General features: G+C 67.0%; 100 protein-coding genes and 11 tRNA genes (2 of these 111 cut by a window edge). 35 read left to right on the top strand and 76 right to left on the bottom strand.

What is annotated here, in order from left to right; all coding sequences use genetic code 11:
- From FHX60_RS04575 to FHX60_RS04565, 3 genes are all read left to right on the top strand, one after another.
- Positions 1-137, top strand: the 3' portion of a protein-coding gene (locus FHX60_RS04575; protein WP_012353195.1) for a type B 50S ribosomal protein L31. Its footprint begins 124 nt before the window's first position; the window shows 137 of its 261 coding nt (coding positions 125-261); its start codon lies off the left edge, out of view; the stop codon is at positions 135-137.
- 254 nt (positions 138-391) lie between these two features.
- A complete protein-coding gene (locus FHX60_RS04570; protein ID WP_112774041.1) occupies positions 392-2,179 on the top strand; it encodes an ArnT family glycosyltransferase in 1,788 nt (595 codons plus the stop codon).
- 137 nt (positions 2,180-2,316) lie between these two features.
- Positions 2,317-3,669: an MATE family efflux transporter gene (locus FHX60_RS04565; protein ID WP_112774040.1), complete on the top strand. Its 1,353-nt coding sequence runs from the start codon at positions 2,317-2,319 to the stop codon at positions 3,667-3,669.
- 237 nt (positions 3,670-3,906) lie between these two features.
- Here FHX60_RS04565 and FHX60_RS04560 read toward each other — a convergent pair.
- The 7 genes from FHX60_RS04560 to gltX form a co-directional block, all read right to left on the bottom strand.
- A tRNA-Asp gene (locus tag FHX60_RS04560) sits at positions 3,907-3,983 on the bottom strand.
- A 69-nt stretch (positions 3,984-4,052) separates the two neighbouring features.
- A tRNA-Glu gene (locus tag FHX60_RS04555) sits at positions 4,053-4,128 on the bottom strand.
- A gap of 105 nt (positions 4,129-4,233) precedes the next feature.
- A tRNA-Ala gene (locus FHX60_RS04550) sits at positions 4,234-4,309 on the bottom strand.
- 196 nt (positions 4,310-4,505) lie between these two features.
- A tRNA-Asp gene (locus FHX60_RS04545) sits at positions 4,506-4,582 on the bottom strand.
- Between the two features lie 69 nt (positions 4,583-4,651).
- Positions 4,652-4,727 (bottom strand) — tRNA-Glu (locus FHX60_RS04540).
- 66 nt (positions 4,728-4,793) lie between these two features.
- Positions 4,794-4,869: transfer RNA gene (locus FHX60_RS04535), tRNA-Ala, on the bottom strand.
- A 293-nt stretch (positions 4,870-5,162) separates the two neighbouring features.
- Positions 5,163-6,563 (bottom strand): glutamate--tRNA ligase, encoded by a 1,401-nt coding sequence (gene gltX, locus FHX60_RS04530; RefSeq protein ID WP_183282630.1) that lies wholly within the window; start codon positions 6,561-6,563, stop codon positions 5,163-5,165.
- A 261-nt stretch (positions 6,564-6,824) separates the two neighbouring features.
- Between gltX and FHX60_RS04525 the strand changes: the two genes are divergently transcribed.
- Complete coding sequence (locus FHX60_RS04525) at positions 6,825-7,754, top strand: patatin-like phospholipase family protein (protein ID WP_112774266.1); 930 nt, start codon at positions 6,825-6,827, stop codon at positions 7,752-7,754.
- A 74-nt stretch (positions 7,755-7,828) separates the two neighbouring features.
- Here FHX60_RS04525 and FHX60_RS04520 read toward each other — a convergent pair whose 3' ends face one another.
- From FHX60_RS04520 to FHX60_RS04500, 5 genes are all read right to left on the bottom strand, one after another.
- Positions 7,829-8,509 (bottom strand): C40 family peptidase, encoded by a 681-nt coding sequence (locus FHX60_RS04520; protein ID WP_116601022.1) that lies wholly within the window; start codon positions 8,507-8,509, stop codon positions 7,829-7,831.
- Positions 8,510-8,918: 409 nt separating this feature from the next.
- Positions 8,919-10,580: an ABC transporter ATP-binding protein gene (locus FHX60_RS04515; RefSeq protein WP_375790524.1), complete on the bottom strand. Its 1,662-nt coding sequence runs from the start codon at positions 10,578-10,580 to the stop codon at positions 8,919-8,921.
- On the bottom strand, positions 10,577-11,713 hold the full coding sequence (locus FHX60_RS04510; protein ID WP_062800670.1) for an ABC transporter permease: 1,137 nt from the start codon (positions 11,711-11,713) through the stop codon (positions 10,577-10,579). Before FHX60_RS04510 ends, FHX60_RS04515 begins: the two co-directional genes overlap by 4 nt.
- Positions 11,710-12,759 carry a microcin C ABC transporter permease YejB gene (locus FHX60_RS04505; RefSeq protein WP_092309346.1) on the bottom strand — a complete coding sequence of 350 codons (1,050 nt, stop codon included), beginning with the start codon at positions 12,757-12,759 and terminating at the stop codon, positions 11,710-11,712. The genes FHX60_RS04510 and FHX60_RS04505 overlap by 4 nt, the downstream gene beginning before the upstream one ends.
- 51 nt (positions 12,760-12,810) lie before the next feature.
- On the bottom strand, positions 12,811-14,718 hold the full coding sequence (locus FHX60_RS04500; RefSeq protein WP_183282629.1) for an extracellular solute-binding protein: 1,908 nt from the start codon (positions 14,716-14,718) through the stop codon (positions 12,811-12,813).
- 209 nt (positions 14,719-14,927) lie between these two features.
- Between FHX60_RS04500 and fabI the strand changes: the two genes are divergently transcribed.
- A complete protein-coding gene (gene fabI / locus FHX60_RS04495; protein WP_092309352.1) occupies positions 14,928-15,716 on the top strand; it encodes an enoyl-ACP reductase FabI in 789 nt (262 codons plus the stop codon).
- A gap of 91 nt (positions 15,717-15,807) precedes the next feature.
- Here fabI and FHX60_RS04490 read toward each other — a convergent pair whose 3' ends face one another.
- From FHX60_RS04490 to FHX60_RS04455, 8 genes are all read right to left on the bottom strand, one after another.
- Positions 15,808-17,049, bottom strand: a complete 1,242-nt coding sequence (locus FHX60_RS04490) for an MFS transporter (protein ID WP_183282628.1) — start codon at positions 17,047-17,049, stop codon at positions 15,808-15,810.
- Between the two features lie 191 nt (positions 17,050-17,240).
- Positions 17,241-17,690 (bottom strand): ion channel, encoded by a 450-nt coding sequence (locus tag FHX60_RS04485; protein WP_112774035.1) that lies wholly within the window; start codon positions 17,688-17,690, stop codon positions 17,241-17,243.
- 11 nt (positions 17,691-17,701) lie between these two features.
- Positions 17,702-18,751, bottom strand: a complete 1,050-nt coding sequence (locus FHX60_RS04480; protein ID WP_183282627.1) for a DUF2955 domain-containing protein — start codon at positions 18,749-18,751, stop codon at positions 17,702-17,704.
- Entirely contained in the window at positions 18,741-19,886 is a 1,146-nt protein-coding gene (locus tag FHX60_RS04475) for an HlyD family secretion protein (RefSeq protein WP_183282626.1), read from the bottom strand. Before FHX60_RS04475 ends, FHX60_RS04480 begins: the two co-directional genes overlap by 11 nt.
- A complete protein-coding gene (locus FHX60_RS04470) occupies positions 19,883-21,439 on the bottom strand; it encodes an efflux transporter outer membrane subunit (protein WP_183282625.1) in 1,557 nt (518 codons plus the stop codon). Before FHX60_RS04470 ends, FHX60_RS04475 begins: the two co-directional genes overlap by 4 nt.
- Positions 21,440-21,453: 14 nt before the next feature.
- The gene (locus tag FHX60_RS04465; RefSeq protein WP_183282624.1) at positions 21,454-22,557 is read right to left on the bottom strand and encodes an AI-2E family transporter; all 1,104 of its coding nucleotides are present in this window, start codon (positions 22,555-22,557) and stop codon (positions 21,454-21,456) included.
- Between the two features lie 316 nt (positions 22,558-22,873).
- Positions 22,874-22,950, bottom strand: a tRNA-Arg gene (locus FHX60_RS04460).
- Between the two features lie 51 nt (positions 22,951-23,001).
- Positions 23,002-24,270: a GGDEF domain-containing protein gene (locus tag FHX60_RS04455; protein WP_183282623.1), complete on the bottom strand. Its 1,269-nt coding sequence runs from the start codon at positions 24,268-24,270 to the stop codon at positions 23,002-23,004.
- A 413-nt stretch (positions 24,271-24,683) separates the two neighbouring features.
- Between FHX60_RS04455 and FHX60_RS04450 the strand changes: the two genes are divergently transcribed.
- Positions 24,684-24,760, top strand: a tRNA-Pro gene (locus tag FHX60_RS04450).
- Positions 24,761-24,864: 104 nt separating this feature from the next.
- On the opposite strand, the gene FHX60_RS04445 is transcribed toward FHX60_RS04450, so the two are convergent.
- Both FHX60_RS04445 and FHX60_RS04440 read right to left on the bottom strand, forming a co-directional pair.
- Positions 24,865-25,605, bottom strand: a complete 741-nt coding sequence (locus tag FHX60_RS04445) for a DNA polymerase III subunit epsilon (RefSeq protein ID WP_112774030.1) — start codon at positions 25,603-25,605, stop codon at positions 24,865-24,867.
- Positions 25,606-25,719: 114 nt separating this feature from the next.
- On the bottom strand, positions 25,720-26,247 hold the full coding sequence (locus tag FHX60_RS04440; protein WP_183282622.1) for a cyclin family protein: 528 nt from the start codon (positions 26,245-26,247) through the stop codon (positions 25,720-25,722).
- A 592-nt stretch (positions 26,248-26,839) separates the two neighbouring features.
- On the opposite strand from FHX60_RS04440, the gene infA reads away from it, so the two are divergent.
- From infA to FHX60_RS04425, 3 genes are all read left to right on the top strand, one after another.
- Positions 26,840-27,061, top strand: coding sequence for a translation initiation factor IF-1 (gene infA, locus FHX60_RS04435; protein WP_008641674.1), 222 nt, complete (start codon positions 26,840-26,842; stop codon positions 27,059-27,061).
- 198 nt (positions 27,062-27,259) lie between these two features.
- Entirely contained in the window at positions 27,260-27,736 is a 477-nt protein-coding gene (locus FHX60_RS04430; protein ID WP_092309379.1) for a SixA phosphatase family protein, read from the top strand.
- Between the two features lie 158 nt (positions 27,737-27,894).
- Positions 27,895-28,737: a GNAT family N-acetyltransferase gene (locus FHX60_RS04425; RefSeq protein WP_112774029.1), complete on the top strand. Its 843-nt coding sequence runs from the start codon at positions 27,895-27,897 to the stop codon at positions 28,735-28,737.
- Between the two features lie 69 nt (positions 28,738-28,806).
- Here the strand turns inward: FHX60_RS04425 and ppx are convergent, their stop codons facing one another.
- Positions 28,807-30,339, bottom strand: a complete 1,533-nt coding sequence (gene ppx / locus FHX60_RS04420; protein WP_112774028.1) for an exopolyphosphatase — start codon at positions 30,337-30,339, stop codon at positions 28,807-28,809.
- Between the two features lie 154 nt (positions 30,340-30,493).
- Between ppx and ppk1 the strand changes: the two genes are divergently transcribed.
- Positions 30,494-32,620, top strand: coding sequence for a polyphosphate kinase 1 (gene ppk1, locus FHX60_RS04415; protein WP_116601075.1), 2,127 nt, complete (start codon positions 30,494-30,496; stop codon positions 32,618-32,620).
- A gap of 54 nt (positions 32,621-32,674) precedes the next feature.
- Here the strand turns inward: ppk1 and phoR are convergent, their stop codons facing one another.
- The 11 genes from phoR to FHX60_RS04360 form a co-directional block, all read right to left on the bottom strand.
- Positions 32,675-34,057 carry a phosphate regulon sensor histidine kinase PhoR gene (gene phoR / locus FHX60_RS04410; RefSeq protein WP_092309391.1) on the bottom strand — a complete coding sequence of 461 codons (1,383 nt, stop codon included), beginning with the start codon at positions 34,055-34,057 and terminating at the stop codon, positions 32,675-32,677.
- Between the two features lie 112 nt (positions 34,058-34,169).
- On the bottom strand, positions 34,170-34,877 hold the full coding sequence (gene phoB / locus FHX60_RS04405; protein WP_012353221.1) for a phosphate regulon transcriptional regulator PhoB: 708 nt from the start codon (positions 34,875-34,877) through the stop codon (positions 34,170-34,172).
- A 28-nt stretch (positions 34,878-34,905) separates the two neighbouring features.
- Positions 34,906-35,610 carry a phosphate signaling complex protein PhoU gene (gene phoU, locus FHX60_RS04400; RefSeq protein ID WP_018007821.1) on the bottom strand — a complete coding sequence of 235 codons (705 nt, stop codon included), beginning with the start codon at positions 35,608-35,610 and terminating at the stop codon, positions 34,906-34,908.
- A gap of 47 nt (positions 35,611-35,657) precedes the next feature.
- A complete protein-coding gene (gene pstB / locus FHX60_RS04395; protein ID WP_012353223.1) occupies positions 35,658-36,446 on the bottom strand; it encodes a phosphate ABC transporter ATP-binding protein PstB in 789 nt (262 codons plus the stop codon).
- Between the two features lie 51 nt (positions 36,447-36,497).
- Positions 36,498-37,400 (bottom strand): phosphate ABC transporter permease PstA, encoded by a 903-nt coding sequence (pstA, locus tag FHX60_RS04390; RefSeq protein ID WP_112774025.1) that lies wholly within the window; start codon positions 37,398-37,400, stop codon positions 36,498-36,500.
- Positions 37,397-38,365, bottom strand: coding sequence for a phosphate ABC transporter permease PstC (gene pstC / locus FHX60_RS04385; RefSeq protein WP_112774024.1), 969 nt, complete (start codon positions 38,363-38,365; stop codon positions 37,397-37,399). Before pstC ends, pstA begins: the two co-directional genes overlap by 4 nt.
- A 117-nt stretch (positions 38,366-38,482) precedes the next feature.
- Entirely contained in the window at positions 38,483-39,514 is a 1,032-nt protein-coding gene (gene pstS / locus FHX60_RS04380; protein WP_112774023.1) for a phosphate ABC transporter substrate-binding protein PstS, read from the bottom strand.
- 230 nt (positions 39,515-39,744) lie between these two features.
- The gene (gene glmM, locus FHX60_RS04375) at positions 39,745-41,088 is read right to left on the bottom strand and encodes a phosphoglucosamine mutase (RefSeq protein WP_112774022.1); all 1,344 of its coding nucleotides are present in this window, start codon (positions 41,086-41,088) and stop codon (positions 39,745-39,747) included.
- Positions 41,089-41,149: 61 nt separating this feature from the next.
- Positions 41,150-41,941, bottom strand: coding sequence for a dihydropteroate synthase (gene folP, locus FHX60_RS04370; RefSeq protein WP_258396835.1), 792 nt, complete (start codon positions 41,939-41,941; stop codon positions 41,150-41,152).
- Between the two features lie 205 nt (positions 41,942-42,146).
- Positions 42,147-44,030: an ATP-dependent zinc metalloprotease FtsH gene (gene ftsH / locus FHX60_RS04365; RefSeq protein ID WP_012353229.1), complete on the bottom strand. Its 1,884-nt coding sequence runs from the start codon at positions 44,028-44,030 to the stop codon at positions 42,147-42,149.
- Positions 44,031-44,187: 157 nt separating this feature from the next.
- The gene (locus tag FHX60_RS04360; protein WP_092309409.1) at positions 44,188-44,853 is read right to left on the bottom strand and encodes an RlmE family RNA methyltransferase; all 666 of its coding nucleotides are present in this window, start codon (positions 44,851-44,853) and stop codon (positions 44,188-44,190) included.
- Positions 44,854-45,115: 262 nt separating this feature from the next.
- Between FHX60_RS04360 and FHX60_RS04355 the strand changes: the two genes are divergently transcribed.
- Positions 45,116-45,619, top strand: coding sequence for a YhbY family RNA-binding protein (locus FHX60_RS04355; RefSeq protein ID WP_112774019.1), 504 nt, complete (start codon positions 45,116-45,118; stop codon positions 45,617-45,619).
- Positions 45,620-45,703: 84 nt separating this feature from the next.
- On the opposite strand, the gene FHX60_RS04350 is transcribed toward FHX60_RS04355, so the two are convergent.
- The 15 genes from FHX60_RS04350 to gloB all read right to left on the bottom strand — a co-directional run bounded on the left by FHX60_RS04350 (position 45,704) and on the right by gloB (position 65,390).
- On the bottom strand, positions 45,704-46,207 hold the full coding sequence (locus tag FHX60_RS04350) for a DUF4149 domain-containing protein (protein ID WP_092309415.1): 504 nt from the start codon (positions 46,205-46,207) through the stop codon (positions 45,704-45,706).
- 55 nt (positions 46,208-46,262) lie between these two features.
- Entirely contained in the window at positions 46,263-46,739 is a 477-nt protein-coding gene (gene greA, locus FHX60_RS04345) for a transcription elongation factor GreA (protein WP_092309418.1), read from the bottom strand.
- Between the two features lie 247 nt (positions 46,740-46,986).
- On the bottom strand, positions 46,987-50,235 hold the full coding sequence (gene carB / locus FHX60_RS04340; protein ID WP_183282620.1) for a carbamoyl-phosphate synthase large subunit: 3,249 nt from the start codon (positions 50,233-50,235) through the stop codon (positions 46,987-46,989).
- A gap of 89 nt (positions 50,236-50,324) precedes the next feature.
- A complete protein-coding gene (gene leuE / locus FHX60_RS04335) occupies positions 50,325-51,002 on the bottom strand; it encodes a leucine efflux protein LeuE (protein ID WP_112774018.1) in 678 nt (225 codons plus the stop codon).
- Between the two features lie 37 nt (positions 51,003-51,039).
- On the bottom strand, positions 51,040-52,176 hold the full coding sequence (gene carA / locus FHX60_RS04330) for a glutamine-hydrolyzing carbamoyl-phosphate synthase small subunit (protein WP_062800720.1): 1,137 nt from the start codon (positions 52,174-52,176) through the stop codon (positions 51,040-51,042).
- 357 nt (positions 52,177-52,533) lie between these two features.
- Positions 52,534-52,944, bottom strand: coding sequence for a RidA family protein (locus tag FHX60_RS04325; protein WP_062800722.1), 411 nt, complete (start codon positions 52,942-52,944; stop codon positions 52,534-52,536).
- Positions 52,945-52,990: 46 nt separating this feature from the next.
- Positions 52,991-53,416 (bottom strand): acyl-CoA thioesterase, encoded by a 426-nt coding sequence (locus tag FHX60_RS04320; protein WP_062800724.1) that lies wholly within the window; start codon positions 53,414-53,416, stop codon positions 52,991-52,993.
- Positions 53,413-55,101, bottom strand: a complete 1,689-nt coding sequence (locus FHX60_RS04315) for an AMP-binding protein (RefSeq protein ID WP_183282619.1) — start codon at positions 55,099-55,101, stop codon at positions 53,413-53,415. The genes FHX60_RS04320 and FHX60_RS04315 overlap by 4 nt, the downstream gene beginning before the upstream one ends.
- Positions 55,102-55,324: 223 nt before the next feature.
- On the bottom strand, positions 55,325-56,494 hold the full coding sequence (locus FHX60_RS04310; RefSeq protein WP_183282618.1) for an acyl-CoA dehydrogenase family protein: 1,170 nt from the start codon (positions 56,492-56,494) through the stop codon (positions 55,325-55,327).
- 6 nt (positions 56,495-56,500) lie between these two features.
- Entirely contained in the window at positions 56,501-57,352 is an 852-nt protein-coding gene (locus FHX60_RS04305) for an enoyl-CoA hydratase family protein (RefSeq protein WP_183282617.1), read from the bottom strand.
- Positions 57,353-57,377: 25 nt separating this feature from the next.
- Complete coding sequence (locus FHX60_RS04300; RefSeq protein WP_183282616.1) at positions 57,378-58,181, bottom strand: SDR family NAD(P)-dependent oxidoreductase; 804 nt, start codon at positions 58,179-58,181, stop codon at positions 57,378-57,380.
- On the bottom strand, positions 58,178-60,532 hold the full coding sequence (locus FHX60_RS04295) for a bifunctional salicylyl-CoA 5-hydroxylase/oxidoreductase (protein WP_183282615.1): 2,355 nt from the start codon (positions 60,530-60,532) through the stop codon (positions 58,178-58,180). The genes FHX60_RS04300 and FHX60_RS04295 overlap by 4 nt, the downstream gene beginning before the upstream one ends.
- A 176-nt stretch (positions 60,533-60,708) precedes the next feature.
- Positions 60,709-62,652: a propionate--CoA ligase gene (locus FHX60_RS04290; protein ID WP_183282614.1), complete on the bottom strand. Its 1,944-nt coding sequence runs from the start codon at positions 62,650-62,652 to the stop codon at positions 60,709-60,711.
- 125 nt (positions 62,653-62,777) lie between these two features.
- The gene (locus FHX60_RS04285) at positions 62,778-64,448 is read right to left on the bottom strand and encodes a transglycosylase SLT domain-containing protein (protein ID WP_112774011.1); all 1,671 of its coding nucleotides are present in this window, start codon (positions 64,446-64,448) and stop codon (positions 62,778-62,780) included.
- A gap of 141 nt (positions 64,449-64,589) precedes the next feature.
- The gene (gene gloB, locus FHX60_RS04280; protein WP_183282613.1) at positions 64,590-65,390 is read right to left on the bottom strand and encodes a hydroxyacylglutathione hydrolase; all 801 of its coding nucleotides are present in this window, start codon (positions 65,388-65,390) and stop codon (positions 64,590-64,592) included.
- A gap of 12 nt (positions 65,391-65,402) precedes the next feature.
- Here gloB and FHX60_RS04275 point away from each other — a divergent pair, with 12 nt between their 5' ends.
- From FHX60_RS04275 to FHX60_RS04255, 5 genes are all read left to right on the top strand, one after another.
- Positions 65,403-66,203 carry a methyltransferase domain-containing protein gene (locus FHX60_RS04275; protein WP_092309450.1) on the top strand — a complete coding sequence of 267 codons (801 nt, stop codon included), beginning with the start codon at positions 65,403-65,405 and terminating at the stop codon, positions 66,201-66,203.
- A gap of 81 nt (positions 66,204-66,284) precedes the next feature.
- A complete protein-coding gene (gene rnhA, locus FHX60_RS04270; protein ID WP_092309453.1) occupies positions 66,285-66,722 on the top strand; it encodes a ribonuclease HI in 438 nt (145 codons plus the stop codon).
- A 69-nt stretch (positions 66,723-66,791) separates the two neighbouring features.
- Positions 66,792-67,532, top strand: a complete 741-nt coding sequence (gene dnaQ, locus FHX60_RS04265) for a DNA polymerase III subunit epsilon (RefSeq protein WP_112774009.1) — start codon at positions 66,792-66,794, stop codon at positions 67,530-67,532.
- 88 nt (positions 67,533-67,620) lie between these two features.
- Positions 67,621-67,695: transfer RNA gene (locus tag FHX60_RS04260), tRNA-Val, on the top strand.
- A 258-nt stretch (positions 67,696-67,953) separates the two neighbouring features.
- Positions 67,954-69,930, top strand: coding sequence for a diguanylate cyclase domain-containing protein (locus tag FHX60_RS04255; protein WP_183282612.1), 1,977 nt, complete (start codon positions 67,954-67,956; stop codon positions 69,928-69,930).
- A gap of 105 nt (positions 69,931-70,035) precedes the next feature.
- Here FHX60_RS04255 and FHX60_RS04250 read toward each other — a convergent pair whose 3' ends face one another.
- The 6 genes from FHX60_RS04250 to FHX60_RS04225 all read right to left on the bottom strand — a co-directional run bounded on the left by FHX60_RS04250 (position 70,036) and on the right by FHX60_RS04225 (position 76,203).
- Positions 70,036-71,775, bottom strand: a complete 1,740-nt coding sequence (locus tag FHX60_RS04250; RefSeq protein ID WP_221209888.1) for an ABC transporter substrate-binding protein — start codon at positions 71,773-71,775, stop codon at positions 70,036-70,038.
- Between the two features lie 109 nt (positions 71,776-71,884).
- Positions 71,885-72,193, bottom strand: a complete 309-nt coding sequence (locus FHX60_RS04245) for a DUF2160 domain-containing protein (RefSeq protein WP_112774007.1) — start codon at positions 72,191-72,193, stop codon at positions 71,885-71,887.
- A 28-nt stretch (positions 72,194-72,221) separates the two neighbouring features.
- Positions 72,222-73,088 (bottom strand): carbohydrate ABC transporter permease, encoded by an 867-nt coding sequence (locus tag FHX60_RS04240; RefSeq protein WP_092309462.1) that lies wholly within the window; start codon positions 73,086-73,088, stop codon positions 72,222-72,224.
- Positions 73,081-73,974 (bottom strand): carbohydrate ABC transporter permease, encoded by an 894-nt coding sequence (locus FHX60_RS04235; protein WP_375790523.1) that lies wholly within the window; start codon positions 73,972-73,974, stop codon positions 73,081-73,083. Before FHX60_RS04235 ends, FHX60_RS04240 begins: the two co-directional genes overlap by 8 nt.
- Positions 73,971-75,077 (bottom strand): ABC transporter ATP-binding protein, encoded by a 1,107-nt coding sequence (locus FHX60_RS04230; protein WP_183282611.1) that lies wholly within the window; start codon positions 75,075-75,077, stop codon positions 73,971-73,973. Before FHX60_RS04230 ends, FHX60_RS04235 begins: the two co-directional genes overlap by 4 nt.
- A gap of 1 nt (position 75,078) precedes the next feature.
- Positions 75,079-76,203 carry an ABC transporter ATP-binding protein gene (locus FHX60_RS04225; protein ID WP_183282610.1) on the bottom strand — a complete coding sequence of 375 codons (1,125 nt, stop codon included), beginning with the start codon at positions 76,201-76,203 and terminating at the stop codon, positions 75,079-75,081.
- A gap of 157 nt (positions 76,204-76,360) precedes the next feature.
- Here FHX60_RS04225 and FHX60_RS04220 point away from each other — a divergent pair, with 157 nt between their 5' ends.
- Positions 76,361-77,131 carry a DeoR/GlpR family DNA-binding transcription regulator gene (locus FHX60_RS04220; protein ID WP_092309468.1) on the top strand — a complete coding sequence of 257 codons (771 nt, stop codon included), beginning with the start codon at positions 76,361-76,363 and terminating at the stop codon, positions 77,129-77,131.
- A gap of 145 nt (positions 77,132-77,276) precedes the next feature.
- Here FHX60_RS04220 and purU read toward each other — a convergent pair whose 3' ends face one another.
- Positions 77,277-78,143, bottom strand: coding sequence for a formyltetrahydrofolate deformylase (purU, locus tag FHX60_RS04215; protein ID WP_092309471.1), 867 nt, complete (start codon positions 78,141-78,143; stop codon positions 77,277-77,279).
- Positions 78,144-78,263: 120 nt separating this feature from the next.
- Positions 78,264-79,139 carry an NUDIX hydrolase gene (locus tag FHX60_RS04210; RefSeq protein WP_183282609.1) on the bottom strand — a complete coding sequence of 292 codons (876 nt, stop codon included), beginning with the start codon at positions 79,137-79,139 and terminating at the stop codon, positions 78,264-78,266.
- A 56-nt stretch (positions 79,140-79,195) separates the two neighbouring features.
- On the opposite strand from FHX60_RS04210, the gene glpK reads away from it, so the two are divergent.
- From glpK to FHX60_RS04190, 4 genes are all read left to right on the top strand, one after another.
- The gene (gene glpK, locus FHX60_RS04205; protein ID WP_112774004.1) at positions 79,196-80,767 is read left to right on the top strand and encodes a glycerol kinase GlpK; all 1,572 of its coding nucleotides are present in this window, start codon (positions 79,196-79,198) and stop codon (positions 80,765-80,767) included.
- Between the two features lie 79 nt (positions 80,768-80,846).
- Positions 80,847-82,451, top strand: coding sequence for a glycerol-3-phosphate dehydrogenase/oxidase (locus FHX60_RS04200; RefSeq protein WP_183282608.1), 1,605 nt, complete (start codon positions 80,847-80,849; stop codon positions 82,449-82,451).
- Between the two features lie 72 nt (positions 82,452-82,523).
- On the top strand, positions 82,524-82,901 hold the full coding sequence (locus FHX60_RS04195; protein WP_183282607.1) for an MliC family protein: 378 nt from the start codon (positions 82,524-82,526) through the stop codon (positions 82,899-82,901).
- 102 nt (positions 82,902-83,003) lie between these two features.
- Positions 83,004-83,384 carry a hypothetical protein gene (locus FHX60_RS04190; protein ID WP_012353264.1) on the top strand — a complete coding sequence of 127 codons (381 nt, stop codon included), beginning with the start codon at positions 83,004-83,006 and terminating at the stop codon, positions 83,382-83,384.
- Between the two features lie 41 nt (positions 83,385-83,425).
- Here FHX60_RS04190 and FHX60_RS04185 read toward each other — a convergent pair whose 3' ends face one another.
- The 6 genes from FHX60_RS04185 to FHX60_RS04160 all read right to left on the bottom strand — a co-directional run bounded on the left by FHX60_RS04185 (position 83,426) and on the right by FHX60_RS04160 (position 85,927).
- Positions 83,426-83,710 (bottom strand): hypothetical protein, encoded by a 285-nt coding sequence (locus FHX60_RS04185; protein ID WP_092309486.1) that lies wholly within the window; start codon positions 83,708-83,710, stop codon positions 83,426-83,428.
- A 104-nt stretch (positions 83,711-83,814) separates the two neighbouring features.
- On the bottom strand, positions 83,815-84,039 hold the full coding sequence (locus FHX60_RS04180; protein WP_012353266.1) for a hypothetical protein: 225 nt from the start codon (positions 84,037-84,039) through the stop codon (positions 83,815-83,817).
- 113 nt (positions 84,040-84,152) lie between these two features.
- Positions 84,153-84,593 (bottom strand): YXWGXW repeat-containing protein, encoded by a 441-nt coding sequence (locus FHX60_RS04175; protein WP_112774000.1) that lies wholly within the window; start codon positions 84,591-84,593, stop codon positions 84,153-84,155.
- Positions 84,594-84,731: 138 nt separating this feature from the next.
- Positions 84,732-84,935: a hypothetical protein gene (locus FHX60_RS04170; RefSeq protein WP_092309492.1), complete on the bottom strand. Its 204-nt coding sequence runs from the start codon at positions 84,933-84,935 to the stop codon at positions 84,732-84,734.
- A gap of 68 nt (positions 84,936-85,003) precedes the next feature.
- Complete coding sequence (locus FHX60_RS04165; RefSeq protein WP_183282606.1) at positions 85,004-85,408, bottom strand: lysozyme inhibitor LprI family protein; 405 nt, start codon at positions 85,406-85,408, stop codon at positions 85,004-85,006.
- 57 nt (positions 85,409-85,465) lie between these two features.
- On the bottom strand, positions 85,466-85,927 hold the full coding sequence (locus FHX60_RS04160; RefSeq protein ID WP_183282605.1) for a CopD family protein: 462 nt from the start codon (positions 85,925-85,927) through the stop codon (positions 85,466-85,468).
- 308 nt (positions 85,928-86,235) lie between these two features.
- On the opposite strand from FHX60_RS04160, the gene yfiR reads away from it, so the two are divergent.
- Genes yfiR through yfiB form a run of 3 tightly spaced genes read left to right on the top strand, consistent with a single transcriptional unit; the run spans position 86,236 to position 88,630 of the window.
- The gene (gene yfiR, locus FHX60_RS04155; protein ID WP_092309501.1) at positions 86,236-86,838 is read left to right on the top strand and encodes a regulatory sequestration protein YfiR; all 603 of its coding nucleotides are present in this window, start codon (positions 86,236-86,238) and stop codon (positions 86,836-86,838) included.
- Positions 86,835-88,100 (top strand): diguanylate cyclase DgcN/YfiN, encoded by a 1,266-nt coding sequence (gene dgcN, locus FHX60_RS04150; protein ID WP_183282604.1) that lies wholly within the window; start codon positions 86,835-86,837, stop codon positions 88,098-88,100. Before yfiR ends, dgcN begins: the two co-directional genes overlap by 4 nt.
- A gap of 8 nt (positions 88,101-88,108) precedes the next feature.
- Complete coding sequence (gene yfiB / locus FHX60_RS04145; RefSeq protein ID WP_183282603.1) at positions 88,109-88,630, top strand: outer membrane lipoprotein YfiB; 522 nt, start codon at positions 88,109-88,111, stop codon at positions 88,628-88,630.
- A gap of 7 nt (positions 88,631-88,637) precedes the next feature.
- On the opposite strand, the gene FHX60_RS04140 is transcribed toward yfiB, so the two are convergent.
- The 3 genes from FHX60_RS04140 to FHX60_RS04130 form a co-directional block, all read right to left on the bottom strand.
- Entirely contained in the window at positions 88,638-88,910 is a 273-nt protein-coding gene (locus FHX60_RS04140) for a hypothetical protein (protein WP_112773994.1), read from the bottom strand.
- 61 nt (positions 88,911-88,971) lie between these two features.
- A complete protein-coding gene (locus FHX60_RS04135) occupies positions 88,972-89,820 on the bottom strand; it encodes a D-amino acid aminotransferase (protein WP_092309808.1) in 849 nt (282 codons plus the stop codon).
- 106 nt (positions 89,821-89,926) lie between these two features.
- Positions 89,927-90,418 carry a GNAT family N-acetyltransferase gene (locus FHX60_RS04130; RefSeq protein WP_183282836.1) on the bottom strand — a complete coding sequence of 164 codons (492 nt, stop codon included), beginning with the start codon at positions 90,416-90,418 and terminating at the stop codon, positions 89,927-89,929.
- A 612-nt stretch (positions 90,419-91,030) separates the two neighbouring features.
- On the opposite strand from FHX60_RS04130, the gene FHX60_RS04125 reads away from it, so the two are divergent.
- Together FHX60_RS04125 and FHX60_RS04120 are read left to right on the top strand one after the other, a co-directional pair.
- On the top strand, positions 91,031-91,405 hold the full coding sequence (locus FHX60_RS04125) for a DUF4124 domain-containing protein (protein ID WP_183282602.1): 375 nt from the start codon (positions 91,031-91,033) through the stop codon (positions 91,403-91,405).
- Between the two features lie 123 nt (positions 91,406-91,528).
- Positions 91,529-91,891, top strand: coding sequence for a hypothetical protein (locus FHX60_RS04120; protein ID WP_183282601.1), 363 nt, complete (start codon positions 91,529-91,531; stop codon positions 91,889-91,891).
- Positions 91,892-92,354: 463 nt separating this feature from the next.
- On the opposite strand, the gene FHX60_RS04115 is transcribed toward FHX60_RS04120, so the two are convergent.
- The 3 genes from FHX60_RS04115 to acs all read right to left on the bottom strand — a co-directional run bounded on the left by FHX60_RS04115 (position 92,355) and on the right by acs (position 96,649).
- Positions 92,355-92,445 (bottom strand) — tRNA-Ser (locus tag FHX60_RS04115).
- A gap of 61 nt (positions 92,446-92,506) precedes the next feature.
- Positions 92,507-94,558, bottom strand: coding sequence for a VC_2705 family sodium/solute symporter (locus FHX60_RS04110; protein ID WP_112773990.1), 2,052 nt, complete (start codon positions 94,556-94,558; stop codon positions 92,507-92,509).
- Between the two features lie 108 nt (positions 94,559-94,666).
- Positions 94,667-96,649, bottom strand: coding sequence for an acetate--CoA ligase (acs, locus tag FHX60_RS04105; RefSeq protein ID WP_183282600.1), 1,983 nt, complete (start codon positions 96,647-96,649; stop codon positions 94,667-94,669).
- A gap of 309 nt (positions 96,650-96,958) precedes the next feature.
- Between acs and FHX60_RS04100 the strand changes: the two genes are divergently transcribed.
- The 4 genes from FHX60_RS04100 (at position 96,959) to murI (ending at position 101,198) form a co-directional block, all read left to right on the top strand.
- Entirely contained in the window at positions 96,959-97,918 is a 960-nt protein-coding gene (locus FHX60_RS04100; RefSeq protein ID WP_183282599.1) for a DMT family transporter, read from the top strand.
- A 71-nt stretch (positions 97,919-97,989) separates the two neighbouring features.
- Positions 97,990-98,568 (top strand): TIGR00645 family protein, encoded by a 579-nt coding sequence (locus tag FHX60_RS04095; RefSeq protein WP_375790528.1) that lies wholly within the window; start codon positions 97,990-97,992, stop codon positions 98,566-98,568.
- A gap of 196 nt (positions 98,569-98,764) precedes the next feature.
- Complete coding sequence (locus FHX60_RS04090; RefSeq protein ID WP_112773987.1) at positions 98,765-100,288, top strand: fumarate hydratase; 1,524 nt, start codon at positions 98,765-98,767, stop codon at positions 100,286-100,288.
- 100 nt (positions 100,289-100,388) lie between these two features.
- Positions 100,389-101,198: a glutamate racemase gene (murI, locus tag FHX60_RS04085; protein ID WP_112773986.1), complete on the top strand. Its 810-nt coding sequence runs from the start codon at positions 100,389-100,391 to the stop codon at positions 101,196-101,198.
- A gap of 13 nt (positions 101,199-101,211) precedes the next feature.
- On the opposite strand, the gene FHX60_RS04080 is transcribed toward murI, so the two are convergent.
- The gene (locus FHX60_RS04080) at positions 101,212-103,512 is read right to left on the bottom strand and encodes an AAA family ATPase (protein ID WP_112774261.1); all 2,301 of its coding nucleotides are present in this window, start codon (positions 103,510-103,512) and stop codon (positions 101,212-101,214) included.
- Positions 103,513-103,999: 487 nt separating this feature from the next.
- On the opposite strand from FHX60_RS04080, the gene FHX60_RS04075 reads away from it, so the two are divergent.
- The 4 genes from FHX60_RS04075 (at position 104,000) to FHX60_RS04060 (ending at position 106,467) form a co-directional block, all read left to right on the top strand.
- The gene (locus FHX60_RS04075) at positions 104,000-104,656 is read left to right on the top strand and encodes an energy transducer TonB (protein ID WP_112773985.1); all 657 of its coding nucleotides are present in this window, start codon (positions 104,000-104,002) and stop codon (positions 104,654-104,656) included.
- Between the two features lie 63 nt (positions 104,657-104,719).
- Positions 104,720-105,448 (top strand): MotA/TolQ/ExbB proton channel family protein, encoded by a 729-nt coding sequence (locus FHX60_RS04070; RefSeq protein WP_112773984.1) that lies wholly within the window; start codon positions 104,720-104,722, stop codon positions 105,446-105,448.
- 21 nt (positions 105,449-105,469) lie between these two features.
- A complete protein-coding gene (locus FHX60_RS04065) occupies positions 105,470-105,883 on the top strand; it encodes an ExbD/TolR family protein (RefSeq protein WP_112773983.1) in 414 nt (137 codons plus the stop codon).
- Positions 105,884-106,137: 254 nt separating this feature from the next.
- Entirely contained in the window at positions 106,138-106,467 is a 330-nt protein-coding gene (locus tag FHX60_RS04060) for a hemin uptake protein HemP (RefSeq protein ID WP_112773982.1), read from the top strand.
- A 270-nt stretch (positions 106,468-106,737) separates the two neighbouring features.
- On the opposite strand, the gene FHX60_RS04055 is transcribed toward FHX60_RS04060, so the two are convergent.
- The 4 genes from FHX60_RS04055 to FHX60_RS04040 all read right to left on the bottom strand — a co-directional run bounded on the left by FHX60_RS04055 (position 106,738) and on the right by FHX60_RS04040 (position 109,997).
- Positions 106,738-107,145 (bottom strand): heme-binding protein, encoded by a 408-nt coding sequence (locus FHX60_RS04055; protein ID WP_062800826.1) that lies wholly within the window; start codon positions 107,143-107,145, stop codon positions 106,738-106,740.
- Between the two features lie 160 nt (positions 107,146-107,305).
- Positions 107,306-107,563 (bottom strand): hypothetical protein, encoded by a 258-nt coding sequence (locus FHX60_RS04050; protein WP_092309555.1) that lies wholly within the window; start codon positions 107,561-107,563, stop codon positions 107,306-107,308.
- Between the two features lie 264 nt (positions 107,564-107,827).
- A complete protein-coding gene (locus FHX60_RS04045; RefSeq protein ID WP_092309558.1) occupies positions 107,828-108,190 on the bottom strand; it encodes a hypothetical protein in 363 nt (120 codons plus the stop codon).
- 712 nt (positions 108,191-108,902) lie between these two features.
- A complete protein-coding gene (locus FHX60_RS04040) occupies positions 108,903-109,997 on the bottom strand; it encodes a YeiH family protein (RefSeq protein ID WP_183282598.1) in 1,095 nt (364 codons plus the stop codon).
- 99 nt (positions 109,998-110,096) lie between these two features.
- On the opposite strand from FHX60_RS04040, the gene FHX60_RS04035 reads away from it, so the two are divergent.
- The gene (locus tag FHX60_RS04035; protein ID WP_092309564.1) at positions 110,097-111,038 is read left to right on the top strand and encodes a LysR family transcriptional regulator; all 942 of its coding nucleotides are present in this window, start codon (positions 110,097-110,099) and stop codon (positions 111,036-111,038) included.
- Between the two features lie 10 nt (positions 111,039-111,048).
- Here FHX60_RS04035 and FHX60_RS04030 read toward each other — a convergent pair whose 3' ends face one another.
- Positions 111,049-112,281, bottom strand: a complete 1,233-nt coding sequence (locus FHX60_RS04030; protein WP_183282597.1) for a cation:proton antiporter domain-containing protein — start codon at positions 112,279-112,281, stop codon at positions 111,049-111,051.
- 360 nt (positions 112,282-112,641) lie between these two features.
- Positions 112,642-112,656, bottom strand: a tRNA-Cys gene (locus tag FHX60_RS04025) (it continues 59 nt past the right edge of the window).

Below are 112,656 nucleotides of genomic sequence, written 5' to 3'. Positions count from 1 at the left end.
ATCCGCTGGCCAAGATCGAAGTCTCGTCGGAATCGCACCCGTTCTACACCGGCACCCAGAAGATCATGGACACCGCCGGCCGCGTGGAAAAGTTCCGCCAGAAGTTCGGCAACAAGCTGGGCAAGGCTGCGAAGTAATCGCTTTCAGCGACCCCGCGTCGCGCATGCCGAGGACAGTTCCGGGCGTGCGCGAACCAGCAAAGAGGCAGCATCGGCTGCCTCTTTGCATTTGTGCCGGAGCGCCGCCCAGGCAAGCCCTGCCGGCACTGCCCGCCATTCGGATTTACCCCCACATTCCGTGAGGCTTCCACGCCATGCCACGGCCACGCGGCCGCCGCATGCGCGATACTGTGGCCTTCGCGCCATGGCGCCACGGCCCGACCTGAGCATCGATGCGTCAAGCCAACACCTCACCCGTCCAGTTGACCGCAGCCGCCACCGGCGCCCTGCCGCGCGCGCTGCTGCTGGCCATCTGCATCATCTACGGCCTGGTCGGCCTGTTCGGGCGCGACCCGTGGAAGAACGAGGACGCCGCCGGCTTCGGCGTGATGTGGCAACTCGCCACCGGCAGCACGCACGACTGGCTGATGCCGAATATCGTCGGCCGCCCGTACAGCGAGGACGGCCCGCTGGTGTTCTGGATTGGCGCGCTGATGATCCGCGGCTTCGGCGGCTGGCTGGGCGCGACCGACGCGGCGCGGCTGGCGACGGCGCTGTTCTTCTTCGCGACCTGTGCCTGCATCTGGTACACCACCTACCTGCTGGGCCGGCGCGACGAGGTCCAGCCCTTTGCCTATGCCTTCGGCGGCCAGCCCAATGCGCGCGACTACGGCCGCACGCTGGCCGACGGCGCGCTGCTGATCTTCCTCGCCTGCGTGGGCCTGGCCATGCGCGGGCACGAGACCACGCCGCAGGTTGGCCAGGTTGCGTTCATCGCGCTGGCGTTGTACGGCATGGTGCGCAGCCTCGACAAGCCCACCCAGGGCAGCCTGATCTATGGCGCCGCGCTGGGCGGCCTGACGCTGGCCAGCGGGCCGCTGCTGGCACTGGCGCTGCTGTTCGGCACGGCGGTGTGCGCGCTGGTGTGCAAGCCGCTGCCATGGCGGCGGCTTGCCGTGGTCGCGATTCCGCTGGCGCTGCTGATCGTGGCGGCGTGGCTGGCGGCCGCGTATTTCGGCGCGGCCGACCGCAACGAGGCCGTGACCTTTATCCGCGAATGGTCGCGCTATGACCGCCGCAGCTACGGCTCGCCCAATATGGCGACGTTCGGCTTCAACATGCGCAACCTGTTCCTGTACACGTGGCCGGTTTGGCCGATCGCGGGCTGGGCCTGGATCGCCTGGACCGGCATGCGCCGGGCGCCCCATGTCGCGGCGCCGCTGGCGCTGCTGCTGCCGGTGCTGGTCCTGCTGTTCCTGCAGCGCAGTGCCGGCGACGTGCAGTTCATCCTGCTATTGCCGCCGATGGCCGTGCTGGCCGCCTTTGCCCTGCCGACGCTGGCGCGCGGCGTGATCAACGCCATCGACTGGTTCGCGCTGCTGTTCTTCACCATCTTCGGCGGCACGGTCTGGTTCATGTGGATCGCCAAGACCACCGGCTGGCCGCCGCGCATCGCGCGCAACGTGTTCCGGCAGCTGCCGGGCTACCAGCATGAATTCACCATCGCAGCGGTGGTGTTTGCGCTCGCGGCGACCTTGGCATGGGTGCTGATCGTGCGCTGGCGCCTGTCGCGCGCGCCCAAGCAGATCTGGCGCCCGGTGGTGATTTCCGCCGCCGGCACCACGCTGATGTGGGTGATGGCGATGACGCTGTGGCTGCCGTCGATCAATTACGGCAAGACCTATCGCGACGTGGCCCAGGCGGCGTCGATGGCGCTGCCGCCGGCCTACCAGTGCGTGCAGCCGATCCGCATGGGCGATGCGCAGCTGGCATCGTTCGCCTACTTCGGCCATATCCGCTTCGGCGGGCCCAACGACGGCTGCGACGTGCTGCTGCGCCACGATTCGGTCGACTACGGCGAGCCGGGCAATATCTCGCACTTCGAGTGGCGGCTGATCTGGGAAGGCCGGCGCCCGGCCGACCGCGACGAACGCTTCCGCATGTACCGCCTGGTCGATACCGCCCGCGCGGTCCACCCGCGCCCCGACCTGCCGCGACGCCGCCTGCCGCGCCAGCCCTGAGCATGGCCTCGTGACAGTCACCACGGGTCGCCACTAGCCGCCACCCCGATACACCGCAGCGCCTGACGCGCCCATTGACCATTCCGGCCGCAGGCGGCTGCGGGGCTGGACTTCCAGCCCCCCCTGCCGAGCCCTGAATGACACTGTTCCAAGACCTTCGCCGCATTGCCGCCCTGGCCGCCCCTGTGCTGGCCGGGCAACTCGCCGTGATCGCCTTCGGCGTGATCGATACCGTGATGGCCGGACGCGCGTCCGCCACCGACCTCGCCGCCGTGGGCCTGGGCGGGTCGATCTACGTGACCATCTATATCAGCCTGATGGGCGTGCTGCAGGCGCTCTCGCCCATCGCCGGCCAGCTCTACGGCGCCGGCCGCCTCGAGGCCATCGGCGCCGAGGTGCGGCAGGCCGCCTGGCTGGGCGCGGCGCTGGCGCTGCCCGGCGTGCTGCTGCTGGCGTTTCCCGGCCCGCTGCTGGCCTTCGCCAAGGCGCCGCCGGAACTCGTCGAGAAGGCCACCGCCTACCTGCATTTCGGTGCCTTCGGCTTGCCGGCGGCACTGGCCTTCCGCATCTACTCGGCGCTGAACAATGCGCTGTCCCGGCCGATCATGGTGACGGTGCTGCAGGTCGCGGGGCTGGCGCTGAAGGTGCCGCTCAATGCCTGGTTCATCCACGGCGGCCTGGGCGTGCCGGCGATGGGCGGCCCCGGCTGCGGCCTGGCCTCGACGCTGATCAGCTGGGCCTGGTGCATCGCCGGGCTGCTGATCCTGCGCCATGGCAGCGCCTATCACCCGCTGCGCATCTTCGACACCTGGAGCTGGCCCGCCGCCGCGCCACTGCGCGCACTGTTGCGCCTCGGCGTGCCCATGGGGCTGACCTACCTGATCGAGATCACGTCGTTCACGCTGATGTCGATCTTCATTACGCGCCTGGGCACGGTGACGCTCGCCGGCCACCAGATCATCGCCAACCTGGGGGCGGTGGCCTACATGCTGCCGCTGTCGCTGGGGATTGCCACCTCGACGCTGGTGGCGCAGCATCTCGGCGCGCGCGACCGGGCCGGCGCCAGCCGCCTCGCATGGCGCGGCATCCGCATGGCGGTGGTGCTGGCGGTGCTGACCGGCGCGCTGCTGTGGCTGCTGCGCAAGCCCGTGCTGGACGCCTATGCCAGCGATCCCGCAGTAGTCGCCGCGGCGCTGCCGCTGGTGCTGTTCGTGGCGTTCTACCAGGCCTTCGACGCGGTGCAGGTGATGACGGCCTTTATCCTTCGTGCGTACAAGATTGCGCTGATCCCGACCGTGATCTACGCCGGCTCACTGTGGGGCATCGGGCTGGGCGGCGGTTACGTGCTGGGCTTTGGCCTGATCGACGGCATGCCTGCTATTACGCGCGGCGCGAGCGGCTTCTGGCTGGCCAACAGTATCAGCCTGGCGCTGGCAGGCGTGCTGCTGGTGCGATATTTCAGCCGGGTCAGCAAGGATCCGGCAAGCTGAGTCCCGCACCGAGTCGCCACCCGCAGGTGGCCAGCTGTTTTGTTTGGATCACGAGAAAAGAAAAAGCCCGCTTGCGCGGGCTTTTCAAAGTTGGCGGAGTGGACGGGACTCGCCTACGTGTCGCAGGCCGCTACTGCGCCTGCAGGCGCAGCCCTTCTCGTCCCGCCGCGAGCCGCGCAGGCGGCTCGCTCCACTCCGTACAAAAGAAAAAGCCCGCTTGCGCGGGCTTTTCAAAGTTGGCGGAGTGGACGGGACTCGAACCCGCGACCCCCGGCGTGACAGGCCGGTATTCTAACCGACTGAACTACCACTCCTTAGTCGGCTGCCATCTCAAGCTATTGCTTGAGACGACATGCTGGACGTCTGATTACGCCCGGCTGTTATGGCGTCCCCTAGGGGATTCGAACCCCTGTACTCACCGTGAAAGGGTGATGTCCTAGGCCTCTAGACGAAGGGGACAGAAACTTGTTCTTCAACGCGTTTTCTGTCTTGCGCTGGAAAGTCCGCCATCATAGCAGGCTTTTTCGCGCTTGGGAAGCTTCTTTTCAGACGCTTCCCAGATTCTGGTGGAGCTAAGCGGGATCGAACCGCTGACCTCTTGCATGCCATGCAAGCGCTCTCCCAGCTGAGCTATAGCCCCGTATCCGGTGTTCTGGACGGTTACTGCTGGATTCTTCCACCGCCGCCGCTTGCGCAGCGTTTGCAGCGAAGACAGGATTATATAGCGGTTTCGACAACGAATGCAACATATTTTATTGCATTTACTGCGATTCACAACATAATCCCTCACCCAAAAGAAAAACCCGCATGGTGGATACACCATGCGGGTTTAGTTTTGGCGGAGTGGACGGGACTCGAACCCGCGACCCCCGGCGTGACAGGCCGGTATTCTAACCGACTGAACTACCACTCCTTAGTCGGCTGCCATCTCAAGCTATTGCTCGAGACGACATGCTGGACGTCTGATTACGCCCGGCTGTTATGGCGTCCCCTAGGGGATTCGAACCCCTGTACTCACCGTGAAAGGGTGATGTCCTAGGCCTCTAGACGAAGGGGACAGAAACTTGTCTTTCAACACGTTCCGTCTGGCACCAACCGGTACTACGTGGCTGGAACCTGAATCTTGGTGGAGCTAAGCGGGATCGAACCGCTGACCTCTTGCATGCCATGCAAGCGCTCTCCCAGCTGAGCTATAGCCCCATGGTACTTCCATTTACTGCAATTTGCTGCGTTTTCACTTGAATTAACTACCGTTTCAAGCGAAGCCAAGATTATATATCAATCATTAATCTTTGCAAGTTCCCGTTTCAGCTTTTTTCGCTTGCTCTGCACTTCAATAATCCGCCCAGAGAAAACGAAAGATCCTTGCGGATCCGCCGGCCCGCTTGGTCGCTTTGTAGCTGCCGCGCTGCAAGGAGAACGAGATTATGCGCAAGTCCTGGCCGAAGCGCAAGCCCCGGCGCGGACTTTTTTTGCGTCTTTTCAGGCAGCGCTCAGGCCGCGGCGGCCAGGCGGCGCAGCACCGTGTCGCGGCCGAACAGTTCGAGTACCGCGTCGATGCTCGGCGTCTGCAGCTGCCCTGCCACCAGCAGCCGTACCGGCATGGCCAGCTTGGGCATCTTCAACCCGAACTCGGCCAGCACGGCCTTGAAGGCGGCGCCGATCTCTTCGCGGGTCCACGCGGGCAAAGCGGCCAGCCGGGCCGACAGTGCCGCCAGCGCCGGCTGGATCTCCGGGGTGAGATGTTCCGCCTTGAGCGCGGCATCGGCCTGCGGCTCGCCGCGATAGAACAGCAGCGCGGCCTGCGCGACTTCCTTCAGCGTGTTGGCGCGGTCCTTCACCAGCGCGATCACGCCGATCAGGTCGGCCCCCTCCACCTTGCCGCCCAGCGCCTCGATAAAGGGCTGCGTCAGCGTGGCCAGGCGCTGGTTGTCACCAGCCTTGATGTAGTGGTTGTTGAGCCAGGCCAGCTTCTCAGGGTTGTACTGGGCCGGCGACTTGCCCAGGTGCTCAAGGTCGAACCACTCCACGAACTGTTCGCGCGAGAAGATCTCGGCATCGCCGTGCGCCCAACCCAGCCGCGCCAGGTAGTTCAGCACCGCTTCCGGCAGGTAGCCCTCGTCGCGATACCCGGTCACGCTCATCGCGCCATGGCGCTTGCTCATTTTCTCGCCCTGCTCGTTGAGCACGGTCGGCAGGTGCGCGTAGACCGGAGGCGTGCCGCCCAGCGCGCGGATGATGTTGATCTGGCGCGGCGTGTTGTTGACGTGGTCGTCGCCGCGGATCACGTGGGTGATCTGCATGTCGAGATCGTCCACCACCACGCAGAAGTTGTAGGTGGGCGTGCCGTCGGGGCGTGCGATCACCAGGTCGTCGAGCTCGTCATTGGCAATCTCGATGCGGCCCTTGACCGCGTCGTCCCACACCACGCTGCCGCCGATGGGGTTCCTGAAGCGGATCACCGGGTCCACGCCGGCCGGCGGCTCGGGCAGGACCTTGCCCGGCTCCGGCCGCCAGAAGCCGTTGTAGCGCGGCTTCTCGCCGCGCTCGCGCTGGGCTTCGCGCAGCGCGTCCAGTTCTGCCGTGCTCATGTAGCAGCGGTAGGCCAGCCCGGCCTCCACCATCTGCGCCACCACCTCGCGATAGCGGTCCATGCGCTGCATCTGGTAGAACGGCCCCTCGTCGATATCCAGCTCGAGCCAGGCCATGCTTTCGAGGATCACGTCGACCGCCTCCTGCGACGAACGCTCGACGTCGGTGTCCTCGATGCGCAGGATGAAGTCGCCCTGCATGCGGCGGGCAAAGGCCCAGGGATAGAGCGCGGAGCGGATATTGCCGAGATGGATAAAGCCGGTCGGGCTCGGCGCAAAGCGGGTGCGGACGCGTTGAGTCATGATCAGGGGAAAAACAAGAAAGCCCGCGCGCGGCGGCGCGCAGGCTGGTGTATGTGCGGGCCCTGCATTATACCAACGCATATTGCCCAGCCTCGCCCCGCCCCCGACCCATTGCGCGCACCGGCCCCGCGCGGAATCATTTATGCTTGCGCCGGTCTGAGCTGTGGCCGGCAGCCAGGCCAAGCGATCGGAACGTGGATGGAGAAGCACCCGCATCGCATCGCCGCCGCTGGTCCCACCTTGTTACCGATCCCCCGCTGCATGCAACGACGTCATTTTCTCGGCATCTCCGCCGCCGCCCTGCTGGCGGGCTGCGCCTTCGGCCCGCGCTCCGCGCCACCGGTCGCGACCGCGCCGCCCTCCCCGCCCACGCCGCGGCCCATCAAGATCGGCCTGGCGCTGGGCGGCGGCGCCGCGCGCGGCTTTGCCCATATCGGCGTGATCAAGGCGCTCGAGGCCCAGGGCATCCACGCCGACCTGGTCACCGGCACCAGCGCCGGCGCGGTGGTGGCGGCGCTGTACGCCAGCGGGCTCAATGGCTTCCAGCTGAACAAGCTTGCCCTGACCATGGACGAGGCCGCCATCGCCGACTGGGCGCTGCCGTTCGGCACCCGCTTCGGCGGCTGGCTCAAGGGCGAGGCGCTGCAGAACTACGTCAACCGCCTGGTGCAGAACCGCCCCATCGAATCCATGAAGCTGCCGCTGGGCATCGTCGCCACCGACCTCAAGAGCGGCGACAAGATCCTGTTCCGCCGCGGCAACACGGGCCAGGCCGTGCGCGCTTCCAGCAGCGTGCCGGGCGTGTTCCAGCCGGTATCGATCCAGGGGCACGACTATGTCGACGGCGGCCTGGTCGAACCGGTGCCGGTGGATTCCGCCCGCAGCATGGGCGCGGACTTTGTCATTGCGGTCAATATCTCGGCCGATCCGTCGGCGCAGCAGCACGCCGGCCAGAGCGGCGTGCTGCTGCAGACCACCGCGATCATGGGCCAGTCCATCAACAAGATGGCGCTGGCGCGCGCCGACGTGGTGATCCGGCCCGAGCTGCCCGACATGGGCGGCAGCGACTTCAATGCGCGCAACCGCGCCGTGCTGGCGGGCGAACAGGCGACCGCGGCGGTCATGGCAACGCTGCGGCAGCGGCTGGAACAGGCCCGGCTGGCGCCCGCCGGCAAGGTCGCGGCGCAGTAGCCGCGCCGCCGCTGCATCGGAAAACAAAAAGGACTGCCGCAGCAGTCCTTTCTTGTTTAACGCGTCGCCAGCCGTCAGCCGCCGTACATCGACGCGCGAGCCGCCTTGGGATCGTAGCGCTTGAGCGTCTCGACCATGTCGCCCAGGCCCTCGGCACTGCGTTCCTTGCCTTCGTCGATGCGGCGGGCGCCGTTGTAGCGGGTCACCCAATAGGCCGCGCGCATGTCGTCGACGCGGATCTTGCTGCCGGTGGACGGCGCATGCACGAACTTGTTGTCGCCGATATAGATGCCGACGTGCGAGAAGGTCTGGCGCATGGTGTTGAAGAACACCAGGTCGCCCGGACGCAGGTCGCTGGTCGCCACGGTGGTGCCGACGCGGCTGATTTCGACGGAGCGGCGCGGCAGCATGAAGCCGAAGGTGTCATGGAACACGTAGCGGACGAAGCCGCTGCAGTCCAGGCCGGATTCGGGCGTGTTGCCGCCGAAGCGGTAACGCACGCCGATCAGGCCCAGCGCATTCATGACCAGGTCGCCAGCCTTGCTGGCAACGTTGCTGGTGGAATTCACCACCGACGACAGCAAGCCGCGCTTGCCTTCCGGATGCGAATCCACGGCCTGGGCCGCGGACTCGATCCGGGTGTCGGCATCCTTGAATACCGTATCCGCCAGCACTCCATTCGACACAGTCGCACCGCAGGCAAGGGCAAATCCGACGGCGGCGCGCGCCAGGGAATGAAGCACCGATCGCTGCATTGGCTCTCCTGTTGATCGTTCCAAAGCAAGCCCCGGCACAAGGTCCGGGGCAGCTGGGTATTGGGTGGATGTCGCGCGAACGTTTCAGTGACGTCGGGCGATCATCGTGTGAACTCAGGGGGCAAACCTTACGCAACCTCCGCGCCAGGGCCTGGTTTCGGCTGCCGCACCGCAAGCGTGCACGGCATGCGCCAATGCGCCGGACGCACCACCCCCAAAACTAGTTCTGGCGGGATGGTAAAGGGTTGTCATTCACATGTCAAAGTTCGTTACAAATTCGACGGATTTGGCTTCCGAATCAACGATATAGACCGTTTTTCGCATCTTCTTTATCGGATTATTCCCATGGCTCGATGCTAGGGGGCGCGGTCGGCATTGTCCTCGCATTGCAACAGCAAACCCTGCCGAATCACGCCGCACCGACCTGCGCCGCCGCCATCAGCTTGCGCGTATAGGGATGTTGCGGTGCCCCCAGCACCGCTTCGGTCTCGCCCGCCTCGACCACCTCGCCCGCCTTCATCACGATGACCCGGTGCGCCATGGCACGGATCACCGCCAGGTCATGGCTGATAAACAGATAGCTGAGGTTGTACTTGTGCTGCAGTTGGGACAGCAGCGCCAGCACCTGCTGCTGGATAGACACGTCCAGCGCCGAGGTCGGCTCATCCAGCACCAGTATCTGCGGCTTGAGGATCAGCACGCGGGCGATGGCAATGCGCTGGCGCTGCCCGCCGGAGAATTCATGCGGATAGCGGCCCAGCGCGGTTCGGTCCAGGCCGACCTCGCGCAACGCCTCGATCACGCGCTGCCGCGTGGCCTCGCGCGACAGTCCGGGCTGGTGCAGCGCCAGGCCTTCGCCCACGATCTGCTCGATGGTCATGCGCGGCGCCAGCGACCCGAACGGGTCCTGAAACACCACCTGCATGCGCGCGCGCAGCTTGCGGCGGTCGTCGCGCGTGGCGGTGTCGAAGCTGCGGCCCAGGAAATGGATGGTGCCAGCGCTCTTGCGTTGCAGCGCCAGCACGGTATGCGCCAGCGTGGTCTTGCCCGAGCCGGACTCGCCGACGATGCCCAGGGTCTCGCCCTCGCGCAGCTGGAAATCGACATCCTTCACCGCCGCGAACTGGTCCTTGCCGAACCACCCTGCCAGGCCGCGGCGCTTGCGCGCATAGCTGACACCGAGCTTGTTCGCCTCGAGCAGCACCGGCGCCAGCGGCACCAGCGGCAGCACCTCGCGCCGCGGGCGGCAGTCGATCAGCTTGCGGGTATAGGGGTGCTGGGGCGCGGCGAACACGCTGGCGGTCTCGCCGGTTTCCACCAGCACGCCCTTCTCCATCACGCCGACCCGTTGCGCGAAGGCGCGCACCAGGTTGAGGTCGTGGGTGATCAGCATCACCGCCATGCCGAACTCGGCCTGCAGGTCGCGCAGCAGGTCGAGGATCTGCGCGCGGATGGTGACGTCCAGCGCCGTGGTCGGCTCGTCGGCCAGCAGCAGCTTGGGCCGGCACGCCAGCGCCATCGCGATCATGGCGCGCTGGCGCTGGCCGCCCGACAGCTGGTGCGGGAAGCTGTCGAAGCGATGCGCGGCGTCGCTGATGCCGGTGCGCTCCAGCAGCGCGATGGCGCGCTCGCGCGCGGCGCGGCGGTCCAGGCCTTCGTGCAGTGCCAGGGTCTCGACGATCTGGTTGCCGATGGTGTACAGCGGGTTCAGCGCCGTCATCGGCTCCTGGAAAATCATCGCGATCTCGGCGCCGCGGATCGCGCGCATCTCGCGGTCGGAGACCTCCAGCAGGTTCTTGCCCTCGAAACGGATCGCGCCATCGTAGTAGGCGTCTTCCACCAGCCGTAGCATGGCCAGCGCCGTCACGGTCTTGCCCGAACCGGACTCGCCCACCAGCGCATAGCGCTCGCCGGCGCGCAGGTCGAAGCTAACGTCGCGCACCGCGCGGGTGGCATGCTCGCCATGGCCGAAGGTGACCGACAGCTTGTCGACACACATCAGCGTGGATCCCGGCGCGGGCATCGGTGCCGGCGCCACGTCCGGCAAGGTCATCGGCGACACCGCGGTCATGGCGTGGCCTCCGGTGCCGCGCCGGTGGGCGCGCCTGCGGGCACCTTGGGCTCGACGCGCCCGCGCAGCGCGGCCAGGCCCAGCCGGGTATCGAAGGCATCGCGCAGCGCGTCGCCCATGAAGGTCAGCAGCAGCAGCGTCACCACCAGCACCGCGAAGGTCGACAGCGAGATCCACCACGCATCGAGGTTGGCCTTGCCCTGCGCCAGCAGCTCGCCCAGGCTCGGCGTGGTGGGCGGCACGCCCAGGCCGAGGAAGTCGAGGCTGGTCAGCGCCAGGATGGCCGCGCTCATGCGGAATGGCAGGAAGGTGATCACCGGGGTCAGGCTGTTGGGCAGGATGTGGCGCCACATGATCTGCACGTTGGACAATCCCAGCGCGCGCGCGGCCTTGACGTAGTCGAGCGAGCGGTTGCGGTAGAACTCGGCGCGCACGTAATCGGACAAGCCCATCCAGCCGAACAGCGACAGCAGGATGATCAGCAGCGCCAGGCTGGGCTCGAAGATCGAGGCGAAGATGATCAGCAGGTAGAGCTCGGGCATCGAGCTCCAGATCTCGATGGCGCGTTGCGAGAACAGGTCGAAGCGCCCGCCGAAGAAGCCCATCAGCGCCCCGGTCAGGGTGCCGACCAGCACCCCGATCACGGTCAGCGCCAGCGCGAACAGCACCGACACGCGGAAGCCATACAGCAGCCGCGCCAGCACGTCGCGGCCGCGGTCGTCGGTGCCGAGCCAGTTCTCGGCCGAGGGTGGCGCCGGGTTGGGTTCCTTGGCGAAGTAGTTGAGCGAGTCGTACGAATACCGGTTCAGCGGAAACACCGCGAAATTGCCGTTGGTGGTGATGCGATCGCGGATATACGGGTCCAGGTAATCGGCCGGCGTGGCGAAATCGCCGTCGAAGGTGGTTTCGGGATAGACCTTGACGATGGGGAAATACCATTCGCCCTTGTAGTGCACCACCAGCGGCCGGTTGCTCGACAACAGTTCCGCGCCCAGGCTGAGCACGAAGATGACGACGAAGATCACCAGGCTCCAGTAGCCGCGCCGGTTGCGGCGAAAGCGCTGCCAGGCGCGCTGGCGCGGCGAAGGCGAATGCGGCAGGCCGTTGGGCGCCGCGTGCGAGAACGGTTTCATCGGTGCAAGCCCTCGAAATGGATGCGCGGGTCCACCAGCACGTAGCAGACGTCGGAGATCAGGCGCGTGACCAGCCCGATCAGCGTGAACAGGTAGAGCGTGCCGAGCACCACCGGATAGTCGCGCCGCAGCACCGCTTCATACGAAAGCAGGCCCAGCCCGTCGAGCGAGAACAGCGTCTCGATCAGCAGCGAGCCGGTGAAGAAGGCGCCGATGAACGCCGCCGGGAAGCCGGTCACCAGCGGGATCAGGGCATTGCGGAAGACGTGCTTCCACAGCACGCGGCGCTCGCCCAGGCCCTTGGCGCGCGCGGTCAGCACATACTGCTTGCGGATTTCCTCGAGGAAGGCGTTCTTGGTCAGCATGGTCACCACCGCGAAACTGCCCACCACCGACGCCGTGATCGGCAGCACCAGGTGCCACAGGTAGTCCATCACCTTGCCCATCAGCGACAGCTGCTCCCAGTTGTCGGAAGTCAGCCCGCGCAGCGGAAACCACTGCACGAAGGTACCGCCGCCGAACACCACCAGCAGCAGCACGCCGAGCACGAAGCCAGGGATGGCATAGCCGACCAGCACGATGACGCTGGTCACCACGTCGAAGCGGCTGCCCGCACGGATCGCCTTGGAGATGCCGAGCGGCACCGATATCAGGTAGGTCAGAAAGAAGGTCCACAAGCCGAGGCTGACCGAGACCGGCAGCTTGGACTTGACCAGCTCCCACACGCTGCGGTGCTGGAAATAGCTCTGGCCCAGGTCGAACTGGGCAAAGCGCTTGAGCATCAGCAAGTAGCGCTCCAGCGGCGGCTTGTCGAAGCCGTAGAGCGCCTGGATCTCCTTGATCTTGTCGGGGTCGACGCCACGCCGCCCGCGGTATTCGGCGCCACCGCCGCTGGCTTCGCCAGCGCCGCCGCGCCCTTTCAGCTCCATCATCATCTGTTCGACCGGGCCGCCCGGCACGAACTGGATCACGACAAAGGTCAGCGTGATGACCCCGACCAGCGTCGGAATCATCAGCAGAATGCGTTTGAGCAGATAGGCAAGCATGGGGGCTGTCTCTTTCCTTGTCCGCGCTGAACCTGCCAGCGCCTGAGTGCCTCAGCGGGCTTGCGCCTGCACGTCGGTGCGCCACCAGTGGCTGAGGATCCAGCCTTCCGCGGTGTAGAAATACGGCAGCCGCTCCGGGTACGCCAGCGTCTTGCGGTAGGCCACCCGGTGCGACGCGCTGTACCAGTTCGGCACGATGTAATAGCCGTGCATCAGCACCCGGTCCAGCGCGCGGCCGGCAGTGACCAGTTCCTGCCGGGTATCGGCGCGCAGCACGTTGTCCACCAGCTTGTCGACCACCGGCGACTTCAGCCCGAACAGGTTGTCCGAGCCCGGCGTGCCGGCGGCCTCGCTGGAGAAGCGGTCGCGCAGCTCATTGCCCGGGCTTTGCGAATCGGGGAAGCGGATCGACACCATGTCGAAGTCGAAGTCTTCGAGCCGTTTCTGGTACAGCGCGAAATCCGTGGTGCGCTGGTGCACCTGGATGCCGAGCTTCTCGAGGTTGCGCACGTAGGTGGTGATCACCCGGCTCATGGCGCCGCCGTCGTCGAGGAACTCGAATACCAGCGGCTCGCCCTTGGCGTTGCGCAGCGCGCCGTCGGTATAGGTCCAGCCGGCCTGGGCCAGCAGGCGCCGCGCCAGCCGCAGGTTGTCGCGCAGCGAGCGCGGCGGCGCGGTGCTGGGCTGGACCACGTCGGGGCCGAACACCTCCGGCGGCAGTTGCGCGCGCAGCGGTTCGAGCAGCTGCAGTTCGCCGGGACCGGGACGGCCGTCGAAAGTGGCGCTGGCCGACAGTTCGCTGTTGGAGAACCAGCTGTCCAGGCGCTTGTAGGCGCCGTAGAACAGCTGCCGGTTGAGCCATTCGAAATCCAGCGCCAGGATCAGCGCCTGGCGTACGCGCACGTCCTGGAACACCGGCTTGCGCAGGTTCATGACATAGCCCTGCATGCCGGCGCCGTTGCGATGCGGGAACTCGGTCTTGAGCAGTTCGCCGTTGCGAAAGCGCGTGCCCTGGTAGCTCTTGGCCCAGTTCTTGGCCTTGTATTCGACGATGGCGTCGAACTCGCCGGCCTTGAAGGCCTCGAGCCGCGCGGTCTCGTCCTTGTACAGGCGGTAGACCACGCGCGCGAAGTTGAAGGTGCCGCGCCGCACCGCGAGGTCCTTGCCCCAGTATTTCGGGTCGCGCTGGAAGACGATGCCGCGGCCGGCGTCGAAACGCTCGATCAGGTAGGGACCGCTGGTCACCGGCGGCTCGAAGGTCAGCTTCTCGAACGGAACCTTGGCGGTCCACTTGCGCGAGAACACCGGCAGCGAGCCGACGATCAGCGGCAGCTCGCGGTTGCGCTGCTTGAAATCGAAGCGCACGGTGCGCTCGCCGGTCACGACCACCGCCTTCACGTCGGTGCACATGCTGCGATAGCCGGGGCTCGAGGCCTTGCTCATCAGCATGTCGTAGGAGTACTTGACGTCCGAGGCAAGCACCGGGTCGCCATTGGAAAAGCGCGCCTGCGGGCGGATCGTGAAGGTGACCGACAACTCGTCGGGCGCCACCGTGACGTCCTCGGCCAGCAGGCCGTAGGCGCTGGCGCTTTCGTCGGCGCTGCTGATCAGCAGCGACTCGAACATCAGCGCGTTCAGGCCCGGGGCCGAAGTGCCCTTCAGCGTGAACGGATTGAACTTGTCGAAACTGGTGCGCCGGTCAGGATTGGCGAGCGTCAGCGTGCCGCCGACCGGTGCGTTGGGATTGGCGTATTCGAAGTGCGAGAAATTCGGCTGGTACTTGAGGTCCCCATGCAGCGCAAAGCCATGCGCCGCCCATGCCGGATCAGAAAAGAGCGAGACCCCCGCCGCCAGCGCCAGCGCCAGCGCCAGCTTCATTGCCGCCCAACCACGCAGTACTGCATCCCGCCGGAAGCACTGCCATGCCGCCTGAAGCGGCCAACGTGCTTGAATAGGCATCCTGTTGGATTCCTCCACTGTCACCTGTCGGGCCCGGCGTTCTGCGGCCGGGCCAAGTATGAGACAATTTTACATGCGTCCGGGGTGGCCCCAGCCATCCGGACATTCCCTCTGCGCGGCGCAATAAAAGGGCCGCAAGACAGCCCGGCACCCGCACGGCCGCATGGCGGACGCACGAAGCGTGCCTGATACACCACCTTGGAGAATTTATGGGATTTCTGGCAGGTAAGCGGATCCTGATCACCGGCTTGCTTTCGAACCGCTCGATCGCCTATGGCATTGCCTCGGCGTGCAAGCGCGAAGGCGCCGAACTGGCCTTCACCTACGTCGGCGAACGGTTCAAGGACCGGATCAGCGACTTTGCCAAGGAATTCGGCAGCGACCTGGTTTTCGAATGCGACGTCGGCAGCGACGAGCAGATTGCCGCCACCTTCGCCGCGCTGGGCCAGCGCTGGGAAAAGTTCGACGGCCTGGTGCATTCGATCGGCTTCGCGCCGCGTGAAGCGATCGCCGGCGATTTCCTCGACGGCCTGTCGCGCGAAGGCTTCCGCATCGCCCACGACATTTCCGCGTACAGCTTCCCGGCGCTGGCCAAGGCCGCCCTGCCGCTGCTGTCGGACAAGGCCTCGCTGCTGACGCTGACTTACCTGGGCGCCGAGCGCGTTGTCCCCAACTACAACACCATGGGCCTGGCCAAGGCGTCGCTGGAAGCCAGCGTACGCTACCTGGCCTCGTCGGTCGGCCCGCGCGGCATCCGCGCCAACGGCATCTCGGCCGGTCCGATCAAGACCCTGGCGGCTTCCGGCATCAAGGGCTTCGGCAAGCTGCTCGGCCACTTCGAGGAAGCCGCGCCGCTGCGCCGCAATGTCACCATCGAAGAAGTCGGCAACGTCGCCGCCTTCCTGCTGTCGGACCTGGCCAGCGGCGTGACCGGTGAGATCACCTACGTCGACGGCGGCTTCAACGTGGTTGGCGCGAGCGTGGCCGACGCGGAGTAAATCCGGCGCCGGCAACACGCGCAATAAAAAAGGGGTGCCGGTATGGCACCCCTTTTTGCTTCGGGATTCCGAAGGCGCGCACGCCAGCGTGCTACGCCGCGGCGGGGACGCGCCGCTCCATGCTCAGCATCGACCCGGCATAGATCACCAGCCCGCCAAGCGCCAGCAGCAAGCCGACCCAGCCGGTCGACTCCCAGCCGAAGCCGGCGGCGATGGTCAGCCCGCCCAGCCAGGCGCCCAGCGCATTGGCCAGGTTGAAGGCCGAATGATTGAGCGCAGCGGCCAGCGTCTGGGCGTCGCCGGCGACGTCCATCAGCCGGATCTGCAGCGCCGGGCCCAGCGCCACCGCGGTGCCCACCAGCAGCACATTGAACGCCGCCAGCCAGGCATGCGACGCGGTCAAGGTAAAGGCGCCCAGCACCAGCGCGGTCCAGACCAGCACGCCGCCCACCGTGGGCATCAGCGCCTTGTCGGCCAGCCTGGCGCCGGCCAGGTTGCCCGCCACCATGCCGATGCCGAACAGCGCCAGCACCACCGGGATGCCAGCCGCCGGCATATGCGCCAGCTCCAGCATGGTCGGCTTGATATAGCTGAACACCGAGAACATGCCGCCAAACCCGATCGCGCCGATACCCAGCGTCAGCCAGACCTGCTTGCGCCCGAGCGCCGACAACTCGCGCAGCGGGCTGGCACGCCGGTCAGCCGGCACGAACGGCACCCAGCGCCATACCAGCAGCGCCGTCAGCGCGCCGAGCGCACCGACGATCACGAAGGCCGAGCGCCAGCCCAGCCACGTGCCGACCGCGGCGGCGATGGGCACGCCGACCAGCGTGGCGGTGGTCAGGCCCAGCATCACCAGCCCTACCGCCTGCGCGCGCCGCGCGCGCGCGACCAGGCTGGCGGCAACCAGCGCCGCCACACCGAAGTACGTGCCGTGCGGAAAACCCGTCAGCAGGCGCGCGACCATCATCGACAGGTACGACGGCGCCAGCGCGCTGGCGATATTGCCGGCGGCAAACACCGCCATCAGTGCGATCAGCAGGTTGCGCCGCGGCCAGCGTGCGCCCAGCACCGCCAGCAGCGGCGCACCGACGACCACGCCGAGCGCATAGGCGCTGATCAGGTGGCCGGCTTGCGGGATCGAGATGCCGAGGTCGGTCGCGGCATCGGGCAGCAGGCCCATGATCACGAACTCGCCGGTGCCGATGCCGAAACTGCCGACGCCAAGCGCCAGCAGGGGCAGCCGGCCGGCCGGGTTGTGATCGCGGGAAGACAGGGAAGCGTCGGCGCCGCGGTCTGGATCCGCGGCGGATTGTGCATGTGGGGCGGCCATGTACAGGATGCAGGAAGTTCAACGAAATGCCGCCCGCTGACGGGCGAGGTAGGGTCCTCGCCTCTGATCGATCCAGCGTGCTCCTGTGCGGCGCGCAGGCCGTATTGTGCGGCAAAAACGCGAATCGTGCCGGCGCCGCCGGCACCCCGCCAGGACCGCGACGCGCCCGCGCCGGGCGCGGCATCCTTGCGCTAGGGCTCGGCGTCCTCGCCCAGGCTGGCCACGTTGAACTTGGTCACGTCCAGCACCGCCGCGGTCATCACGGAACTGGAGACGCCCAACATCAGGATGCCGTTGGCCGCTTCCAGCGGCCCCAGCAGCCGCCACGTGGGCGACATGACGATATCCCCATAGCCCAGCGTGGCAAAGTTGACGCCCGAGTGATACAGCGCGGTGGTGAAATCGGCGAACTCGCCCAGCAGCATGAACAGGATGGCCCAGATCGCCATCTGCACGAAATTGCCGAACAGGGTCATCACCATCACCACCGACAGCAGCATGATCTCCTGACCCAGCGATACGCGCCCCTGCCGCGCGTGCTTGAAGCGCACGTAATAGCGCAGGCAGATGGCCACAAAGACCGCCTGCAACAGCAGGCAGACCAGCATCACGGGAAGGCCGACCGCCAGGTTGCGCAGCATGATCGCCCGCTTCAGCCGGAGAGCTGCCGTGCGCCGCGCGGCTGATCGAGCCATGCGACCATCAGCCAGGCATACAGCGTGACGCCGACAAACAGGCCCATGCGCACGGCAAAGGCGGTATAGACGTCCTTCCCGGCGGCGCTGTCCTGCACGGACTGGCCCAGCAGGATAATCAGCGTCACGAGGGTATTGACCCAGAAGCCCGGCGGATACCGCGACGGGCTGAGGCCATATAGCTTGCGCGCCACCAGCAGGCCGAACAGCAGCATCCACAGGAAATACATCCACAGATGCACGAACAGGCTGAGCGCGGCCCAGAACAGAATCGCCAGCACACCGCCAAGCAGGGTCGAGCCAAGCAGTTCGCGCCCCGCGCCGCGTGCCGAGACGGTGCAGCTTTGCCGGCCCAGCGTGGCCGCTTTCATGATGATCGGCAGGTACGCCGCCGGATCGTTCAGCGCCAGCAGGAACGCCGGCATGACCACCAGCGCCGCGCGCAGCGCGATCCGGGCAGCCTGGTCTTCCGGCAGGGCCGCCGGCGCAGGCGGTGCCCCCGCGCCTGCCGGCTCGGGAAACAGCCAGTGGCCAAGCCCGAGCGCCATCACGGCAACGAGCAAGCCCTTGACCAGCGCTTCGATGACCGTCACCGCCAGCCCGAAGTCAAAGGTGCCCGCCGCGGAAATCATGGTCAGTCCTACCACCAGGAAGGTCGACACCAGGCCGTTGCCGCCGCGCAGGCCATAGCGAAAGGCGAAGAACAGGCACAGGCTGACCAGCAGCACGCCACTGGCGGGGTAATAGCGCAGGATCGGGACCAGCAGCAGGCCGGTGCCCGTGGTCAGCATCACGACCAGCGCCAGGCCCAGCCCGGCGCCGGGCGACATCGGACGGTTCAGGCTCGTCAACAGGAACACGCCGAGCACCGGCGTGACCATGGGCACCGGCAGGCCCAGGCCAAAGCTGGCCGCCAGGCACAGCGCGGTCCCGCTGGCCAGCCTCAGCGAGCGCCGCGCGCGTGGATCGGGGGCGGGCAACGGCAGTGCCCGGCGGTCAGTAGACATAGGACAGCCAACTCATCAGGTACAGGAACAGGCGGCCCAGCGGATTGAGCGGATTGCCCTCGGTGGGAAACGCCATTACCTCGGCCTGCCCGCCCACGCGAATGCCGCGAAGCGCCGCCAGTTCTTTCCGGTCAATCTCGACAATGACCGGGAAGCGTTGCGCCGGACGCAGCCAGTCGCGGCTGTTCTGCACCGTCGGCAGGCTGCCCGGCGGCGTGCCCGGCCCCACGTTGACGCCGTAGCCGACACTGCGCACGCGGCCTTCGAAGACCCGGCCCGGCAAGGCATCCAGCACGACCGCGACCGGCGTGCCGGGCTCGACGCGGCCCAGGTTGTTCTCGGTCATTTCGGCGCTGACCCACACATCGTGGATGGCGATCAGCGTCATGACCGGATTGCCGGCAGCGGCAAACTGTCCGACGTCGGTGCGCAGGTCGGTGACCAGCCCGGCGGCGCGCGCCCGCACCTGCGTATTGGCAAGGTCGAGCTCGGCTTTTTCCAGGGCCGTGGCGGCGCTGCGCAGCTTGGCGTTGTCCTCCTCGCTGCCGCCCTGCTGCTCGCGCGCCCGCTGCACCTCGGCCCGGGCAGCGGCGACCTGGCTGACGGCCTGCTCGAGGCCGGCCCGCGCCACCTCCAGGCGCCGCAGGGAAATGGTGCCCGCGTCTTCGCGGTACAACCGCTCGAGGCGCTCGCTATCCTGGCGCGCCTTGACCTCGTTGGCGCGGGCCGCGCGCAGCGATGCCTGCGCCGACTCGATGCCCGCGGTGCCGGCGCCGACCTGCCGGCGCGTGGACTCCAGGTCAGCGCGGGCGCGGTCCACGGCAATCTTGTAGTGCTGGGGATCCACCTCGAACAGCACCGTGCCCGCGGCGACGTCCTGATTGTTGCGCACATTCACCTTGGTCACGCGCCCGGACACCTCGGCGGCAACCGGCACGACGAAGGCCTGCACCCGCGCCTGTTGCGTGTAAGGGGTCAGGCGGTCGGCCAGCAGGTACCAGGCGAGGCTGATCACGATCAGCAGCAGGATCCAGCGCACGCCCTTTCTTGACGCGTCGGCAGCGGGCGCCGGCGCTGCGGGGGCAGCGGCAGGCGCAGCCGGGGATGCGGCGGAAGGTTGCGGGGTGTCGCTCATCGGCGCTCGCTCAGTGGGTTATCGTTGACTGTCACGGAGGCTGGGGCCGGCGCCGGCTCATCCAGCAGCGTTCCCCAGTCGGTGCGTTGCTGCATCTGCCGGCGGGTGGCGGGGTCAAGCAGCGGCGGCGCGCCCGACCAGCCGCCGCCGAGCGCCTTGTACACGGCGATCAGGTCGCTGACCGCATTGCTGCGGTTGACCACGTAGGCGTCCTGCTGGGTCGCCAGCGCGCGCTGCGCATCGAGCACGCGCTGGAAGTCCGAGTAGCCCTCGCGGTAAAGCGCGCTGGCCAGCGTCAGGGAACGCCTCGCGGCCAGCGCGCTGTCACGCAGGATCTGCTCGCGCTCCAGCGCCTTGACCAGCGCACTCGCCGCATCGTCCGCTTCGCGCGCCGCCTGGCGCACGGCCTCCTGATAGGCGACGATCAGTTGCTGCAGCCGGGCGTCCTGCACGCGCACGGTGTTGCGGATGCGCCCGTAGTCAAAAATGTTCCAGCGCAGGCTTGGGCCGCCGACCAGCGCCAGGCTGTTGGGCGTGCCTGCCAGCGTGCTGGCGGACCACACAATGCTGCCCAGCAGCGTCAGCGACGGATACAGATCGGCCTCGGCCACGCCGACCAGCGCCGATTGCGCGGCGATCTGCAGCTCGGCGGCGCGGATATCCGGACGGCGCTGCAGCAGGCTGGCCGGCACGTCCTGCAGCACGGCGCGATCGATCAGCGGAATCACGCCTTCCTGGCCGCTCAGTTCCGGCAACTCCGGCAATGGCCCCGGCGGGCGGCCTATCAGCACCGCCAGGGCATTGCGGGTGCGCGTGATCTGGCTTTCAAATTCCGGGATAGTGCCGAGGGTGCCCAGATACTGCGTCTTCGCTTGCTGCAGGTCGAGCTCGTCGGTCTCGCCACTCTTGAACAAGCGTTCGGTGATTTCGAGGCTGCGCCGCTGCAGCGCCGCGTTGTCGCGGGCGATGCGCAGGCGAGCCTCGGCCGTGCGCAACGCAAAGTAGGTTTCCGCCACCTGGGCGCGCAGCAATACCAGGCCATCGTCGCGGTTGGCGCGGGCGGCGAAGTAGGCGGCATCGGCAGATTCGATGGCGCGGCTGAAGCGCCCCCAGAAATCCAGCTCCCAGCCGATGTCGAAGCCGGCGCTGTATTGCCAGAAGCGATTGTTCTGCGGATTGCGGCCGCCGGCCTGCCGGCGGTCGGTGTACAGGACATCGGCGCTGGCCTGCTGCAATTGCGGATAGCGTCCGCTCTGGGCGATGCCCAGCTGCGCGCGCGCTTCCATCACGCGCAGGCCAGCGATCTTCAGGCCGGCATTGTGGGCATCGGCTTCAGCGATCAGGCGCTCGAGCACCGGGTCGCCGAAGACCTGCCACCATTCGCGGATGTCGGGCAGCGCCCCCTGCACGGTTGCCTGCTCGAGCGCCGGGCTGCGCCACTGCTGCGTCCAGGGCTCAGCCTGCGGCTGGAAGTCAGGCCCCAGGCGCGCGCAGCCGCCAACGCAGCAGGCGCAGGCCAGCAATGCGCGCAAAGGATGCTGCCAGCGCGGCATGGGGCCGTATCGCTTCAGGTCTGTGGCTGGTTGCCTGCCCCGCTCTGATGCGGCGGATCTTCCACCCATTGCCAGAACAGCTGATAGCCGACCGCCAGCACCACCGGGCCGATGAACAGGCCGATCACGCCGCCGGTCACCATTCCGCCCAGCGCCCCGACCAGCACCACCGGCATCGGCACGTCGACGCCACGCCCCAGCAACAGCGGCTTGAGCACGTTATCGGCCAGTCCCGCCACGAACACATACATGGCGAAGACGATGGTAGCCACGCTGGCCCCTTCGCTGGCAAATACATAGATGATCACCGGCACGGTGATCAGCGTGGCCGGCAACTGAGCAATGCCCAGCAGCAGCACCGCCATGGCCAGCAAGCCCGCGGCCGGGATCCCCTTGATCACGAAGGCCACGCCGATCAGCAGCATCTGGATAAAGGCAATGCCGACCACGCCCTGGGCCACCGCGCGTATGGTCGCCGTGCACAGCGAGGCGATGCGCTGCCCCCGTTCCGGGCCAAACACGCGCGCGGCAATCTGCACCGCGCTGCGGTGGCCGGCCTCGCCGTATGCCATGAAGATGCCGCCAATAATCAAAGCGAAGACAAAAATCAGCAGCCCCTTGCCAATGCCCGCGGCGGCGCCCAGCACGACCAGGCTGGCTTCCTTGACCTGCGGCGCGTGCGCCTGGATCGCACCGGTCAGGTCGGAAGCGGCCTGCAGCCAGACGTCGTACACGCGCTGGCCCACCAGCGGCCAGGTGGCGACGGACTCGGCCGGTGGCGGGATATGCATGCCCTCTTTCTTGACCATGGCCATGGCATTGCCGACCGAATCGACCATGGCGGCGCCCAACAGGTATGCCGGCAGCGCGATGATGGCAATGGAGACCAGCACGATCAGCGTGGCGGCGCGTCCGTCCTTGTTGCCCAGCCGGCGCCGGAGCCTGACCTGCATGGGATAGATGGTTACCGCGAGGATCACCGACCAGACGATGAGATCGAGAAAGGGCTGGAATATGCGGAAGCAGAAGATCGCAAGCACCGCGATCAGCCCGGCGCGGATCAGCACATCGAGTAGTCCGCGCGACAGCACTCTCTCTGAAGTTGGCGTGGGCATCATCGCTTGTCTCCCTGCAGATCATTCTCAAGACCCAGGACCGGCAAACCTCGCCGCCGCGCATTCGCCAGGCCAGGTTAAGTACTGGCCGCATGGACGGATGAAATCCAGTCTAGATGAGGGCTGAGGCAGGAACAACCTCAAAAGGTATGCTTATCGCTACATGGACCATGATGGCCGGATGCCACAGCGATTGGCCGTGTACGTCCGCAGGGATAACGGCGTTGGCGAGGGGGAAGCGGAGGGTCAGCGACCGGCAAGCGGCGAAAGTGACAAGGACTGTTGCGGCGGGCGAAGCCATGGCCCGCCCTTGCAAGACTGGCGCGTCCTAGAGGATTCGAACCTCTGACCGCTCGCTTAGAAGGCGAGTGCTCTATCCAACTGAGCTAAGGACGCGAAGGCGTGCATTCTACCGCAGCACCCGGCCGCGGTGACAAGCCGTGCGCGTCAGGAGGCAACGCGCGGCTGGCCGCGCGTGACATAGCGGCCAGTGCCTTCAGCGGCATCGGCGGCCGGCGCTGCGTTATCGCCGCCCACCGGGTGCAGCGACACGCAGTTGCGCCCCTTCAGCTTGGCGTCATACAGGGCCCGGTCGGCGCGGCGCATCAGCGCGTCGGCACCCTCGCCAGGCTGCCGCGCGGCCACGCCGATGCTGACGGTATAAGCGATGGGATCGGGTTCGGACGGACAAGGCGTGGCGCGCACCGCCGTGGCGAGCCGCAGGCAGGCAAGCCGCCCGGTTTCCAGCGCGGTATCCGGCATCACGATGGCGAATTCCTCGCCGCCCAGGCGCCCCGCCAGGTCGCCGTGTCCGAGCGTCTTGCGCAACAGGCCGGCAAAGTGCCGCAGCACGCTGTCGCCGGCCAGGTGGCCATAGACATCGTTGATGGCCTTGAAGTGATCAAGATCGACAAACGCGACCGTCATCGGCTTGCGCTGCCGCTCGGCCTGCAGGCAGGCGGCCTCCAGTGCCTCCCAGAAGGCGCCGCGCAGCAGCACATCGGTCAGGTCGTCGTGCCGCGCGCGCCGCTCCAGCATGCGGCGCAGCCGGTCGTGCGCCATCAGCGCAAAGCTGACCGATACCCCGACCAAAGCGAAGACGTTGAACATGGCCAGCTCGCCATCCCACGGCATCGGCCGCGGCCAGGCGCCGCCCTGCGCCATCGCCGCCAGCGGCCGCAGCACGGTCCAGGCGTTGATGGCCGCGGCGGAGATCGTGATCGCCGCCAGCGACCACGCCGCCAGCCGGCCGGTGCCGCGCGTGGCCGGCACCGACGGCACCACGCTGCGCGCGAGATCCAGCAGCAGCACGATATGGCAGGCGCTCAGCACCGGCGCCAGATCGGGCAGCGCCACGGCCGTGGCGAGGTAGCGCGGCGCCAGGTCGCCCCCGGCCACCGCTGCCGCGGCGGCAAGGTTCAGCCCCAGCAAGCCCGCGGCACGGCCCGGCCGCTGCGCAAAGTGCCGCGCGCCCACCGCCATCACCGAAAGCGCGGCGAGCAGCGCCAGGTCGGTCGACTCCGGCACCAGCCACATCGGCCGCAATGCCTGCACCGCCGCCAGCGCCGCGGCAAAGGCCGCCAGCACGCTGCCCAGCGCCCAGGATGTCAGGCCGCTGCGCTCCATGCCCGACGACCGGCGCAACACCACGCAAACCACCGCCATCTGCAAGGCAAACAGCCCCGCGATGAGCACAACCACGTGCGACTGAAACATCTTTATTCCCGTCCAAGGCAAGCAGCGGCGCTCCGCGTGCCACTGCGCTTCCCTGCTTCTTTGCCGATCCTGTGCCGGATCGTTGTTATCGAATGCCGCACCTCCTGCTTCAGGCCGCCCTTGACGCCTTTTGGCGAGCGAAGGCAGACCGAGCCGCTCGCCCAAGGCGGGGAGCGCCGTTCTTGTTGTGGTGATCAGGTCAGTCCGGAAGGAACTACGCAAAACCGGGCGTTCCCAACAGCACGCCGGTCGGACTGGAGCGGTGTGCGGATTATCGCAGCGCGCAAACCCAAGTCAAGACAAAGCGCCCCCGCCAGAAGGGGGAACATCGCGGCACGCCCGGGGCGGCCCGAACCCGCTGGCATCGACGCACATTGACCTTGGCTCGCGGACGCGGCTACAATGGCCGGCTTCGGAGCGTAGCGCAGCCTGGTAGCGCATCTGATTTGGGATCAGAGGGTCGTAGGTTCGAATCCTATCGCTCCGACCAGAAATACGTAATGGAAACAACGGCCTGGATCGAAAGATCCAGGCCGTTTTTCTTTTGCCGGCGCCCCCGCGCAAGACAGCCATGCGGCGCTTGCAAGCGCCCTGTCACCACGGGAACAAGTCCGGCCAGATCACCGCGCCGGCGCACAGCAGCAGTATCACGGCCGCCATCACCAGCCCCCGCCCGGGGCCGTGCTGGCTGGCTTCGACTTGCGGCATCCAGGAAGACGCGGCCTCCGGCGCTGGCGCCAGGGGCGGCGCTGCCGGCGCGCTGCCGGCGTGCGGTGCGGCGCTCATCGCGAAATCGGCCTCGGCCAGCAGGAAGCCCATCGGCGTCGCCTGCTGGGTGGCGCCGATCGGCCGGAACAGCAGCTTGGACAGCGCCAGGCAATCATCCAAAGCCACCTGCGGCCGGGGACGGAAGATGTTCAGGTGCTCGCACAGCGTATCGAGCTTGTGGTTGGCGGCGTGGAAATACTGGGACCAGCGCACCTGCCGCACCGAGCAGCGCCAGCGCTTGTGCTGGATGCCGGGCAGCACTTTTTCCAGCATCCTGGCGTTGAAAGCGGCGCCGTGGGCCACCAGCACCTCGGCCTCGTCGACAATGGCGCGGATCGCGCCGAGGTCGAAGCGGCGCCCGCGCAGCATGTCGGCGGTCAGGCCATGGGTATCGGTGGCCGCCGCGCTGATCGGCACGGTCGGCTCCTGCGAACCGTAGTACTCCGCCACTTCGCCCAGCAGGCCGCCGGCGCGCGGCGACACCTCGACCAGCAGCAAGCCGATGCTGACGGGCTCATCGGCTGGCGTGAGCCCGGTGGTTTCGGTACTGACGATTGCGACCCGCATGGGCACTCCGGTGTGGCTGTGCGCGGACCTGCCAGGCGCCAGCCGCTATGATCGTTTGCCTCTAGCGTAGTGCGAGCGCGTTAATCGTCATATCCGCCAGATGGGCTAAACGGTTCAGGCGGGGGGTTGCGCCTGCGCCTGCGCTTCGCCGCGCCGCCGCTCCAGGTTGCAGTACACATCGGCCGCGACCAGCCCGAACAGCGCATGCGCGAACAGGCTCTCCCAGCCGCGCGCTTCGTCGAACCAGTTCATATAGCGCCCCAGCACATAGAAGTTGATCAGGTACACCACCACGCCGAAGACGATCCCGACCACCGAGGCCAGGCCCAGGCTGGTGTCGAGCCGGAACGACGACAGGATCAGCGCCAGCGCCCCCGCCAGGATGATCGACAAGGCAAAATGCACCGTGCCCGCGGCCAGCACGATGGTCCAGTTGAAGGCATCGGCCGACAGCGCCTCACGGCCCAGGATGATGGCGGCAACCATCTTCACGGTGCCCCAGGCGCCCTGGTACAGCAGAAAGCGCGCGGTCAGCAGCTCCAGCACCATGTAGACCGCGCCCGCAATCAGCCCCGCCAGCACCGCGGCGCGCCAGTCGGGGCGACAGCGGACAAAGCGGTGCGATTCCAGATGGAGTTCCATGGCAGTCTCCTTGCGAGATCCGGCCCGGCACGGCCGTACGCGTTAGTTCTAGCTCATATGGCTCAAATACCAAGCGGACCCCGAGCCAGTTTGCGCCTTTATCGCCACTTCTAAGCGCCGCACCCGCCACGGGTGCAACCGACGCGCCGGCAATGCTGCATCTGCGTACGTGATACAATGTCGCAGTAGCCCCCGGGGTGTCCGAGCATCCCTGTAACCGGGCGTTCTCACCAGCGCGCTCCTGCGAGCGAACAGCAGCCGCCGGCGCGGGCCATCCGCGACGACACCGAACTGGCGAACCACCGGGTACACCTGCCCGCCTGCTCCGCGAAGCACACGGCCTCTCCGGCTGTCAGCGACCAGGTTTTCGCCCAAGCAATCCGCGCCCGCAGGGCGACACCGCTGACGCCGCCGGTTGATCCGGTCATGCAGGCGCCAGCCGCGGCATGCGCGCCCTGCCCTCGACCGCCTCAGGCGCGAATGGCCGTATCGGCGCAAGGTGCCGCGGTGGGTTGACGTTGCGGCGGAAGCGAACAGATTTTTTGAAAACGTAACCATGCAGCCTTCGCTGGCTGCCGAAAAGGAAGACAGATTGGCTAAGGAAGAACTCATTGAATTTGGCGGCGTGGTGTCGGAAGCCCTGCCTGACAACCGCTATCGTGTCACGCTGGAAAACGGCGTTGAAATCTGGGCATACGCTTCGGGCAAGATGCAGAAGCACCGCATCCGCATCCTGGCCGGCGACCGCGTGACCCTGGAAATGTCGCCCTACGACCTGACCAAGGGGCGCATCAACTTCCGCCACAAGTCCTGAGTTTCCCGACGGCGCCGATGGCAACGCATTGCCATCGGCGCCGCCGCTGTATTGCGCCGACGCGCTGTCACGCCGCTGACACCGCGCCCGGATACGCTTGCGGGCTGCCCTGACCGGCAGCCCGCTTTTGTTTGCGCCGCGCTTGCGCCGGTCGGGCCGCTTCACCATACTCGAAGCAAGCTCATTGCCCCGTCCGACATGAACCTGATCCTGTGGCGCCATGCCGAAGCCGAAGACCTCCCCGACGCCCTCAGCCTTAGCCGCCATGCCGATCTGCAGCGGCCGCTGACTCGCCGCGGCCGCAAGCAGGCCGAGGCCTCGGCCAAATGGCTGCGCGCCCACCTGCCAGCCGATACCCGCATCGTGTGCAGCCCCGCCGTGCGCGCCCGCGAAACGGCGGCGGCGCTGACCGGCGACGCACAAATCCTGGATGCCCTGGCCCCCGGCGCCGACGTCAGCGCCGTGCTGGCCGCGGTCGAATGGCCGGAGCGCACCGAGCACGTGGTGGTGGTCGGTCACCAGCCCTGGATCGGCCGCGTCGCCAGCCTGCTGCTGGCGGGCACCGAAATGGACTGGAGCGTGCGCAAGGGCGGCGTCTGGTGGCTGACCGGCCGTACCCGCGAAAGCGAAGCCCAGACGGTGCTGCGCGCGGTCATCAACCCCGAATTCCTCTGAGACCTGCGGGGGTGCGGCACCGACCGGTGTGCCCCCGGAAGCCCTCCCGGACCGGCCCGGCTGCCGAAGTCACGCAACCGTCATCGCCGGGTCACGGCATTGTCACCGGCCCTCACTACATTGCATCGCAACAGTTTCGTCACCAAAAGGACATACTGATGCGAGATCTGCCGACGCCTACCCAGCCGCTCTTCGACTCCCTGCCCAATGGCCTCGGCGGCCAGACGGCGCGGAGGCGTCTTCATCGCCCATCGGATACACCTGCACATGAGTCGCCTGTTCTCAGCGTGGCGTGGGCGCGCCACCAGGATGAAGTAGTCGAGGCCCAGCGCCTGCGCTACAAGGTCTTTGCCGAGGAAATGGGCGCGCGCCTGACGTCTTCGGTGCCCGAACTGGACATCGACATGTTCGATGCCTACTGCGACCACCTGATCGTGCGCGACATGGCCACGCTGCGCGTGGTCGGCACCTACCGCGTGCTGCCGCCGCACCAGGCCAAGCGCCTGGGCTGCCTGTACGCCGAATCGGAATTCGACCTGGTGCGCCTGTCGCACCTGCGCCCGAAGATGCTGGAACTGGGCCGCTCGTGCGTGCACCGCGACTACCGCTCCGGCAGCGTCATCATGGCGCTGTGGGGCGGGCTGGGCGAGTACCTGCAGCGCTGGGGCATCGAATCGATGCTGGGCTGCGCCAGCGTGCCGATGAGCGACGGCGGCCACTATGCGGCCAGCCTGCACCGGCTGTTCACCGAGCGCTCGCTGGCACCGATCGAGTACCACGCCTTCCCGCGCCTGCCGCTGCCGGTGGAAGACCTGAACCAGCAGCTGGCGGTCGAGCCGCCCGCGCTGATCAAGGGCTACCTGCGCCTGGGCGCGAAGATCTGCGGCCAGCCCGCCTGGGACCCGGACTTCAACGTGGCGGACTTCCTCACGCTGCTGCGCGTGAACGACATGAATCCGCGCTACGCCCGCCACTTCCTGGGCCTGAACAACGCCGCCTGAGCGGCGCGCACGCGCGGAAGCCCTTCCGGTAACGGCCGCCGCATCGGCGGCCGGCCGCCCCCTTCCCTCTCAGTCGTAGACCACCTTGTAGCGCTTGCCGATGCGCTGCCATTCGTCGGCTTCCTGCGCCAGGCTGTATTCGATCAGCGGATTGGCGTCGATCCACGCCTTCGGCAGGCGCACGGTAAAGCCTTCGTCCAGCGCTTCGGCCAGTTGCGTGACACGGATGTCCGGCAGCGCCACGTCGGAGCGGCGCCGGCACAGCACAAAGGCCAGGCGCAGGCTGAACAGCATGCGCCAGTCGACGAACTTGCCGCTGCCCGACAGCTTGCCCAGCTTGCCCGCATGGCCCAGCAGCAACGTCGCCAGCCGCGCCTGGTCGGTCTTGGAAAAGCCCGGCATGTCGGCATGCGTGGCGATGTAGGCGGAATGCTTGTGGTAGCCGCTGTGCGAGATCGACATGCCGATCTCATGCAGGCTGGCGGCCCAGCCCAGCAGCGCGAGGTTGTCCTCGCGCCGTTCGTTGGCCGGATCCGGAAACTGTGACAGCAGCGTTTGCGCGGTGCGCCGCACGCGGCTGGCCTGCGCGCGGTCGACACCATAGCGGCGCATGAACTGGTCCACCGTGACCGTGCGCATGTCCTCATGGTGGCTGCGTCCGAGCAGGTCGTACAGCACGCCCAGCCGCAGCGCGCCGTCGGTCACGTCCATGCGCTCGATATCGAGTTCGGCGAACACGCCCAGCATGATCGACAGCCCGCCCGGCAGCACCGGGATGCGGTCCGGCTTGAGCCCGGTCAGCTTGACGCGATTGGTGTTCTCGGCCTTGATCAGCGCACGCTTGAGGCGCTCCAGCCCTTCGCGCGTGATGCCGTGCTCGGCATTGCTGTCGTTCATGCCGTTGAGCTCGATCAGCTCGGCCAGCGCGCGCGCGGTGCCGGACGAGCCCACCGCCTGCTCCCAGCCCGCGGCACGGTACTGGCGCACCAGCACCTGGATCTCGCGGCGCGCCGCCAGCTCGGCCTGCTTCATCGCGTATTCGTCGACATTGCCGCTGGGGAAGAATTGGCGGCTGTGCGAGACGCAGCCGATATACAGGCTTTCCATCAGCTTGGACTGGTAGCCGTTGCCGATGATGAATTCGGTCGAGCCACCACCGATATCGACCACCAGTCGGTTGCCCTGGCAGGCCGGCGCATCGTGCGAGGCGCCCAGGTAGATCAGCCGCGCCTCCTCGCGCCCGGCGATCACTTCGATCGGGAAGCCCAGCGCGCCTTCGGCCTCGATCAGGAATTCGGAAGCGTTACGGGCCACGCGCAACGTATTGGTGGCAACGGCGCGCACCTGCCCGGGCGCGAACTCGCGCAGGCGGTCGCCGAAGCGGCGCAGCGCATCGATGCCGCGCCGCCGGGCGGGCTGGTCCAGGTATTTGTCGGGGGTAAGCCCGGCCGCCAGCCGCACCGGCTCGCGCAGCGCGTCCACCTGGAAGATCTGGCTGGCCGGGCCATTGGCCGTCGGGGTTTCGTCCACCCGCCCGATCATCAGACGGAAGCTGTTCGAGCCCATGTCGACGGCGGCCAGCAGGCGTGGAGTGTTGTTCATCGTGTGCTTGGAGGGCAGGTTCGCATTGGCGTTGCGAAGCGCGGCAGGGACACGCTGGTGCCTCGGCCTGCCGCGATTCGCGCCCGGGAAAAATATGTCATGGTCATGTCGGCATCATGACAAAATCAAACTGTCATGAAAGTGACACGATTCTATGAAAAAGTCGCCACATTACCAAAAGAAGGTCATGACCATGTCGACGACTCCGTCCAGTACGCTGCTCAATCGCGAACTGGGCATCCTGGAATTCAATGCCCGCGTGCTGGCGCAAGCCGCGGACCCGAAAGTCCCGCTGCTGGAACGGCTCAAGTTCATCTGCATCGTGTCCAGCAACCTGGACGAGTTCTTTGAAATCCGCATGGCGGGCCTGAAGGAACAGATGCGCGACAATGCCTCGGGCCTGACGCCGGACGGTCTTTCCTTCCAGCAGACCTACCAGCTGGTCACCGAGCGCACGCAACGGCTTGTGGCCTCGCAGTATGACATGCTGCAGAACACCATTTTTCCACTACTTGAAAAAGAAGGGGTCTTTTTCCACCTGACCACCACCTGGACCGACGGCCAGCGTGAATGGGCGCGCGAGTTCTTCCAGCGCGAACTGGCGCCGGTGCTGACCCCGATCGCGCTGGACCCGGCCCACCCCTTCCCGCGCGTGCTCAACAAGAGCCTGAATTTCGTGGTGGAACTGTCCGGCAAGGACGCCTTCGGGCGCGACGCCGATCTCGCCATCGTGCAGGCGCCGCGCGCGCTGCCGCGCGTGGTCAAGATGCCGGAGAAGCTGTCGGGCTATCCGTACGGCTTTGTCATGCTGTCATCGTTCATGCAGGGCTTCGTGCACGAGCTGTTTCCCGCCATCGCCGTGCATGGCTGCTACCAGTTCCGCGTCACGCGCAACTCGGACCTGTTCGTCTCGGAAGACGACATCACCGACCTGCGCGAAGCGCTGCAGGGCGAGCTGCCCGCGCGCCATTTCGGCGACACGGTGCGGCTGGAAATCTCGTCGGATACGCCGGCGCCGCTGGCGCGCCGGCTGCTGCTGGAATCGGGGCTGGCCGAACAGGACCTGTACCGCGTCTCCGGCCCGGTGAACCTGGTGCGGCTGATGCAGATCCCCGACATGGTCGACCGGCCGGCGCTCAAGTTTCCGCCGTACGTGCCGGCGCCGGTCAAGGCCTTTTCCGGCGGTGCGTCGATGTTCGACGTGATGCGCCAGCAGGACATACTGCTGCACCATCCGTACGAGAGCTTCAGTTCGGTGCTAGACCTGCTGCAGCTGGCCGCGGCCGATCCCAACGTGGTCGCGATCAAGCAGACGGTCTACCGCACCGGCAACGAATCGCTGGTGATGGAAGCGCTGATGACCGCGGCGCGCAACGGCAAGGAAGTGACGGTGGTGGTGGAGCTGCTGGCGCGCTTCGACGAGGAAACCAACATCAACTGGGCCGAGCGGCTCGAGTCCGCCGGCGCGCACGTGATCTACGGCGTGGTCGGGCACAAGTGCCACGCCAAGATGCTGCTGATCGTGCGGCGCGAGCCCACCGGGCCCAAGGCAAAGCAGGTCAAGCTGCGCCGCTATGCCCACCTGGGCACCGGCAACTACCACCCGCGCACGGCCCGCCTCTATACCGACTTCGGGCTGCTGACCGCTGACGAGGCCATCTGCGAAGACGTGCACCATGTGTTCCAGCTGCTGACCGGCACCGCCGGCACGATCCGGCTGAACCACCTGTGGCAGTCGCCGTTCACCATGCAGAGCAATCTGGTCGACCATATCCGCGCCGAGGCCCGCAACGCGCGCGCAGGCAAGCCGGCACGCATCATCGCCAAGATGAATGCGCTGCTGGAACCGTCGATCATTGACGAGTTGTACAAGGCCTCGCGCGCCGGCGTGAAGATCGACCTGATCGTGCGCGGCGTGTGCGCGCTGATGCCGGGCGTGCCGGGCATGTCCGAGAACATCTCGGTGCGCTCGATCATCGGGCGCTTCCTCGAACACCACCGCGTCTATTACTTCCACGCCGCCGGCGAAGAGGTGCTCTACCTGTCCAGCGCCGACTGGATGGACCGCAACCTGTTCCGCCGCGTGGAAGTCGCGTTCCCGGTGCTGGACAAGGCGCTGAAGGCGCGCGTCATCAAGGAAAGCCTGCAGGTCCACCTGCGCGACAATGCCTCGGCGTGGATCATGCAGTCCGACGGCAACTACGTGCGCACGCAGACGCGCTCCAAGCATCCGCACGTCAGCCAGAACGATCTGCTGGTGATGTTCGGCGGCACGCCCTGAACCGCCCCTCGCAGGCAAGGAAAAACCCCGCCGCGGCGGGGTTTTTCTTTGGGATCAGGCTGCGCGCCGGGAATTTTCCGGTGCCTGCGGCGTTACCGTCGGACCCGCGCCAGGCACCGGGCTGTCCGCGCTGGCGGCAGCGGAACGCAGGCTGCGCTCGAGCGGGAACACCACGCGGAACACGCTGCCCCGGCCCTCCTCGCTGGTGACGCGCAGTTCGGCATGGTGGCGCGACAGCACGTGCTTGACGATGGCCAACCCAAGGCCGGTGCCGCCGGTGTCGCGCGAACGGCTGCGGTCGACGCGGTAGAAGCGCTCGGTCAGCCGGGGAATATGTTCGGCCGCGATGCCCAGGCCGGTATCGGCCACCGAGAACACCGCGTGGCCGTCTTCCCACGCGAGCCGCATGGTGATGCGCCCGCCTTCCGGCGTGTAGCGCACCGCGTTCGATACCAGGTTGCCCAGCGCCGACATCAGCTCGGTTTCCGCGCCACGCATGCCCACGGTCGGATCGATCTCGGCCGCGACGTGGTGCCGTCCCTGCGACAGCGCCTCGGCGTCGTGCATCAGGTGCGCCACCATGGCGCGCATCGGCACCACGTCATGTCCCGGCGGCTGCGCGTCGCTTTCCAGCTTGGCCAGCGCCAGCAGGTCTTCGACGATGCTCTGCATCCGCACCGACTGCGCCAGCATCATGTCGATGTAGCGGCGCCGGTCCTCCTCCGACACCGGCAGGTCGCGCACGGTCTCGAGGAAGCCGGTCATCACGGTCAGCGGGGTCTTCAGTTCGTGCGAGACATTGGCGACGAAGTCGCGCCGCATCGCCTCGGTGTTTTCCAGCTTGGTGATGTCCTGGGTGATCACCAGCTTGCGGTTGTCGCCATACGGCAGGATCTGCACCGCGATCGCGCTGTGCTTGTGCTCGCCCATGTCGCGCATCACCAGCGGGTCGTCGAACTGTTGCCGGGTCAGGTAGTGGACGAACTCCGGCCGGCGGATCAGGTGGGTAATGCGCTGGCGCACGTCGCGCCGCGCGTTCAGGCCGAAATGCTGCTCGGCGACGTCGTTGCACCACTCGATCTGGTCGGCGTCATCGAGCATCAGCACGCCGTTGGGCGAGGCCTGGATCGCCTGGATGAAGCGCGTGTGCTGCTGCTCCACCTGCAGCACCTGGGTGCGCCAGCGCTTGACCAGCCGGTGCAGGCGGTAATACACCTCGCCCCACAGGCCGAGCGCGCTCGGGATCTCGCCGTAGACGGGCGCGTCCAGCACCTTCCACAGCCGGTTGATCTGGTACAGGTAGTAGAACAGCAGGCCGAGCAGGGAAACGCAGGCCAGGGCCAGCGCCGGCACGGGGCCGGCGACCAGGTAGACGCCGGCGGACAGCACCAGCAGGCTGATCAGGATGGCCGCAGAACGGGCCCAGATGACATTCATGCGCAGGGTTCAGGCTCGCAGCCAGCCATGGAAACGGCTGCCTGCAGGGTTGCGACGGAGTGTGCCACGATTTCGCCGCGCCCTGCCAGCGGCTTGAGACCCGTGCGGCGGTTCAGGCGCCAGGGGTGCGCGCCAGCCGGTAGCCGCTGCCACGCACGGTTTCGATCATGTTGCTGTAGCCGCCCGGCGTCAGCGCGGCGCGCAGGCGCTTGATATGGACGTCGACCGTGCGCTCCTCGACAAAGACGTGGTCGCCCCAGACCTGGTCGAGCAGCTGCGAGCGGCTGTGCACGCGCTCCGGATGCGTCATCAGGAAGTGCAGCAGGCGAAACTCGGTGGGCCCCAGGTCCAGCTTGATCGGGCCGCTCTCGTCCTGGCCGGTCACGCGGTGCGTGGCCGGGTCCAGCCGCAGGCCGTTGATCGCCACCACGTCGTCGGTCAGCTGCGGCGCGCGGCGGCGCAGCACGGCCTTGATCCGCGCCAGCAGCTCCTTGGGCGAGAACGGCTTGGTGACGTAGTCGTCGGCACCGGCTTCGAGGCCCATCACCTTGTCCTGCTCCTCGCCGCGGGCGGTCAGCATGATGATGGGGATCTGGCGGGTGCGGTCGTTGGCGCGCAACTCCTTGGCGAAGTTCGCGCCTGACTTGCCCGGGAGCATCCAGTCGAGCAGCACCAGGTCGGGCAGCACATCGCTCATCAGCGACAGCGCCTGCTCGGCGTTGTAGGCCCGGATCGGATAATGCCCCGCGTGCTGCAGGTTCACGGCGATCAGTTCGGCGATCGCCGGTTCGTCTTCGACAACGAGAATACTGCTTGGCATGTGTATGGTTCTCCGTGGGCGGCTGTACTCAGCTCAGCGCTTCGCGCTCCATGTCCTCGCGCGAGACATGGCGGACGTCCGTCCCCTTGACAATGTAAATGATAAATTCCGCGATGTTCTTGGCGTGATCGCCGATGCGCTCCACGGCCTTGGCGATGAACAGGAAATCCAGCGCCACCGAAATCGTGCGCGGGTCTTCCATCATGTACGTGATCAGCTTGCGCACGAAGCCGCGGAATTCCTCGTCGATGGCCTTGTCGTCCTTGACGATGCGCGCCGCCGCGACCGTATCCAGCCGGGCAAAGGCATCGAGCGCCTGGCGCAGCAGCGAAATCGCCATCTCGCCCGAGAGCTTGACCTCGGCGTAGTTGATGCTGTGCGCCGACGCGTCTTCCATGATGTGCTTGGTGCGCTTGGCGATCTTCTCGGCCTCGTCGCCGGCGCGCTCCAGGTTGGTGATGGTCTTGGAGATGGCCATCACCAGGCGCAGGTCGCGCGCGGTCGGCTGGCGCCGGGCGATGATGTTGCCGCAATCGGCATCGATCTCGACTTCCAGCGCGTTGAGCTGGATCTCGCGGGCGATCACCTGGTCGGCGATCTCGGCGTCGAAGTCGGTCAGCGCGCGCATGGCCAGCTCGATCTGCGACTCCACCAGGCCGCCCATCTGCAGCAGCTTGGTGTTGATGGCGTTGAGGTCTGCGTCGAACTGGGTCGAGAGGTGCTTGTCAGTCATGGGATTCTCCTGGGCGCTTATGGATATGCTAGTCCCTGCCCTGCCTGTCAGCCGAAGCGGCCGGTGATGTAGTCTTCCGTTTCCTTGCGGTGCGGCTTGATGAAGATCTTCTCGGTCTCGCCGAACTCGATCAGCTCGCCCAGGTACATGTAGGCGGTGTAGTCCGAGCAGCGCGCCGCCTGCTGCATGTTGTGCGTCACGATCACCACGGTGTACTCGTCCTTCAGCTCGGCGATCAGCTCTTCGATGCGGCCGGTGGAAATCGGGTCGAGCGCCGAGCACGGCTCGTCCAGCAGCAGCACTTCGGGGCGGATGGCGATGCCGCGCGCGATGCACAGGCGCTGCTGCTGGCCGCCGGACAGGCCGTAGCCTGACTGGTGCAGCTTGTCCTTGGCCTCGTTCCACAGCGCCGCCTTGGTCAGCGCCCACTCCACGCGGTCGTCCATTTCCGAGCGCGACAGCTTCTCGAACAGGCGCACGCCGAAGGCGATGTTGTCATAGATCGACATCGGGAACGGCGTCGGCTTCTGGAACACCATGCCGACCTTGGCGCGCAGCAGCGCGATATCCTGCTTGGCGGTCAGCAGGTTGTCGCCGTCCATGTTGATCTCGCCCTCGGCGCGCTGCTCGGGATAGAGCGCGTACATCTTGTTGAAGGTGCGCAGCAGCGTCGACTTGCCGCATCCCGACGGGCCGATGAAGGCCGTGACCTTGCGGTCCGGGATCGACATGTTGATGTTCTTCAGGGCATGGAACTGGCCGTAGTAGAAGTTCAGGTTGCGCACGTCGATCTTGGCGCGAACCGAATCGGGAATGTCGATGACGGTGGAGGTCATTGCGTTTTCTCGCTTGCAGTCTTGGGGCGGTCCGGATGACGGGCGCGCCGCTTATTTCTTGAACAGGATGCGCGCCAGGATATTCAGGGCCAGCACGCCGATCGTAATCAGGAACACACCCGCCCAGGCCAGTTGCTGCCATTCGGTGAACGGGCTCATGGCAAACCGGAAGATCGTCACCGGCAGGTTGGCCATCGGCTTGTTCAGGTCGGTGGTCCAGAACTGGTTGGACAGCGCGGTGAACAGCAGCGGCGCGGTTTCGCCGGCGATACGGGCCACGGCCAGCAATACGCCGGTCACAATTCCCGCGTACGATGACTTCACCGTGATCGACAGCACCATCTTCCACTTGGGCGTGCCCAGGGCGAAGGCGGCCTCGCGCAGCGCGTTGGGCACCAGGTTCAGCATGTTCTCGGTGGTGCGCACCACGATCGGCACCTGCAGCAGCGCCAGCGCGCAGATGCCGGCCCAGCCCGAGAAGTGGCCCATGCGGGTCACCACCAGCGCGTAGACGAACAGGCCGATCACGATCGACGGCGCCGACAGCAGGATGTCGTTGATAAAGCGGATCAGGCTGGCCAGCGGCGAGCTCTTGCCGTACTCGGCCAGGTAGATGCCCGCCAGGATGCCCAGGGGCGTGCCGAACAGCGTGGCCATGCCGACCATCACGAAGCTGCCGAAGATGGCATTGGCGAGGCCGCCGCCGGCGGTATTAGGGGCCGGCGTCATCTGCGTGAACAGGTCCAGCGACAGCCCGCCGACGCCCAGCGTGACGGTGGTCCACAGGATCCACGCCAGCCAGAACAGGCCGAAGCCCATCGCCACCAGCGAGGCGCTCAGCGCGTACAGGTTGACGCGGCGGCGGCGGCCCTGCAGGCGCGCGCGCACGGCATCGGCATCGGGACGGACGGCGGGAATCGATACGGAAGACATGGCTTGGCTCGCTTGGCTCATTTTGCGCCCTCATTCTTGGCCAGTCGCAGCAGCAGCAGCTTGGACAGCGCCAGCACCACGAAGGTGATGAAGAACAGGATCAGGCCCAGCTCCATCAGCGCGGCGGTATGCAGGCCGGCGCCGGCTTCGGCGAACTCGTTGGCGAGCGCCGAGGTAATGCTGTTGCCCGGCGAGAACAGCGAGGCGCTGTCCAGCAGGTTGGTGTTGCCGATCACGAAGGTGACGGCCATGGTCTCGCCCAGCGCGCGGCCCAGGCCCAGCATCACGCCGCCGATCACGCCGGCGCGGGTGTAGGGCAGCACCACGTTCCACATCACTTCCCAGGTGGTGCAGCCCACGCCGTAGGCGGATTCCTTGAGCAGCACCGGGGTGACTTCGAACACGTCGCGCATCACCGAGGCGATGTACGGAATGATCATGATCGCCAGGATCACGCCCGCGCACAGCAGGCCGATGCCCAGCGGCGCGCCCTGGAACAGCTTGCCGACCACCGGCAACTGGCCCACCGTGGCGGCCAGGGGCTTCTGGAAATATTCGCCGAAGATCGGCGCGAACACGAGCAGGCCCCACATGCCGTAGACGATCGACGGCACCGCGGCCAGCAGCTCGATGGCGGTGCCGAGCGGGCGGCGCAGCCAGGCTGGCGACAGCTCGGTCAGGAACAGGGCGATGCCGAAGCTGACCGGCACCGCGATGATCAGTGCGATCAGCGAGGTCACGATGGTGCCGTAGATCGGCACCAGCGCACCATAGACATCGGCGGGGGGATCCCACTCCGAGGACCACAGGAAGCGCGCGCCGAAGGCCTCGATCGAGGGCCAGGCGCTGATCGCGAGCGAGACGATGATGCCGCCCAGCAGCAGCAGCGTCACGATCGCGGCGCCCCGCGTCAGGCCGCCGAACAGGATGTCGCCCATGCGGCTCGGGGGCTGGACGTTGCGGGTGTCGGAGGGGATAGTCGCCATGTCGGGAATTCAGGGTGGATCGCCGCTCGCGCCTGGGCGGGAGCACGGTGGCCGGGCCGGTTTCGGGCTGCCCGGCCAGCGCCGCCGCGCACACGCGCGGCCGGCTATGCCGTCAGATCAGTACAGCGCCTTGCCCGAAGCGTCCTTGACGCTGGTCTTCCAGGTCGAACGGATCTGGTTGACCACGTTCTCCGGCAGCGGCACGTAGTCGAGTTCGGCGGCCATGTTGGCGCCGCTCTTGTAGGCCCAGTCGAAGAACTTCAGCACTTCGGTGCCCTGCGCCGGCTTTTCCTGGTTCTTGTGGACCAGGATGAAGGTGGCGCCGGCGATCGGCCAGGCGTCCTTGCCCGGCTGGTTGGTCAGGATCTGGTAGTAGCTCTTGCTCCAGTCCGCGCCGGCGGCGGCGGCCTTGAAGGCGTCGTCACCCGGCTTGACCACCGCACCCGACGCGTTCTTCATGTTCACGTGGGTCATCTTGTTCTGCTTGGCGTAGGCGTACTCGACATAGCCGATCGCACCGTTCAGGCGCTGCACGAAGGCGGCCACGCCCTCGTTGCCCTTGCCGCCGGTGCCGCCGCCCGGCCAGTTGACCGTGGTGCCCTCGCCGACCGTGCCCTTCCAGTCAGCGCTGACCTTGGACAGGTAGTTGGTGAAGATGAAGGTGGTGCCCGAACCGTCGGCACGGCGCACCGGCAGGATGTCCTGGCTCGGCAGCTTGGCTTGCGGGTTCAGCGCCTTGATGGCGGGATCATCCCACTTCTTGATCTTGCCCAGGTAGATGTTGGCCAGCACCTCGCCGGTGATCGTCAGCTCGCCCGGCTTCACGCCTTGCAGGTTGATCACCGGCACCACGCCACCGATCACGGTCGGGAACTGGACCAGGCCCTGCTTGTTCAGGTCCTCGTCCTTCAGCGGCGCGTCCGAGGCGCCGAAATCGACCGTCTTGGCACCGATCTGCTTGATGCCGCCGGACGAGCCGATGGATTGATAGTTGACCTTGTTGCCCGTTGCTTTGTTATATGCGTCGGCCCACTTGGAATACACGGGCGCCGGGAAGGAAGCGCCTGCACCGGTAATTTCCGCCGCGAACGCAGTACCCGCCACCACCATCGAAACGATGCCTGCCACGGCAGTCTTGACCAGCTTCATATGTCCTCCAGAGAACATTGGTTGGGAATGACAAATTTTTGACAAGACGAACTTTATGCTGCCTGTATGACAATTCCGTGACATCTTTAAATCTTCTTGAAACTGGCCTGCAGCAAGGTAATGACGGGATGGTGCCGCCTTGCGGTGGGGAAAATATGACGGCGGTTAATTGCGCAGTTAGATAAAAAAACGCCGGGCGGGCCCGGCGTTCGTTTCTGGGATGGGCGCTATCAGGCACCCAGCGCATCCGCCAGCTTCCTGGCCGCGCGCTCGGCCATCTCGGCCTGCTCCGCTTCGACCATCACGCGCACCACGGGCTCGGTGCCGGAGGCACGAATCAGCACCCGGCCGCGGCCCTCCAGTTCCGGCTCCACCGCGGCACGCGCCGCCTGCAGGCCAGCATGGGTCTGCCAGTCGAACCCCTTCTGCACGCGTACATTGATCAGCGTCTGCGGGAACAGCTTCACGCCGTCGAGCAGTTGCGCCAGGGTCTTGCCGCTGCGGCGCAATGCGCCCAGCACCTGCAGCGCCGAGACGATGCCGTCGCCGGTGCTGTGGCGATCCAGGCACAACAGGTGGCCGGAGCCCTCGCCGCCCAGCGTCCACTTGCGCTTGTTCAGTTCTTCCAGCACATAGCGGTCGCCCACCTTGGCGCGCACGAAGTCGACGCCCTCGCGCTTGAGCGCCAGCTCCACCGCCATATTCGTCATGAGCGTGCCGACCGCGCCGGGAACCGCCTGCCCGACGGCCTGGCGGTCGCGCACGATCAGGTAGAGCAGTTCGTCGCCGTTGTAGAGGCGGCCATCGGCATCCACCACCTGCAGCCGGTCCGCATCGCCATCGAAGGCCAGGCCCAGGTCCGCGCCGTTGGCCTTGACCGCCTCGATCAGCTTTTCCGGCGCGGTGGCGCCGTAGCCGGCGTTGATATTGCGGCCGTTCGGCTGGTTGCCGATGGCGACCACGTCGGCGCCCAGTTCATGGAACACCGGCGGCGCAATGTGATAGGCCGCGCCATGGGCGCAGTCGACCACCAGCTTCAGGCCATGCAGGTCCTGCTCGTACGGGAAGGTGCTCTTGCAGAATTCGATATAGCGACCGGCTGCATCGTCGATGCGGCGGGCGCGTCCCAGGTCGTCGGAGGGGGCGCACACCATGGGCTCGTCCAGGGCCGTCTCGATCGCCGCCTCGACTGCGTCGGGCAGCTTGTCGCCGCTGGCCGAGAAGAACTTGATGCCGTTGTCGTAGTAGGGATTGTGGCTGGCCGAAATCACCACGCCGGCCGACAGCCGCAGCGCCCGCGTCAGGTAGGCGATGCCGGGAGTCGGCAGCGGGCCGGTCAGCAACACATGCACGCCCGCCGAGGTAAAGCCGGCTTCCAGCGCGGCTTCCAGCATGTAGCCCGAAATGCGGGTGTCCTTGCCGATCAGCACGGTCGGCTTGCCCTGCCCGGTCCTGGCGCCGTGCGCGAGCACCTTGCCCGCGGCATGCCCCAGCCGCATCACGAAGTCCGGCGTGATCGGCGCATCGCCGACCTTGCCCCGCACGCCATCGGTCCCGAAATACTTGCGTGTCATTCTTTGTTTCCCTTTCTCTGCTGTGTTCTGTCTTGGTGGCGCCGACCGGGCGTCGCCTGGCTCAGCCCGCGCTGACGGATTCGTTGCGCACGGCCCACCAGGTCTTCACGGCATCGACGGTCTGCTCCACATCATGAACGCGTACGATCCACGCACCGCGCTCCACCGCACATACCGCCGCGGCAATGCTGGCGGCGACACGCTGCTGTGGCGGCCGGCCACCAAGGATGGCGCCCAGCGTGGACTTGCGCGAGATGCCTGCCAGCACCGGCAGGCCGTCGAGCGCCAGCTTCGGCAACTGCCCGAGCAGGCGCAAATTATGATCCGGTGTCTTGCCGAAGCCAAATCCCGGATCGAGGCAGATCCGGGCCTCGTCGATCCCGGCGGCGCGCAGCACGGCGACGCGCTCTGCCAGGAACTGCGCGACCTCGGCGACCACATCGTCGTAGTGCGGGTCCTCCTGCATGGTCTGCGGATCGCGCTGCATATGCATCACGCACAGGCCCGCCTGCCCGCCCGCCACCGCCTCGACCGCGCCTGGCATGCGCAAGCCCCAGATATCGTTGATGAGATCGGCTCCGGCCGCAAGCGCGGCGCGCATGACCTCGGGCTTGTAGGTGTCGATCGACAGCGGCTTGCCGCAGTCGCGCAGCGCTTCCACCACAGGGATCACGCGCGCCAGCTCGTCCGCCAGCGGCAGCGCGGCCGAACCGGGCCGGCTGGATTCCCCGCCGATGTCGATGATGTCGACGCCCTCGGCAATCATCTGCTCGGCATGGCGCAGCGCCGCGTCGCGGCTGGCGTGCTGGCCGCCGTCGGAAAAGGAGTCGGGCGTGACGTTGAGGATGCCCATCACCAGCGGACGCTGGTCCAGGGCAAAGCGGAAACGGCCGCACTGGAAGTGCCGGATCTGAGTCGTCTGCTGCAAGGTAGGAAGGCTTTGGCGATGCGCGCGGCTCGGCCGCGCAAAAAGGAAAAGCCGGTGCACCAGGCACCGGCTTCAGGGACAGGCACTACACAGCCATCGCTACAGCGTCGTCAGTGGGACGAGCGCCGGGTCAGGCCGTGGCGGGCGCGTTGGTCGGCGCCACCGGCGAACCGCCCGAAGGCGTGCTGCCGCCACCGTTCGGGCCCGACGCGCTGCGCGGCGGACGCGGCGGCTTGCCGGCCATGATGTCGTTGACCTGGTCGGCGTCGATGGTTTCCCATTCCATCAGCGCGTTGGTCATGGCTTCGACCTTGTCGCGGTTCTCTTCGAGCAGGCGCTTGGCCAGCGCGTATTGCTCGTCGATGATGCGGCGGATCTCGGCGTCGACCTTCTGCTGCGTGGCTTCCGACACGGTCTTCGACGACAGCTTGCCGAACATGCCGTCCTGCTCGGTATCGACGTAGACCATCGCACCCAGCGAATCGCTCATGCCGAAGCGGGTCACCATGTCGCGCGCGATCTTGGTGGCACGCTCGAAGTCGTTGGAAGCGCCGGTGCTCATGGCGTTGAGGAAGACCTCTTCCGCCGCGCGGCCGCCGAACAGGATGGCGACCTCTTCCAGCATGCTGTCCTTGTACTTCGAATACTTGTCATGCTCCGGCAGCTGCCAGGTCACGCCCAGCGCCCAGCCGCGCGGCATGATGGTGACCTTGTGCACCGGGTCGGCCTTGGGCAGCAGCTTGGCCACCACCGCATGGCCGGACTCGTGGTAAGCCGTGGCGCGGCGCTCTTCCTCGCGCATCACTGTCGACTTGCGCTCCGGACCCATGTAGATCTTGTCCTTGGCGTCCTCGAAATCCTGCATGTCGACCACGCGCTTGTTGCGACGAGCGGCAAACAGCGCGGCCTCGTTGACCAGGTTGGCCAGGTCGGCGCCCGAAAAGCCCGGGGTGCCACGCGCGATCACGGAGGCGTCGACGTCGTTGCCGATCGGCACCTTGCGCATATGGACCTTCAGGATCTGCTCGCGGCCGCGGATGTCCGGCAGGCCCACGTAGACCTGGCGGTCGAAACGGCCCGGACGCAGCAGCGCCTTGTCCAGCACGTCGGCACGGTTGGTCGCGGCGATCACGATCACGCCCGAGTTGGCCTCGAAGCCGTCCATCTCGACCAGCATCTGGTTCAGGGTCTGCTCGCGCTCGTCGTTGCCGCCGCCCATGCCGGCGCCACGATGGCGGCCGACCGCGTCGATTTCATCGATGAACACGATGCAGGGGGCCTGCTTCTTGGCGTTCTCGAACATGTCGCGCACACGGGCCGCGCCCACGCCGACGAACATTTCAACGAAGTCGGAACCCGAGATGCTGAAGAACGGCACCTTGGCCTCGCCGGCGATGGCGCGCGCCAGCAGCGTCTTGCCGGTACCCGGAGGGCCGACCAGCAGCACACCGCGCGGGATGCGGCCGCCCAGCTTCTGGAACTTCTGCGGGTCCTTGAGGAAGTCGACCAGCTCGACCACTTCTTCCTTGGACTCGTCGCAGCCGGCCACGTCCTGGAACGTGACGGCGTTCTGGTTCTCGTCGATCAGCCGCGCACGCGACTTGCCGAATGAGAATGCGCCGCCTTTTCCGCCACCCTGCATCTGACGCATCATGTAGAACCAGAACACGATGATCAGCAGGGTCGGCCCGAGGTAATACAGGGCCTGGACCAGCACGTTGGGTTCGTCGTCCGCCTTGCCGGTGACCTGCACGCCGTACTTCATCAGGTCGCCGACCATCCAGATGTCGCCCGGCGAGATGATGGTGTACTTGGCCCCTTCCTTGGGCGAGACCACCAGGTTGCGGCCCTGCACGTCGACGCGCGACACCTTGCCGTTCTTGGCGTCATCCATGAACTGCGAATAGGTGACGCTGTCCTGCGCACGGGGCTTGTCGAACTGCTTGAAGACGGTAAACAACACCAGCGCGATCACGAGCCAGATTGCCGCCTTTTGAAACAGGTTGTTATTCAAGGCCGAACTCCTTTGCAATTGCCTTGCCAACGGATAGCTGCATTGTAATGCAGCCCCCGCCCTCGAGGGGAAACAGAGAAACTATGATGCCGATAGCACCGGGTGAGGGTATTTCCCTCTACATTTCTTCTTCCGCCCTGGCTTGTATCGAGATCGGTCAATCCACTGCCTTGAGGTAGCGCCCAAGGATAAAGGTTTCGGAAGACTTGTCGCGCGACGCCTTGGGCTTGCGCTTTGCGACCACTTTGAACTGCCGCTTGAACTTTTCCACGATCTGGCTGTAGCCGCTCCCGTGGAAACACTTTACCAGCAATGCTCCCTCCGGCTTAAGGTGGGCCTGCGCAAATTCAAGCGCCAGGTCGCACAAGTACTCGATCCGGGCAGCATCGGCGGAGGCCACACCGGACAAATTGGGGGCCATGTCGGACAAAACAAGGTCAATCTTGTTGCCGCCGGAAGCGTCCAGCACCACACTTTCGAGCTCTCGGAAAACCGATTCTTCGCGGAAATCGCCCTGGATGAAAGTGACGTCGGCAACAGGTTCCATCGGCAGCAGGTCGATTGCCACGACCGCGCCGTCAATCCGGCCGTCCTTGGCGCGGGGCGAGTCGGCCAGCTTGTTGCGGGCGTACTGGCTCCAGCTGCCGGGCGCCGCGCCCAGGTCGACGATGACCTGGCCCGGGCGGATCAGCTTGTCCTGCTCGTCGATCTCCTTGAGCTTGTACGCCGCGCGGGCGCGGTAGCCCTCGCGCTGCGCCATTTTGACGTACGGATCGTTGATGTGGTCGTGCAGCCACGAATGGTTGAACTTGTTCTTTGCCATGCCAGATACCAGCCTGTTCCCTGCCCGCGCGCGCCGGCCGGGCCGGCGGCGCAGGTTTTCCTACTGTTTTGATGATTTTGCTGCCCGACAGTGCCGGATTGACGGATAATACGCGCCAATCCGCATCCCGGCTTGCCGCCATCCGGCGGCCGTCGGCAGCCTGTTCCCGTGCGCCGTGTCACGACCGGCGCGGGCGGCAGCGCCCGATTACCAGCGCCACGCGCTCTATCACTATTTCAAGCGCCTTATCCGGCGCCAACCTATGCCCGCTCTACAACTCGTCCCCGCCCAGCGCTCCGACCTGCGCTCCCGTGCCCATGCCCTGAACCCGGTCGTGATGGTCGGCGCCGAAGGCCTGACCCGCGCCGTGCTGGCCGAAATCGACCGCAGCCTGGCGGCCCACGACCTGATCAAGATCCGCGTGTTCGGTGACGACCGCGAAGCGCGCATCGCCATCTACGAAGAAATCTGCGACCAGCTCAGCGCCGCGCCGATCCAGCATATCGGCAAGCTGCTGGTGGTCTGGCGTCCGGGCGAAGCCCGCCTGAAGGAAAACCAGGCCGATGACCTCGGCCGGCACACGCCCGCGCGCCGCGGCGGCGCCGCCCCGCGCACGGTGACGGTGAAGAAGCCCAGCGCCGCGCCGAACCGCCGTCCGACCCGCAAGGAAGTCACGGTGCTCGGCAACGAGCGCGTTACCGCCGGCGGCAATGTAAAGCGCTCGCGCGCGCGCCCGACCAGCCAGAAGAAGAAGGCGCTGGGCTGAAGCCCCGGCAGCCATAAACAAACGGGCGCCGCCAGGCGCCCCGATGCCGGCACGCCGCGGCAGCGGCCGTGCCGGCGGCCGGCCTCACTCCCCGGCCGAACGCGGCGCCGAAGCGCGCCACACCAGCGCCAGCGCCAGCAGGCTTTGCAGCAGGTAGAAGGCGCTGGACACGCCGTGCAGCATGCCGAATTGCGCCTTGTACGGCGACTCCGACACCCCCACGCCCAGCGCCAGCGCCTTTTCCTTCAGGTTGCCCATGAAGGGCTGGGTACCGAAGTAGCCGACCAGCACGCAGCACAGCATGCCCAGCACCAGCCAGCGCAGGCCGCGGTAGCGGTGGGCGCCGCGCCGGATCATCACGTTGCACAACACCAGCTGCAGCACGCCGATGGTCACCCCGACGATGGCTTCGGTATGGAACAGGTGACCGGCGATCATGCCCGCCATCTCGCGGCTGGGCAGCACTGAAAACAGCGTCGGTGCCACCATGTAGCCCACGGTCCACAGGCTGCCCGCCCACACCACCGTCAGCAGCAGGAAGATGCGGTGCGGCAGCGGCGGCAGGTTGTTATAGGAACTGGAGAACACAAGCCGGCCTTTCCGGTGGCCGGCGCAGGCACAAGCCCGCCCGGCCGGGCCGGCATCAGATGTAGCGAACCGTAATGACTTCGTACTCGCGCTCGCCGCCCGGGGCCAGCACGGTGGCGACGTCGCCTTCGAACTTGCCGATCAGCGCGCGCGCAATGGGCGAGCTGACCGAGATCTTGCCGGCATCGAGGTCGGCCTCGTCATCGCCGACGATCTGGTAGCTGACCGGGCTGCCGGACTCCAGGTCCTCCAGGTCCACGGTCGCGCCAAAGACGATGCGGCCATCGGTGTCCAGCTGGGTCGGGTCGATGATCTGCGCGGCCGACAGCTTGGCCTCCACTTCCAGGATGCGGCCTTCGATAAAGGCCTGCTTTTCCTTGGCGGCATCGTACTCGGCGTTTTCAGACAGGTCGCCCTGGGCGCGCGCTTCCGAGATGGCATTGATCACCGCCGGACGCTCGACAGCCTTCAGGCGCTGCAGCTCCTCCTTCAGGAGCTCTGCGCCACGCTTGGTAATCGGAATGGTGCTCATGTCTTCGTTCAACAAAAAAATGAGCCGCAGCGGAGCTGGAGCCATCCCCGGCAAACCCCGCCAGGGCACTTCCGCTCAACCGCGGCTTTCAGACAGGATCGAACGCGGGCACGCCGGTTCGATCGACGAATTTGACGTAGTTTAGGCCAGGAAGCCCGCCGGCAGCAACTGCGGCGGGATTCCCGGGCGCGGCCGCCGCAACGCGGCCGGCCCTGTTGCCATGTGTCGCCTGCTTACCTTGACGGCATCAGGCCAGCGAGGCATGCAGGCCTTGCAGGTCGTAGACCTCCAGGCTTTGCATGTGCTTCAGGCCTTCCACCGCGGCGCGCGCGCCGGCGATGGTGGTGTAGTAAGGAATGCGATGCGCCAGCGCCGAGATCCGGATCGAGCGCGAATCGGCGATCGCGCCGCGGGTTTCGTCCACGGTGGTGAACACCAGCGCCAGTTCGCCGTTCTTGATCATGTCGACGATATGCGGACGGCCGTCCTTGACCTTGTTGACCACCTTGACCGGGATGCCGGCGGCCTCGATCGCCGAGGCGGTGCCGCGCGTGGCGACGATCGGGTAGCCCATGTCGTGCAGCATGCGCGCCACGGCCACGGCGCGCGGCTTGTCGCTGTCCTTCACGGTGATCAGCACGGCGCCCTTCTCCGGCAGGCGCGAGCCCGCGGCCAGCTGGCTCTTGAACAGGGCCTCGCCGAAGCTCTTGCCCACGCCCATCACTTCGCCGGTCGAACGCATTTCAGGTCCGAGGACCGGATCGACGCCCGGGAACTTGTTGAACGGGAACACCGCTTCCTTGACGCTGTAGTACGGCGGGATGACCTCGTCGGCGACACCCTGCTCGTCCAGCGACTGGCCGGCCATGCAGCGCGCGGCAATCTTGGCCAGCTGCATGCCGGTGGCCTTGGACACGTACGGCACGGTACGCGAGGCGCGCGGGTTCACTTCCAGCACGTAGACGGTATCCACGCCATTGTTCTGCTGGATCGCGAACTGCACGTTCATCAGGCCGACCACGTTCAGGGCCGTGGCCATCGCCGCGGTCTGGCGCTTGAGCTCGGCCACGGTCTCGGCCGACAGCGAGTACGGCGGCAGCGAGCAGGCGGAGTCGCCCGAATGCACGCCAGCCTGCTCGATATGCTCCATCACGCCGCCGATAAAGACGCGCTTGCCGTCGCACAGGGCGTCGACATCGCACTCGATGGCGTCGTTCAGGAAGCGGTCGAGCAGCACCGGGGAGTCGTTGGAGACCTTGACGGCCTCGCGCATGTAGCGCTCGAGGTCGCGCGGCTCATGCACGATTTCCATGGCGCGGCCGCCCAGCACGTACGACGGGCGCACCACCAGCGGATAGCCGATTTCCTCGGCCAGGCGCAGCGCTTCGTCCTCGGCACGCGCGGTGCGGTTGGGCGGCTGGCGCAGGCCCAGGTCCTGCAGCAGCTTCTGGAAGCGCTCGCGGTCTTCGGCCGCGTCGATCATGTCGGGGCTGGTGCCGATGATCGGCACGCCGTTGCGCTCCAGGTCCAGCGCCAGCTTCAGCGGGGTCTGGCCGCCGTACTGCACGATCACGCCGACCGGCTTTTCCTTGTCGACGATCTCGAGCACGTCTTCCAGCGTCAGCGGCTCGAAGTACAGGCGATCCGAGGTGTCATAGTCGGTCGACACGGTTTCGGGGTTGCAGTTGACCATGATGGTCTCGTACCCGTCTTCGCGCAGCGCCAGCGCGGCGTGCACGCAGCAGTAGTCGAACTCGATGCCCTGGCCGATCCGGTTCGGGCCGCCGCCCAGCACCATGATCTTCTTCTTGTCGGTCGGCGCGGCCTCGCACTCGCCATGCTCGGCCTCGTAGGTCGAGTACATGTAGGCGGTGTTGGTGGCGAATTCGGCCGCGCAGGTGTCCACGCGCTTGTACACCGGGCGCACGTTCTGGGCGATGCGCGCCTCGCGCACCGAGCGGGCGTCGGTCTTCAGCAGCCGCGCCAGGCGGCGGTCGGAGAAGCCCTTCTGCTTCAGGAAGCGCAGTTCGGCGGTCGACAGGCTGTCGAGCGTGCGCGACTTGACCAGGCCTTCGGTGCGGACGATGTCCTCGATCTGGGCCAGGAACCACGGATCGATGGCGGTCTCGTGATAGACCTCTTCCAGCGACATGCCCAGGCGGAAGGCGTCGCCCACGTACCAGATGCGGTCCGGGCCCGGCTCGCCGATCTCCTCGACGATCTCGTCGCGGTCGGTGGACTTCTCGTCCAGGCCGTCGACGCCCACTTCCAGCCCGCGCAGGGCCTTCTGGAACGATTCCTGGAAGGTGCGGCCCATTGCCATCACCTCGCCCACCGACTTCATCTGGGTGGTCAGGTGGCTGTCGGCCTGCGGGAATTTCTCGAAGGCGAAGCGCGGCACCTTGGTGACGACGTAGTCGATCGAGGGCTCGAACGAGGCCGGGGTGGCGCCGCCGGTGATCTCGTTCTTCAGTTCGTCCAGCGTGTAGCCGACCGCCAGCTTGGCCGCGACCTTGGCGATCGGGAAGCCGGTGGCCTTGGAGGCCAGCGCCGACGAGCGCGACACGCGCGGGTTCATCTCGATGACGATCATGCGACCGTCCTTCGGGTTGATCGAGAACTGCACGTTGGAGCCGCCGGTGTCGACGCCGATCTCGCGCAGCACCGCCAGCGAGGCGTTGCGCAGGATCTGGTATTCCTTGTCGGTCAGGGTCTGCGCCGGAGCGACGGTGATCGAGTCGCCGGTGTGGATGCCCATCGGATCCAGGTTCTCGATCGAGCAGATGATGATGCAGTTGTCCTGCTTGTCGCGGACCACTTCCATCTCGTACTCTTTCCAGCCCAGCAGCGATTCTTCGATCAGCAGCTCGCGCGTGGGCGACAGGTCCAGGCCGCGCTTGCAGATCTCCTCGAACTCTTCGCGGTTGTAGGCGATGCCGCCGCCGGTGCCGCCCAGCGTGAACGACGGGCGGATCACGATCGGGTAGCCGCTGGTGCCGGTGTCCTGGGCGATGCGGGCCTGCACGGCCACGGCCTCGTCCATCGAGTGGGCGATGCCGGACTTGGCCGAGCCCAGGCCGATCTTGGTCATCGCGTCCTTGAACTTCTGGCGGTCCTCGGCCTTGTCGATGGCTTCGGGCGACGCGCCGATCAGTTCCACCTTGTACTTGTCCAGCACGCCATGGCGGTGCAGGTCCAGCGCGCAGTTCAGCGCGGTCTGGCCGCCCATGGTCGGCAGGATCGCATCCGGGCGCTCCTTCTCGATGATGCGTTCGACCACTTCCCAGGTGATCGGCTCGATGTAGGTCACGTCGGCCGTGTTGGGGTCGGTCATGATGGTCGCCGGGTTGGAGTTGACCAGGATGACCTTGAAGCCTTCCTCGCGCAGGGCCTTGCAGGCCTGGGCGCCGGAATAGTCGAACTCGCACGCCTGGCCGATGATGATGGGGCCCGCGCCGATGATCAGGATGCTCTTGATGTCTGTGCGTTTTGGCATTGCACGCTCTCTTTATGGGCCGGCCCGCCTTGCCTGCGGACCGCGCCGGTAATCAGGGAATCCGTCCGGATTCGAAAATGTGGTCTGGCTCAGTTCATCGTGGCCGTGGCCAGCTTGGCGCCGAAACCGATGAACATCGCCCCTACCCCGCTGGCCATGCCGGCCGACAGCCGGCGGCGGCGCCGGAACGCCTCGGCCAGCTTCGCGCCCACGAAGATGATCGTGGTCAGGTAGGCAAAGCTGCAGATCTGGCACACCAGCCCCAGCACGCCGAACGACAGCACCGGGTAAGCAAAGGCCGGGTCGACGAACTGGATGAAGAACGAGATGAAGAACAGGATCGCCTTCGGGTTCAGCAGGCTGATCAGCAACGCCTTGCGGAACGGGTCGGACTGGTCCGGCGTGGCCGCCGGTACCGCCGCCGCGCCCGTGGCGTCGCCGCGCGCCGCCCAGTTGCGCAGCGCGCCGCGCAGCATGTTGAAGCCGATCCACGCCAGGTAGGCCGCGCCGACGTACTTCACCACGTAGAACAGCGCCGGGCTGGCCTTGAGCAGCGAGGCCACGCCCGCCGCCGACAGCACCATCAGCACGAAATCGCCCAGGAACACCCCGCACGCGCCCTTGTAGCCGGCGCGCACGCCGCGCTGCGCCGCCACCGACAGCACGTACATCGAATTCGGGCCCGGCAGCAGCACGATAAAGATCGTGCCCAGCACATAGGTCCAGAAGTCGGTGATGCCGAAAGCGGTATGCATGAAGGCGTTCATGGGGTGTCCCGGTATCTCTCTCGCTGTGCCCGTGCGCTTACTTGCGCGCGTCGGTCATCAGCTGGATGAAGCGGTCGAACAGGTAAGCCACGTCGTTCGGGCCGGGCGAGGCTTCCGGGTGGCCCTGGAAGCAGAACGCCGGCTTGTCGGTCAGCGCGAAACCCTGCAGCGAACCGTCGAACAGCGACTTGTGCGTGACGCGCACGTTCGCCGGCAGCGTGTCGGCGTCGACCGCGAAGCCGTGGTTCTGCGACGTGATCACCACGCGGCCGTCGTCCAGGTCCTTGACCGGATGGTTGGCGCCGTGGTGGCCGAACTTCATCTTCAGGGTCTTGGCGCCGACCGCCAGGGCCATGATCTGGTGGCCCAGGCAGATGCCGAAGGTCGGGATGCCGCGCTCGATGAACTCGCGCGTAGCAGCGATGGCGTAGTCGCACGGCTCGGGGTCGCCGGGGCCGTTGGACAGGAACACGCCGTCCGGATTCAGCGCCAGCGCGTCGGCCGCGCTCGCCTGCGCCGGCAGCACCGTGACCTTGCAGCCGCGCTCGGCCAGCATGCGCAGGATGTTGTACTTGACGCCGTAGTCATAGGCGACCACATGGAACTGCGGCTGCTGCTGCTTGCCGTAGCCCTCGCCCAGCTTCCATTCGGACTGGGTCCATTCGTACGGCTCCTTGACCGACACCACCTTGGCCAGGTCCATGCCGGCCAGGCCGGGGAACGAGCGGGCCAGGTCGATGGCCTTCTGGACATTGTCCTCGCCGGCCAGGATGCAGCCGTTCTGAGCGCCCTTCTCGCGCAGGATACGCGTCAGCTTGCGCGTATCGATGCCGGCGATCGCCACCACCTTTTCCTGCTTCAGGTAGTGGGCCAGGGTGTGTTCCTTGCGGAAGTTGGAGGCCAGGATCGGCAGATCCTTGATGATCAGGCCGGCGGCATGGACTTTCGTGGCTTCGACATCCTCAGGATTGACACCGTAGTTGCCGATATGCGGATACGTCAGCGTGACGATCTGCCGCGAATAGCTCGGGTCGGTGAGGATTTCCTGGTAACCGGTGATGGCGGTGTTGAACACCACTTCGCCGATGGTATGGCCGGAAGCGCCAATGGAATAGCCACGAAAGACCGTGCCGTCTGCTAGCGCGAGAATGGCGGACGGAAAAGACGGTAACACGGGTAGGCTCCTGCTGGACTCACCCCGTGACCGACCAATCGACGCCTCGTGCCTCCCAGGCTGGATCCGTGACGGCGGCAGCGGCATTGCGCCGATGCGGTCGGATCCGGTCGCGGTATGCTCATTTCGTCACATCTGATGCAGACGGCAATGGCGGCGCGGATGGGGGCGGCGGAAGGTGGAAAGCGGTAGGCGCTAGGGTGAAGGGTTCTGAAAGCGAAACTTTCGAATTATATCCCGAGCCACCCAATTTCTCAAGTTTTCAAGGACTTGCGCGCGGCAGGCGGCAATCTCGCCGCGCCGGCCGCCGCCGCGCTGCCCGTTCCCGCATGCCCGGTTGCACCTGCCGCCGGCGGATTACCGCGGCGGCGGCACCACCGCCGTGACCTCGATTTCGACCTTGGCGCGCGGCTCGACCAGGTCCGCGACCTCCACCGCGGTCATCGCCGGAAAGTGGCGGCCGATGATGGCCCGGTAATGTTCGCCGATCGCCCCATAGGCGCCGACATATTCGGCCTTGTCCTTCACATACCAGGTCATGCGCGCGATATGTTCCGGCCGCGCATCGCCGGCCGCCAGCACCGCGACCACGTTGCGCAACGTCTGCGCCACCTGCAGGCCGAAGTCGTCGGTCTCGAATTCGCACTGGCTGTTCCAGCCGATCTGGCCGCTGATGAACAGCAGCCGGCTGCCGGCCTGCATCTCGGTCATCATGCCGTTGGCGTAGCCGCGCGGCGGCGCCCAGTCGGGCGGCTGCAGGATCTTCATGTCGTTTTCCTGTGGTTGCTTGGTATGGATGGATGGAAATCCGGGTTCAGGCCGCGGCGACCAGATAACGCGCCATGGCTTCGCGCACGGCTTCGGGCAGCGGCTGCGGCGCAATCGCGCCGGTATCGACGCAGACCAGCCGTTGCGTCACTTCCATGCGGGTATCGTCGTGCGGGCCGGCGAAACGGATCGCCAGCGTGAAGCTGGACTGGCCCAGCTTCAGCACGCGCAATTCGCGCGTCAGCACCTCGCCCAGCCGGCTGGGCGCCAGGAAGCGGCACTCCAGCTCGGCCGTGGGCACGCCGGCGCGGCCCTCGCCGTGCATGGCATCGAATGGCCAGCCCAGCGCCTCGCCGAACCAGTCCTCGATCAGGTCGTTGAGCATCTCGAAGTAGCGCGGGTAAAACACGATGCCGGCGGCGTCGCAGTGCTTGAAGCGCACCAGCACGGTGTTGCGGAACACGTCGCTCATGGCTGCCCCTGCCGTGGCTTGCCGCCATTGCCCGCGCCCGGCCCCTGCTCCGCCATCTGGCGCAGCCGGAAGCGTTGCAGCTTGCCGGTCTCGGTGCGCGGCAGCGCCGGCACGAATTCGATGCGGCGCGGGTACTTGTACGGGGCGATCTGGCGCTTGACGTGGTCCTGCAGCGCGGTACGGGTCGCTTCGTCAGCCGCCACGCCCTCGCGCAGCACCACGTAGGCCATCACCACCTGGCCGCGCCCGTCGTCCGGCGCGCCGACCACGCCGCATTCGGCCACCGCCTCGTGCTGCATCAGCGCACTCTCCACCTCCGGCCCGGCGATGTTGTAGCCGGCCGAGATGATCATGTCGTCGGAGCGCGCCTGGTAGAAGTAATAGCCGTCGGCGTCGGCGACGAAGGTGTCGCCCGGCAGGTTCCAGCCGGCCTTCACATAATTGGCCTGGCGCGGGTCGTCCAGGTATCGGCAGCCGGTCGGCCCCTGCACCGCGAGCTTGCCGACCTGGCCCGGCGGCAGCGGCCGCATCTCCTCGTCGACGATCTGCGCCACGTAGCCGGGCACCACCTTGCCGATCGCGCCCGGCCTGACCTCGGCGCCGGCGCTCGAGATAAAGATGTGCATCATCTCGGTGCCGCCGATGCCATCGGTCATCTCGATGCCGGTAGCGGCCTTCCAGCTTTGCCGCGTGGCATCGGGCAGCGCCTCGCCGGCCGACACGCTGTGCCGCAGGCTGGAGATATCGAAGCGCGGCGCCAGCGTCGCCATCTGCCGGTAAAACGTGGGCGCGGTGAAGACGATGGTGGCGCGGAAGTCGTGGATCAACTCGAGCAGCGTTTCGGGCGTGAGCTTCTCCGCCAGCACCGTGCTGGCGCCGATGCGCAACGGGAAGCACAGCATGCCGCCGAGCCCGAAGGTAAAGGCGATCGGCGGCGTACCGCAGAAGATGTCGTCCGGCGCGGAGCGCAGCACATGGCGCGGGAACAGGTCGCACATGGCCAGCATGTCGCGGTGGAAATGCATGGTGCCCTTGGGCTGGCCGGTGGTCCCGCTGGTAAAGGCGATCAGGCAGACATCGTCGCTGGCGGTGTCGCAGGCATCGAAGGTCTGCGGCTTGCCGGCCATCGCCGCCTCCAGCGAGCCCTCGCCCTCGCCGTTGAAATGCAGCGTTTGCGCCAGGCTCGGGCAATGGCAATCGCCGCCGGCCTGCTGGTTGGCGTCGAGTTCCTCGCGCAGCCGCACATCGCATAGCGCGGCGGTGACCTGCGCCTTGTCGATGATCTGCTTGAGCTCGCGGGCGCGCAGCAGCGGCATGGTCGGCACCGCCACCAGCCCGGCCTTCAGCGTGGCCAGCCAGCTGGCCGCCATCATCAGGTTGTTGGGGCCGCGCAGCAGCACACGGTTGCCGGGCACCAGCTGCATGTCCTCGACCAGCACATGGGCGATGCGGTTCACCAGCGCCGCGAGCTGGGCATAGGTGACGGTCTCGATGCGGCCGTCGCGGCGATGGCGGATGGCGACGCGCTCGCCGCGTCCTTCGCGCACGTGGCGGTCAACCAGCTCCACCGCGGCATTGATCCGCTCGGGGTAGTCGGTATCGGCATTGAAGCGGAACACCGGCCACTGGTCTTGCGACGGCAGGCGGTCGCGCGCGAAGGTATCGAGGTGGGCTGTGGTCGCCATGGCTTGTCTCCTGTCTGCTGTCAGCTGTCTCGCCGACTATTGAACTTTCAGTTTTTCACGACAGCGTTCGAAAAAGCCGGCGTCATTCCCGCGCAGGCGGGAATCCAGCGTCTTTGAAGTCCCCTGGGGACAAAAGTCACTGGGTCCCCGCCTGCGCGGGGACGACGGTTTATTAGCGGCGTCGCAAAAGATTTCCTTTTGACGTACGTCACCATCTTCTCCCTTACGCCTTGTGCCCGGCCAGCGTCTCGCGCGCGATGATCAGCTTCTGCACTTCGGTGGCGCCCTCATAGATGCGCAGGGAGCGGATCTCGCGGTACAGGCTTTCCACGCGCGTACCGACCTTGACGCCGAGGCCGCCGAACATCTGCACCGCGCGGTCGATCACCTGCTGCGCGTTCTCGGTGGCGACCATCTTGGCCATGGCGGCCTCGCGCGTGGTGCGCTGTCCCTTGACATCGCGCAGCCAGGCCGCGCGATAGGTCAGCAGCGCCGCGGCGTCGATGGCGGTGGCCATGTCGCCGATCGCGGCCTGGGTCAGCTGCAGGTCGGCCAGCACGCCGCCGAACATCGGCCGCGCACAGGCGCGCGCCAGCGCATCGTCCAGCGCGGCGCGACCGAAGCCCAGCGCCGCCGCGGCAACCGAGGCGCGGAAGATGTCGAGCGTCATCATCGCCACCTTGAAGCCCTGCCCCGCCTCGCCCAGCCGGTTGCCGACCGGAACGCGGCAGTTGTCGAAGCGCAGCGTCGCCAGCGGATGCGGCGCGATCACGTCGATGCGCTCGGCAATGGTCAGGCCCGGCGTATCGGCGTCGACCACGAGGGCAGTGATGCCGCGCGCGCCCGGCGCCTCGCCGGTGCGCACGAACACGCAGTAGAAGTCGGCAATGCCGCCGTTGGAGATCCAGGTCTTGGCGCCATCGATCACATAGTGGCTGCCGTCCTCCGACAACCGCGCGCTGCATTGCATCGCAGCCACATCCGAGCCGGCATCGGGCTCCGACAGCGCGAACGCGGCAATCGCCTCGCCGCGGGCCACGCGCGGCAGGTAGCGCGCGCGCAGCGCCTCGCTGCCCGCCAGCGAGATCGCGCCCGAACCCAGTCCCTGCATGGCAAAGGCAAAATCGGCCAGACCGTCATGGCGGGCCAGCGTCTCGCGCAGCAGGCACAGCGAGCGCGAATCCAGCGCCGGCAGCGCGCCGCCATGCGCGGCCGGCACGCAGTAGCGCAGCCAGCCCGCATCGCCCAGCTGCCGCACCAGTGCGCGGCAGGCGGCGTCCGTGTCGCTGTGGTCGACCTGCAGGTGCCGGGCGCACCAGCCGTCGAGTTCGCGCTCCAGCGCGCGGTGGGCGTCGTCGAACAGCGGCAGGTCCAGATAGGTCTTGTCGGACATAACGGTTCAGTCCCCTTCGAAGACCGGCCTGGTCTTCGCGACGAAGGCTTCATAGGCGCGGCGGAAATCGCGCGTCTGCATGCAGATGGCCTGCGCCTCGGCCTCGGCCTCGATGGCCTCGTCCAGGCCCATGTTCCATTCCTGGTGCAGCAGCTTCTTGGTTACGCCGTGGGCGAAGGTCGGGCCGGCGGCCAGTTGCGCGGCCAGCGCCTGCGCCTGCGCCAGCACCGCTTCGGACGGGTGCAGCGCATTGAAGAAGCCCCACTGCAGCGCTTCCTCCGCGCTCATCGAGCGGCCCGTGTACAGCAGCTCGCTGGCACGGCCCTGCCCGATCACCCGCGGCAGCAGCGTGCACGCGCCCATGTCGGCGCCGGCCAGGCCGACCCGCGTGAACAGGAACGCGGTCTTGGCCTGCGCCGTGCCCAGCCGCATGTCCGAGGCCAGCGCCATCATCGCGCCCGCGCCGGCGCAGATGCCGTCGACCGCGCTCACCACCGGCTGCGGGCATGCGCGCATCGCCTTGACCAGGTCGCCGGTCATGCGCGTGAAGTCGAGCAGTTCGGGCATCGTCATCTGCGTCAACGGCCCGATGATCTCGTGCACATCGCCACCCGAGCAGAAGTTGCCGCCGGCGCCGGTGACCACGACCGCCTTGATGTCGCTGGCGTAGCACAGCGCGCGGAACAGGTCGCGCAGCTCGGCATAGGAATCGAAGGTCAGCGGGTTCTTGCGCTCAGGGCGGTTCAGCGTGATGGTGCCGACCTTGCCGTCGTCGGACACCGACCACAGGAAGTGCCGCGCTTCATAACCGGCAAAGCTGCGCTTGTGGTGGCGCATGTCGAGTGCGATTTCAGTCATGGTTTTCTCTCAGGTCCTTGTCTTGTCAGCCCGCCATCACTTCGCCGCCGGCCACCGGGATTGCCTGCCCGGTGATCGCGCCGGCGGACGGCTGGCACAGCCATGCCACGGCGTCGGCCACTTCCTCCGGCTGCACCAGCCGGCGCTGCGGATTGCGCGCGGCCAGTTCGGCTCGCGCCTGCGCTTCCGTACGACCGGTCTTGCCGACGATGTTGGCGACGGCGTCGCGCACGATATCGGTTTCGGTGTAGCCAGGGCAGACCGCGTTGACGGTCACGCCCTTGGCCGCGGTCTCCAGCGCCAGCGCGCGCGTCAGCCCGATCACGCCATGCTTGGCCGCGCAATAGGCGCTGACATAGCCGTAGCCGATCAGTCCGGCGGTGCTGGCCACGTTGACGATGCGACCCCAGCCCGCGTCGAGCATCGCCGGCAGCGCCGCCCGCGTGCACAAGAAGGTGCCGGTCAGGTTGACGTCGAGCATGCGCTGCCACAGCGCGGCATCGGTCTTTAGGAACGGCGCGCTGTGGGCCTGCCCGGCGTTGTTGACCAGCATCGCGACTGGGCCGGCCTGTTCCGTGGCCGCGGCAAAGGCACGCGCCACGCTGTCGGCATCGGCAATATCGGCCGTGACAAACGAAACGACAGCGCCCGCCGGCGCCTGCCCGCGCAGCGCCTGTACCGTCGCCTGCAGCGTGCCGGCATCGCGCCCTAGCAGCGTCACGCTGGCGCCATCGGCCAGCAGCCGCCGCGCGATCGCCGCACCGATGCCGCGCCCGCCGCCGGTGACCAGCGCATGCCGGCCGGCCAGGCTTGCCGTGCTGTCGGTCATGCCTGCTTCTCCTGCGCCGCGGCGCGTTCGAAATTGGCTTCCAGTTGCCGCTTGCCCGCCAGGTACTGCTTGGGCCAGGCGAGGTCGCGGTAGCCGATGCGCGCCGCTTCCTGCAGCGTCCACGCCGGATTGGCCAGGTGCGGCCGGGCGATCGCGCACAGGTCGGCGCGGCCGGCGGCGATGATCGAGTCGACATGGTCGGCCTCGAAGATCGCGCCCACCGCAATGGTGGCGATGCCGGCTTCGTTGCGGATGCGATCGGCAAACGGGGTCTGGTACATGCGGCCGTAGACCGGCGCCTGGTCGGGGCTGACCTGGCCCGACGAGCAGTCGATCATGTCGGCACCCGCGGTCTTGAAGGCCCGGGCGATCTCGACCGCGTCGTCGGGCGTGATGCCGCCTTCGACCCAGTCGTGCGCCGAGATGCGCACCGACATCGGCTTGTCCTGCGGCCATACCGCGCGAACGGCCTCGAACACTTCCAGCGGATAGCGCAGCCGCGCCGCCAGCGAGCCGCCATATTCGTCGTTGCGCGTATTGGTCAGCGGGGAGATAAAGCTCGACAGCAGGTAGCCGTGCGCGCAGTGCAGCTCGAGCCAGTCGAAGCCCGCTTCGGCCGCGCGCCGGGCGCTGGCCACGAAATCGTCGCGCACGCGGTCCATGTCGGCGCGCGTCATCTCGCGCGGGGTCTGCGATTCGCCGGGCAGGTACGGCAGTGGCGAGGCCGACATCACCGGCCAGTTGCCCTGCGGCAGCGGGTGGTCCATCGCCTCCCAGCCGAGTTGCGTCGATCCCTTGCGGCCGGAGTGTCCAAGCTGCATGGCGATGCGGGCATCGCTGTTGGCATGGACGAAATCAACGATGCGCCGCCACGCATCGCGCTGCGCGTCGTTCCACAGGCCCGGACAGCCCGGCGTGATGCGCGCATCCGGCGACACGCAGGTCATCTCCGCCACCACCATGCCGGCGCCACCGAGCGCGCGCGAACCCAGGTGGACCAGATGGAAGTCGCCCGGCACGCCGTCGGTGCAGGAGTACATCGCCATCGGCGACACCACCACGCGGTTCTTCAGCGTGACGCCGCGCACGCGGAATGGCGTGAACATCGGCGGCAGCGGCTGGTGCGCCTTCAGCTGCAGGCTGTCTGCCGGCACCCCGGCCTGCTGCGCCAGCCAGTGCTCGAACTGCGCGACATAGCCGGCATCGCGCACGCGCAGGTTCTCATGCGAAATCCGTTGCGAGCGCGTCAGCAGCGAATAGGCGAACTGTTCCGGCGGCAGGCTGCCGGCATAGCGCTCGACGTTCTCGAACCACTCGGTCGAGTTGCGCGCCGCGTTCTGGATCTTCAGCACTTCCACGCCGCGCGTGGCTTCATAGCGCGCCAGCGCATCGGGCAGGCCGTCGTGGCCGCTGCCACGGATCTCCTGGGCCAGGTCGATGGCATCCTCGAGCGCCAGCTTGGTGCCGGAACCGATCGAGAAATGCGCCGTGTGCGCGGCATCGCCCATCAGCACCACCGGCACGCGGCGGCCGTCGGGCAAGGTATTCCAGTGCACCCATTGCCGGCAGATCACGCGCGGGAAGCGGATCCAGATCGCCGAGCCGCGCAGGTGCGCCGCGTTGCTGATCAGCTTGTTGCCGTCGAGGTAGCGCGCGAACAGCTTCTCGCAGTACGCCACGCCCTCTTCCTGGCTCATCTGCTCGATGCCGGCGGCGCGCCAGACCGCTTCCGGCGTCTCGACGATAAAGGTCGAGGTGTTGTCGTCGAAGCGGTAGGCATGCGCCTGGAACCAGCCGTGCTCGGTCTTCTCGAAGGCAAAGGTGAAGGCATCGAACAGCTTGTGCGTGCCCAGCCAGACGAAGCGGCACTGGCGCGTATCGATATCCGGCTGGAAGGTGTCGGCATAGCGGGTGCGGATGCGGCTGTTCAGGCCGTCCGAGGCGATCACCAGGTCGGCCTGGTATTGCATTGCCAGCGCCTGGTCGTCGGCCACGTCGGTCTCGAACACCAGTTTTACGCCGAGCGCTTCGCAGCGCGCCTGCAGGATGTTCAGCAGGCGCTTGCGGCCGATGCCGATAAAGCCATGCCCGCCCGAGCGGATGGTGCGCCCGCCGATATGGATGTCGATATCGTCCCAGTGGTTGAAGGCGGCATTGATCTCGCTGGCGCTGGCCGGGTCGGCTTGCTTCAGGTTGTCCATGGTGGCGTCCGAAAACACCACGCCCCAGCCGAAGGTGTCGTAGGGTCGGTTGCGCTCGACCACGATGACCTCGTTGGCCGGGTCCTGCAGTTTCATCAGCAGGCCGAAGTACAGGCCGGCGGGGCCTCCGCCAATACAAAGCACGCGCATCTGTTGCCTCCTGCCGGCTGTGCCGTTCGCGCCGCACATGGTGCACCGCGCCCCGACCTCACCGCCATCTAGATCAAGATTAAATATTTTATGCTTCAAATATTAGACTGCATCACGACCGATGGCAAGGCGGCGATGCGGTGTGCCGCGTGCGACACCCGCATCGTCCTGCCCCACTAGCCTTTCAACGCGGCCTGCAGCTGTTCCAGCGCGCCCGGATCTTCGATCGTCGTCAGGTCGCCCGGGTCGCGGCCCTCGGCCACGGCCTGCATGGCGCGCCGCAGCAGCTTGCCGGAACGCGTCTTCGGCAGCGCATTGACGAACAACACCCGCGCCGGGCGGGCCACCGCGCCTAGTTGCTGCTCGACCGTCTTCATCAGCTGGCCCTCCAGCGCCAGCCGCGCCTCCGGCGTGGCGGTGCGCGCCGGATCGCGGGCGATGCAGAACGCCATCGCCACCTGCCCCTTGAGCGCGTCCTGCACCCCCACCACGGCCACCTCGGCCACCGCGGCGCTGGACGACAGGCTTTCCTCGATCTCGCGCGTGCCCAGCCGGTGGCCGGCGACATTGATCACGTCGTCGGTGCGACCCAGGATAAAGACGTAGCCGTCGGCGTCGCGCACGCCCCAGTCGAAGGTGGAATAGCACAGGCGGTTCGGCACCGCCTGCCAGTAAGTGCGCACGAAGCGGTCATCGTCGCCCCAGACCGTGCTCATGCATCCCGGCGGCAGCGGGCCGTCGATGGCCACCACGCCCTTCTGACCCGGCCCGCATTCCGCGCCGGTGTTTTCGTCGACGATCTTCAGGTCGTAGCCGTAGGCCGGCACGCCGGGCGAGCCCAGCTTGGGCGGCAGCGCCTCGAGGCCGCGCTGGATCGCGATGATGGGCCAGCCGGATTCGGTCTGCCAGTAGTTGTCGACCACGGGCTTGCCCAGGCCGTCCTGGATCCAGCGCGCGGTGGGCTCGTCGAGCGGCTCGCCGGCCAGGAACAGCAGGCGCAGGCTGGACAGGTCGTAGCGCGTCAGCCACGCCGGATCCTGCTTTTTCAGCACGCGGATCGCGGTCGGGGCGCTGAACATCAGGTTGACCCGGTATTGCTCGACCAGGCGCCACAGGATGCCGCCATCGGGCCGGATCGGCGTGCCTTCATACATCAGCGTGGCCATGCCGGCCAGCAGCGGGCCATAGACGATATAGCTGTGCCCTACCACCCAGCCGATGTCCGACGCGGTGAACATGGTGTCGCCGGCCTTGCCGCAGAAGATGTACTCCATCGAGGTGGCCAGCGCCACCGCATAGCCGCCGGTATCGCGCTGCACACCCTTGGGCTTGCCGGTGGTGCCCGAGGTATAGAGCACATAGGACGGCTCGCCCGATTCCAGCCACACGCACGGCACCTGCACGCCGGCGACGCGCTCGCGCCACGCCGCGTAGTCTTCGTCGCGGCCTTCGGCGCGGGGCATGTCCGCCAGCTGCCGGTCCACCAGCAGCACCTTCTCGGGCTGGTGCGACGACAGCCGGATCGCCTCGTCGAGCAAGGGCTTGTACGGCACCACCTTGCCCGCGCGCGAGCCGGCGTCGGCGCTGACCACCACGCGCGGCCGGGCATCCTCGATGCGCGCAGCCAGGCTGACCGAGGCAAAGCCGCCGAACACCACCGAATGGATGGCGCCGATGCGCGCGCACGCCAGCATCGCGAAGGCGGCTTCAGGGATCATCGGCATGTAGATCAGCACGCGGTCGCCGCGCTGCACGCCCAGCCCCTGCAGGATCGCCGCCATGCGGCTGACTTCGTCGTGCAGTTCGGCGTAGGTGAAGCTGCGGGCCTGGTCGGTCTCGGTCGAGACCCAGTGCAGCGCCGGCTGGCTGGCGCGCGCCGCCAGGTGGCGGTCGACCGCGTTGTGGCACAGGTTGGTGCGCCCGCCGACGAACCAGCGCGTAAAGGGTGCGCGGCTGTTGTCGAGCACCTGGCTGAACGGGGTTTCCCAGTCGATGCGTGCCGCCTGTTCTGCCCAGAACCCCTCGGGGTCGGCCAGCGAACGGGCATGCACGGCATGGCTTGCCGTCATGTCTGTCTCCTCCGCGTCTGCGGTCGTTGGGTTATGCCCGTAGTTTGCCACCGGCCCGCACGCTCGTGGCTACGGTTTCCGCGCGCTGCCGCACGGGGCGGCGCCGGCACATGAAAAAAGGGGCGTGCCGCCGGCATCGCCCCTTTTGCTGTGCCACCGTCGCGCCGGCGCTTGTGTCAGCGCGCCTTGACGCCCTTGGCGCTGGCCTTGGTGGTGGTCTTGGCCGACACCTTGGCCACGGCCGGCGCCTTGCCAGCGCGTCGCGGCGAGGCCTCTACCACCACACGCTGGCGCGTGTCGGCCTTGCCCTTGGCGGAGACCCGCACCACCTTGCCGCCCTTGCCTGCCGGTTCCTTGCGGCTGGCATGCTCGACGCGTTCGGCCCGCTCGGCCCGGTCCGCGCGCTCGGCACGGGCCGCGCGCACCGCCCCGGCGCCGCGCACCGGCACCATCAGCACCAGGCTCTGCCCCGCCACCAGCTTGGTGCCGGAGAGCTTGTTCCAGGACTGCACCTGCCCCGCCGAGACGCCATAGCGCCGCGCCACGGTTGCCACGGTATCGCGCCGGCTGGCGCGCACCACCACGCGGCGCGCATCGGGCAGGTCCGGCTCCATCGCCAGCATGGCGCTGTCGGCGAGGGTGGCGCTGATGTCCTGGTCATGCCGGCCCGAACGCGGGATCATCACGGTCGACCCCGCCTTCAGGCGCATGCCCTTGGGGATGCTGTTGATCTCGCGCAGCGTGTCGGCATCGACATTCAGGCGCGCCGCCAGCGACTCGACGCGCTCGCGGCTGTCCACCGTCACCGCGGCCCAGCTCGACAGCCCGCCGCGATAGGTGTTCAGGTTGTACTGGAAGCGCTCGGCGTTATCGAACGGCAGCAGGATCTGCGGGTTCGACGCGCCCAGGATCACCGGCCGGTTGAACGATGGGTTCAGGGCCTTGAACTCCTCCACCGACATGTCGGCCAGCTTGGCGGCCAGGTTCACGTCGATGTCGCGCGAGGTGGTGACCGTGACGAAATACGGGTGGTCCGGGATCTCGGGCAGCTTGACGCCGTACGCGGCCGGGTTGGCGATGATGTTCTTGACCGCCTGCAGCTTGGGCACGTAGTAGCGCGTCTCGTTGGGCATCGGCAGGCTGGCATAGTCGGTCGGCAGCCCGCGCGCCTGGTTGCGCGCAATCGCCCGCGACACCGCGCCCTCGCCCCAGTTGTAAGCCGCCAGCGCCAGGTGCCAGTCGCCGAACATGTCGTAGAGCCGCGCCAGGTAGTCGAGCGCGGCGTCGGTCGAGGCCAGCACGTCGCGGCGCTCGTCGCGGAACATGTTCTGCTTCAGGTTGTACGACTTGCCCGTGCTCGGAATGAACTGCCACATCCCGGCCGCCTTGGCGGTGGACTGTGCCTGCGGATTGAACGCGCTCTCGACGAACGGCAGCAGCGCCAGCTCGGTCGGCATCTTGCGCTGCTCCAGCTCCTCGACGATGTGATAGAGGTAGCGGCTCGAGCGCCCGACCATCCGTTCCATGTACTCCGGCCGCTGCGCATACCACTGGGTGCGATCGTCGACCAGCGTGCCCTCCAGGTCCGTCATGGCAAAGCCGCGCCGGATGCGGTCCCAGATATCGTTGGACGGGCCGCGCAGCCAGTCCAGGCCGCCCTGGTCGACATTGATGGTGGAAGTGGAAGAGAGCGCGGACTTGTCGCTGAGGGTGTTGAGCGGGTCCTGGCGCCTGGCAGTCTGGGCGGTCGCGGCACCGTCGGCGCCTTCAGGCGGCGTGGGGGTGCTGGCGCACGCTGCAAGCAGCGCGGCGCACGCGACCACCGCCAGTAATCGACCAATTTTCATTAAGTTCTCAAATCGTGACGCTAAAAGGTTGCGTGATGCTAAAAAAAACCGCGTATCGCGTCAATCAGATTTTCCACATAGACAGTATCCGGCCGCCGCCCGCCATGCCTTGTGGCGCAAGCCCTGGCGGCCGGCGCGCGGTCAGCGGAAATTGTCCTTCCAGCCGCGCAGCGCGCCGAACGCCTGCGCATCCCCCGCGGTGGTGCCCCCATGGGCCGACACCGCGGCGCGCACCGCCGGTTCGCGCGAGCGCAGGAAAGGGTTGACCTGGCGCTCGTGGGCGATGGTGGTCGGCAGCGTCGGCTGGTCTGCGGCGCGCAGCGCCTCGACGCGCCGCTCCCATGCCTCGAGCGCGGCATTGCGGGGCTCCACCGCACGCGCGAAGCGCACATTGCTGCGCGTGTATTCGTGCGCGCAATAGACGCGGGTGTCGCCGGGGAGCGCCGCCAGCTTGTCCAGCGACGCCAGCATCTGCGCCGGCGTGCCTTCGAACAGGCGCCCGCAGCCGCTGGCGAACAGCGTATCGCCGCAAAACACTGCCGGGCCGGCTTCGCCGAGGTCCGCGACATAGGCGATGTGGCCGGCGGTGTGGCCGGGCACGTCCAGCACGCGCAGCGTCAGCGCCGGCGCCTCGAGCGTCGCCACGTCGCCCTCGCGCAGGGCCCGGGTGCGCCCGCCGATACGCTCGCCCGCCGGCCCCAGCACCGGCAGCGGTTCGCCCGAGGGTGCGCGCGGATGCGCCGCCAGCAGCTCGGCCACGCCGCCCTGGTGATCGCCGTGGTGATGGGTGATTACAATAGCGCCCAGAGCCAGACCGCTTTGCGCCAGGAAGCGCTCCACCGGCGCGGCCTCGCCAGGATCGACCACGGCGGCGCAGTGCCCGTCGTGGATGGCCCAGATATAGTTATCCTGGAACGCCGGGATCGGCTCAACCTTCAACATGCGCATGCTCCTATGTCCAATCGTCCCAATCACCCGATTGTAAGCTGGGAAGACTGGCTGGCCTCGCCGCCCGGCGAGTACATGCTGCGCTGGGAGGCGCAGCAGTACGACCGGACCGTGGCCGACATCTTCGGCTATCACGCAGTGCAGTTCGGCCTGCCCTATATCGATACCCTGCGCGAGAACCGGATGCCGTTCTCGGCGCTGGCGCTGGATCCGTCCAGCGGCCCGCACGGGCCGCGTGCCGCACATCCGGATGCGCGCCAGCTGCTGTGCCGCTTCGACGAACTCCCGTTCGACACCCAGAGCATCGACCTGGTCACCCTGCCTCACATCCTGGAATTTGCCGAAGACCCGCATGAAGTGCTGCGCGAAGTCTCGCGGGTGCTGATGCCCGAGGGCCGCGTGGTGGTCACCTGCTTCAACCCGATGAGCCTTTGGGGCGCGCGCCAGGGCATGAACCGGCTCGGCGCCACGCCATTCCTGCCGACCGACGCGCAGCAGATCGGCTTCGTGCGCATCAAGGACTGGCTCAAGCTGCTCGGCTTCGATATCATCCGCGGCCGCTTCGGCTGCTATTGCCCGCCGTACCGCACCGACCGCTGGCTCCAGCGCGCGGCCTTCATGGAAAAGGCCGGCGATCGCTGGTGGCCGATCTTCGGCGCGGTCTATATGATTTCGGCGATCAAGCGCGTGCGCAATATCCGGCTGGTCGGACCGGCGTGGAAGAGCAAGCCGGCGCTGGCGCCGGTGTCGGCGCCGGTGGCCACCCCCACCGGCACCCATGGCAAGGCTCCGGGCCGAGAGCACTGACGCGGTCCGGCCGCGCGCGCTATCCGCCTGTCCCGCCCCTCAATGCGCCACCCGCCCCGCGGGTGGCCACCACGGAATCACATGCAAGAAGTCACGATCTACTCCGACGGCGCCTGCAAGGGCAATCCCGGCCGCGGCGGCTGGGGCGCGGTGCTCGTCGCCGGCACCAGCGAGAAAGAGCTGTTCGGCGGCGAGCCGAACACCACCAACAACCGCATGGAAATGACCGCGGTGATCGAAGCGCTGCGCGCGCTCAAGCGGCCCTGCGTGGTGCGCGTCTATACCGACTCCCAGTACGTGCAGAAGGGCATCAGCGAATGGCTGCCCGGCTGGAAGGCGCGCGGCTGGAAGACCGCCGACAAGAAGCCGGTCAAGAACGCCGACCTGTGGCAGACGCTGGACACCCTGGCGCAACCGCACCAGATCTCGTGGCACTGGGTGCGCGGCCACAACGGCCACCCCGGCAACGAGCGCGCCGACGCGCTGGCCAACCGCGGCGTCGAATCGATCGGCCGCTGACCGCAACGCTGACCGCAACCTGCAGCACCACCAACAACAAGCGCGGAACGCCCGCCCCGCTCCGCTAGAATGCCCGCCATGCGACAAATCGTTCTCGATACCGAAACCACCGGCCTGAATGCCGCCACCGGCGACCGCCTGATCGAAATCGGCTGCGTCGAGCTGATGAACCGCCGCCTGACGGGCCGCCACCTGCACTTCTACGTCAACCCCGAGCGTGATATCGACGAGGGCGCGATCGCCGTGCACGGCATCACCGTCGAATTCCTGGCCGACAAGCCGCGCTTTGCCGAGGTCGTCCACGACATCCGCGAGTTCGTGCAGGACGCCGAGCTGATCATCCACAACGCACAGTTCGACCTGGGCTTCCTCGACATGGAATTCCAGCTGCTGGGCCTGCCGCCGTTCCGCCAGCATGTCGGCAACGTGATCGATACCCTGCGCGAGGCCCGCCAGATGTTCCCGGGCAAGCGCAATTCGCTGGATGCGCTGTGCGAACGCCTCGGCGTCAGCAACGCCCACCGCACCCTGCACGGCGCCCTGCTGGATGCCGAACTGCTGGCCGAGGTCTACCTGGCCATGACGCGCGGCCAGGATTCACTGGTGATCGACACGCTCGACAGCGCCAGCGGCCAGGGCGGCGTGGTCACCACCACCGACCTGTCCCGGCTCGCCCTGCCCGTGCTGCGCGCCACAGACGAAGAACAGCAGGCCCATCTCGCCCTGCTGAAGGGACTCGACAAGGCCAGCGGCGGCAAGACGGTATGGCAGGACGACCCGGCCGAAGCCGCGGGAACGCTGGCCGCGTAAGAAAATTCAAAAAAGGGCTTTACAAGATACAAGAAGCCCTGCATAATCTCATTTCTCTGCTGCACGACGGCAACGACGACGCAGACAGGGGTGGTTAGCTCAGCGGTAGAGCACTGCCTTCACACGGCAGGGGTCACAGGTTCAATCCCTGTACCACCCACCAGTTTCAAAAAGCCAGCCTTGCGCTGGCTTTTTTCATTTCCGCACCCGACTCCCTCCCCTTTGCGCAAGCACCTCACGTGGGCGGCATTGCACTCCAGCGCTGTTGCAAACAGTTTCGAAATGCCGCTTGACTTCTGCTAACCTTCTTACCGCGTCATCGAACTGGCGATCCTGATCGCGAGCCGGTCGACGAACGCGGAACACCGGGTCAGTGCGCACAAGAAAAAAGTCAATCATGCAGCACTCTTTGAAGTATCGGATGGCGTTGGCCACGGCGGGGGTGGTAACGCTGATCATCGTGCTGCGCGCGCTCTACGCCCAGTATTACGCCTACGACAGCCTGAAGAACCTGCTGCAGGCGCAGCAGGACACGCTGGTCGAGATGGTCGCCGAGCAGCTCGATGAAAAGCTGCAGGGCCGCGCCGCCGTGCTGCACCGGCTGGCGCGCCAGTTCTCTGCCGCCCATGCCGCCAGGCCGGCCGACTTGCGCCGCGCGGCGCAGGGGCTGGTGGAAATTCCCGAGACCTTCAATGCCGTGTTCCTGGCTTCGCCCGATGGCGAACTGATATTCAGCACCGCCGTGCCGGATGGCGTGCGCCTGCGCGTCAACGACCGCGACTATTTCCGCGATGTCCTGCATGGCCAGTCATTCGTGGTGTCGGACCTGATCCAGGGCAAGCAGACCGATGCCCCGGGCGTGGTGCTGGCGGTGCCGATGCTGGGCCCCGCAGGCGAACTGCGTGGCGTGGTCGGGGGCGTGCTGAACCTGGCGGACAGCAACTTCCTGCGCGAGTTGTCGCACAGCCGGGTCGGCACTACCGGCAGCTTCTGCCTGGTGTCTTCCGGCACCAACCCCCGCTATGCGATGCATCCGGACGTGTCGCGCCTGCTGGCGCCGGCGCGCGCCATCGGCGAAGCCTGCGGCGCCGAGCAGCCGCCCGCGCTGCTGGAAATCCTGACGCCGACCCAGCCCATCGTCGCACGCCACCTGCTGGCGTCCAACGGCTGGGAGGTGGTCGCAGTCCTGCCCGCGGCCGAAGCCTATGCGCCGCTGCTCAAGGTGCGTAAGCAGACGCTGGTGATGGGGGCGATCACCATGGCGATCACGGCCGGGCTGATGTGGCTGGTGATGTGGCGGCTGCTGGCGCCGCTGCAGCGGCTGCACCGCGCGGTGCGCCAGCTCGGCACCGACCCGAAAGCGGTGGCGGACCTGCCGGTCGGCCGTGCCGACGAGATCGGCGAACTGGCGTCGAGCTTCGCCGAGGTCGTGGCCCAGCTGTCGGAGCGCGAGGCCGCGCTGCAGGCCGCCAAGGACCGCGCCGCCGCCAGCGAGAAGCGCATCGAGGCAATTGCCAACCATGTGCCGGACTTTATCTCCTTTATCGACATGCAGCAGCGCTACGTCTTCGTCAACGAGGCGTATGCACGGCGGTATGGCTTGCCGGCGCAGCAGATCGTCGGGCTGTCGCTGCGCGAGCTGTGGGGCACGCAGGAATACCTGGCCTGCCAGACCTACCTGCAGCAGGCCGGTACCGGCCAGGCCGTGACCTTTACCCGCGAAAGCGCGGACGGCACCGAATACATCGAGATCACCTGCCAGCCCGCGTGGAACGATGCCCAGGACACCGTGGTCGGCCTGCACATGTTCGGGCGCAACGTCACGCACGAGCGCGAAAAGCTGCGCAGCCTGGAAGCACAGACCGTCTCTGACTACCTGACCGGCCTGCTCAACCGCAAGGGCTTCGACCGGCGCCTGGCCGAAGCCATGGCACGCGCAGGCGCCGGCGCGTGCCCGCTGGCGCTGCTGCTGGTGGACCTGGACGACTTCAAGGCGGTCAACGACACCTACGGCCACCCGATCGGGGATCAGCTGCTGGTGGCGTTCGCACAGCGCCTGCGTGCCTGCGTGCGCAAGGGCGATGCCGTCGCGCGCATCGGCGGCGACGAGTTCGCGGTGATCCTGGACGGCATTGCCGACCGCCATGCCATGGCGTCGGTGGCCAACACCATCGTGCAGGCCGCGCGCATGCCTTTCGTGATCGATGGCCAGACGCTGGCGGCATCGGCCAGCGTCGGCGCGGCGCTGCGCGATGCGCGGCACGCCATGACCGTGAGCGAGCTGTTCCTGCACGCCGACATGGCGCTGTATCAAGCCAAGCGGCATGGCAAGGCGCGCTATGCCGCGCAGGCGGCCGATGCGGCAGAGCCGTCCGGCCTCGCATCGCAAGCGGGCTAGCTCGGCGGTCCGGCCGCAAATTGCCCATTGTTTGCCCCCCTCTCCCGCAAGCGGGAGAGGGGGGCACACCTGCGGTGTTCACTCATTGCCGGCACCTCAAACAACTCAGCGCACCTGCCCCTCCTTCCACGCCTGCAGCAGCTTGTCGTACGGAATGGTCTCGCCCTTGGGCTTCTCGTTGGCGAGCTTCTTCCACGGCGCGTGGTCGTTCGACAGCCACTTGCCCGGATCGCCCTTCGCGTTCAGCTTGGGCGCGCAATGGCTCATGCCGGCGCGCTGCAGGCGCGCCATGACCTGGTCCATCTCTTCGGCGAGCGTGTCCATCGCGGCTTGCGGCGTCTTCTCGCCGGTCACCGCGGTGGCCACGTTCTTCCACCACAGCTGGGCCAGCTTCGGATAATCCGGCACGTTGGTGCCGGTCGGGGTCCACGCCACGCGCGCGGGGCTGCGGTAGAACTCGACCAGGCCGCCATACTTGGCCGCGTTCTTGGTCAGGTAGTCATGATGGATGTCGCTGTCGCGGATAAAGGTGAGCCCGGTCAGCGACTTCTTCAGCGATACCGTCTTCGAGGTCACGAACTGCGCATACAGCCACGCCCCGGCCAGCTTGTTGGGATCGGTGTTCTTGAAGAAAGTCCAGGAACCCACGTCCTGGTAACCGTTCTGCATGCCCTGCTTCCAGTACGGGCCGTACGGCGACGGCGCCATGCGCCACTTGGGCGAACCGTCGGCGTTGACCACCGGCAGGCCCTTCTTGGTCATGTCGGCGGTAAAGGCCGTGTACCAGAAGATCTGCTGCGCCACCTGGCCCTGCGCGGGCACCGGGCCGGCTTCGGAGAAGGTCATGCCCATCGCTTGCGGCGGGGCGTACTTCTTCATCCAGTCGATGTACTTGGTCAGCGCGTAGACCGCCGCCGGGCTGTTGGTGGCGCCCCCGCGCGCCACCGAGGCGCCGACCGGCGTGCACTTGTCCTCGGCCACGCGGATGCCCCACTCGTCCACCGGCATGCCGTTGGGCAGGCCCTTGTCGGCGGTGCCGGCCATCGACAGCCAGGCGTCGGTGAAGCGCCAGCCCAGCGACGGGTCCTTCTTGCCGTAGTCCATATGGCCGTAGACCTTCTTGCCGTCGATCTCCTTCACATCGTTGGTGAAGAAGTTGGCGATGTCCTCATAGGCGGACCAGTTGGTCGGCACGCCCAGGTCGTAGCCGTACTTGGCCTTGAACTTGTCCTGCAGGTCCTTGCGCGCGAACCAGTCGGCGCGGAACCAGTACAGGTTGGCGAACTGCTGGTCGGGCAGCTGGTACAGCTTGCCATCCGGCGCGGTGGTGAACTTGGTGCCGATAAAGTCCTTCACATCCAGCCCGGGATTGGTCCATTCCTTGCCGGCGCCGTTCATGTAGTCGGTCAGCGGCAGGATCGAGCCATAGCGGTAGTGCGTGCCGATCAGGTCGGAGTCGGAGATCCAGCCATCGTAGATCGACTTGCCGGACTGCATCGAGGTCTGCAGCTTCTCGACCACGTCGCCCTCCTGGATCAGGTCATGGTTGACCTTGATACCGGTAATTTCCTCGAACGCCTTGGCCAGGGTCTTGGATTCGTACTCGTGCGTGGTGATGGTCTCCGACACCACGTTGATCTGCGTGACGCCCTTGGCCTTGAGCCGGGCCGCGGCATCGATGAACCACTTCATTTCCGCCGCCTGCTTGTCCTTGGACAGCGACGAGGGCTGGAACTCGTTGTCGATCCACTTCTTCGCTTCCGCTTCGCCCGCCAAGGCGGAACCGCAAGCCAGCGCGGCCGCGCAGGCAAGGGCTGACATCCCCAACGTCACGTGCACTTTCATCGGTGTCTCCTCAAGAATCCCCTGCCCCGGTCGTGTCGTGGGTGGCGGCCCCGGGGTGGGGACAAGCCGCGTTTCCCGTTCTTGCTGGCAAATGCCGGCTGGCGGTGCGCTAGCCCTTGCGCAGGATCAGCGCCAGCACCAGCATCGATGCCACGAAGCTGATCCACACCGAGGGTTCTTCCGGCAGCGCCAGCCAGGCGGCGACCTTCCCGCCCAGCCCGACCCATGCCAGGTTGATCCACGCCGCGCACATCAGCCCGATGAAGAGCCGGTCGCCGCGGGTGGTGGCGATCGGCAGGAAGCCCTTGCGCAGCACCGACGGCGAGCGGATTTCCAGGATCGTCATGCCGACCAGCATCACCACGATGCAGCCAAAGAACACCGCCACCGGTGTGGTCCATACCATCCAGCTCAGCATTGGCGCCGTCTCCCAGCAAAGGCTTGCGTTAAACGCGGCCCATCGCGAAGCCCTTCGCGATGTAGTGCCGCACGAACCAGATCACGATGCCGCCGGGCACGATGGTCAGCACCCCCGCCGCGGCCAGCACGCCCCAGTCCATGCCCGATGCCGACACCGTGCGCGTCATGGTGGCGACGATGGGCTTGGCGTTGACCGAGGTCAGCGTGCGCGCCAGCAGCAACTCGACCCAGCTGAACATGAAGCAGAAGAACGCGGCCACGCCGACGCCGGCCTTGATCAGCGGCAGGAAGATCGTCAGGAAGAAGCGCGGGAACGAGTAGCCGTCGACATAGGCGGTCTCGTCGATCTCGCGTGGCACGCCCGACATGAAGCCCTCCAGGATCCACACCGCCAGCGGCACGTTGAAGACCAGGTGCGCCAGCGCCACGCCCAGGTGCGTATCCATCAGCCCGATGGTGCTGTAGAGCTGGAAGAACGGCAGCAGGAACACCGCCGGCGGCGTCATGCGGTTGGTCAGCAGCCAGAAGAACACATGCTTGTCACCGATGAACTGGTAGCGCGAAAAGGCGTAGGCGGCCGGCAGCGCGACGCCAATCGAGATCACGGTGTTCATCGCCACGTAGATCATCGAGTTCAGGTAGCCCGAATACCACGACGGATCGGTGAAGATGGTCTTGTAGTGCTCCAGCGTGAACTGGCCCGGCCACAGCGACAGCGTCGAGACGATCTCCTCGTTGGTCTTGAACGACATGTTGACCATCCAGTAGATCGGCACGATCGCGAACACCAGGTAGGCCAGCAGGAAGCCGGCGCGCCACCAGGCGGCGCGGTTGGCCTGCGCGGGGATTGCGGTGGGGATCACCGCAGGAACTGCCGAAGAGATCTCAGCCATGGGGCATGTCCTCGCCGCCGGCGGTGCCCGCGCGCTGCATCCAGTTGTAGAGGATGAAACACATGAGCAGGATGATCAGGAAGTAGACGATCGAAAACGCCGCCGCCGGGCCCAGGTCGAACTGGCCGACCGCTTTCTGCGTCAGGTATTGCGACAGGAAGGTGGTGGCGTTGCCGGGTCCGCCGCCGGTCAGCACGAACGGCTCGGTGTAGATCATGAAGCTGTCCATGAAGCGCAGCAGCACCGCGATCATCAGCACGCCGCGCAGCTTGGGCAGCTGGATATAGCGGAACACCGCCAGGCGCGAGGCGCCGTCGATCTGCGCGGCCTGGTAGTAAGCGTCGGGGATCGCGCGCAGGCCGGCGTAGCACAGCAGCGCCACCAGCGGCGTCCAGTGCCAGACGTCCATCACCAGCACCGTGATCCAGGCGTCGAAGGCGCTGCCGGTGTAGTTGTAGTCGAAGCCCAGCCCTGCCAGCGCGGCGCCGAGCAGGCCGATGTCGGTGCGCCCGAAGATCTGCCAGATGGTGCCGACCACGTTCCACGGGATCAGCAGCGACAGCGCGATGATCACCAGCACCGCCGACGCCTTCCAGCCCCGCGCCGGCATCGACAATGCCAGCAGGATGCCGAGCGGGATCTCCACCAGCAGCACCGCCAGCGAGAAGCCGAGCTGGCGCAGCAGCGCGTCGTGCAGTTCGCCGTCGCGCAGCACGGTGCGGAACCATTCGGTGCCGACGAACACGCGCCGCTCGGGCGAGATGATGTCCTGCACCGAGTAGTTGACGATGGTCATCAGCGGCAGGATGGCGGAGAATGCCACGCACGCCACCACCGGCAGCACCAGCAGCCAGGCCTTCTGGTTAACGGGCTTCAGAGGCTTCATGGCACCAGCTCCTCGTTGACGTAGTAGCAGGTATGCCGGTTGAACACCGACAGCCACGCGGTGTCGCCCGCGCGCAGGCCGGCCGCCTCGGCGCCCAGGCGCGCGCGCAGCGTGCCGGCCTGCGCGCCCGCCTCCTGCACCGTGCCGGTCAGCAGCCAGTAGGTGCCGATATCCTGCGCACGCTGCACTTGCACCGGCACCGCCTGCGTGTCGCGCTCGGGCGCCAGTTGCAGGTATTCGGGGCGCACCCCGATGCGGAAGCTGCCGGCCGCGCGCAGCGCCGCTTCCACCGGCGGCGACAGCTGCGGCATATAGCGCCGCCCGGCCACGTCGATGGCGCCGTCGCGCCATTGCCCCGACAGGAAATTCATGCCCGGCGAGCCGATAAAGTGCCCGACGAAGGTATGCGCGGGCCGCTCGAACAGCGCATCGGCCGGCCCTACCTGCACCGCCTTGCCGCGCGACATCACCACCACCTGGTCGGCAAAGGTCAGCGCCTCGGTCTGGTCGTGGGTGACGTAGATCAGCGTCAGGCGAAACTCATGGTGGATCTCCTTGAGCTTGCGCCGCAGCTGCCATTTGAGCTGCGGGTCGATCACCGTCAGCGGCTCGTCGAACAGGATGGCCGACACGTCCTGGCGCACCAGCCCGCGCCCGAGCGAGATCTTCTGCTTGGCATCGGCGGCCAGGCCGCTGGCGCGGCGCCCGAGCGTTGACGACAGGTCCAGCATCTCGGCCACACGCCCGACCCGCTCGCGCACCTGCGCCTCCGGCACGCCACGGTTGCGCAGCGGGAACGCCAGGTTTTCGCCGACGGTCATGGTGTCGTAGATCACCGGGAACTGGAACACCTGGGCGATATTGCGCGCCTGCGGCGTGGCGCCGGTGACGTCGCGGCCGTCGAAGGCGATGGTGCCGTGCGAAGGCCGCAGCAGCCCGGAAATGCAGTTCAGCAGCGTGGTCTTGCCGCAGCCGGAGGGGCCCAGCAGCGCATAGGCGCCGCCGTCCTCGAAGGTGAAGCGCAGCGGCAGCAGCGCGTAGTCGTCGTCGGTACGCGGATGGGGCACATACGAGTGCGCCAGGTCCAGGTCGATGCGCGCCATCTCAGCCTCCTGCCGCCGCCGCGGCGGCGCCGGGCACATCAGCCGCCAGCCCGCCGGGCCGGCGCGGCGCATGGATGCGGCGGCCGTCGGCGTCGAACAGGTAGAGCTGTTCGGGCAGCAGGTGCAGCGTCACCGGCGCGCCCAGTTCCAGGTCGAGCACGCCCGCGAACTGCGCCACCAGGTTGCCGACCGCGGTATCGGCGTGCACGAAGGTGTCCGAGCCGGACAACTCGGCCAGCGCCACGCGACCCGGCACCGCGACCGCGCCGGTCTCGCTCGCCAGGCGCAACGCGGAGGCGCGCACGCCAAGCGTTACCGGCCCGTCCTGTGCCGCCACGCCGGGCACGGGCACTTCGATCGCTCCCGGCAGCGCCACTTTGCCGCCCCCAAGCCGGCCCTCGACCAGGTTCATCGGCGGATCGTTGAAGGCGCGCGCCACGCGCAGCGAGTCGGGATAGTGGAAGACCTGCGGCGTCGGGCCGTACTGCAGCAGCTCGCCCGCATCGAGCACCGCGGTGTGCCCGCCCAGCAGCAGCGCCTCGCCGGGCTCGGTGGTGGCGTAGATCACGGTGGCGTCGCCGTGCGCGAACAGCTGGGTCAGCTCTTCGCGCAGCTCCTCGCGCAGCTTGTAGTCCAGGTTGACCAGCGGCTCGTCCAGCAGCATCAGCGGGGCTTCCTTGGCCAGCGCGCGGGCCAGCGCCACGCGCTGCTGCTGGCCGCCGGACAGCTCGGCCGGATAGCGCTCCAGCAGGTGGTCGATATGCAGCCGGGCCGCCAGCTCGCGCACGCGCCCGGCGATCTCGCCGGCCGCCGCCTTGCGCCGCAGCCGCAGCGGCGAAGCGATGTTGTCGAACACCCTGAGTGACGGGTAGTTGATGAACTGCTGGTAGACCATCGACACATTGCGCTCGCGCACAGGCATGCCGGTGACATCGTCGCCGTCGACCAGCACGCGCCCGGCGCTCGGCCGGTCCAGCCCCGCCATGACCCGCATCAGCGAAGTCTTGCCCGCCTGCGTCGCGCCCAGCAGGATGGTGACCGCGCCCGGAACCGGGGCCAGCGTCATCGGATAGAGATACGCCTGCGAACCTGCCTGCTGTGCGACGCCTTCCAAACGTAGCTGCATCCGGTCTCCATGTTCGATATGCTGCCGGCATCACGGCTTGCGTTCGATGCAGGCGCACCAATCTTGGCTTCACGCTCGTTTTAGCAACAAAACGAACAGAAAACAATAGTGCACCGCATCATTTTGTTTTCGTTTGTGTTTGAACTAGAATCCCGGCATGACCCTCAATCCCCGCCAGACGGCCCTGCTCGAAGAAGTCCGCACCCAGGGCTTTGCCTCCATCGACGAACTTGCGCGCAAGTTCGGCGTCACGCTCCAGACGGTGCGCCGCGATGTCAACATGCTGGCCGAGAACGGCATGCTGGCGCGCTTCCATGGCGGGGTGCGGGTGGAAGACTCCACCACCGAGAACATCGCCTACCGGCAGCGGCAGGTGCTCAATGCCGAGGGCAAGGCGCGCATCGCGCGCGCGGTGGCGGCGGCCGTGCCCGAGGGCTGCTCGCTGATCCTGAACATCGGCACCACGGTGGAAGAGATCGCGCGCGGGCTGGTGCACCATCGCGGCCTGCGCGTGATCACCAACAACCTGAACGTGGCCAACATCCTCGCCGACAACCCCGACTGCGAAGTCATCGTCGCCGGCGGCGTGCTGCGCTCGCGCGACCGCGGCATCGTCGGCGAGGCGACGGTGGAGTTCATCCGCCAGTTCAAGGTCGATATCGGGCTGATCGGCATCTCGGGCATCGAGGCCGACGGCACGCTGCGCGACTATGACTTCCGCGAGGTCAAGGTGGCGCGGACCATCATCGAGCATTCACGCGAGGTCTGGCTGGCGGCGGATGCCAGCAAGTTCAACCGCCAGGCCATGGTCGAACTGGCGCATGTGTCGCAGGTGGACCGGTTGTTTACCGACGCGCCGCTGGCGGCGCCGTTCGATCAGATCCTGGCCGACAGTGGGGTGAAGTGTGTGGTGGCCGAGCGGGAGTGAGTGCGCCCGGATGCGATATCGGGCTGCCCCGCTGGCGCGGGCACGGCGGGCGGTGAAGTTTGCCTACCTGATGCGGCAGGCCTGCCCCCTGCGCCGGTGCCTCCCCCACCAGCGCGCGAGGGAAGCAAAGCGGAGGGAAGAAGGATTACTTGAACACCACGGTCTTGTGGCCGTTCAGCAGGATGCGGTGTTCGGCATGCCACTTGACCGCGCGCGCCAGCGCCACGCACTCGACGTCACGGCCGACGGCGGTGAGCTGGTCGGGGTCCATGCTGTGGTCCACGCGCTCGATCTCCTGCTCGATGATCGGGCCTTCGTCGAGGTCGGCGGTGACATAGTGCGCGGTGGCGCCAATCAGCTTCACGCCGCGGTCGTGCGCCTGGTAGTACGGCTTGGCGCCCTTGAAGCTGGGCAGGAACGAATGGTGGATATTGATCGCGCGGCCGGCCAGCTTGCGGCACAGGTCGTCCGACAGCACCTGCATGTAGCGCGCCAGCACCACCAGGTCGATCTTCTGCTCCTGCACCACGTCGAACACGCGCGCTTCCTGCGCGGCCTTCTGCTCGGCCGACGCGTTCATCAGCGGCAGGTGGAAGAACGGCACGTCGTACGACGCCGCCAGCTGGTAGAAGTCGCGGTGGTTCGAGACGATGGCCGCGATCTCTACCGGCAGCCCGCCCGCCTTGGCACGGAAAAGCAGGTCGTTCAGGCAATGGCCGATCTTCGACACCATGATCATCACGCGCGGCTTCACCGTGGCATCGTTCAGTTCCCACTGCATGCCGAACTGGTCGCCCACCGGGGCGAACGCGGCCTTCAGCGTGGCCAGGTCGGGACCACCGGCGGCCGGGGTGAAATGCACGCGCATGAAGAAGCGGCCGGCGAACTCGTCCCCGTACTGGTCGGAATCGACAATATTGCAGCCGTGCTGGAACAGCAGGCCCGAGACAGCGTGGACGATGCCCGGCTGATCAGGGCACGAGAGGGTCAGGATGAATCCGGTGTTGCTCATGGTGTGTGGTTCTGTCTGGGTGGCGCGGCGCAGGGCCGGGGAAGCCAGGGGGGCTCGGTCAGTGCAATGGTCGATACGGCAAGCAATGCCGGGACAAGCGGCGATGGACCCTGTGGCGGCTCAGTCGTGCTGGCCGGCATCGAGCCAGCCACGCCGTCCAAGGGCATCCAGCGTCACCAGTGTCGCATCGACCGTCATGGCGCCGGCCGACATGATAGCAAGCAATGGCGCCAGCTCGATGCGCCGGTGCTCGCTGACCTCGCCGTCCTGGTTGCGCGGAATGAAGTCCGGCGGCAGCAGCAGGTCGTAGACGTAGAGCTGCTCCCACTGCACGCCTTCGGGCAGGTCGCGCAGCACTTCGATCATGCCGTGCGCCTGCACGTCCCGCGCCAGTTCGGGCGGGATGCCGGACTCTTCCTCGCATTCGCGCACCAGCGTCGCCAGCGGATCGCTGCCATGGGGCATGCCGCCGGCGACCAGGTTGTCCCACATGCCGGGGTCGACGGCCTTGGCCGGGCTGCGGCGCGAGATCCAAAGGGCCGGCGGGTCGCCCGCAGCGCCCTCGACGATGCCGTTCATGTGCGAGGCAAAGGTCAGCAGGCCCAGGAAGCGGGCCGCGGCGCGCTCGACCACCGCGACCGCGGGCGCGTCGAGCGCGGCCGTGACCGCGAACAGCTCGTCGCGCCAGCCGCGCACATGGCCGGCGTCGGCCAGCCGGCGCGCCAGCGTTTGCAGCGCGGCAGTGCGCGCGCCGAAATCGTCGCAGCCGGGCAGCAGGGCCACGGCCACGGAGCCATCGCCGAGCGCTTGCTCCGGACCCAGCACGGCGCCGATGCCGCGCAGGATGCCGGCATGCGTGCGCGAAAGCCAGCCGACCTGCCGGCCGTCCGCCATCAGGCGCAGCTTGGCGGCGGCATCGAAGCCGCTGCGCACCGCCAGCGAGGCGGCGATCCGTGCCGTGACCTCGGCGGCCGGCAAAGAAGACGTTTCAGCCATCAGGATTCCATGCACCGGCCACGCCGGCGCGCAATGTCATTGTCAGGATCGAACGCATGAACCAGCCCGCCGCGCAGGCGCAGCGCCCTGCCCCGTCCCAGCTTCCCGCCGAGCCGCAATACGTGCTGGCGCTCGACCAGGGCACCAGCAGCTCGCGCGCCATCCTGTTCGACCGTGCCGGCAACGTGGTGCGCCTGGCGCAGCGCGAGTTCCGCCAATATTACCCACATCCCGGCCATGTCGAGCACGATCCCTACGAGATCTGGCAATCGCAGCTGGCGGTGGCGCACACGGTGCTGGCCGACGCCGGCATCGGCGCCTCGCAGGTGCGCGCCATCGGCATCACCAACCAGCGCGAGACCACGGTGCTGTGGGACCGCAAGACCGGCGAGCCGGTCGGCCGCGCGCTGGTCTGGCAGGACCGCCGCACCGCGCCGATGTGCGAGGCGCTGCAGGCCGCGGGCCACGGCGAGCTGTTCCGCGAGAAGACCGGCCTGGTCATCGATGCCTATTTTTCCGGCACCAAGCTGCGCTGGATGCTCGACAACATCGAAGGCGCGCGGGAGCGGGCGCAGCGCGGCGAGCTCGCCTTCGGCACCGTCGACAGCTGGCTGATCTGGCAGCTGACCGACGGCGCGCGCCATGTCACCGACGTCTCCAACGCCTCGCGCACGATGCTGTTCAACATCCACAGCTTCGAGTGGGACGACGCGCTGCTGGCGCTGCTCGACATCCCGCACGCGCTGCTGCCCGAGGTGGTGCCCTCCAGCGGCGAGGTCGCACGCACCGCGGCGCGGCTGTTCGGCATGCCGATTCCGATTGCCGGCATCGCCGGCGACCAGCAGGCCGCCACCTTCGGCCAGGCCTGCCTGGTGCCGGGCATGGCCAAGAACACCTACGGCACCGGCTGCTTCCTGCTGATGAATACCGGCGCGCAGCCGGTCACGTCGCGCAACCGGCTGCTGACCACCATCGGCTGGCAGTACCGCGGCCAGACCCAGTATTGCCTGGAGGGCGGCGTGTTCATGGGCGGCGCCACCATCCAGTGGCTGCGCGACGGCCTGAAGATCATCCAGAGCGCGCCCGAGGCCGAGGCGCTGGCGCGCCAGTGCGAGGACAGCGGCGGCGTGGTGCTGGTGCCGGCCTTTGCCGGGCTGGGCGCGCCGCACTGGGACGCCTTTGCGCGCGGCACGCTGGTCGGCATGACGCGCGGCACCGGCCGGCCGCAGATCGCACGGGCGGCGCTGGAATCGATCGCGCTGCAAAGCGTGGACGTGCTCGACGCCATGCAGAAGGACGCCGGCATCGCGCTGGCCGAGCTGCGCGTGGACGGCGGCGCCTCGCGCAGCGACCTGCTGATGCAGATGCAGGCCGACCTGCTCGGCACCCCGGTGGTACGGCCGCGCGTGACCGAGACCACGGCGCTGGGCGCCGCCTACCTGGCGGGCCTGGCCACCGGCTACTGGAGCGACCCGGTGCAGATCGCGCAGCAATGGCAGGTGGAGCGGCGCTTCGAGCCCAACCTGTCGGCCGACGAGCGCGGCCACCGGCTCGCGCGCTGGCACCGGGCGGTCGAGCGCGCACGCGACTGGGCGCGCGAGGACGACGCCGGCGCCGGCCACGGCTGACACCGGCCGGTCAAACCCGTCCCGTGCAGCGCGCGGGCCACCCCAACACCTTAGCCAGCACCCACCACACACCAGCGTCATGCACAGCCTTCCCACCCCGATCCAGCCACCCGGCCGCGCCGCCCTGCTCGCCACCCTGGAGCGCGAGCCGCGCTGGGACGTGATCGTCATCGGCGGCGGCGCCACCGGCCTGGGCACGGCAGTCGATGCCGCCTCGCGCGGCTACCGCACGCTGCTGGTCGAAGCCGCCGACTTTGCCAAGGGCACCTCGAGCAAGGCCACCAAGCTGGTGCACGGCGGCGTGCGCTACCTGGCGCAGGGCAATATCAGCCTGGTGCGCGAGGCACTGCACGAGCGCGGCCTGCTGGCGCGCAACGCGCCGCACCTGGTGTGGGCGCTGGGCTTCGTGGTGCCGGCCTACCAGATGTTCGACCAGCCCTTCTACGGCATCGGCCTCAAGCTCTATGACATGCTGGCCGGCAACCTCAACCTGTCCGGCAGCCGCTGGCTGAACCACCGCGAGGTGCTGGAGGCCGCGCCCAACCTGGCCGAACATGTCGGCGGGCGCCCGCTGCGCGGCGGCAACCTTTACTTCGATGGCCAGTTCGACGATGCGCGGCTGGCGGTGACGCTGATGCGCACCCTGTTCGACGTCGGCGGCACCGCGCTCAACTACATGCGCGCGACCGGGCTGAGCCAGCAAGGCGGCGTGATCAGCGGCGTCACGGTGCAGGACGCGCTCGGCGGCGCCACCTTCCGGCTGCGCGCCGACTGCGTGATCAATGCCACCGGCGTGTGGGTCGATGCCATCCGCCAGATGGAAGACGGTCATGCGCGCACCATGGTCGCGCCCAGCCAGGGCGTGCACCTGACGCTGCCGCGCAGCTTCCTGCCGGGCGACCGCGCCATCCTGATCCCCAAGACCGATGACGGGCGGGTGCTGTTCGTGGTGCCCTGGAACGGACACACCATCGTCGGCACCACCGACACGCCGCGCCGCGACCTGCCGCTGGAGCCGGATGCAGGGGCCGACGATGTCGATTTCATCCTGGAAACGGCGTCGCGCTACCTGGCCAAGGACCCCACCCGCGCCGACGTCACCAGTGTCTGGGCCGGCTTGCGGCCGCTGGTGCGGGCCACCGGCGAAGCCTCCACCGCATCGCTGTCGCGCGAGCATACGATCCTGGTGTCCAAGGCCGGACTGATCACCGTCACCGGCGGTAAATGGACCACCTACCGCAAGATGGCCGAAGACGTGATCGAGACCGCGATCCAGCGCCAGATGGTGCGCGCGGCGCCATGCGTGACCGCTGAGCTGCCGCTGCACGGCGCCGCCGGCTTGCCGGCCGACCTGCCGCCGCCGGATTCGGGCTCACCGGACCGCTACTACGGCAATGAACTGAGCCTGCTGCGCGCGCTGCCGGGACACGACCGCATGCTCGCCGGCGCGTCCGGCCTGACCGAGGCCCATGTCCGCTTTGCCGCCCGGCATGAGCTGGCGCGCCGGGTCGAGGACGTGCTGGCGCGCCGCAATCGCGCGCTGTTCCTGGACGCCCGCGCGGCCGTCGATGCGGCACCGGCGGTGGCCGCGATCCTGGCCGAAGAATTCGCCGAGGATGAAGCCTGGCAAGCACGCGAGGTGGAAAGCTTCCGCGCGCTCGCCGCCGGCTACATGCTCGACTGATCGCTGGGCGCAGCGGCGCTGCCTCGATCCGGCTCCTTCAACCCGAACACCGACTCTCGACCCGACCACACCATGTCCGATCGCCTGATCCTGTCCCGCACCCGCATCGCTGTCCTGCTGGCCGTCCTCGGTGCCAGCACCGCGGCCCAGGCCGCCCGCGCGCCGGGCATCGACGGCGTGCGCTTTCCCGAGGTGCGCACCATGCGCTACCAGTGCGACGGCGGCAAGACGCTGACGGTGCGCTATTTCAACAGCCCGGACAACCAGGCCGCGGTGTTCCGCATCGAAGGCAAGCCGGTGCTGGCGGTCAGCACGGTGTCGGCGTCCGGCGCGCGCTATGTCGGCGGCCGCTACGAGTGGTGGACCAAGGGCGAATCAGGCACGCTGCGCGACCTGATGCAGCCGGAAACCGCCGCGCCCGCGCTGGCCAGCTGCCACGCCGGGCCATAAGCGGCAGGGTGCCGGCAGGGTCGCGGCACGGTCGCGCCGTGCCACCTTTTGAAGCCGCGGCGTTCCGGGCGATAATGCGGGGATTGAATCAGGGAGAACACCATGGACGAGATTGAAGATCTGTCCGATCTGCCGATGCCCCGCTTTATCTGGGGCTTCGCCGTGATCGCAGGCAAGGGCGGCGAGGTCATGCACGACGAGTTCGAGTATCTGACCCACACCCGCAGCCCGCGCTTCACCTGCCGCGTGGTCGAGCTGGAGGACATGCCGGCCGAAAGCGAAGAAGATGCCATCGACGGCCGCATCGTCCATGATGACGACCCGAGCCGCATGTTCTACATCACCGATGCCGGCATGGCGCTGGTCAACTTCCAGCTGTTCGACAAGATGCCGGACAAGCAGAAGTTCAAGCGCATCTGCGACGAAGCCATCGCCAACTGGATGCTGCGCCGCGAATTCCTCGACGACGAGGAAGAGGACTGAGACAACCCCGGGCCAGCGGCGGCGCGGCCGCCGTGCGGCGCTCAGGCCTGGCCCTGCTCCGGCGGCAGCGCGCCGGCCAGCACTTCATTGAGCAGCCCGGTCATGCCGCCCGGGTGATCGGCGGCCAGCGCCTGCAGGCGCTTCACCAGCGCGCCGTCGAGCTTGCACGCGAACGGCACCAGACCCTGCTCCTGGTCCAGCCGGCGCTGTTCGCGCCGGTCCGGACGGGTCGCGGCACCGGGAATGCCGCCCCGCCCCGCCGCCGCCTGCTTCAGGCTGTTGGCGATCTTCAGGCCCTTGTTTTTTTCCAGGTCCGTTTTCTTCACGGCAGTATCCGAAAGTCTGTAGAGGGCGGTATTGTACGCAGCCGCGGCAACCTGCGGCGCGCGCGCCGCGGGGCATCGGTCCGTGGCGGCTTGTTCGTCGCGGTTTATTCGTCGCTGACTTCGATCAGCTCGGCCGCCACCCGCTGGATTTCCGCATAGACCGGGATCGCGTCCATCGGGCCGGTGCAGCCCACCGCCGTGGCCTGGCTGGCATCGGCGCCGGGCGGCAGGAACACAAAGGCCATGCCCGGCTGCCAGCCGGGATGCTTGCGCAGGCTGTCGTTAAGGATGTCGAGATACTGCGCGCGCGTGAAGACGTGCCTTGCCATCGCTACCTCCGGAATCCGCTGCCGATGCGCCGCGCGGGCGCGGGTGTCATGGCGGGGATCGTAGCATGGCAGGGGTGTCCGGCGTCACCGTGCGGCGCCGGGCGGCGCGCTGGTCAGCACTCGCCCTTCTTGGCCTGGCCGGGGGGGCAATGGTTGCCCTTATCGCCCTTGCCGCCCTTGTCCTGGTGGCCTTTGTTGCCTTTGCCCTTGTCCTTGTACCCGCCCTGATCCCAGCGGCCCGGCACCAGCACCCAGCCGTCGCGCGACTGGATCCAGCGCGGCGACTCATAGACATAGCCGGGGCGCTCGCGCTCCCAGCGTCCCTTCTTCCAGGCATGCTTGCGGTGCTGATCGTCCCAGTCCCAGTAGCCCGGCATCCAGACATAGCCGGCGCGCGCCGCGGGTACGGCCTCGTAGATCGGCGCCGGCGGCGGCACGCCGATGGCAATGTTGACCGACACCTGGGCCATCGACGCCGCACTGAGGGTCAGGCCCGAGCCAAGCAACGCGGCCAGCAACAGCGCCCTGGCCGGGCGAAGCGCGCAATCCGTCATGGGAGTCCTTTCTTGTGGAGGAACATGCCCATAGTCTAGTGCGCCGTGGACCTCCGGCAAGGCAAGAATCGATATCGGCCGGTTATGGATGCCGGCACGCAACAGCCCGGTGCAAGCCCCGCTTGCGCGCGGGCGATGCTAGTGATCCTCGGCCATCGCCTTGAGCTGGGCCTCGCCGGCAACGCGCGCGGCATCGGAGGTGGTGAAGGTATCGTCCGACACGATCGCGCGCCTGACCTGCTGCGCGCTGAAATCCACCAGCGCGATGACCCATACGTAGCGCCCGGACTGGGGTGCGGTCTGCACGAAAGCCTTCAGGTTGTGGCGCGATTCATTGGCCATGATCCATCTCCGGTTGAGACGTGCCGCAGCACAGGGGGTCAGGCAACTCTAGCACAAGGCCTGCAAGCTCACCGGCCGGCGGCCTCGGTGGCAAAGGCGCGCAATTCGCGCACGCGCGCGGCGGTCATGTCCAGCAGGCAGGTCGCGCCGGCCACGCGCGCGGCGCTGCCGCCGGCAGGATTGGACACAAATGCGCAATTGGCCTGGCGGTACTCGAGCCAGACCCGCTGCGCCACCCGCAACTGTCCGGTGCGCGGCGCCTCGAGCCGCCGCAGCAGCGACTGGTAAGCGCTGTTCAACGCCGTATCCTGGACCCGCGACTCCAGCGCGGCGCAGTTGAGCATGTCGGCGGTCGACACGGCCTTGCCCATGCAGCGCTTATAGTCGGCGCTCAGACCGCCATTTTCTGCCGCGGCGGCGGGGATGACCGCCGCGGCCAGGCCGACGACGGCAACATATGCGAGAACGCGCATGGCAGCTCTCCGTTTGCGTGGTTGTGACAAGACGAATCGGACCGGTCGAGCGGGCGCTCAGGCGAGCCAGCGGCCCAGCGTCGCCACGGCGATATTGGCCAGCCCCAGCACGAGGTTGGTCCCTACCGCCTGCCGGATGCGGTTCAAGGCGGCACCGGCGCCTGGCCAGTCCTGCGCATCGACGGCCCGGCCCAGCACCCGATAAGGGCCGAACCACACGTAGCAGAAGATGCCGGCCATGACAACGCCGATGCCCAGCATCAGGTGCCAGTTCCGTGGTGCGCCCGCCATGCCCGTTGCCGCTATCATCGCGCCACCGCTCAGCAGGATCGCCACCACCGACGCCCACACCCATGGGAAGAACCGGGCAAACACGCCGCGCCACAGGCGCAGGCGCGGCGGCGGCTCCAGCAGGCTGCCGGCCACCGGCCGCAGGCACAGGTAGGCGAAGAACATGCCGCCGACCCAGACGGCGACGCCGGTCAGGTGCAGCAGGCGGAAAAGAGGATCGGCGATCATGGCGGCAGGGGCGAGTTGGACGAGTGGGGGCGATAGCCACATTCTAAGTGTTGTGTCCGCCACGGCGAAGCCTGGCATGCCGTCACAGCGCTCACGGCGGGGTTCAGGAAAACAACAACGGGGCCGATAAACATTTCGTATCACGCCGCGCCACGAGCCGGTCTGCGCAGAATCCCGCTCGTGCCGCCCGTTTTCGCCCGATCCACCGCAAGGCCCGGACGCTTGACCGCCCGGAACCCAGCCCCAGACAATACGCGCGGCCAGACCACAACACGCAACCGGCCGCCACGCCCCCTTCGTTCCAGACCATGGCGCCTGCCCCAGCCAGCCCCCCGCCGATACCGCCCGCTGCCCGTGCACGACCGCTGCTGCGCCGCGGCCTGACCGCGCTGTTGCTGGCCGTGACGCTGGCGGTGCTGCCGGCCATGCTGCCGCCCGCGGTGACCGCGCAGCCCGCGCCGCAGCGGGCCGACCTGGTCGCGCGCGTGGTCATCAGCCTGCTCGGCTACGCGCGCTGGCCGGTGGAGCGCGATCCCGTGCGGCTGTGCGTGGACAACACCAGCCGCTATGCGGCCCGGCTGAGAGAAGGCGGCACGCTCGCCAATGGCCGCACCGTGCAGACCCGCCAGGTCGACGTGCTGGCCGACATGCTGCACCCGGCGTGCGACGCGCTGTACGTGGGCACCATGAACGAACCGCGCCGCAAGCGCCTGTCGGCCGAGCTGACCGGCCGCCCGGTGCTGGTCATCGCCGAAGAAGACTTCGAGTGCGAGGTGGGCAGCATGTTCTGCCTCAACATCCGCGACAATCAGGTCTCGTTCCGCGTCAACCTCGACACCCTCGCCCGCAGCGGCGTGCACATGCACCCCGGCGTGCTGCAACTGGGCCGCCGCAAGGGAGCCCCGTCATGAGCCAGCCCCAGCCGGTGCGCGGACATGGCGCGCGCCCTACCCTCTACAGCGTGCTGCGCCGCATTCATCTGGGCGTGGCGCTGATCGCGGTATGCACGGCCGGCCTGGCGCTGACCGCGATCGGGGTCACCGCGCTGCGCGTCTACGCCGACCACAACGTGCGGCTGGTGGCGCGCTCCATCGCCTACACGCTGGAAGCGCCGGTGGTGTTCCGCGACCAGGCGGCCACGGCGGAGACGCTGGCCGCGATCGCGGCCTCGGAAGACATCGCCCGCGCCACCGTCTATGACCGCGACCACCACGTGCTGGCGGTATGGCAGCGCCCCGGCCAGGCGCCGCTGACCGGCCTGCGCCACGCGCTGGTCGAATGGCTGGGCACCGATGCCGTCGAGCAGCCCATCCTGCACCAGGCGCAACAGGTCGGCATGCTGCGCGTCAGCGGCGACCCGCGCAACCTGCTGCATTTCCTGCTACGGGGCGCGCTGGGGCTGCTGGCCTGCCTGCTGCTGACCGCTGTTGGCGCCCACTACCTGGCCAGCCGGCTGCTGGTGCAGCTTATCGAGCCCTTGCGCAACCTGATGCGGGTGGCCCACGCGGTCCGTTCCCAGCGCGATTTCGCGCAGCGCACGCCGCCGGCCAGCATCGCCGAGCTCAATGCCCTCAGCGAGGACTTCAACGGCCTGCTCGACGAGCTGCAGACCTGGCAGAACCAGATGCAGCACGAAAACCGCTCGCTCGCCCACCGCGCCAACCACGATGCGCTGACCGGGCTGCTGAACCGCGCCGCCTTCGTCGAAGCGCTGGAGCACGCGGTGCGCCACGCAGCCGCCAACGACGAATATGCCGCGGTGCTGTATCTCGACAGCGACGATTTCAAGCACGTCAACGATCGCCACGGCCATGCCGCCGGCGACGCGGTGCTGGTCGCGGTGGCCCAGCGCATCCGCGCCAGCCTGCGCAGCCGCGACACCGTGGCGCGCATCGGCGGCGACGAGTTCGCCGTGCTGGCCACCGCGCTGCGCGCGCCGGACGATGCGATCCAGATCGCCGAGCATATCCTGCAGGCCATGGCCAGCCCCATCGAACTGCCCGACGGCGGCGCGGTGCAAGCCTCGCTCAGCATCGGCCTGGCGGTCTTCCCCGTCCACGCGCAAGGCAGCCAGGCGCTGCTGCACGCCGCCGACGCCGCCATGTACGGCGCCAAGCGGCGCTCCGGCGGCATCTGGCAAAGCGCCGAGCCGCGCCTGGACGTCACGCAGTGAGAAACCACATGCCTGCAAGCCGCTCCCTGACCGATCACCGATTTCGCTGGCAGTCCTTGCTTGCCGCCGTCATGCTGGCCTGCCTGGCGCTGGCCGGCTGCCAGACCGCGCCGCCCGGCGGCCGGCTGTCGCCGGCGCAGCTGGCGGTGCTGCAGCAGGAGGGCTTCGCGCTGACTGGGGAAGGCTGGGTGCTGGGCCTCACCGACAAGGTGCTGTTCGGTTTCAACGAGGACCTGATCGAAGGGGAACGCGCCGCCAACGTGCAGCGCATCGGCCGCGCGCTGAGCGGCGTGGGGATCGAGCGCCTGCGCGTGGACGGCCATACCGACGACGCCGGCCCCGCGGAATATAACCAGTCGCTATCGGTACGGCGCGCCGAGGCAGTGGCCGCGCTGCTGGCCGATGCCGGCTTTGCCCGGCACAACATCGAAGTACGCGGATTGGGCAAGGCCCGCCCGGTGGCGGACAACCGCACTGCCGCGGGACGCGCCGAGAACCGGCGCGTCGCCATCATCGTCTTGGTGGAGTAGCAGCCGTTCAGTCGCCGAAGGGATTGGGCGCGCGGTTCTCCAGTGCCTCGTTCAGGTCGAACTCGTCGCGCACCTTGTCGACCGCCGCGCGCACACTGGCCGCATAGCCGTGCAGATTGTCGAGGGCCATGTCCCAGTTGCGGCCGCGCGCATCGCGTGGATGGGGCTGCGGTGACGGCACACGGATTTTGGCACCGTCTTCGCCGATTTCATCGATCTGCTGGATACGCCGGCTGACCTCGTCCTGCAAGGCACGCCGGCCGCGCTCACGCTTGGCCATGACTGACTCCTGGCTGAATCCCGATGCATCCTAGCACGCGTCGCGAGCGCCTTGCAGGCGCTTACAACGCCGCCTTGGCCGCCTGGTAAGCCGCATACAAGCGCGCGAACACCGGTCCCGGCACGCCCTTGCCGATCGGACGGCCGTCGATGCTGACCACCGGCAGCAATTCCTTGCTGGCCGACGACAGCAGCACCTCGTCGGCGGCAAACACCTCGTCCCTGGCGATCCGGCGCGACTCCAGCGCAATGCCCATCGCCTCACAGATCTCCTCCATGAAGCCGTAGCGGATGCCCTCCAGGATCAGGTTGTCTTTCGGCGGCGCCGACACGCGGCCATCGCGCACCACCCACACATTGGACGCCGACGCCTCGGTCAGCCAGCCGTCGCGGAACTGGATCGCCTCGGTCACGCCCTGCTCCACCGCGTGCTGCGCCGCCAGCACGTTGCCGAGCAGCGAGGTCGACTTGATCTGGCAATTCAGCCAGCGCCGGTCCTCCATGGTCACGCACGCGACGCCCTGCTCGACCATCTGCGCCGACGGCAGCGCCATCGGGTTGGTCATGATCAGCACCGTCGGCACCACCTCCTTCGGGAACGCATGCGTGCGCTTGGCCACGCCACGGGTCACCTGGATATAGACCAGCTGATCCGACAAGCCATTGGCCTTGACCACCTCGCCGACACGCTCCAGCCACTGCGCGGCGCTGTACGGATCGGGAATGCCGATGCCCTCCAGGCTCCGGTGCAGCCGCGCCAGGTGCTGTGCGCCGCGGAAAGGCTTGCCGTGATAGTACGGGATCACCTCATAAATGCCGTCGCCGAAGATAAAGCCGCGGTCCAGCACAGGGATGCGGGCCTCGGAGAGCGGAGTCAGGGTGCCGTTGAGGTGGACGATGGGGTCGGACATGGGATGCATCGGAGGCGTTCGAAAGAGATGCCCGATTCTTTCATGTGCGGCCCGGCAAGGTCATGCAATCTACGCATGAATACGGCAAGGTGCCGGTCGCTTGTGCTCAGGCTGGCGCCAGCGCTTTGGACAGCAGCACCGTGGTAAAGCCGCTGTCCCAGCTTTCATCGGGATAGAAATCGATCTCGGCATATCCCTGGCGCCGATAGAAGGCGCGGCTTTGCTGGTTGAACGTGTCCGTTTCCAGCCTCGCCTCGCGATGCCCGGCACGGGCGATTTCGGCTTCCGCATGCGCGAGCAGCGCCCCGCCCAACCCCAGCCGCTGCCATGCCCGCCCGACATGCAGTGCCCAGATGAAATTGTTTTCCCAATCCACCATGGCGGCCGGCACGCCGTCCACGCAGGCGACATGGAATTCCTGCAAACGTGCTTCAACGTAGCTGCGGGTCTTGCCTTGCTGTTCGAAGGCGGCTGCGGCGGCCGGCGTCAGGTGCGGCTTCCAGGTGCCGACGTAGGTGTCGATGAGGATGGATTCCACGGCTTGCGCATCTGAGGGCAAGGCGGGGCGGATTTCGAAATTGATGGTGAGTTTGTTCATGGCCGAGAGCATAACCGGGACGGATATGAATTGGGCCTTGCGCAGGCCGGAGCTTCACACGATTTCGCAATTAGCCTTCATGCAGCGGATTTTGCCTCGCTCGCCGTTCCTGAACCGTTCGCTCGCCGAAATATCGGCGTGGATTTCCGCACATCCAGCAACTACAAATGGTGGCTGTCCACACCCAGCGACCAAGCTCCCGCTCGTTCCGGGCACCGTCGTAATACCAGCGCCGCTTTGCCTTGAGCCGAGCAATCTGCGCCCGGCGGTATGCTCGCCCCTTCCCCATCTCGACTCCCATTTCATACGTCGGATGTGCGAAAGCCCGCTCTAGGCGGGCTCTTGGGGGCCGAGCGCCGACACCGTCGTGGGTGCCGTCTCGCTCCTAGCGGTATCAGATTGTGCGCACAGTATAGAGTACGTTTCGACTGTTTACATCACGGGGTCGTGAAGTCATTGAACATTCGCTCTCGTGCGATTTTTGCTTGATCGATATATCGGCAGAACTAAACCGGAGTTGAAGAGCGACGGAGGGCATTTTTTCCGACCCCCCTCCAACGTAGGGCGCCAAGTCGGCATGCCCCGCCTGAGAATTTGGCACGGGAGGAACCAATGCTGAAATTTCTACTGCTGACGCTCTTCGCGACGGGCGCATATAGCCAGACAATCTATCAATGTCGCGGGACGAATGGGCGGGTAACGCTCCAAGACCAACCCTGCCCCGACGGTTCGAAAACAGAACTGTCCCGGCAATCCATCGGCCAACAAAACGCCGAGTACCGTGCGCAGCCGTTCATCATTGGGGATCAGAAGTCGGCAGAGCGCGTGGCAAGCAAGATCATTTGCCCCTCGCTGCGGCAGCAGTATCAGACCAACCTAGCCTGGTCCGAGCGGGCCATGCTGCGGAAGGACCAAGCTGAGATTCAACGCGCCGCCGAAGCAATACGTTGGGCCGGCGCGCAGATGTCGAAGCATCGCTGCGAGTAGCAACATCATGGGTAGCACTTCTGCGTTCGGGGTCTCGCCAGACTTTAGTAGGGTAAATACGGCCACATAAAGCGCCGTACTACGCCATGCGCATCCCGCGCTTGAACAACTCCTTCCCAGAAAATGCATCCAGCACTTGTTAAATCGTTCGGTGGGCTTTCGCTCCAACGCTACATTCGCCACTTCCTGTTCGGCTTGATTTTCCCTGCCATATTCTTCTGGGCGTGGAGCCACGGCAATAGCACCATGCCAGTTTCAATCATACTTTTCTTCACGATCAATTCCCTGCTTTACCCGTATTCAAGGTTCGTCTACGAGGGCATAGTCGGTTACATCCTGGGGGAGAACGTTTTTTTCGTGAATGCCATCGTGATGCTTATTTTCAAGTACATGACTATGGCGGTCTGCTGGGCGTGTGCGATGTTCATTGCCCCAGTTGGATTGCTGTACCTGTACCTCACCGCAAACAAGCGAGCATCAGAGTAAAGCAGCCACCTTCGGTTCAGCTTTGAACAGACGAATCGACAGCCGCATTGCACAGTTCAGACCGAGAGGCGGAAGCAATGCGTACAGTCGCAGCCTCTCGCGAACCTGCAACGCTGCGCGGGGCCTTCCCGATTTCGGGCAGGAATCCGCCTCCCACGCACGGTCAGGAATAGCCCTCGCATAGATCTTGCGCGGCCTCTGGCCTGTCGCTCACTCTTGAACTGGGCGTCAGGGGCTGCATGCTGCCGGACAGATGGCCGTGGGGCCCATCAGTGATCGATGCTCCAGTATGTCGGCCGCATATTCCGCTTACTCCGCTATGTAGCCCCCTCTTTTCGCTGGCTGCTGGTGAAGGCCGGTGGATGCCGCAGGGCGGCAGCCCACCAAGAACCCTAGCAAAAACAAGGGATTAAAAGCAAAAAAGCCGCCCAATGGACGGCTTTTGATTGCTTGCACAGTGTTCTGGCGGAGAGAGGGGGATTCGAACCCCCGATGGGCTATTAACCCATACACGCTTTCCAGGCGTGCGACTTAAACCACTCATCCATCTCTCCGGGAAGTCCGAGATTATAGCAGAGTTGCAAGGCGAATCCAGTACCTCGTGACCACCCTACCCTACCCCTTGCGCAGATACGTCACCAGCCTGTCGATCACCGGCGCGTTGCGCGGCGTCAGCAGGCTGACCACGATCGCGACCGCGAAGCCGGCCGGGACCCCGAAGGCGCCGGAGGCGATGGGGTCGACGCCGAACCAGCGGTTGCCGAAGATGCCGGTCATGCGCGTGAAGAAGGGATAGTTGACGAAGATGTAGTACACCGCCACGCCGAGCCCGGCGACCATGCCCGCGACGGCGCCGGCGGCGGTGGTGCGGCGCCAGAAGATGCCGAGGATCAGGACCGGGAAGAAGCTGGAGGCCGCCAGCGAGAAGGCGGCGCCGACCAGGAAGAGGATATTGCCGGGCCGCAGCGATGTGACGTACGAGGCGAAAAGCGCCACGGCCAGCAGCACGATCTTGGCGGTGGTGACGCGCCGCTGGTGGCTCGCCTGGCGGTCGACCATGTGATAGAAGACGTCGTGCGAGAGCGCGTTGGCGATGGTCAGCAGCAGGCCGTCAGCGGTGGACAGTGCGGCGGCCAGTGCCCCAGCGGCGATCAGTCCGGAAATGACGTACGGCAGGCCGGCGATTTCCGGGGCGGCCAGCACGATCATGTCGGGCTGCAGCAGGATCTCGGCCCACTGCACGATGCCGTCGCCGTTGACGTCGCGGATGCCGAACACCGGAGGATCGACCTTGCGCCATTGCACCACCCACTGCGGCAGGTCGGCGTACGAGGTGCCGACCAGGTGCTCGAAGAACTCGTATTTCACCAGCGCCGCGAGCGTGGGTGCCGAGACATAGAGCAAGGCGATGCAGAACACCGCCCAGGCCACGGAATTGCGCGTTTCCCTGACCGAGGGCGTGGTGTAGAGCCGTGTCAGGATATGCGGCAGGCTTGCGGTGCCCACCATCAGGCAGAACACCAGCAGGACAAAATTCAGGCGCTTGGTCTTGCGCTCCTGCTCCGATGCCGCGGGATAGGGTTCGGTGGACGACATCGAATGGCGGCTGCGGGCCAGCGCCTCTTCGCGTTGCTGGTGCCATTGCTGCTGCGCGGCGGCGGCGTCGCGCGGGAATTCCAGCCGTTCGCGCTCCAGCGCCTTGATCTCGCGCAGCGGCGCATTGCGGGCGCGCAGGTCCTGCAGCCGCGCGTCCAGCGCGTCGCGCTCCTGCGCGAAGGACTCGGGCAGGCGGGCGATGCGTTCCTGCAGCAGGATGGCCTGCTGCCGGTAGTAGTCGCGCACCGCCTGCTCCGCCGGTTCGCGCTCCAGTTGCTGTTCACGGGCATCCAGCTGCGTCAGCAGCGAGCCGTAACTCAGTTGCGGCAGCGGCTCCTGGTGATGTTTCCACGCGATCATCGACACCGTGACCAGGAACGCCACGATCATCATGATGTACTGCGCCACCTGCGTCCACGTGACCGCCCGCATGCCGCCCAGGAACGAACACACCAGGATGCCGGCCAGCCCGAAGAAGATGCCGACGGCAAACTCGACGCCGATAAAGCGCGTCACCACCAGCCCCACGCCCTGGATCTGCGCCACCAGGTAGACAAAGGAGCAAAGCGAGGCGGCCAGCACCGCGATCGCGCGCACCGGCAGGTTGCCGCCGGGCTTGCCGTTGCCGTAGCGCGCGGCGAGGAAGTCGGGGATGGTGTAGCCGCCGTACTTGCGCAGGTATGGCGCCAGCAGGAAGGCTACCAGGCAATAGCCGCCGGTCCACCCCATCACATAGGCCAGCCCTTCGTAGCCGGAAGAAAACAGGATGCCGGCCAGGCCGATGAACGACGCCGCGCTCATCCAGTCGGCGGCAATCGCCATGCCGTTGAACATCGCCGGCACGCGCCGCGACGCGACGTAGTACTCGTTGAGGTCCGAGGTGCGGCAGATCAGCCCGATGCAGGCATAGATCGCGATGGTGATGAACAGGAAGACGTAGCCCAGCCACAGCGCATCGGCATTGGAGCGCTCCAGCAATCCCATCATGCCGACGAAGCCGAACAGCCCCAGCGTGAACAGGCCGTAGTAGAGCAGCAACCGTCGGCGAAAGCGCGACTGGGCTTCGGGCATGAGGGGACAGTCCGTGTCGGTGGGAAGCTATCGTAACAAACCCGCCGGCGCGCGGGTGCGCGGCGGCGGGTTCGGGTTGCGGCTCCGGCTTGCCGGATACCCGGCGGATTACTGCGCCTGCTTGAGCTGCTCGAGGATGGCCGGGTTCTCCAGCGTCGAGGTGTCCTGCGTAATCTCTTCGCCCTTGGCCAGAGAACGCAGCAGGCGGCGCATGATCTTGCCCGAGCGGGTCTTGGGCAGGTTGTCGCCAAAGCGGATGTCCTTGGGCTTGGCGATGGGGCCGATCTCCTTGCCGACCCAGTTGCGCAGTTCAGTGGCGATCTGCACGGCCTCGTCGCCGCTCGGACGCGAGCGCTTGAGCACGACAAAGGCGCAGATCGCTTCGCCGGTCATGTCGTCCGGGCGGCCCACCACCGCGGCTTCGGCCACCAGCGGGTTGGCCACCAGCGCCGACTCGATCTCCATCGTGCCCATGCGGTGGCCCGACACGTTCAGCACGTCGTCGATGCGGCCCATGATGGTGAAGTAGCCGGTGTCCTTGTCGCGGATCGAGCCATCGCCGGCCAGGTAGAGCTTGCCGCCGAGTTCCTCGGGGAAGTAGCTCTTCTTGAAGCGCTCCGGATCGCCCCAGATGGTGCGGATCATCGCCGGCCAAGGGCGCTTGACCACCAGGATGCCGCCGCTGCCGTTGGGCACGTCATGGCCGGTCTCGTCGACGATGGCGGCCATGATGCCCGGCAGCGGCAGCGTGCACGAGCCCGGCACCAGCGGCGTCGCGCCCGGCAGCGGCGTGATCATGTGGCCGCCGGTCTCGGTCTGCCAGAAGGTATCGACGATCGGGCAGCGCTCGTTGCCGATGTTCTTGTAGTACCACATCCACGCTTCGGGGTTGATCGGCTCGCCGACCGTGCCGAGCAGGCGCAGGCTGGACAGGTCGTACTGCTTCGGGTGGATCTTCTCGTCGGCCTCGGCGGCCTTGATCAGCGAGCGGATCGCGGTCGGCGCGGTGTAGAAGATGCTGACCTTGTGGCGCGCGATCATGTCCCAGAAGCGCCCCGCGTTCGGGTAGGTCGGCACGCCCTCGAACACCACCTGGGTGGCGCCGGCAGCGAGCGGACCGTAGGCGATGTAGGTGTGGCCGGTGACCCAGCCGATGTCGGCGGTACACCAGAACAGGTCGTCGGGCTTGATGTCGAAGGTCCACTTCATCGTCATCAGCGCCCACAGCAGGTAGCCGCCGGTGCTGTGCTGGACGCCCTTGGGCTTGCCGGTGGAGCCAGAGGTGTAGAGCACGAACAGCGGGTGCTCGGCGCCGACGGGCTCGGCCTCGCAGGTGTCAGGCTGGTTGGCGCAGACGTCGTCGAGCCAGCGGTCGCGGCCTTCGGTCCAGCCGACATTGCCGCCGGTGCGGCGGTAGACGATCACGTTTTTCACGGCCTCGCAGCCGCCCAGCGCCAGCGCGTCGTCGGCGATGGCCTTCAGCGGCAGTGCCTTGCCGCCGCGCATCTGCTCGTCGGCGGTAATCAGCGCCACCGCGCCCACGTCCACCAGCCGCTCCTGCAGCGACTTGGCCGAGAACCCGCCGAACACCACCGAGTGCGTGGCGCCCAGGCGCGCGCAGGCCTGCATTGCGGCCACGCCTTCGACCGACATCGGCATGTAGATCACGACCCGGTCGCCCTTCTTGATGCCGAGCGTCTTCAGGCCGTTGGCCAGGCGGCACACCTTGGCGTGCAGCTCGCGGTAGGTGATGCGCGTGACCGTGCCGTCGTCGGCCTCGAACACGATCGCGACCTTGTCGGCATTGCCGTTCTCCAGGTTGCGGTCCAGGCAGTTGTACGAGGCGTTGATCTGTCCGTCCTCGAACCACTTGTAGAACGGCGCGTTGCTCTCGTCCAGCACCTTGGTGAAGGGCTTGTGCCAGTGCAGCAGCTCGCGGGCGTGGCGGGCCCAGAAGCCCTCGTAGTCGCGTTCGGCTTCGTCGCACAGGGCGCGGTAGGCGTCCATGCTGGGGATGGCTGCCTGGCTGGCAAACGCCTCGGGCGGGTTGAACACGCGATGCTCCTGCATCACCGATTCGATGGCGGACATGGACTGGTCTCCTGATTTTGGACTGGCTTTGGCTGCCACGTTACGCCCGACGGCTTACTTAAACCTGACGATAAATCCCGGCGACCGGCAGGACCAGACACTGCAACTTGTTGCAATGCAGCGGGAAGAATCGGGGGCGCGCCGCGAAAGTGCAGCCTTCTCCATTAGGCTAGCACAGCTATAATGCCGCGAGCCTGATACCTGAATGCGACGCCGGCCCTTGCCGCGCGGCGCCGCACCGACCAGCACGGACACTTGCCCGTGCACCCCACCGGCCGGTCGACCGGAAAATCCCCAAGGCAAGTACCCGTGCCCGCCAACGCTCCTGCCTTCGCTCCCGTCTACGTGCTGTTCCTGGTTGCCTCGATGGCGCTGGTCGGCAGCAACGTCGGACTCGGCAAGTCGATCATCGCGCATGTGCCGGTGCTGCTGTTCGCGCTGCTGCGCTTTGTCATCGCCATCGTCTGCCTGGCGCCCTGGTACCGGCCCGCGCGCATGCGCCGGGTCTCGCGCGGGGAATGGCTGAACCTGTTCCTGCAGGCGTTCTTTGGCACCTTCTTGTTTACGCTGCTGATGCTCAACGGCGTGCGCTTGACCAGCGCCATGGCCGCGGGCGTGATCACCAGCACCATCCCGGCCACCGTGGCGCTGCTGTCCTGGCTGCTGCTGCGCGAACGGCTGTCGCGGCGCACGGTGGTGTCGGTACTGCTGGCGGTGGCCGGCATCGCCGTGCTCAACATCGCGCGCGGCGACTCCCACGGCGCCGGAGGAAGCAGCCAGGCGTGGCTGGGCAACCTGATGATCATGGGGGCGGTGGTGTGCGAGTCGATCTACGTGATCCTGTCGCGCCGGCTGACGCAGACGCTGGCCGCGATCGAGATCTGCGCCTACACGCACCTGATCGGCGGACTGCTGATGCTGCCGCTGGGACTGGTGCCGCTGCTGAACTTCGACGCCGCCGCGGTGCCGGCGCAGACCTGGCTGATGGTGCTGTGGTACGCGCTGTCGGCCAGCGTGTTCTCGTTCTGGCTGTGGATGAAGGGCATCCGCCATGTGCCGGCGCAGCTGGCCGGGGTCTTCACCTCGGTGCTGCCGGTGGCCGCGGCCACTTACGGCATCGTGTTCCTGGGCGAGCAGCCGGGCTGGCCGCACGGCGTGGCGCTGGCTTGCGTGCTGGCGGGGATCGTGCTGGCCAGCTGGCCGGGACGGATCACGCGCGGCGCGTGGCGCGGCAAGGCGGCGGGAGCCGATCCGGGCGCGCGGGCCTGATTGGTGTTGCGGGGCAGCGGTTACCGCTGGTAACACAGCGCTGCCATGGTCGCTTGGTACAATCCACGCCGATTTTCAACTCGCCGACCCCGCCCCCCGCCATGGCTTCCAACCCGATTCCCAAGCCGCAGCCCCAGACCCTGCGGCCGATCCCGAGCATCATCTTCGCGTCGCGCTGGCTGCAGCTGCCGCTGTACCTGGGCCTGATCGTGGCCCAGGGCGTCTACGTCTACCATTTCCTGATCGAAGTCTGGCATCTGCTCGCCCATGTGACCGAGTTCGACGAGAACAAGATCATGCTGGTGGTGCTGGGGCTGATCGACGTGGTGATGATCTCCAACCTGCTGATCATGGTGATCGTCGGCGGCTACGAGACCTTCGTCTCGCGGCTTGGCATCGACAACCATCCCGACGAGCCCGAATGGCTCGACCACGTCAACGCGGGCGTGCTGAAGGTCAAGCTGTCGATGGCGCTGATCGGGATTTCGTCGATCCACCTGCTCAAGACCTTTATCGACGCCGAGCAGCGCTCGACCCATACCATCATGTGGCAGGTGGCGATCCACCTGGCGTTCCTGCTGTCGGCAGTGGCGATGGCATGGGTGGACCGCATGGTCACCCACCCTGCCGGCGCGCACGCCAAGCATTGATGGCGGCCCACAAGGCCAACCCGCTTGCTGACGGACCGCGGCCATGTGCCGCGGTTCTTGCTTTTGGGCCGGCGCGGTCGCCGGCAGCGGCGTTTGCCGCACATTACCGGCTGTGGACGGATGTATGCAGACGGGCAGAGCGCCGCCGCTCAGTGTATGATTTCGGGCTGTGTTTCACCGCTGCCCACCCCACAAAATGACAGTCATCAAGCAAGAAGACCTCATCCAGAGCGTCGCCGACTCCCTGCAGTACATCAGCTATTACCACCCGATGGACTACATCACCAGCCTGGGCCGCGCCTACGAGCTGGAGCAGAGCCCGGCGGCCAAGGACGCGATCGCGCAGATCCTGACCAACAGCCGCATGTGCGCGGAAGGCAAGCGCCCGATCTGCCAGGACACCGGCATCGTCACGGTCTTCGTCAAGGTGGGCATGGACGTGCGCTGGGACGGCGCCACCATGGGCCTGACCGACATGATCAACGAAGGCGTGCGCCGCGGTTACACGCACCCGGACAACGTGCTGCGCGCCTCGATCGTCAGCCCGCCCGAAGGCGGCCGCAAGAACACCAAGGACAACACCCCGGCCGTGATCCACTATGAAGTGGTGCCGGGCAACACCGTCGACATCCAGGTCGCGGCCAAGGGCGGCGGCTCGGAGAACAAGTCGAAATTCGTGATGCTGAACCCGTCCGACTCGATCGTCGACTGGGTGCTGAAGACCGTGCCGACCATGGGCGCCGGCTGGTGCCCGCCCGGCATGCTGGGCATCGGCATCGGCGGCACCGCCGAGAAGGCGATGGTGATGGCCAAGGAATCGCTGATGGAATCCATCGACATCCAGGACATCATCGCGCGCGGCCCGAAGGACTGGGTCGAGGAACTGCGCGTCGAGCTGTACGAGAAGGTCAACGCGCTGGGCATCGGCGCGCAGGGCCTGGGCGGCCTGGCCACCGTGCTCGACGTCAAGATCATGGCCTGCCCGACGCACGCCGCGTCCAAGCCGGTGGCGATGATCCCGAACTGCGCCGCCACCCGCCACGTGCACTTCACGCTCGACGGCAGCGGCCCGGCCAAGCTGGAAGCGCCTGACCTGTCGCAATGGCCCAAGGTTGAGTGGGCGCCGAACACCGAGACCTCCAAGCGCGTCGACCTGAACACGCTGACGCCGGAAGAAGTTGCCTCGTGGAAGCCGGGCCAGACCCTGCTGCTCAACGGCAAGATGCTGACCGGCCGCGACGCCGCGCACAAGCGCATCGCCGACATGCTGGCCAAGGGCGAGAAGCTGCCGGTGGACTTCAAGAACCGCGTGATCTACTACGTCGGCCCGGTCGATCCGGTGCGCGACGAGGCGGTCGGCCCGGCCGGCCCCACCACCGCTACGCGCATGGACAAGTTCACCGAGATGATGCTGGCCGAGACCGGCCTGATCTCGATGATCGGCAAGGCCGAGCGCGGCCCGGTGGCGATCGAGGCCATCAAGAAGCACAAGTCGGCCTACCTGATGGCCGTGGGCGGCGCTGCCTACCTGGTGGCCAAGGCGATCAAGGAGGCCAGGGTGGTCGGCTTCGAAGACCTGGGCATGGAAGCCATCTACGAGTTCGACGTCAAGGACATGCCGGTGACGGTCGCCGTGGACAGCGAAGGCACCTCGGTGCACAAGACCGGCCCCGCCGAGTGGCAGGCCAAGATCGGCAAGATCCCGGTCGCCGCGCTGTAAGCAGCCACGCTCCGGGACGGTAGAATCTGCCGTCCCGCTCGAAAAGCCGGGTTCCGACCCGGCTTTTTTCTGCACTGTTTCCTGTCATCCTCGCATCCCCGTGAACCCCGCACCCATCGGCGTCTTTGATTCCGGCCTCGGCGGCCTGTCGGTGCTGCGCGAGATCCGCGCCCTGCTGCCGCACGAGCCGCTGCTGTACCTTGCCGACTCGAAGTACGCGCCCTACGGCGAAAAACCCGAACGTTTTGTCGAAGCGCGCACGCTGCAGGCCTGCGAGTGGATGATCGGCCAGGGCTGCAAGGCGCTGGTGATCGCCTGCAACACGGCCACGGGCCATGCCGTGGCGTTGCTGCGCGAGCGGCTGCCGGTGCCGATCATCGGCGTCGAGCCCGGCCTGAAGCCCGCCGCCGCGGCCAGCCGCAGCAAGGTGGTCGGCGTGCTGGCGACCGCCAATACGCTCAAGAGCGCGAAGTTCGCGCGGCTGCTGGCATCGCTGGACGGCGAAAGCCGCTTCCTGTGCCAGGCGGGACTGGGGCTGGTGACCCTGGTCGAGCAAGGCCAGACCGACGGGCCCGCCGTGCGCGAGCGCCTGGAGGCCTACCTTACGCCGATGTTGGATGCCGGCGCCGATACCCTGGTGCTGGGCTGCACCCACTACCCTTTCCTGGAAGGCGCGATCCGCGCCATCGCGGGCAACCGGCTGGCGCTGGTCGATACCGGCAGCGCGGTCGCGCGCCAGCTGGCGCGCAAGCTGGCCGAGCATGCGCTGGCCGCGCCGCCCGATGCCGCGGGGCGTGACCGCTTTCTTTCAACCAAGGATGCCGCGCATTTGCGCGCGATGGTGGCCGCGCTGCTGCAGTTGCAAGCCGATGCGGAGACCGTGGCGATCGAACCGGCGCCGGCGTTCTGACCGGCGCCTGCCATCAGCGCAGGAAGCCCAGCGGCCGGTGCTCGCGCACCTCGGGCTTGATCGCATGTTCCTGGCGCAACTGCGCCAGGAACTCATCGGGCGTCAGCGCCTCGCCCAGCAGCACGCACTGGCGCTTGACCGTGGCAAAGTCGCCGGGCGTCAGGCAATCCATCGCGTCGAGGTCCGCGCGCATGGCAGCGGTCAGGCCGGCGGGGTCGCCGTCGAGCGCCTCGTCGACAAACATCGCCACGCGTTGCGCCGGCTTGAGCGCCAGGAAGCGGATCTTGAACGAGAAGCGGCGCAGCGCGGCCTCGTCGATGCGGTCGAACAGGTTGGTGGTGCAGATGAAGATGCCGTTGAAGCGTTCCATGCCCTGCAGCATCTCGTTGACCTCGGAGATCTCGTAGTTGCGCACCGCCTGCTGGCGGCTCTGCATGAAGCTGTCGGCCTCGTCCAGCAGCAGCACCGCGCCGTCCTCTTCCGCGCGCGCGAACATCGCGGCAATCTGCTGCTCGGTCTCGCCCACGTACTTGCTCATCAGGTCCGAGGCACGGCGGATCATCAGCGGCAGATCCAGCTCGGCCGCGATATGCTCGGCCAGCGCGGTCTTGCCGGTGCCGGGCGGGCCATAGAAGCACAGCGTGCCGCGCTGGCGCACACGCAGCGCGTCGACGATCTTGACCACGTCGTAGCGGGTCTCGAGGTGCAGGTTCTCGAGCCGGTAGTGCGTGACCACCGGGCGCGCCTCGGCCTCGGGGCGCAGGCCCATGGCACGATCTGCGTGCTCTAGCTGGCGCAGGATCAGCGCCTCCACCGGCTCTTCCACATTAGGCCGCGCCAGTTCGACAAAGCGCGCCGCCGATTGCACCTGCGCCGGCGTCAGTGTCTTGCGCCCGGCCAGCCCCGTGATAAAGGCATCGCTGACATCCAGCCCGCCCAGGTGCTTGCGGATGATGTTCTCGCGCACCAGCGGCGGCGGGATCTTCAGCTCGAGGTGGAACTGGAAGCGGCGCAGGTAGGCCGGGTCGATCTGCCGGATCGAATTGGAGATCCATATCACCGGCACCGGGTTCTGCTCCAGCGTCTGGTTGACCCAGGCCTTGCCGTTGACCGACGCGCGCGCGTCCTCCTGGCCGAACAGGCTCATCAGCTCGCGTGCGCTGCCCGGGAACACGTCTTCGACTTCGTCGAACAGCAGCGCGGTATGGGCGCGCCCGCGCAGGAACGCCTGCGACACTTGCAGCGAGCGGTAGCGGTCCTTGCCCGACAGGCTGTTGCCGTCGCGATCCAGGCAATCGACCTCATACAGCTCGCAGCCCGCCTCGCGCGCCAGCAGCCGCGCGAACTCGGTCTTGCCGGTGCCGGGGGGGCCGTAGATCAGCACATTGACGCCGCTGGCGTGCTGGCGCGTGGCATTGGCCAGCAGCGCGCGCAGGTAGCGCGCGTCGGTCTCCACATGCGGATAGTCGGCGGTGGTCAGCGTGGGCGGCGCGGCCGGGCGGGTGAAGACCGCCATCATCTCGGCCTCGTTGGCGTAGTTGCCGAGCAGCACGTGCAGCAGCCGGTCCGACAGCCGCATCAGGTCGCCCAGGTCGGTCACGCTGTTTTCCGGCAGCGGCTGCTCGATCAGGTTCAGCGTCTCCAGCCGCGAGCCGGGCCGCAGCGACGCCGCCACGTCGGCCGCGCCGGCGCCGGTCAGGCCGGCCAGGATCTGGAACGCCTCCTGGCTGTGCGCCACCTTGCAGTCGACCATCACCGCGCGCAGGTCGCGCTTGTACTTGGCCAGCGCGGCATACAGCAGCAGCTTGCGCTCATGGTCGGGCAGGTCCAGCACGTGGCTGAGCATGTCGATATTGCGCACCAGCAGCACGCGCTCGCCCTCGAGCCGCTGGGCGATGGCCGCGGCCGACGCGTCGAACACGGCGAACATGTCCTTGGCGTGGTGCTTGACGTACTCGTCGAGGTAATAGAACAGCGCGCTTTCGTCGAAGGCGCTGTTCCACTGGCCGTGGCGGTCGAGGAATTCTTCTGGGGTCAGGCGCGCCGCGCCCTTCCAGGCGGGCATGTCGGCGCAGCGCGCGGCCAGGAAGCGCTGCACGCGCAGCACCACGCCGTACGGCCACACCATCTCCTGCGCGCTGACGGTCAGGACATCGTTGATATTGCTGCGCAGGTTGAAGCGCGGCCCCAGCGCACAGACCACGCGCAGCGCAAACTGCGCGCACATCCAGTCCAGCGCCGAGCTTGACGATGCCCCGGGCATGGAGCGCAGCAGCGTCGATCGGTCATCTTCAGCAAAACGTGTGAAGTCCATGAACGGGTCCCCGAGCGCGCGATGCGCAATGGCGGGCCGCGACAGGCGCACCGCCACGTCTGCAGTGTCTTTCTATGCTAGCGCGCTTTCCTGCCCTGCGGGCGCGCCCGTGCGCGGCCGGCGCCGGCCATGGTGGCCTGGGGCACCGATGCGCGGCGCGGTGCGATGGCGTGCCAGCGCGCATGATTCAACCAAATTGCCCCCTCCTGATTTGCCGCCGGGACTTGCCGGTATAACGCGCGCAGGCGGAAAATTCCATTTGCGACGCACAAATCACAACAAATAAGAATCATTATCGTTTATACTCCGCAGCTGACACGCTGCCCCAGAGTGGCGCTCCCACGTCAACCCAGTTGAAGGAGCGTTTATCATGGAATTGCTGCTTAGCCTGCTGGTCGGTTGCGGCATCTCGCTGATCCTGTTCTACCGCAAGTGACGGCGTACGGCCGCCGCGGTGCCGCCGCCGGCAGACTTTTGTTGTTGACACATGTTCGACCAACGCTTCTTAAAGATTACGCTCGCCGTCCTGCTGTTCCACGCCGGCCTGCTTTACCTGATCCAGAGCGGGCTGGCCCGCAAGCTCACCGAGGCCGTGATCGCGCCGGAAATCATTGCGCGCATCATTCCGCTGGAGCCACCCAAGCAGGAGGCCCCGCCTGAGCCACCCAAGCCGAAGCCCAAGCAGGAAACCCCGCCCAAGCAGGTCAAGGTGACCACGCCCAAGCCGACGCCGCCGCAGCCCAGGCCGGCACCGCAGCCGGTCGCCGACCTGCCGCCGACGCCTTCGGCGCCTGAAGCGCCGCCGGCCCCGCCGGCGCCCCCGGCACCGCCCGAGCCCGCGCCGGCACCGGTGTCGGCCGCGCCGCGCGCCGTCGGCATCGGCGAAATCCAGTGCACGCCGCCGCAACCGAAGTATCCTTCCCAGTCACGCCGCATGGGCGAGACCGGCAAGACCGTGGTGCGGCTGACTACCGATGAAAGCGGCAAGGTCGTCAAGACCGCCGTGGTGTCGTCGAGCGGCTCGTCGCGCCTTGACCAGGCCGCGGTCGAAGCCGTGCAGGCCATGCGCTGCAAGCCCTATATGGACAACGGCCGCGCCGTTGCCGTCACGGCACAGCAGCCGATCGGCTTCGAGCTGAACTGACCACCCCCGATTTCCGATCTCTGATCTGACCTAAACCAAGCGAACTCACCAGGAAACCAACACATGCAGGACCTCGGACTCACCCACCTCTGGTCGCAAGGCGACTTCGTCATGCGTGCGACCGCCATCATTCTGCTGATCATGTCGCTCGCCTCATGGATCGTGATCCTGACCAAGGCGTGGGATCTGGTGCGCCTGAAGAAGATGGCGCAAGGCGCGGAAAAGCGCTTCTGGCACTCGGACGATTTCGACCACGCGCTGGAAACCCTGGGCGCCGGCGATTCCAACCCCTTCCGCACGCTGGCCATCGCAGGCAAGGAAGCCGCCCAGCACCATCGCGCCAGCCAGCCGCAGCTGCACGACGTGATGGATATCTCCGACTGGCTGACCCGCTCGCTGAAGAGCTCCATCGATGAATCGGTGGCGCGCATGCAGTCGGGCCTGGCCGTGCTGGCATCGGTAGGCTCGACCGCGCCGTTCGTCGGCCTGTTCGGCACCGTGTGGGGCATCTACCACGCGCTGATCGGCATCGGCGCCTCGGGCGTGCCGACCATCGACAAGGTTGCCGGCCCGGTGGGCGAGGCGCTGATCATGACCGCCTTCGGCCTGGCCGTGGCAATCCCGGCCGTGCTGGGCTATAACGCCCTCACCCGCGGCAACAAGTCGGTGATCTCGAAGCTCAACCGCTTTGCCCACGACCTGCACGCCTACTTCGTCACCGGGGCGCGCGTGCGCCCCACCGGTGCCCGCGCCGAGGACGGCACCGTGCGCCTGGCCGCGGCACAGCGCTAAACCGCTAGCAAGGAAGTCATCATGGCATTCGGCACTCTCGAAGGGGACGACGACGAGGTGATGAGCGAAATCAACATGACGCCGCTGGTCGACGTCATGCTGGTGCTGCTGATCATCTTCATCATCACCATCCCCGTGATCAACCACGCGGTGAAGATCGACCTGCCGCGCGCCACCAACTCGCCGAACGACCCCAAGCCGCAGAACATCAACGTGTCCATCGATGCAAGCGGCAAGGTCTTCTGGAACCAGGTGGAAGTGGACCAGGCCACGCTGGAAAGCAATATCGCGCTGGCCGCGCAGCAGCAGCCGCAGCCTGAGCTGCATCTGCGCGCCGACCGCGAGGTGCGCTACGAGCGCGTGGCCGAGGTCATGGCCGCCGCGCAGCATGGCGGCCTGGGCAAGATCGGCTTCATCACCGAACCTAAACAGTAAACCGGCGCCTGCGGGCGCTCCGGGAGCAACAAAGGGCACCTTCGGGTGCCCTTTTTGTCATGGTGCCGCCAGCTTGTACATGCGTGCCTGCTTGCGCGGCGGCGCCGGCCGTAGTCGGCGCCTGAATCTTAGCGAGAGACTATTGTAATGATAACAATTCTCATTTAATATCTTTCCATTGACTGCGCCAGGCGCGGCATCGCCGCCCCGGATTGCACTTCCCTTACTCTCCTATCGCAGAACGGAGCCAGATGATGAGCACACTTTCCCTGCCGCTGTCGCAACCCCGTGAAGTCACCCGCCGCCGCCTGTCGCTGCGCCGCGTGGACGTGGCCGCGCAGCCGCGCCGGGACGCCGGCGCGAAGACCGCCCCGTCGGCGATCGCCTCGGTCAAGTCCGCCGTAGCCGCCCTGCCCGCACGCCTGGAAGCGCTGGTGCGCGACAGCCTGAGCTCGGCGCCCGCCGGCGAGCCGGTGGCGTTGGAAACCATCATGCGCGGTGCCAACACGCTGCCGATCCTGCACAACGGCGAGGTCTATACGCTGCGCGTGACGCGCTATGGGAAGCTGATCCTGACCAAATGATGCAGCCCCACGGCGATTCCGCAGGGAGACAGCCAAGGGGAAGCCATTCGAAACCCGCGCCAGGCGCGGACGCCACGAACGTGGCAGCAAGGACTTTTGTGGGGACCACCTCGGAACGAGGTGTTGGGCAGTAGCCAGGTATGCGTGCCGCAGGCGGGAGTCAGACCCCACGCCAGGCCGGCCGTACCCAGCCATGCCCTCTTTTATGCCGCCCCGCAGGCTGTGCCTGCGGGGCTTTTTCACGCGCCGGCGCCAGCGCCGGCGCGTGTCTTACAGGCCCAGCGCGGCGATGCCGGCACGCGCGACCTGCGCGTCCTCGGTCGACTTCACGCCCGACACGCCGACGGCGCCCACCACCTGCTCGTTGCAGACGATGGGCACGCCGCCCTCCAGCATGCCCTGCAGCACCGGCGCCGTCATGAACGAGTAGCGGCCGTTGTTGATCATGTCTTCGTAGACCTTCGACTCACGGCGGCCCAGCGCCGAGGTACGGGCCTTTTCGCCGGCGATATAGGCCGAGATCGGCGCGGCGCCGTCCAGGCGCTGCATGGCCAGCATATGGCCGCCGTCGTCGACCACGACGATCGACACGGCCCAGTGATGGTTCTTTGCCTCGGTTTCCGCTGCGGCCATGATCTTCTTCACGTCGTCTGCCGTCAGAACCGTCTTTTGCTGCATGCCACTCTCCTGGTCATTGATTTGGATAGAGGCCGAAGTATAGCGCCGCACCTGCGCCACCGTCATGGCAGCCGGCCCGCCGTGCCCTGCCCACCGTGCGCACCACGGCAAAATGGCCCGCGAGCGGGCCATTCGTCATGCGACCACTGCAGCGGTGCGGTCAGGCGCCGTCGGTGAACGGATCGGGCTTGCCCAGGCGGGCGCCGTCGGTGTACGGGTCGGTCTTGCCGACACGCGCGCCGTCGGTGAACGGGTCCGGCTTGCCGACCTTGGCGCCATCGGTGTACGGGTCGACTGCGCCGACCTTGGCGCCGTCGAGATACGGGTCGACCTTGCCGACCGCGGCGAACGATGCGGTGGACGCAGTGCCCAGGAGCGCCAGCGCGGCGGCGGTAATCACGGCTTGTTTGATCTTCATGAGATTCCCCTTGCTTCTTGGTTGGTCACGGCATCGCACGCCAGATGAATCAGCGTCATCGCGATGTCACATAAGTAGTTTAGGGAAAACCCTTATCGAGAGGCAGGTGATGCTTTGAGCAGTCTGTTCAAATATTTTGACCTCGATCAAATTGCGCCACTCAGTCCGGAACCAGCCCGGCACCGTTATGTCGCAATGCAGCGCCAAAAGGAAAGGGCCCGTATCGGGCCCTTCCTTCAGGACAAGCTGGATCGAAGACAGCGCTCAGTCGCGCCACCTGCCGTGGCCATGCCCGTGACCATGCCCGTGGCGATGGCCGCGGTGATAGCCCGGCGGGCCATAGTAGCCGCGGTGGCCGCCGTAATAGCGGGGCGGGCCGTAATAGCCAGGACCGTAGTAGACCGGGCGCGGCCGAACCACCACCGGCGGCGGACCATAATAGACCGGGGCCGGCGCCACCACCACGGGCGGCGGGCCATAATAGGCCGGAGCGGGCGGATAATACGCCGGCGCACCGATCACCACGCCCGGAACGCCGACGGACACGCCAACGCTCACATGGGCCATGGCTGCGCCAGACGCCAACCCGGCGGCAATACCGCATGCTGCAAGCCACCAACGTTTCATATCCGCCTCTCAAAGTGGGATGTCTCGTAATGGATATTGTAGGGGTTCGGAAATTTCCAGGTGCAACGGCGCACACGACATTGTTACCAGCCGTAACAGTGTCGTCACTTTTCGCTCGAGGCTGGTCTGAGGTGTCGGAGGTTCGCGCCCTGCCCTTTCGTCTTGGCCGCAGCTTGCATCCGGGATGCGGAGCCACCACAATATCGGGCTTGCCGTGCGCTGCGGCAACCGGAGCCGGTCTGGCGCCAACCGAAAAAGACGCAGCGCTCGCGCCCGAGTGGTGAAATCGGTAGACACAAGGGACTTGAAAATTTGAGCCTTCGGGGGGAAACGCCCGAAGTGACGCCCGTCAAAGTCGGCGAACGCCCTGGATGCATGGCATCCGAGCCAACGCCGAGCCAAGCCCAACCGCCATGGTTGGGAAGGTGTAGAGAGCAGACGGCGGGCACCTACGGCCGCGAGGCTATGGTGAAGGCGTGCTCCAGCCCACGAACAGCGCCCGCGCTGGCGGCGAAAGCCGAAGTGGGAAGAAAATCCCTCGCCGCAAGGCGTGCCGGTTCGATTCCGGCCTCGGGCACCAATCCACAGTTGCCACCATTGCGTGGCGGCAACATCCTGCGGACCGCCGGCCACTGCTGACGGCCGCCAGACTTGCAGCAAAAACAAAAAGGGGGCCATCGCCCCCTTTTTAGCCTGGCTCCTGACTGCTACGTCACGCCATGGCGTAGCACATCAGTGCCCCCACCCCCATCAGGAATACGAACAGCACCCCGGCCAGCGCCAGCGGCTTGCGGCCGGCGCGCACCAGGTCGCCGATGCGGGTGTGCAGGCCGATCGCCAGCATTGCGCAGGCCAGCAGCCAGTTGTCCAGCGCGATCAGCGGCGCCTTCCAGGCAGCGGGCACGGCCCCGGCCGAGTTGACCGCCATCACGGCGACAAAACCCACCGCAAACCACGGCACCGACTTCATGATGCCGCGCAGGCGGCCGGCACCGGCGCCGGACTGGGCCGGTTGCGAGCCGCCCTGCGGCCACAGCGCCATCACCAGCAGCAGCGGGCCCAGGGCCAGCACGCGCACCATCTTGGCCACCACGGCGGCGTCGGCGGTCGGTTCGCTGATCATCTTGCCGGCAGCAATCACCTGCGCCACCTCGTGCAGCGTCGCCCCGGTAAAGATGCCGAACATGCGCTCGCTGACGGCCCAGTGCCAGTGTCCCGTGACCAGTTCGTACAGGTAGGGATAGAGCAGCATGCCGACGGTACCGAACAGCACCACCGTCGCCACCGCCACGGCAGTCTGCTTGTCGTCGGTGCGCACCACCGACGACACCGCGATTGCCGCGGCTGCGCCGCAGATGGCACTGCCAGAGCTGACCAGGATCGCCTCGCGTCGGCTCAGGCCGAACCAGGCCGTGCCGATCCAGGTGCCGAACAGCAGCGTGGCGACCAGCATGGTCAGCGGCACGGCGATGCCGGGCAGGCCCAGCGCAACGATCGAGGCGAAGGTCAGGCGCAGCCCGTACAGCGCCACGCCCAGCCGCAGCAGGTAATGCCGCGCCACCTGCATGCCGGGGGCCAGCGGCGCCAGCCAGTGGCGCGGCAGCGTATTGGCCGCGACCATGCCGGCGCACATGGCCAGGGTCAGCGCGCTGAGTCCGTAGCGCGATACCGCCGGATGCTCGGCCAGTGCAATCGCCAGCCAGGCAATGCCGCCCAGCGGGAGCAGCGTCAGCAATCGCTGCGACCAGGGAGGAGGCAGGGCCGGCGCGGCGGCCGGGGTGGTGCGGGGGCTGGAGACGGAAGACATGGCAGGCTCGGGTCGGTGTGCTTTAGTGACTCAAGCGTAATGGCGCCCACCTAACCCGTAAAACGGGTAATATCGTTATGCCTTATTTATATTTTCGATATGGACCCGCACCCCACCCCACCGGCGGCACCGCGGCCGGAACAGCGGCCGCTGCGCTTGACGCTGCGCCAGCTGTCGGTCTTCGTCGCGGTAGCCCAGCATGGCAGCACGATGGCGGCGGCGCAGGCACTGGCGATGTCGCAATCGGCTGTCAGCGCCTCGCTGGCCGAGCTGGAGCGCGCGCTGGACAGTCCGCTGTTCGACCGCATTGCCCGTCGCCTCAGCATCAATGAGACCGGTCGGCAATTCTTTCCGCGCGCGCTGTCGCTGCTGGACCAGGCCCAGGAGCTGGAGCGTTTTGCCGGCCAGACCGGGGTCCAGTTGCGCATCGCCGCCAGCAACACCATCGGCAGCTATATGCTGCCCCCGCTGCTGGCGGGTTTCCGCCACTCACGCAGCGGGCCGTGCACGCTGGACCTGCGCATCGGCAATACCCGCGAGGTGCTGCAGTCGCTGCTGCAGTTCGAAGCCGATATCGGCCTGGTCGAGGGCGCCAGCCATGAACGCGACCTGCGCAGCGTGCGCTGGTGCGACGACGAGATGGTGGTGATCGTCGGTCCCTCCCATCCGCTGGCCGCGGCGCCCCATGACCTGGTGGCCCTGCGCGATGCCGAGTGGATCGTGCGCGAGCCTGGCTCGGGCACGCGCGAGGTGATCGAGGAGCGGCTGGTGCCGCTGCTGGGCGAACTGCGCTTCGCGCTGGAACTCGGCAATGCCGAGGCCATCAAGCGCGCGGTGATGAGCGGATTCGGCGTCAGCTGCCTGTCGCTGCACGTGGTGCGTGATGAACTCGAGCGCGGCACGCTGGTGGCAATCCGCGACGGTCTGCCACGCATCGTGCGGCCGCTGCAACTGGTGGTGCACCAGGACAAGTTCCCGACCCAGGGGCTGCTGGCGTTTACCGAATACCTGCGCACGATGGCGCCGCGCATCGGCGCCTGAAGGAAGCCACTCAGGCCGGCTGGGGATCCGCGCCGCGGCTGCGGCGCGCGGTGTACACGTCGAGCATGTGGAACAGCACGGGATTGAGCATGATCGACAGCAGCGCGCCGGCCAGGATCAGCGCCTGCCCGCGCTCCGGCAGGATCTTCAGATAGACGCCCAGGCTGGCAAGGATGAACGAGAACTCGCCGATCTGCGCCAGGCTGACGGCAATGGTCATGCCGGTCTGCCCCGAATGCCCGAAGGCGCGCACGATGCCCAGCGCCGCCAGCGATTTGCCGACCACGATGATAAACACCGTCGCCAGCACGCCCCAGGGGTCGTTCACCAGCACCATCGGATCGAACAGCATGCCCACCGAAACGAAGAACAGCACGGCGAACGCGTCGCGCAGCGGCAGCGATTCCTCGGCCGCGCGATGGCTGAATTCGGATTCCGCCAGCACCATGCCCGCGAAGAACGCACCCAGCGCAAACGACACGCCGAACAGCGCATAGGCGCCATAGGCCACGCCCAGCGCCGTCGCCAGCACGCCCAGGCGGAACATTTCGCGGTTGCCGGTCCACACGATGCGCTCGAGCATCCACGGGATAAAGCGGCGGCCGATCACCAGCATCACCGCGACGAACGCCGCCACCTTGCCGAGCGTGGCGAAGATCGCCAGCACCACCTCGCCCGTGCCCGGGCCGGCGTCGCCGGAAGCCCCGCCCGCGCCGGCCAGCAGGCCTGCCATCGCCGGCAGCAGCACCAGCGCCAGCACCATCGCCAGGTCTTCGACGATCAGCCAGCCGACGGCGATGCGTCCCTGCGGCGATTCCACCAGGTTGCGTTCCTGCAGGGCTTTGAGCAGCACCACGGTGCTGGCCACCGAGAGCGCCAGACCGTACACCAGCCCCTGCCCCCACGACCAGCCGAAGCCCCACGACACCAGCATGCCCATCAGCGTGGCGATGCCGATCTGCACCACCGCGCCCGGAATGGCGATGCGCTTGACCGCCATCAGGTCCTTGATCGAGAAATGCAGCCCCACGCCGAACATCAGCAGGATCACGCCCAGCTCGGCCAGTTCCGGCGCCAGCGCCTGGTCGGCGGTGTAGCCGGGGGTATGCGGACCCACCACGATGCCCGCGCACAGATAGCCGATCAACGGCGGCAGGCGCAGCCGGCTGGCGACCGCGCCAAGGATAAAGGCCAGGACGATACCGCCGACGATGGTACTGATAAGCGGGGTGGCGTGATGCATGCGTGCGGGATTCCTCGTGTCAGGGCTGAACGGCTAACCCGCTCCCTTGCTCTGGCAAGGGGCACAGCGCATCCGGCGCGCACCAGCGGTCAGCGCGGGACATTCGCCGCAACCATCGGCAGCAGCATCGGAACGGGGAAGAACGGGAAATGCCGCAGCGGCCCCGGACACGCCGGCGGCGTGTCACGGATCGGGGATGGCGATTGACATGCTGCCCCGCGAGCCAAGCCGCGGAGCCCCCCGAAAAGCGTACGACAGGAGTAATGTAACATGCCCGCCACGTCTGGGCGGCGCAGCCGGTCCATGGAAGCGGTCCGGAAAAACAAAAACGGCGCCAGGAGGCGCCGCTTTGCTTGCAACTGGAGGCGGAGGTCG

It is taken from the genome of Cupriavidus alkaliphilus (assembly GCF_014191175.1).
GTDB classification, from domain to species: domain Bacteria; phylum Pseudomonadota; class Gammaproteobacteria; order Burkholderiales; family Burkholderiaceae; genus Cupriavidus; species Cupriavidus alkaliphilus.
The sequence above is the reverse complement of the archived record's forward strand: the minus strand, read 5'-3'. Positions and strand labels throughout refer to the sequence as shown.

Coding starts and splice junctions, on each gene's coding strand:
- FHX60_RS04525 (WP_112774266.1), top strand. CDS start 6,825: ATGCAACGACGTCATTTTCTCGGCATCTCCGCCGCCGCCCTGCTGGCG.
- FHX60_RS04165 (WP_183282606.1), bottom strand. CDS start 85,408: ATGCGCGTTCTCGCATATGTTGCCGTCGTCGGCCTGGCCGCGGCGGTC.
- FHX60_RS04075 (WP_112773985.1), top strand. CDS start 104,000: ATGTTCGACCAACGCTTCTTAAAGATTACGCTCGCCGTCCTGCTGTTC.
- acs (WP_183282600.1), bottom strand. CDS start 96,649: ATGTCCGCCATCGAATCGGTGATGCAGGAGCATCGCGTGTTCAACCCG.
- rnhA (WP_092309453.1), top strand. CDS start 66,285: ATGCAAGAAGTCACGATCTACTCCGACGGCGCCTGCAAGGGCAATCCC.
- FHX60_RS04320 (WP_062800724.1), bottom strand. CDS start 53,416: ATGAGCGACGTGTTCCGCAACACCGTGCTGGTGCGCTTCAAGCACTGC.
- FHX60_RS04110 (WP_112773990.1), bottom strand. CDS start 94,558: ATGCCCGAAGCCCAGTCGCGCTTTCGCCGACGGTTGCTGCTCTACTAC.
- FHX60_RS04220 (WP_092309468.1), top strand. CDS start 76,361: ATGACCCTCAATCCCCGCCAGACGGCCCTGCTCGAAGAAGTCCGCACC.
- FHX60_RS04245 (WP_112774007.1), bottom strand. CDS start 72,193: ATGCTGAGCTGGATGGTATGGACCACACCGGTGGCGGTGTTCTTTGGC.
- pstA (WP_112774025.1), bottom strand. CDS start 37,400: ATGAGCCAAGCGAGCCAAGCCATGTCTTCCGTATCGATTCCCGCCGTC.
- FHX60_RS04480 (WP_183282627.1), bottom strand. CDS start 18,751: ATGTCTACTGACCGCCGGGCACTGCCGTTGCCCGCCCCCGATCCACGC.
- FHX60_RS04230 (WP_183282611.1), bottom strand. CDS start 75,077: ATGGCGCGCATCGACCTGGACCTGGCGCACTCGTATGTGCCCCATCCG.
- FHX60_RS04315 (WP_183282619.1), bottom strand. CDS start 55,101: ATGGCGACCACAGCCCACCTCGATACCTTCGCGCGCGACCGCCTGCCG.
- FHX60_RS04515 (WP_375790524.1), bottom strand. CDS start 10,580: ATGACCGCGGTGTCGCCGATGACCTTGCCGGACGTGGCGCCGGCACCG.
- FHX60_RS04325 (WP_062800722.1), bottom strand. CDS start 52,944: ATGAAGATCCTGCAGCCGCCCGACTGGGCGCCGCCGCGCGGCTACGCC.
- phoR (WP_092309391.1), bottom strand. CDS start 34,057: ATGAATGTCATCTGGGCCCGTTCTGCGGCCATCCTGATCAGCCTGCTG.
- fabI (WP_092309352.1), top strand. CDS start 14,928: ATGGGATTTCTGGCAGGTAAGCGGATCCTGATCACCGGCTTGCTTTCG.
- FHX60_RS04305 (WP_183282617.1), bottom strand. CDS start 57,352: ATGACTGAAATCGCACTCGACATGCGCCACCACAAGCGCAGCTTTGCC.
- purU (WP_092309471.1), bottom strand. CDS start 78,143: ATGAGCAACACCGGATTCATCCTGACCCTCTCGTGCCCTGATCAGCCG.
- FHX60_RS04440 (WP_183282622.1), bottom strand. CDS start 26,247: ATGGAACTCCATCTGGAATCGCACCGCTTTGTCCGCTGTCGCCCCGAC.
- FHX60_RS04070 (WP_112773984.1), top strand. CDS start 104,720: ATGCAGGACCTCGGACTCACCCACCTCTGGTCGCAAGGCGACTTCGTC.
- FHX60_RS04225 (WP_183282610.1), bottom strand. CDS start 76,203: ATGCAGCTACGTTTGGAAGGCGTCGCACAGCAGGCAGGTTCGCAGGCG.
- FHX60_RS04090 (WP_112773987.1), top strand. CDS start 98,765: ATGACAGTCATCAAGCAAGAAGACCTCATCCAGAGCGTCGCCGACTCC.
- pstC (WP_112774024.1), bottom strand. CDS start 38,365: ATGGCGACTATCCCCTCCGACACCCGCAACGTCCAGCCCCCGAGCCGC.
- FHX60_RS04250 (WP_221209888.1), bottom strand. CDS start 71,775: ATGAAAGTGCACGTGACGTTGGGGATGTCAGCCCTTGCCTGCGCGGCC.
- FHX60_RS04235 (WP_375790523.1), bottom strand. CDS start 73,974: ATGAAGCCTCTGAAGCCCGTTAACCAGAAGGCCTGGCTGCTGGTGCTG.
- FHX60_RS04465 (WP_183282624.1), bottom strand. CDS start 22,557: ATGATGCCCACGCCAACTTCAGAGAGAGTGCTGTCGCGCGGACTACTC.
- FHX60_RS04190 (WP_012353264.1), top strand. CDS start 83,004: ATGGACGAGATTGAAGATCTGTCCGATCTGCCGATGCCCCGCTTTATC.
- FHX60_RS04360 (WP_092309409.1), bottom strand. CDS start 44,853: ATGGCAAAGAACAAGTTCAACCATTCGTGGCTGCACGACCACATCAAC.
- dgcN (WP_183282604.1), top strand. CDS start 86,835: ATGAGCCAGCCCCAGCCGGTGCGCGGACATGGCGCGCGCCCTACCCTC.
- FHX60_RS04285 (WP_112774011.1), bottom strand. CDS start 64,448: ATGAAAATTGGTCGATTACTGGCGGTGGTCGCGTGCGCCGCGCTGCTT.
- phoU (WP_018007821.1), bottom strand. CDS start 35,610: ATGACTGACAAGCACCTCTCGACCCAGTTCGACGCAGACCTCAACGCC.
- FHX60_RS04080 (WP_112774261.1), bottom strand. CDS start 103,512: ATGGACTTCACACGTTTTGCTGAAGATGACCGATCGACGCTGCTGCGC.
- FHX60_RS04490 (WP_183282628.1), bottom strand. CDS start 17,049: ATGGCCGCCCCACATGCACAATCCGCCGCGGATCCAGACCGCGGCGCC.
- FHX60_RS04040 (WP_183282598.1), bottom strand. CDS start 109,997: ATGTCTTCCGTCTCCAGCCCCCGCACCACCCCGGCCGCCGCGCCGGCC.
- FHX60_RS04485 (WP_112774035.1), bottom strand. CDS start 17,690: ATGCTGCGCAACCTGGCGGTCGGCCTTCCCGTGATGCTGGTCTGCCTG.
- FHX60_RS04505 (WP_092309346.1), bottom strand. CDS start 12,759: ATGCTTGCCTATCTGCTCAAACGCATTCTGCTGATGATTCCGACGCTG.
- FHX60_RS04065 (WP_112773983.1), top strand. CDS start 105,470: ATGGCATTCGGCACTCTCGAAGGGGACGACGACGAGGTGATGAGCGAA.
- FHX60_RS04120 (WP_183282601.1), top strand. CDS start 91,529: ATGCATCCAGCACTTGTTAAATCGTTCGGTGGGCTTTCGCTCCAACGC.
- FHX60_RS04195 (WP_183282607.1), top strand. CDS start 82,524: ATGTCCGATCGCCTGATCCTGTCCCGCACCCGCATCGCTGTCCTGCTG.
- FHX60_RS04445 (WP_112774030.1), bottom strand. CDS start 25,605: ATGCGGGTCGCAATCGTCAGTACCGAAACCACCGGGCTCACGCCAGCC.
- dnaQ (WP_112774009.1), top strand. CDS start 66,792: ATGCCCGCCATGCGACAAATCGTTCTCGATACCGAAACCACCGGCCTG.
- FHX60_RS04275 (WP_092309450.1), top strand. CDS start 65,403: ATGTCCAATCGTCCCAATCACCCGATTGTAAGCTGGGAAGACTGGCTG.
- FHX60_RS04060 (WP_112773982.1), top strand. CDS start 106,138: ATGAGCACACTTTCCCTGCCGCTGTCGCAACCCCGTGAAGTCACCCGC.
- FHX60_RS04200 (WP_183282608.1), top strand. CDS start 80,847: ATGCACAGCCTTCCCACCCCGATCCAGCCACCCGGCCGCGCCGCCCTG.
- FHX60_RS04470 (WP_183282625.1), bottom strand. CDS start 21,439: ATGCCGCGCTGGCAGCATCCTTTGCGCGCATTGCTGGCCTGCGCCTGC.
- FHX60_RS04310 (WP_183282618.1), bottom strand. CDS start 56,494: ATGTCCGACAAGACCTATCTGGACCTGCCGCTGTTCGACGACGCCCAC.
- FHX60_RS04140 (WP_112773994.1), bottom strand. CDS start 88,910: ATGGCCAAGCGTGAGCGCGGCCGGCGTGCCTTGCAGGACGAGGTCAGC.
- FHX60_RS04210 (WP_183282609.1), bottom strand. CDS start 79,139: ATGGCTGAAACGTCTTCTTTGCCGGCCGCCGAGGTCACGGCACGGATC.
- FHX60_RS04255 (WP_183282612.1), top strand. CDS start 67,954: ATGGCGTTGGCCACGGCGGGGGTGGTAACGCTGATCATCGTGCTGCGC.
- FHX60_RS04510 (WP_062800670.1), bottom strand. CDS start 11,713: ATGAAACCGTTCTCGCACGCGGCGCCCAACGGCCTGCCGCATTCGCCT.
- ppk1 (WP_116601075.1), top strand. CDS start 30,494: ATGAAAAAGTCGCCACATTACCAAAAGAAGGTCATGACCATGTCGACG.
- pstB (WP_012353223.1), bottom strand. CDS start 36,446: ATGACCTCCACCGTCATCGACATTCCCGATTCGGTTCGCGCCAAGATC.
- FHX60_RS04430 (WP_092309379.1), top strand. CDS start 27,260: ATGAACCTGATCCTGTGGCGCCATGCCGAAGCCGAAGACCTCCCCGAC.
- leuE (WP_112774018.1), bottom strand. CDS start 51,002: ATGAACGCCTTCATGCATACCGCTTTCGGCATCACCGACTTCTGGACC.
- FHX60_RS04035 (WP_092309564.1), top strand. CDS start 110,097: ATGGACCCGCACCCCACCCCACCGGCGGCACCGCGGCCGGAACAGCGG.
- gltX (WP_183282630.1), bottom strand. CDS start 6,563: ATGACTCAACGCGTCCGCACCCGCTTTGCGCCGAGCCCGACCGGCTTT.
- FHX60_RS04135 (WP_092309808.1), bottom strand. CDS start 89,820: ATGTCCGACCCCATCGTCCACCTCAACGGCACCCTGACTCCGCTCTCC.
- glmM (WP_112774022.1), bottom strand. CDS start 41,088: ATGACACGCAAGTATTTCGGGACCGATGGCGTGCGGGGCAAGGTCGGC.
- FHX60_RS04300 (WP_183282616.1), bottom strand. CDS start 58,181: ATGACCGACAGCACGGCAAGCCTGGCCGGCCGGCATGCGCTGGTCACC.
- FHX60_RS04455 (WP_183282623.1), bottom strand. CDS start 24,270: ATGTTTCAGTCGCACGTGGTTGTGCTCATCGCGGGGCTGTTTGCCTTG.
- greA (WP_092309418.1), bottom strand. CDS start 46,739: ATGAGCACCATTCCGATTACCAAGCGTGGCGCAGAGCTCCTGAAGGAG.
- FHX60_RS04565 (WP_112774040.1), top strand. CDS start 2,317: ATGACACTGTTCCAAGACCTTCGCCGCATTGCCGCCCTGGCCGCCCCT.
- FHX60_RS04570 (WP_112774041.1), top strand. CDS start 392: ATGCGTCAAGCCAACACCTCACCCGTCCAGTTGACCGCAGCCGCCACC.
- FHX60_RS04520 (WP_116601022.1), bottom strand. CDS start 8,509: ATGCAGCGATCGGTGCTTCATTCCCTGGCGCGCGCCGCCGTCGGATTT.
- FHX60_RS04425 (WP_112774029.1), top strand. CDS start 27,895: ATGCGAGATCTGCCGACGCCTACCCAGCCGCTCTTCGACTCCCTGCCC.
- yfiB (WP_183282603.1), top strand. CDS start 88,109: ATGCCTGCAAGCCGCTCCCTGACCGATCACCGATTTCGCTGGCAGTCC.
- FHX60_RS04500 (WP_183282629.1), bottom strand. CDS start 14,718: ATGCCTATTCAAGCACGTTGGCCGCTTCAGGCGGCATGGCAGTGCTTC.
- FHX60_RS04030 (WP_183282597.1), bottom strand. CDS start 112,281: ATGCATCACGCCACCCCGCTTATCAGTACCATCGTCGGCGGTATCGTC.
- FHX60_RS04125 (WP_183282602.1), top strand. CDS start 91,031: ATGCTGAAATTTCTACTGCTGACGCTCTTCGCGACGGGCGCATATAGC.
- FHX60_RS04130 (WP_183282836.1), bottom strand. CDS start 90,418: ATGAACAAACTCACCATCAATTTCGAAATCCGCCCCGCCTTGCCCTCA.
- FHX60_RS04355 (WP_112774019.1), top strand. CDS start 45,116: ATGCCCGCTCTACAACTCGTCCCCGCCCAGCGCTCCGACCTGCGCTCC.
- yfiR (WP_092309501.1), top strand. CDS start 86,236: ATGGCGCCTGCCCCAGCCAGCCCCCCGCCGATACCGCCCGCTGCCCGT.
- FHX60_RS04295 (WP_183282615.1), bottom strand. CDS start 60,532: ATGCGCGTGCTTTGTATTGGCGGAGGCCCCGCCGGCCTGTACTTCGGC.
- FHX60_RS04055 (WP_062800826.1), bottom strand. CDS start 107,145: ATGCAGCAAAAGACGGTTCTGACGGCAGACGACGTGAAGAAGATCATG.
- FHX60_RS04160 (WP_183282605.1), bottom strand. CDS start 85,927: ATGATCGCCGATCCTCTTTTCCGCCTGCTGCACCTGACCGGCGTCGCC.
- glpK (WP_112774004.1), top strand. CDS start 79,196: ATGAACCAGCCCGCCGCGCAGGCGCAGCGCCCTGCCCCGTCCCAGCTT.
- FHX60_RS04050 (WP_092309555.1), bottom strand. CDS start 107,563: ATGAAGATCAAACAAGCCGTGATTACCGCCGCCGCGCTGGCGCTCCTG.
- pstS (WP_112774023.1), bottom strand. CDS start 39,514: ATGAAGCTGGTCAAGACTGCCGTGGCAGGCATCGTTTCGATGGTGGTG.
- FHX60_RS04045 (WP_092309558.1), bottom strand. CDS start 108,190: ATGAAACGTTGGTGGCTTGCAGCATGCGGTATTGCCGCCGGGTTGGCG.
- FHX60_RS04475 (WP_183282626.1), bottom strand. CDS start 19,886: ATGAGCGACACCCCGCAACCTTCCGCCGCATCCCCGGCTGCGCCTGCC.
- FHX60_RS04180 (WP_012353266.1), bottom strand. CDS start 84,039: ATGGCAAGGCACGTCTTCACGCGCGCGCAGTATCTCGACATCCTTAAC.
- FHX60_RS04175 (WP_112774000.1), bottom strand. CDS start 84,593: ATGACGGATTGCGCGCTTCGCCCGGCCAGGGCGCTGTTGCTGGCCGCG.
- FHX60_RS04240 (WP_092309462.1), bottom strand. CDS start 73,088: ATGGCTGAGATCTCTTCGGCAGTTCCTGCGGTGATCCCCACCGCAATC.
- folP (WP_258396835.1), bottom strand. CDS start 41,941: ATGGGCATCCTCAACGTCACGCCCGACTCCTTTTCCGACGGCGGCCAG.
- carB (WP_183282620.1), bottom strand. CDS start 50,235: ATGCCAAAACGCACAGACATCAAGAGCATCCTGATCATCGGCGCGGGC.
- gloB (WP_183282613.1), bottom strand. CDS start 65,390: ATGTTGAAGGTTGAGCCGATCCCGGCGTTCCAGGATAACTATATCTGG.
- ppx (WP_112774028.1), bottom strand. CDS start 30,339: ATGAACAACACTCCACGCCTGCTGGCCGCCGTCGACATGGGCTCGAAC.
- phoB (WP_012353221.1), bottom strand. CDS start 34,877: ATGCCAAGCAGTATTCTCGTTGTCGAAGACGAACCGGCGATCGCCGAA.
- FHX60_RS04170 (WP_092309492.1), bottom strand. CDS start 84,935: ATGGCCAATGAATCGCGCCACAACCTGAAGGCTTTCGTGCAGACCGCA.